Annotated in this window: 112 protein-coding genes, 1 pseudogene and 1 riboswitch; of the genes and pseudogenes, 20 read left to right on the plus strand and 93 right to left on the minus strand. The window is 62.6% G+C overall.

The genetic code is table 11. The features are described from left to right. Nucleotides 1–132 precede the first annotated feature (132 nt). Entirely contained in the window at nt 133–1,221 is a 1,089-nt protein-coding gene (locus RIN56_03625) for an ATP-dependent 6-phosphofructokinase (protein ID MDR7865880.1), read from the plus strand. Nucleotides 1,222–1,291: 70 nt separating this feature from the next. Here RIN56_03625 and RIN56_03630 read toward each other — a convergent pair whose 3' ends face one another. The 16 genes from RIN56_03630 to RIN56_03705 all read right to left on the minus strand — a co-directional run bounded on the left by RIN56_03630 (nt 1,292) and on the right by RIN56_03705 (nt 15,712). Then, nucleotides 1,292–2,878, minus strand: coding sequence for a divalent metal cation transporter (locus tag RIN56_03630; protein MDR7865881.1), 1,587 nt, complete (start codon nt 2,876–2,878; stop codon nt 1,292–1,294). A gap of 18 nt (nt 2,879–2,896) precedes the next feature. Continuing rightward, the gene (locus tag RIN56_03635; protein MDR7865882.1) at nt 2,897–3,025 is read right to left on the minus strand and encodes a hypothetical protein; all 129 of its coding nucleotides are present in this window, start codon (nt 3,023–3,025) and stop codon (nt 2,897–2,899) included. A gap of 333 nt (nt 3,026–3,358) precedes the next feature. After that, nucleotides 3,359–4,300 carry a DMT family transporter gene (locus tag RIN56_03640; protein MDR7865883.1) on the minus strand — a complete coding sequence of 314 codons (942 nt, stop codon included), beginning with the start codon at nt 4,298–4,300 and terminating at the stop codon, nt 3,359–3,361. A gap of 32 nt (nt 4,301–4,332) precedes the next feature. Continuing rightward, on the minus strand, nt 4,333–5,511 hold the full coding sequence (locus RIN56_03645) for an MFS transporter (GenBank protein MDR7865884.1): 1,179 nt from the start codon (nt 5,509–5,511) through the stop codon (nt 4,333–4,335). A gap of 117 nt (nt 5,512–5,628) precedes the next feature. Next, nucleotides 5,629–6,882, minus strand: a complete 1,254-nt coding sequence (locus RIN56_03650) for a DUF1343 domain-containing protein (GenBank protein ID MDR7865885.1) — start codon at nt 6,880–6,882, stop codon at nt 5,629–5,631. Nucleotides 6,883–6,920: 38 nt separating this feature from the next. Then, complete coding sequence (locus RIN56_03655; GenBank protein MDR7865886.1) at nt 6,921–7,190, minus strand: HPr family phosphocarrier protein; 270 nt, start codon at nt 7,188–7,190, stop codon at nt 6,921–6,923. Between the two features lie 11 nt (nt 7,191–7,201). Beyond that, a complete protein-coding gene (locus tag RIN56_03660; GenBank protein MDR7865887.1) occupies nt 7,202–7,957 on the minus strand; it encodes a carbohydrate deacetylase in 756 nt (251 codons plus the stop codon). Between the two features lie 11 nt (nt 7,958–7,968). After that, a complete protein-coding gene (locus RIN56_03665) occupies nt 7,969–9,288 on the minus strand; it encodes a 6-phospho-beta-glucosidase (GenBank protein ID MDR7865888.1) in 1,320 nt (439 codons plus the stop codon). Then, nucleotides 9,285–9,617 carry a PTS lactose/cellobiose transporter subunit IIA gene (locus RIN56_03670; GenBank protein MDR7865889.1) on the minus strand — a complete coding sequence of 111 codons (333 nt, stop codon included), beginning with the start codon at nt 9,615–9,617 and terminating at the stop codon, nt 9,285–9,287. Before RIN56_03670 ends, RIN56_03665 begins: the two co-directional genes overlap by 4 nt. After that, a complete protein-coding gene (locus RIN56_03675; GenBank protein ID MDR7865890.1) occupies nt 9,614–10,870 on the minus strand; it encodes a PTS sugar transporter subunit IIC in 1,257 nt (418 codons plus the stop codon). The genes RIN56_03670 and RIN56_03675 overlap by 4 nt, the downstream gene beginning before the upstream one ends. Before the next feature lie 13 nt (nt 10,871–10,883). Next, nucleotides 10,884–11,189 (minus strand): PTS sugar transporter subunit IIB, encoded by a 306-nt coding sequence (locus tag RIN56_03680; GenBank protein MDR7865891.1) that lies wholly within the window; start codon nt 11,187–11,189, stop codon nt 10,884–10,886. A 142-nt stretch (nt 11,190–11,331) separates the two neighbouring features. Beyond that, a complete protein-coding gene (gene murQ / locus RIN56_03685) occupies nt 11,332–12,237 on the minus strand; it encodes an N-acetylmuramic acid 6-phosphate etherase (protein ID MDR7865892.1) in 906 nt (301 codons plus the stop codon). Nucleotides 12,238–12,462: 225 nt separating this feature from the next. Further along, nucleotides 12,463–13,434, minus strand: a complete 972-nt coding sequence (locus RIN56_03690; GenBank protein ID MDR7865893.1) for a BadF/BadG/BcrA/BcrD ATPase family protein — start codon at nt 13,432–13,434, stop codon at nt 12,463–12,465. A 269-nt stretch (nt 13,435–13,703) separates the two neighbouring features. Next, entirely contained in the window at nt 13,704–14,516 is an 813-nt protein-coding gene (locus RIN56_03695; GenBank protein ID MDR7865894.1) for a D-alanyl-D-alanine carboxypeptidase family protein, read from the minus strand. Nucleotides 14,517–14,654: 138 nt separating this feature from the next. Continuing rightward, nucleotides 14,655–15,353, minus strand: coding sequence for a polysaccharide deacetylase family protein (locus RIN56_03700; GenBank protein MDR7865895.1), 699 nt, complete (start codon nt 15,351–15,353; stop codon nt 14,655–14,657). A 134-nt stretch (nt 15,354–15,487) separates the two neighbouring features. After that, entirely contained in the window at nt 15,488–15,712 is a 225-nt protein-coding gene (locus RIN56_03705; GenBank protein ID MDR7865896.1) for a hypothetical protein, read from the minus strand. A 169-nt stretch (nt 15,713–15,881) separates the two neighbouring features. On the opposite strand from RIN56_03705, the gene RIN56_03710 reads away from it, so the two are divergent. From RIN56_03710 to RIN56_03720, 3 genes are read left to right on the plus strand one after another with little or no spacing between them, the layout of a single operon-like run. Next, on the plus strand, nt 15,882–16,400 hold the full coding sequence (locus RIN56_03710) for a YeeE/YedE thiosulfate transporter family protein (GenBank protein MDR7865897.1): 519 nt from the start codon (nt 15,882–15,884) through the stop codon (nt 16,398–16,400). Further along, entirely contained in the window at nt 16,397–16,972 is a 576-nt protein-coding gene (locus RIN56_03715) for a YeeE/YedE thiosulfate transporter family protein (GenBank protein MDR7865898.1), read from the plus strand. Before RIN56_03710 ends, RIN56_03715 begins: the two co-directional genes overlap by 4 nt. 44 nt (nt 16,973–17,016) lie before the next feature. Beyond that, nucleotides 17,017–18,078 (plus strand): radical SAM protein, encoded by a 1,062-nt coding sequence (locus RIN56_03720; GenBank protein ID MDR7865899.1) that lies wholly within the window; start codon nt 17,017–17,019, stop codon nt 18,076–18,078. Between the two features lie 83 nt (nt 18,079–18,161). Here RIN56_03720 and RIN56_03725 read toward each other — a convergent pair whose 3' ends face one another. The 3 genes from RIN56_03725 to RIN56_03735 form a co-directional block, all read right to left on the minus strand. Then, nucleotides 18,162–18,500: a helix-turn-helix transcriptional regulator gene (locus RIN56_03725; GenBank protein ID MDR7865900.1), complete on the minus strand. Its 339-nt coding sequence runs from the start codon at nt 18,498–18,500 to the stop codon at nt 18,162–18,164. 99 nt (nt 18,501–18,599) lie between these two features. Continuing rightward, complete coding sequence (locus RIN56_03730; protein MDR7865901.1) at nt 18,600–19,286, minus strand: NHLP leader peptide family RiPP precursor; 687 nt, start codon at nt 19,284–19,286, stop codon at nt 18,600–18,602. 36 nt (nt 19,287–19,322) lie between these two features. Beyond that, nucleotides 19,323–20,000 (minus strand): NHLP leader peptide family RiPP precursor, encoded by a 678-nt coding sequence (locus tag RIN56_03735; GenBank protein ID MDR7865902.1) that lies wholly within the window; start codon nt 19,998–20,000, stop codon nt 19,323–19,325. Nucleotides 20,001–20,302: 302 nt separating this feature from the next. Between RIN56_03735 and RIN56_03740 the strand changes: the two genes are divergently transcribed. The 5 genes from RIN56_03740 to RIN56_03760 all read left to right on the plus strand — a co-directional run bounded on the left by RIN56_03740 (nt 20,303) and on the right by RIN56_03760 (nt 27,747). Further along, entirely contained in the window at nt 20,303–20,653 is a 351-nt protein-coding gene (locus RIN56_03740) for a hypothetical protein (GenBank protein ID MDR7865903.1), read from the plus strand. Nucleotides 20,654–20,836: 183 nt separating this feature from the next. After that, nucleotides 20,837–21,805 carry an NHLP bacteriocin system secretion protein gene (locus RIN56_03745; protein ID MDR7865904.1) on the plus strand — a complete coding sequence of 323 codons (969 nt, stop codon included), beginning with the start codon at nt 20,837–20,839 and terminating at the stop codon, nt 21,803–21,805. Further along, nucleotides 21,802–24,009 (plus strand): NHLP family bacteriocin export ABC transporter peptidase/permease/ATPase subunit, encoded by a 2,208-nt coding sequence (locus RIN56_03750; protein ID MDR7865905.1) that lies wholly within the window; start codon nt 21,802–21,804, stop codon nt 24,007–24,009. Before RIN56_03745 ends, RIN56_03750 begins: the two co-directional genes overlap by 4 nt. A gap of 3 nt (nt 24,010–24,012) precedes the next feature. Beyond that, nucleotides 24,013–26,622, plus strand: a complete 2,610-nt coding sequence (locus RIN56_03755; protein MDR7865906.1) for an NHLP bacteriocin export ABC transporter permease/ATPase subunit — start codon at nt 24,013–24,015, stop codon at nt 26,620–26,622. Nucleotides 26,623–26,634: 12 nt separating this feature from the next. Then, on the plus strand, nt 26,635–27,747 hold the full coding sequence (locus RIN56_03760; protein ID MDR7865907.1) for an efflux RND transporter periplasmic adaptor subunit: 1,113 nt from the start codon (nt 26,635–26,637) through the stop codon (nt 27,745–27,747). A 163-nt stretch (nt 27,748–27,910) separates the two neighbouring features. On the opposite strand, the gene RIN56_03765 is transcribed toward RIN56_03760, so the two are convergent. From RIN56_03765 to RIN56_03780, 4 genes are read right to left on the minus strand one after another with little or no spacing between them, the layout of a single operon-like run. Next, on the minus strand, nt 27,911–28,075 hold the full coding sequence (locus RIN56_03765) for a hypothetical protein (GenBank protein MDR7865908.1): 165 nt from the start codon (nt 28,073–28,075) through the stop codon (nt 27,911–27,913). A gap of 1 nt (nt 28,076) precedes the next feature. Beyond that, nucleotides 28,077–29,348: a Ger(x)C family spore germination protein gene (locus RIN56_03770; protein MDR7865909.1), complete on the minus strand. Its 1,272-nt coding sequence runs from the start codon at nt 29,346–29,348 to the stop codon at nt 28,077–28,079. Further along, entirely contained in the window at nt 29,341–30,438 is a 1,098-nt protein-coding gene (locus RIN56_03775; GenBank protein MDR7865910.1) for a GerAB/ArcD/ProY family transporter, read from the minus strand. The genes RIN56_03770 and RIN56_03775 overlap by 8 nt, the downstream gene beginning before the upstream one ends. Continuing rightward, complete coding sequence (locus RIN56_03780; protein ID MDR7865911.1) at nt 30,435–32,297, minus strand: spore germination protein; 1,863 nt, start codon at nt 32,295–32,297, stop codon at nt 30,435–30,437. The genes RIN56_03775 and RIN56_03780 overlap by 4 nt, the downstream gene beginning before the upstream one ends. Nucleotides 32,298–32,433: 136 nt before the next feature. Here RIN56_03780 and RIN56_03785 point away from each other — a divergent pair, with 136 nt between their 5' ends. Next, nucleotides 32,434–32,808: a hypothetical protein gene (locus RIN56_03785; protein MDR7865912.1), complete on the plus strand. Its 375-nt coding sequence runs from the start codon at nt 32,434–32,436 to the stop codon at nt 32,806–32,808. Nucleotides 32,809–32,858: 50 nt separating this feature from the next. Here RIN56_03785 and RIN56_03790 read toward each other — a convergent pair whose 3' ends face one another. The 12 genes from RIN56_03790 to RIN56_03845 all read right to left on the minus strand — a co-directional run bounded on the left by RIN56_03790 (nt 32,859) and on the right by RIN56_03845 (nt 46,186). After that, a complete protein-coding gene (locus RIN56_03790; protein MDR7865913.1) occupies nt 32,859–34,214 on the minus strand; it encodes an MmgE/PrpD family protein in 1,356 nt (451 codons plus the stop codon). Between the two features lie 11 nt (nt 34,215–34,225). Beyond that, nucleotides 34,226–34,615: a cobalamin B12-binding domain-containing protein gene (locus tag RIN56_03795; GenBank protein MDR7865914.1), complete on the minus strand. Its 390-nt coding sequence runs from the start codon at nt 34,613–34,615 to the stop codon at nt 34,226–34,228. Nucleotides 34,616–34,632: 17 nt separating this feature from the next. Continuing rightward, nucleotides 34,633–36,288: a methylmalonyl-CoA mutase family protein gene (locus tag RIN56_03800; protein ID MDR7865915.1), complete on the minus strand. Its 1,656-nt coding sequence runs from the start codon at nt 36,286–36,288 to the stop codon at nt 34,633–34,635. Then, nucleotides 36,281–37,807: a succinate CoA transferase gene (locus RIN56_03805; GenBank protein ID MDR7865916.1), complete on the minus strand. Its 1,527-nt coding sequence runs from the start codon at nt 37,805–37,807 to the stop codon at nt 36,281–36,283. The genes RIN56_03800 and RIN56_03805 overlap by 8 nt, the downstream gene beginning before the upstream one ends. A 219-nt stretch (nt 37,808–38,026) precedes the next feature. Beyond that, the gene (locus RIN56_03810) at nt 38,027–39,583 is read right to left on the minus strand and encodes a sigma 54-interacting transcriptional regulator (GenBank protein ID MDR7865917.1); all 1,557 of its coding nucleotides are present in this window, start codon (nt 39,581–39,583) and stop codon (nt 38,027–38,029) included. A 113-nt stretch (nt 39,584–39,696) separates the two neighbouring features. Continuing rightward, on the minus strand, nt 39,697–40,656 hold the full coding sequence (locus tag RIN56_03815; GenBank protein ID MDR7865918.1) for a 3-hydroxyacyl-CoA dehydrogenase family protein: 960 nt from the start codon (nt 40,654–40,656) through the stop codon (nt 39,697–39,699). 53 nt (nt 40,657–40,709) lie between these two features. Beyond that, nucleotides 40,710–41,552, minus strand: coding sequence for a 3-keto-5-aminohexanoate cleavage protein (locus tag RIN56_03820; protein MDR7865919.1), 843 nt, complete (start codon nt 41,550–41,552; stop codon nt 40,710–40,712). A gap of 93 nt (nt 41,553–41,645) precedes the next feature. Further along, nucleotides 41,646–42,398 (minus strand): SDR family NAD(P)-dependent oxidoreductase, encoded by a 753-nt coding sequence (locus RIN56_03825; GenBank protein MDR7865920.1) that lies wholly within the window; start codon nt 42,396–42,398, stop codon nt 41,646–41,648. Next, complete coding sequence (locus tag RIN56_03830) at nt 42,388–43,878, minus strand: tripartite tricarboxylate transporter permease (protein ID MDR7865921.1); 1,491 nt, start codon at nt 43,876–43,878, stop codon at nt 42,388–42,390. The genes RIN56_03825 and RIN56_03830 overlap by 11 nt, the downstream gene beginning before the upstream one ends. After that, nucleotides 43,871–44,323: a tripartite tricarboxylate transporter TctB family protein gene (locus RIN56_03835; protein MDR7865922.1), complete on the minus strand. Its 453-nt coding sequence runs from the start codon at nt 44,321–44,323 to the stop codon at nt 43,871–43,873. The genes RIN56_03830 and RIN56_03835 overlap by 8 nt, the downstream gene beginning before the upstream one ends. Nucleotides 44,324–44,411: 88 nt before the next feature. After that, complete coding sequence (locus RIN56_03840) at nt 44,412–45,380, minus strand: tripartite tricarboxylate transporter substrate binding protein (protein MDR7865923.1); 969 nt, start codon at nt 45,378–45,380, stop codon at nt 44,412–44,414. A 449-nt stretch (nt 45,381–45,829) separates the two neighbouring features. After that, entirely contained in the window at nt 45,830–46,186 is a 357-nt protein-coding gene (locus RIN56_03845) for a DUF3870 domain-containing protein (protein ID MDR7865924.1), read from the minus strand. 708 nt (nt 46,187–46,894) lie between these two features. On the opposite strand from RIN56_03845, the gene RIN56_03850 reads away from it, so the two are divergent. Genes RIN56_03850 through RIN56_03865 form a run of 4 tightly spaced genes read left to right on the plus strand, consistent with a single transcriptional unit; the run spans nt 46,895 to nt 51,626 of the window. Next, nucleotides 46,895–48,085: an acetyl-CoA C-acetyltransferase gene (locus tag RIN56_03850; protein MDR7865925.1), complete on the plus strand. Its 1,191-nt coding sequence runs from the start codon at nt 46,895–46,897 to the stop codon at nt 48,083–48,085. Nucleotides 48,086–48,123: 38 nt separating this feature from the next. Further along, nucleotides 48,124–49,032, plus strand: a complete 909-nt coding sequence (locus RIN56_03855; GenBank protein MDR7865926.1) for a phosphate acyltransferase — start codon at nt 48,124–48,126, stop codon at nt 49,030–49,032. A 52-nt stretch (nt 49,033–49,084) separates the two neighbouring features. Further along, nucleotides 49,085–50,164, plus strand: coding sequence for a butyrate kinase (gene buk / locus RIN56_03860; GenBank protein MDR7865927.1), 1,080 nt, complete (start codon nt 49,085–49,087; stop codon nt 50,162–50,164). Nucleotides 50,165–50,222: 58 nt separating this feature from the next. Further along, complete coding sequence (locus RIN56_03865; protein ID MDR7865928.1) at nt 50,223–51,626, plus strand: sodium:solute symporter family protein; 1,404 nt, start codon at nt 50,223–50,225, stop codon at nt 51,624–51,626. A 229-nt stretch (nt 51,627–51,855) separates the two neighbouring features. On the opposite strand, the gene cobC is transcribed toward RIN56_03865, so the two are convergent. From cobC to cbiD, 19 genes are all read right to left on the minus strand, one after another. Next, nucleotides 51,856–52,476 (minus strand): alpha-ribazole phosphatase, encoded by a 621-nt coding sequence (gene cobC / locus RIN56_03870; GenBank protein ID MDR7865929.1) that lies wholly within the window; start codon nt 52,474–52,476, stop codon nt 51,856–51,858. Continuing rightward, nucleotides 52,473–53,570, minus strand: a complete 1,098-nt coding sequence (gene cobD, locus RIN56_03875; GenBank protein ID MDR7865930.1) for a threonine-phosphate decarboxylase CobD — start codon at nt 53,568–53,570, stop codon at nt 52,473–52,475. Before cobD ends, cobC begins: the two co-directional genes overlap by 4 nt. Continuing rightward, nucleotides 53,567–54,451: a GHMP kinase gene (locus RIN56_03880; GenBank protein MDR7865931.1), complete on the minus strand. Its 885-nt coding sequence runs from the start codon at nt 54,449–54,451 to the stop codon at nt 53,567–53,569. The genes cobD and RIN56_03880 overlap by 4 nt, the downstream gene beginning before the upstream one ends. Before the next feature lie 47 nt (nt 54,452–54,498). Beyond that, entirely contained in the window at nt 54,499–55,269 is a 771-nt protein-coding gene (cobS, locus tag RIN56_03885; protein MDR7865932.1) for an adenosylcobinamide-GDP ribazoletransferase, read from the minus strand. A gap of 41 nt (nt 55,270–55,310) precedes the next feature. Then, entirely contained in the window at nt 55,311–56,261 is a 951-nt protein-coding gene (gene cbiB / locus RIN56_03890; GenBank protein ID MDR7865933.1) for an adenosylcobinamide-phosphate synthase CbiB, read from the minus strand. Further along, complete coding sequence (locus RIN56_03895) at nt 56,255–57,796, minus strand: cobyric acid synthase (GenBank protein ID MDR7865934.1); 1,542 nt, start codon at nt 57,794–57,796, stop codon at nt 56,255–56,257. The genes cbiB and RIN56_03895 overlap by 7 nt, the downstream gene beginning before the upstream one ends. A 30-nt stretch (nt 57,797–57,826) precedes the next feature. After that, nucleotides 57,827–58,390: a bifunctional adenosylcobinamide kinase/adenosylcobinamide-phosphate guanylyltransferase gene (gene cobU / locus RIN56_03900; GenBank protein MDR7865935.1), complete on the minus strand. Its 564-nt coding sequence runs from the start codon at nt 58,388–58,390 to the stop codon at nt 57,827–57,829. Continuing rightward, nucleotides 58,387–59,778: a cobyrinate a,c-diamide synthase gene (locus RIN56_03905; protein MDR7865936.1), complete on the minus strand. Its 1,392-nt coding sequence runs from the start codon at nt 59,776–59,778 to the stop codon at nt 58,387–58,389. The genes cobU and RIN56_03905 overlap by 4 nt, the downstream gene beginning before the upstream one ends. 160 nt (nt 59,779–59,938) lie before the next feature. After that, nucleotides 59,939–60,514, minus strand: a complete 576-nt coding sequence (locus tag RIN56_03910; protein ID MDR7865937.1) for a cob(I)yrinic acid a,c-diamide adenosyltransferase — start codon at nt 60,512–60,514, stop codon at nt 59,939–59,941. A 5-nt stretch (nt 60,515–60,519) separates the two neighbouring features. Further along, on the minus strand, nt 60,520–61,143 hold the full coding sequence (locus RIN56_03915; GenBank protein MDR7865938.1) for a precorrin-8X methylmutase: 624 nt from the start codon (nt 61,141–61,143) through the stop codon (nt 60,520–60,522). Then, entirely contained in the window at nt 61,144–61,521 is a 378-nt protein-coding gene (locus tag RIN56_03920; protein ID MDR7865939.1) for a CbiX/SirB N-terminal domain-containing protein, read from the minus strand. It abuts the gene before it with no gap. Next, a complete protein-coding gene (gene cobK, locus RIN56_03925) occupies nt 61,518–62,282 on the minus strand; it encodes a precorrin-6A reductase (GenBank protein ID MDR7865940.1) in 765 nt (254 codons plus the stop codon). The genes RIN56_03920 and cobK overlap by 4 nt, the downstream gene beginning before the upstream one ends. Next, a complete protein-coding gene (gene cobJ, locus RIN56_03930; protein ID MDR7865941.1) occupies nt 62,279–62,968 on the minus strand; it encodes a precorrin-3B C(17)-methyltransferase in 690 nt (229 codons plus the stop codon). Before cobJ ends, cobK begins: the two co-directional genes overlap by 4 nt. A 20-nt stretch (nt 62,969–62,988) precedes the next feature. Continuing rightward, the gene (locus tag RIN56_03935) at nt 62,989–64,062 is read right to left on the minus strand and encodes a cobalt-precorrin 5A hydrolase (GenBank protein MDR7865942.1); all 1,074 of its coding nucleotides are present in this window, start codon (nt 64,060–64,062) and stop codon (nt 62,989–62,991) included. Next, nucleotides 64,059–64,814, minus strand: a complete 756-nt coding sequence (gene cobM / locus RIN56_03940; protein ID MDR7865943.1) for a precorrin-4 C(11)-methyltransferase — start codon at nt 64,812–64,814, stop codon at nt 64,059–64,061. Before cobM ends, RIN56_03935 begins: the two co-directional genes overlap by 4 nt. Continuing rightward, nucleotides 64,811–65,524, minus strand: coding sequence for a precorrin-2 C(20)-methyltransferase (gene cobI / locus RIN56_03945; GenBank protein MDR7865944.1), 714 nt, complete (start codon nt 65,522–65,524; stop codon nt 64,811–64,813). Before cobI ends, cobM begins: the two co-directional genes overlap by 4 nt. Continuing rightward, a complete protein-coding gene (cbiT, locus tag RIN56_03950) occupies nt 65,514–66,110 on the minus strand; it encodes a precorrin-6Y C5,15-methyltransferase (decarboxylating) subunit CbiT (protein MDR7865945.1) in 597 nt (198 codons plus the stop codon). Before cbiT ends, cobI begins: the two co-directional genes overlap by 11 nt. Further along, the gene (cbiE, locus tag RIN56_03955; protein MDR7865946.1) at nt 66,107–66,733 is read right to left on the minus strand and encodes a precorrin-6y C5,15-methyltransferase (decarboxylating) subunit CbiE; all 627 of its coding nucleotides are present in this window, start codon (nt 66,731–66,733) and stop codon (nt 66,107–66,109) included. The genes cbiT and cbiE overlap by 4 nt, the downstream gene beginning before the upstream one ends. Continuing rightward, a complete protein-coding gene (gene cbiD / locus RIN56_03960; protein ID MDR7865947.1) occupies nt 66,718–67,821 on the minus strand; it encodes a cobalt-precorrin-5B (C(1))-methyltransferase CbiD in 1,104 nt (367 codons plus the stop codon). The genes cbiE and cbiD overlap by 16 nt, the downstream gene beginning before the upstream one ends. A 93-nt stretch (nt 67,822–67,914) precedes the next feature. Then, nucleotides 67,915–68,083: riboswitch (cobalamin riboswitch) on the minus strand. A 304-nt stretch (nt 68,084–68,387) separates the two neighbouring features. Between cbiD and RIN56_03965 the strand changes: the two genes are divergently transcribed. The 3 genes from RIN56_03965 (at nt 68,388) to RIN56_03975 (ending at nt 71,533) form a co-directional block, all read left to right on the plus strand. Continuing rightward, entirely contained in the window at nt 68,388–69,005 is a 618-nt protein-coding gene (locus RIN56_03965; protein ID MDR7865948.1) for a lactate utilization protein, read from the plus strand. Then, nucleotides 69,005–71,218, plus strand: a complete 2,214-nt coding sequence (locus tag RIN56_03970; protein MDR7865949.1) for an LUD domain-containing protein — start codon at nt 69,005–69,007, stop codon at nt 71,216–71,218. The genes RIN56_03965 and RIN56_03970 overlap by 1 nt, the downstream gene beginning before the upstream one ends. Nucleotides 71,219–71,377: 159 nt before the next feature. Continuing rightward, nucleotides 71,378–71,533 (plus strand): hypothetical protein, encoded by a 156-nt coding sequence (locus RIN56_03975; GenBank protein ID MDR7865950.1) that lies wholly within the window; start codon nt 71,378–71,380, stop codon nt 71,531–71,533. Nucleotides 71,534–71,579: 46 nt separating this feature from the next. On the opposite strand, the gene RIN56_03980 is transcribed toward RIN56_03975, so the two are convergent. The 12 genes from RIN56_03980 to RIN56_04035 form a co-directional block, all read right to left on the minus strand. Further along, complete coding sequence (locus RIN56_03980; protein MDR7865951.1) at nt 71,580–71,822, minus strand: hypothetical protein; 243 nt, start codon at nt 71,820–71,822, stop codon at nt 71,580–71,582. A gap of 85 nt (nt 71,823–71,907) precedes the next feature. Then, nucleotides 71,908–72,474 carry a rubrerythrin family protein gene (locus RIN56_03985; GenBank protein MDR7865952.1) on the minus strand — a complete coding sequence of 189 codons (567 nt, stop codon included), beginning with the start codon at nt 72,472–72,474 and terminating at the stop codon, nt 71,908–71,910. Nucleotides 72,475–72,575: 101 nt separating this feature from the next. After that, complete coding sequence (locus RIN56_03990; protein ID MDR7865953.1) at nt 72,576–73,331, minus strand: hypothetical protein; 756 nt, start codon at nt 73,329–73,331, stop codon at nt 72,576–72,578. Nucleotides 73,332–73,551: 220 nt separating this feature from the next. Further along, nucleotides 73,552–73,755, minus strand: a complete 204-nt coding sequence (locus RIN56_03995) for a hypothetical protein (protein ID MDR7865954.1) — start codon at nt 73,753–73,755, stop codon at nt 73,552–73,554. Between the two features lie 426 nt (nt 73,756–74,181). Next, a complete protein-coding gene (locus RIN56_04000) occupies nt 74,182–74,712 on the minus strand; it encodes a 2-oxoacid:acceptor oxidoreductase family protein (GenBank protein ID MDR7865955.1) in 531 nt (176 codons plus the stop codon). A gap of 4 nt (nt 74,713–74,716) precedes the next feature. Then, entirely contained in the window at nt 74,717–75,538 is an 822-nt protein-coding gene (locus RIN56_04005) for a thiamine pyrophosphate-dependent enzyme (protein MDR7865956.1), read from the minus strand. Next, on the minus strand, nt 75,538–76,674 hold the full coding sequence (locus tag RIN56_04010; GenBank protein MDR7865957.1) for a 2-oxoacid:acceptor oxidoreductase subunit alpha: 1,137 nt from the start codon (nt 76,672–76,674) through the stop codon (nt 75,538–75,540). The genes RIN56_04005 and RIN56_04010 overlap by 1 nt, the downstream gene beginning before the upstream one ends. After that, nucleotides 76,667–76,873 carry a 4Fe-4S binding protein gene (locus RIN56_04015; GenBank protein MDR7865958.1) on the minus strand — a complete coding sequence of 69 codons (207 nt, stop codon included), beginning with the start codon at nt 76,871–76,873 and terminating at the stop codon, nt 76,667–76,669. Before RIN56_04015 ends, RIN56_04010 begins: the two co-directional genes overlap by 8 nt. A gap of 471 nt (nt 76,874–77,344) precedes the next feature. Further along, nucleotides 77,345–79,291: a TRAP transporter permease gene (locus RIN56_04020; GenBank protein MDR7865959.1), complete on the minus strand. Its 1,947-nt coding sequence runs from the start codon at nt 79,289–79,291 to the stop codon at nt 77,345–77,347. 35 nt (nt 79,292–79,326) lie between these two features. After that, nucleotides 79,327–79,845 (minus strand): DUF1850 domain-containing protein, encoded by a 519-nt coding sequence (locus tag RIN56_04025; protein ID MDR7865960.1) that lies wholly within the window; start codon nt 79,843–79,845, stop codon nt 79,327–79,329. Between the two features lie 89 nt (nt 79,846–79,934). Continuing rightward, entirely contained in the window at nt 79,935–80,909 is a 975-nt protein-coding gene (locus RIN56_04030; protein ID MDR7865961.1) for a TAXI family TRAP transporter solute-binding subunit, read from the minus strand. 245 nt (nt 80,910–81,154) lie between these two features. Beyond that, complete coding sequence (locus RIN56_04035) at nt 81,155–81,307, minus strand: hypothetical protein (GenBank protein MDR7865962.1); 153 nt, start codon at nt 81,305–81,307, stop codon at nt 81,155–81,157. 138 nt (nt 81,308–81,445) lie between these two features. On the opposite strand from RIN56_04035, the gene RIN56_04040 reads away from it, so the two are divergent. Beyond that, nucleotides 81,446–81,805, plus strand: a complete 360-nt coding sequence (locus tag RIN56_04040; protein ID MDR7865963.1) for a hypothetical protein — start codon at nt 81,446–81,448, stop codon at nt 81,803–81,805. Between the two features lie 72 nt (nt 81,806–81,877). Here the strand turns inward: RIN56_04040 and RIN56_04045 are convergent, their stop codons facing one another. The 5 genes from RIN56_04045 to hpnK form a co-directional block, all read right to left on the minus strand. Beyond that, nucleotides 81,878–83,425, minus strand: coding sequence for a glycosyltransferase family 39 protein (locus tag RIN56_04045; protein ID MDR7865964.1), 1,548 nt, complete (start codon nt 83,423–83,425; stop codon nt 81,878–81,880). 16 nt (nt 83,426–83,441) lie between these two features. Next, nucleotides 83,442–84,974 carry a glycosyltransferase family 39 protein gene (locus RIN56_04050; GenBank protein ID MDR7865965.1) on the minus strand — a complete coding sequence of 511 codons (1,533 nt, stop codon included), beginning with the start codon at nt 84,972–84,974 and terminating at the stop codon, nt 83,442–83,444. A 15-nt stretch (nt 84,975–84,989) separates the two neighbouring features. Then, nucleotides 84,990–85,916: an NAD-dependent epimerase/dehydratase family protein gene (locus RIN56_04055; GenBank protein ID MDR7865966.1), complete on the minus strand. Its 927-nt coding sequence runs from the start codon at nt 85,914–85,916 to the stop codon at nt 84,990–84,992. Nucleotides 85,917–86,070: 154 nt separating this feature from the next. Then, nucleotides 86,071–87,069 (minus strand): lysylphosphatidylglycerol synthase transmembrane domain-containing protein, encoded by a 999-nt coding sequence (locus RIN56_04060; GenBank protein MDR7865967.1) that lies wholly within the window; start codon nt 87,067–87,069, stop codon nt 86,071–86,073. Continuing rightward, nucleotides 87,062–87,916, minus strand: coding sequence for a hopanoid biosynthesis-associated protein HpnK (hpnK, locus tag RIN56_04065; GenBank protein MDR7865968.1), 855 nt, complete (start codon nt 87,914–87,916; stop codon nt 87,062–87,064). The genes RIN56_04060 and hpnK overlap by 8 nt, the downstream gene beginning before the upstream one ends. A gap of 166 nt (nt 87,917–88,082) precedes the next feature. On the opposite strand from hpnK, the gene RIN56_04070 reads away from it, so the two are divergent. Next, complete coding sequence (locus RIN56_04070; protein ID MDR7865969.1) at nt 88,083–88,337, plus strand: hypothetical protein; 255 nt, start codon at nt 88,083–88,085, stop codon at nt 88,335–88,337. Between the two features lie 47 nt (nt 88,338–88,384). On the opposite strand, the gene RIN56_04075 is transcribed toward RIN56_04070, so the two are convergent. The 11 genes and pseudogenes from RIN56_04075 to RIN56_04125 all read right to left on the minus strand — a co-directional run bounded on the left by RIN56_04075 (nt 88,385) and on the right by RIN56_04125 (nt 99,940). Continuing rightward, on the minus strand, nt 88,385–89,566 hold the full coding sequence (locus RIN56_04075; protein ID MDR7865970.1) for a PLP-dependent aminotransferase family protein: 1,182 nt from the start codon (nt 89,564–89,566) through the stop codon (nt 88,385–88,387). Between the two features lie 28 nt (nt 89,567–89,594). After that, on the minus strand, nt 89,595–91,562 hold the full coding sequence (locus RIN56_04080) for an N-6 DNA methylase (GenBank protein ID MDR7865971.1): 1,968 nt from the start codon (nt 91,560–91,562) through the stop codon (nt 89,595–89,597). A 196-nt stretch (nt 91,563–91,758) separates the two neighbouring features. Continuing rightward, nucleotides 91,759–92,550 carry a GTP cyclohydrolase FolE2 gene (gene folE2, locus RIN56_04085; GenBank protein MDR7865972.1) on the minus strand — a complete coding sequence of 264 codons (792 nt, stop codon included), beginning with the start codon at nt 92,548–92,550 and terminating at the stop codon, nt 91,759–91,761. 26 nt (nt 92,551–92,576) lie between these two features. Beyond that, nucleotides 92,577–93,260 (minus strand): annotated as a pseudogene (queC, locus tag RIN56_04090) (7-cyano-7-deazaguanine synthase QueC). A gap of 130 nt (nt 93,261–93,390) precedes the next feature. After that, on the minus strand, nt 93,391–94,458 hold the full coding sequence (locus tag RIN56_04095) for an HD-GYP domain-containing protein (GenBank protein MDR7865973.1): 1,068 nt from the start codon (nt 94,456–94,458) through the stop codon (nt 93,391–93,393). A 166-nt stretch (nt 94,459–94,624) separates the two neighbouring features. Further along, entirely contained in the window at nt 94,625–95,251 is a 627-nt protein-coding gene (locus tag RIN56_04100) for a ribonuclease H family protein (protein ID MDR7865974.1), read from the minus strand. Between the two features lie 32 nt (nt 95,252–95,283). Beyond that, nucleotides 95,284–96,486 carry a nickel pincer cofactor biosynthesis protein LarC gene (gene larC / locus RIN56_04105; protein MDR7865975.1) on the minus strand — a complete coding sequence of 401 codons (1,203 nt, stop codon included), beginning with the start codon at nt 96,484–96,486 and terminating at the stop codon, nt 95,284–95,286. A gap of 4 nt (nt 96,487–96,490) precedes the next feature. Beyond that, nucleotides 96,491–97,243 carry a nickel pincer cofactor biosynthesis protein LarB gene (larB, locus tag RIN56_04110; GenBank protein MDR7865976.1) on the minus strand — a complete coding sequence of 251 codons (753 nt, stop codon included), beginning with the start codon at nt 97,241–97,243 and terminating at the stop codon, nt 96,491–96,493. A gap of 1 nt (nt 97,244) precedes the next feature. Beyond that, on the minus strand, nt 97,245–98,066 hold the full coding sequence (larE, locus tag RIN56_04115) for an ATP-dependent sacrificial sulfur transferase LarE (GenBank protein MDR7865977.1): 822 nt from the start codon (nt 98,064–98,066) through the stop codon (nt 97,245–97,247). Nucleotides 98,067–98,199: 133 nt separating this feature from the next. Next, complete coding sequence (locus RIN56_04120; protein MDR7865978.1) at nt 98,200–98,679, minus strand: hypothetical protein; 480 nt, start codon at nt 98,677–98,679, stop codon at nt 98,200–98,202. A gap of 205 nt (nt 98,680–98,884) precedes the next feature. Then, entirely contained in the window at nt 98,885–99,940 is a 1,056-nt protein-coding gene (locus RIN56_04125) for an HD-GYP domain-containing protein (protein MDR7865979.1), read from the minus strand. A 486-nt stretch (nt 99,941–100,426) separates the two neighbouring features. Between RIN56_04125 and RIN56_04130 the strand changes: the two genes are divergently transcribed. Beyond that, nucleotides 100,427–100,711 carry a CC/Se motif family (seleno)protein gene (locus RIN56_04130; protein MDR7865980.1) on the plus strand — a complete coding sequence of 95 codons (285 nt, stop codon included), beginning with the start codon at nt 100,427–100,429 and terminating at the stop codon, nt 100,709–100,711. Here the strand turns inward: RIN56_04130 and RIN56_04135 are convergent. The 11 genes from RIN56_04135 to RIN56_04185 form a co-directional block, all read right to left on the minus strand. Further along, the gene (locus tag RIN56_04135) at nt 100,708–102,096 is read right to left on the minus strand and encodes a cobyrinate a,c-diamide synthase (protein ID MDR7865981.1); all 1,389 of its coding nucleotides are present in this window, start codon (nt 102,094–102,096) and stop codon (nt 100,708–100,710) included. The two genes, RIN56_04130 and RIN56_04135, sit on opposite strands and share 4 nt — an antisense overlap. A gap of 154 nt (nt 102,097–102,250) precedes the next feature. Then, nucleotides 102,251–102,601 carry a hypothetical protein gene (locus RIN56_04140; protein ID MDR7865982.1) on the minus strand — a complete coding sequence of 117 codons (351 nt, stop codon included), beginning with the start codon at nt 102,599–102,601 and terminating at the stop codon, nt 102,251–102,253. Nucleotides 102,602–102,695: 94 nt separating this feature from the next. Then, entirely contained in the window at nt 102,696–104,039 is a 1,344-nt protein-coding gene (locus tag RIN56_04145; GenBank protein MDR7865983.1) for a putative sulfate exporter family transporter, read from the minus strand. 261 nt (nt 104,040–104,300) lie between these two features. Further along, entirely contained in the window at nt 104,301–104,618 is a 318-nt protein-coding gene (locus tag RIN56_04150; GenBank protein MDR7865984.1) for a TusE/DsrC/DsvC family sulfur relay protein, read from the minus strand. A 41-nt stretch (nt 104,619–104,659) separates the two neighbouring features. Then, nucleotides 104,660–105,994, minus strand: coding sequence for a (Fe-S)-binding protein (locus RIN56_04155; protein MDR7865985.1), 1,335 nt, complete (start codon nt 105,992–105,994; stop codon nt 104,660–104,662). Further along, a complete protein-coding gene (locus RIN56_04160) occupies nt 105,991–106,797 on the minus strand; it encodes a respiratory nitrate reductase subunit gamma (GenBank protein MDR7865986.1) in 807 nt (268 codons plus the stop codon). The genes RIN56_04155 and RIN56_04160 overlap by 4 nt, the downstream gene beginning before the upstream one ends. Before the next feature lie 156 nt (nt 106,798–106,953). Next, nucleotides 106,954–108,012, minus strand: coding sequence for a dissimilatory-type sulfite reductase subunit beta (gene dsrB, locus RIN56_04165; GenBank protein ID MDR7865987.1), 1,059 nt, complete (start codon nt 108,010–108,012; stop codon nt 106,954–106,956). Beyond that, entirely contained in the window at nt 108,005–109,192 is a 1,188-nt protein-coding gene (dsrA, locus tag RIN56_04170) for a dissimilatory-type sulfite reductase subunit alpha (protein ID MDR7865988.1), read from the minus strand. Before dsrA ends, dsrB begins: the two co-directional genes overlap by 8 nt. A gap of 28 nt (nt 109,193–109,220) precedes the next feature. Beyond that, nucleotides 109,221–109,403, minus strand: coding sequence for a 4Fe-4S binding protein (locus RIN56_04175; protein MDR7865989.1), 183 nt, complete (start codon nt 109,401–109,403; stop codon nt 109,221–109,223). A 424-nt stretch (nt 109,404–109,827) separates the two neighbouring features. Then, the gene (locus RIN56_04180; protein ID MDR7865990.1) at nt 109,828–113,001 is read right to left on the minus strand and encodes an efflux RND transporter permease subunit; all 3,174 of its coding nucleotides are present in this window, start codon (nt 112,999–113,001) and stop codon (nt 109,828–109,830) included. A 6-nt stretch (nt 113,002–113,007) separates the two neighbouring features. Further along, entirely contained in the window at nt 113,008–114,135 is a 1,128-nt protein-coding gene (locus RIN56_04185) for an efflux RND transporter periplasmic adaptor subunit (GenBank protein ID MDR7865991.1), read from the minus strand. Between the last annotated feature and the right edge of the window lie 158 nt (nt 114,136–114,293).

Consider the following 114,293-nt stretch of genomic DNA (forward strand, 5'->3'; position numbering starts at 1 on the left):
TGCGCATTAGTTTTACTTTCCACGGAATGGAAGGCATCTCCTGCCGCGGAACGACGCCGGCCCTTGTCCCGGAGGCGAATGTATTATATACTTTTGCCAGACGATGATATTTTATATCAAAGGAGCGGTATTATGGCCAACTTCAAGAACGTAGGCGTCCTGACCGGCGGCGGCGACTGTCCGGGCCTGAACGCCGTAATCCGCAGCGTCACCCGCGCCTGCTTCAGCCATGGCATCAGGGTCTGGGGGATCAAGAACGGCTTCGGCGGCCTGGTGGAAAATGATATCGGCGAATTGGCGGACCGGGATATCTCCGGCATCCTGCCCCGCGGCGGCACGATCCTCGGCACGACTAACCGCGACAATCCTTTCAATTATGCCGTGCCGCATGACGGCGGCTATGTTTATAAAGACATGTCGCAGCAGGCGCTGGCCAACCTTAAGACGAGGGGCATCGAGGCGCTGGTGGTTATCGGCGGCGACGGCAGCCTGCGGATCGCCCACGAGTTCAGCCTGTTGGGGCTGCCGGTGGTGTCGGTGCCCAAGACGATCGACAACGATATCCCGATGACGGAGAGGACGTTCGGGTTCGATACCGCGGTGGCGTGCGCGAGCGAGGCGCTCGACCGGCTGCACACGACGGCGGAATCGCACCACCGGGTGATGCTGCTGGAGGTGATGGGCCGCTACGCCGGCTGGATCGCCTTCCACTCCGGCATGGCAGGGGGCGCGGACGTCATCCTCATCCCCGAGGTGCCGTACAAGATCGAGGCCGTGGTGGCGGCGATCAAGGCCCGTCGGGCGCAGGGCAAGCTGTTCAGCCTGGTGGTGGTGGCCGAAGGCGCTTTCCCGGTAGGCGGCGAGATGACGGTGGCCCGCATCGTGGAGAACAGCGCTGAGAAGGTGCGCCTCGGCGGGGTGGGCGAGAAGCTGGCCCGTCAATTGGAAGACCTGACCGGGTTCGAATCCCGCTGCACGGTGCTGGGCTACCTGCAGCGCGGCGGCAGCCCGACGGCTTACGACCGCATCCTGTCGACCCGTTACGGAGTGGCGGCCGTGGACGCTCTGGTGGCGGGCAATACGGGCGTAATGGTGGCGCTGCAGAAGAACGGCATCGTGACGGTGCCGATCAGGGATATCGCCGGCCAGCCGAGCAATGTGCCGCTCGAAGCGCTGCATGTGGGGCGGTCGATCGGTATCTGTTTCGGCGACGAGGCGTAGAGAAGGAAAACCCCTCCGCAAGTTTGGGCTTGCGGAGGGGTTTTTGCGTAGGTGACACCGATTTGCGCGGCTACGGACGGCAGCAGGTGCTCCCGTCGGGGTTCCGGCTTATTTCGGCCGTACCGGCGGGCGGCGTGCCGAAAACCTGATCGAGGCATTCCTTGTCGGGGACGTATCGCTGGGTCATTTTGCTGACGATGACGAAGACGATGATGCTGAGGATGAAGGAGGGGAAGATTTCGTGGATGTCGCGCATGCCCGGCACGTCGAAACGGATGAAGTAGCGCCAGATAACGCACGACAGCAGCCCGGCCAGCATCGAGTAGAACGCGCCGTGGCCGGTTCCCCAGCGCCAGTACAGGCCGCCGAAGACGGCCGGGAAGTAGCTGGCGCCGAATATCGCCCCGGAGAAGGCGGTAAGCTCGACAATACCGGCCGGGGGCTTGATGGTCACGAGGAAGACCAAAATGCAGTAAATGAACATGGCGATCTTGGTCCAGACGATTGTTTTGCCGGCTTCAAGAGGCTGCCCCATGACGTTGCGGATGTCCTGCACGCAGGCGGTGCCGACGATCAGTGTGACGGACGCCAGTGAGGACATGCCGGCCGCGAACAGGCCGATTATGCATATGCCTGATGCCCAGGGACTGTTGTACTTATCGAGCATGTAGCCGATTACTTTGTCGGTGTTTTTCATGAGCATCGCCGCTTCTTTGCCATCCACCATCGCGTGGACGTAGGCGCCGATGCCGAAGACGCAGATGAGTGAGACGCCCATGAGGATAGGCGTCCACAGCATGGCCGTCTTCATGGCCGCTTTGTCCTTGATGGAGTAGAAGCGGATGAGGCAGCGGGGTTCGGCGACCTGTTTGATGCCTACGGAGGCGGCGATCCCCAGGACATAGGCGGGGGCGACCAGGGCGCCGAATTCCAGCAGGCCTGCGCCGATGGGTTTGCCGGCTGCGGTCACGTGGGTGGTGGTGCGCATCGCCTCGAAGACGGCGCCGATGTCGCCGACATAGAGGAAGGGCACGGCGGCCATTATTATCGCTACGAAGAACATGATTATGCCTTGCATGGCGTCAGTCCACAGGACGCTGTACATGCCACCCCAGATGGTGTAGAGGGCGGTCAGAAAGATTACGCCGATGGCGCCTGCCCAGTAGGGGATGCCGAGGATGGAGTCGAGCAGGTGGGCGCAGCCTTTGGCGATGGCCACCATGTACCACAGCGTCGAGAAGATGATTATTACGGCCGCCAAAACTCTGATGTGTTTAGATAGCGGACTCTTGTAGCGGAAGTCGAAATAGTCGGGAAGCGTCATCGATCCCAGCCTGGCCGTCTGGTTGCGCAGCCGCGGCCCGAGCACATGCCAGGAGATGATGCAGAATATCGTCCAGATGACCGCTTGCCAGATCCAGGTGAGGCCGAATTTGAAGGCCGCCCCGGCCTGCCCTATATAGGTGTTGGTGCTGATAAAGGTGGAATAGAAAGCTAGGCTGACGACCCAGCCGGGGATTTCCCGTTTGGCGACGTAGTATTCGGATACGCCTTTCTGGGCTTTTTGCTTGAAGTAGTATCCTATCCAAAGGGAAAAGGCCATGTATGCGACCATCAAGACGACAATTATGCCGTATTTGGCCATGTAGTCTCCCATTTAGCTCTCCTCCTTCCTCTACCCTTCCAAATCCTTGTGGGGTTGGTTTTCCTGATCGATTTCCACGTCGCGGGTCAAAACAAGGTAGGTGTTAAAACAAATCAGCAGAATTGTTATGATGTATCCCGCAGCTACCATTGTATCCATTTCAATCACTCCTTTAACTCTTCGTGATCGGAAACGTTACCTGCGTCAGCTGTGGTTTCACCCGGATTTTTTAGGTCGTGTTCATTGATCCTCACCTCGCCTCTATTCCCAATATTTCCCGAATTCTATTATTAGTATAGCCGAGTAATGATTCTATTAGCATCAAAAATGGCGCATGATGCCAAAAAATTAGCCTAATATTACACTTTCGGGGGATTTGCCCGCAGGCAGCAGGATATCCGGAGGGGTACGACAAAACCCCTCCGCGGAAACGCGGAGGGGTTTCTGAACGCCTGAAGGCGATATACAGCGCCTCGAGGGTGGCGGAGGAGATCAGGTCGACGGCCGGCGGCCGTTACTGGCAGCCGGTCGCCGGTCGAAGAGGGTGATGAGCAGCAGCCCGCCGATAATCAGCACCGCCCCCGCCAGGTGGGCGAGGGTGACGGTTTCGCCGTAGAAGACGGCGGCGATCCAGATGGCGTTGACGGGCATGAGGTTGATGTAGGCGCTGGCCCGGCTGGCGCCGATGCGCTTGATGCCGACGTTGAAGAGGAAGAAGGCGACGACGGTCGGGAAGATGATGAGGTAGGTCATTTCCCAGGCTGTCTGGGCGCTGACGGCGGGCAGGCGCGCCCAGCCGTCCTCGGTTAGGGAGGCGGCCAGCAGCATGACGGAGCCGGCCAGGGTGGAGGCGCTGGTGGCCAGGAGCGGCGGGACGTCTTTCATGACGACTTTGCCGATGGTGGTGTAGGCCGTCCAGGATATGACCCCGCCGACCATGAGCAGGTCGCCGCTGGAGAAGGACAGCGAGGTGAGGATGTCGACGGAGCCTCTGGTGATGGTGGTGAGGACGCCGAGGAAGGACAGGGCGACGCCGGCGACGAGGCGCCAGCTCCACGGCTCGCCGAGGAGGGTGACGGCGACGAGGGCGGTGGTGACGGGGTTGACGACGATGACGAGGGCGCCGTTGATGGCTGAGGTGTATTTCATGCCGACGTTGAAGAAGACGTTGTAGAGGAATACGCCGGTGATGGCGAGCAGCAGCAGGCCGCCCCAGCGCCTCCGGAGGGGGGCCCAGTCCCAGCCGCCGCGGGCGACGACCCAGGCGGTCATGAGGAGGCCGGCGAGGAAGAAGCGGACGGCGGCGGTGGTGAGGGGCGGTATTTCGGTGACAACGTGTTTGGTGGTGCCGAACGCCCCGCCCCAGAAGAGGGGGACGAGCAGGAGGATGAAGTAGATGGCGTTGGGGTGAGCGGGTTGGGCGGGCTTTATCACAAGGTCAGCTCCTTAACGGGATCAGAATGGCCTTACTGGGCGTTGTTGCCGGAGGCGGGGGCGGAGGAGGCGGGGAGAAAGCCGCGCCGGAGGGAGAGCCAGGCTCCGGCGAGGCCGGCGAGGCCGATAACGAGGAAGCCGCTGTTGAGGTCGAGCCAGCCGGCGATGAGCCCGGTGAACACCGGCCCGATGAACATGCCGACGGCGTAGGCGGCCTGGTAGAAGCCCATGGCGGTGGCCCGCTTTTCAGCGGGGAAGTTTTTGATGCTGAGGCCCATGAGGAGGGCCATTATCAGGCCGCGGCCGAAGCCGGCGGCCATCTGGGAGATATAGAGGGCGGGCAGGGTGGTGCAGAGCGGGATGGTGACGCTGGACAGGCCCATGAAGATGAAGCCGCCGGCGAGGGTGCCGGCTTCGCCGAAACGGCGGCGGAAGAGGGTGCCGCTGAGCGCGGCGGCGGCAATGGAGGGCAGGATAGCGACGGTGGTGAGGAGACCGAGCTCGAAGCCACCGGCGCCGAGGGTTTTGGCGGCCAGCGGCGAGAAGCCGAAGACGGTGGCGAAGGTGAGCACCTGGAAGAGGCTGCCGAGGAAGCACAGGCGCAGAAAGGGGCCGTCGCGGGCGATTTCGGCTAAGGAGCCGGTGTCGACCGGCTTGGCGGGCGTGACTTCGTCGACGACGAAGAAGCTGAGGATAAGGGCGACACAGCCGCCGGCAGCCGCAAGCAGGAAGGGTTCGGCCAGCCCGTACCATTCGGCCGCGAGGCCGCCGAGGAACATGGCGCTGACCTGGCCGACGGCGGCGGCGGAGTTGATGTAGCCCATGGCTTTGGGGCTGTCGTGCGCCGGGTAATAGGCGGCGAAGAGGACGGTGTAGGCCACCCAGGCGGCCGCGGCGGCGCCGGACAGGGCGCGGTAGAAAAGCAGGGCCCAGGCGTCGGGCTGCGCCCACATGCCGAAGGCGCTGGCGGCGGCCAGGGCGGCGCCGGCGATGACGAAGACCTTGCGCCGGCCGAGGGCGTCGGAACAGAGGCCTACCGGCACGCGGAGGAGGAACTGGACGGCGCCGTACGAGCCGAGGATGAGGCCGATCAGGTCGTAGGAGGCGCCCAGGGTCTGGGCGTACGGGCCGAGGGTTGGTACGTAGGTGTAGGCGGCGAACCAGAAGAAGACGGTTATGAGGAGCAGCAGCGAGCGCCGGTGGTTTTGCATGGCAGGTAAGCCTCGCAGAACAAAATACGTATTATACACATTTTAGCCGCAATAGTGACGGCGGACAAGGATAAAATAGCAAAAAACGCCGGCATGGCCGGCTTTTTTTGGCGTTATCTATTGGTAGAGGTAATAGGGTTTCGCTTTCTCTTTAAATTGCTGCGCCTCTTTATCCCATTCGGCGAGCAGCTCGGCGAGGGTGTAGCGGCCGAGGCGGAGGCCGTTGTCGCCGACGGTGAGGTCGATGTAGGGGACGCCGGAGCTGCGGAAGCCGAAGGCGAAGTTGTCGCTACCGATTTCCTGGATGGTGTAGAGAAGGGTTATGCCGGTGCGGACGGCCTGGTAGGCGTGGCGGTCGGTGATGTGGAGCTGGACGCCGCCGAGGGTTTTGCCGGTGTTGCCGCCGAAGCGCGGGCTGAAGTAGGCCGGGCGGAAGTAGACGCCGGGGAGGTTCTTGGCGTTCATTTTGGCGGCGAGGTCTTCGGCGTTCAGCCAGGTGGCGCCGACGAGTTCGAAGGGACGGGTGGTGCCTACGCCTTCGGAGACATTTGTGCCGCCGAAGATGCCGGTGCCGGAGTAGACGAGGGCGGCGTCGGGGGTGGGGATGTTGGGCGAGGTCATGACCCAGGGGAGGCCGGTGTCGTCCCAGTGCATGTCGCGAGTCCAGCCGGTGAGGGGGACGACGGCGAGGTCGCAGCCGATGGCGAATTCTTTGTTGAAGTAGCGGGCCAGCTCGCCAACGGTCATGCCGTGGCGCAGGGGGATGGGGTACATGCCGATGAAGGATTCGAAGCCGGGTTTGACGAGGCCGCCTTCGACCATGCCGCCGACGGGGTTGGGGCGGTCGAGGACGACGAAGGTTTTGCCGTTTTCCTTGGCGGCCTGCATGGCGTAGGCCATGGTGTAGATGTATGTGTAGGGGCGGGCGCCGATGTCCTGGATGTCGAAGGCGAGGACGTCGATGCCGGCGAGCATGTCGGGGGTGGGCTTTTTGGTGGCGCCGTAGAGGCTGTAGATGGGCAGGCCGGTCTTGGCGTCGGTGGCGTAGCCGATGTCGTCGCCGGCTTTGACGGCGCCGCGGATGCCGTGCTCGGGGGCGTAGAGGGCGACGAGGTTTACCTTGGCCTTGAGGACGTCGACGCTGCTTTCGAAGTTGCTGTTGATGCCGGTTGAGTTGGTGATGAGGCCGACCCGCTTGCCCTTGAACAGGTCGAGGTGTTTGTCGATGTTGTCGATGCCGAGGCGGACGCTCTCGCGCGCCGGAGCGGGGGCGGGCGGAGCGCTGGCGCAGCCGCTGCCGAAGAGGGGCATGACGAGCAGAGCGGCAAGGACGACGGTCATTTTCGCGAGAAAGCTTCGGCGTTGGCGCACTGGGGTTACCTCCTGTGAATTTTTATGGTGGGCGGTTGTCAACGGCTTTCCTGGAAATCGGCTTGGATAAGGGCAATCACCGCTTTCAAGGCTTCCGCCTCGTCTTCGCCCGACGCGCGGACGGTGATGGTGTCGCCGGCTTTGATGCCGGCGCTCATGATGGCGAGCATACTTTTGGCGCTGACGTTTTTGTCGCCTTTGACGAGGGCGATGTCGCTTTTGAACAGAGCGGCGGTTTTGACGAGCAGGGCGGCCGGCCGGGCGTGGAGGCCGATTTTATTTGTTATCTCAAGGGTTTGTTCGCGCATGGGCAGCTCCTTTATGCTTGTTTGAGGGCGGCGAAGCTTACGAGTTCGACGCCTTCGGCGGCGAGGAATTCTTTGATGGCCGGGTCGGTGAGGATGGCGAGTTCGCGCAGGCGCTCGGCGCTGTAGGAGCTTGTCTGCGCGAGGGTGTCGTCGCCTTCTGCGGGGTGGGACATTATTTCGAGTACGCCGCCCAGGTGGGCGCGGATGATGGCCCGGAGGTTGTCCGCGGTGGCGCCGGGGCCGTAGAAGGCGTCGGAGAAGGCGTCGGGGGTGGGGATGCCGAAGGCGACGATGCGGGCGCGGACGGCGGGGCCGGTCTGGCGGAGGGGCACGCCGAGCTGCCGGGCAAGGCCGATGGCGACATCGAGGATTTCGGGGTAGGAATGGGCGTGGTGGTGGCTGTCGAGGTGGGTGAGGGTGAGGCCGGCGGCGAGGAATTTTTCGACCTGGGCGGTGAGCTCGCGTTCGGCTTCGCGCGGTTCGCAGACGGCGACGACGCGGTTGACGGGGCGGTGGAAGGCGCCGTCGGGCTCGACGAGGCTGGCGACGTCGGCGCCGGCAAGGAGCGGCCGGCCGTAGGTGAGGTTGAGGTGGAGGCCGGCGGCGAGGCCGTGGGCCTTGAGGAGGGCTACTGCGTCGGCGGTGTGGGCGGTGTTTACCATGAGGGTGGTGTCGCTGACGATACCGGCGGTCATGGCTTTTATTATGCCCTGATTGCAGCCGGGGGTGAGGCCGAGGTCGTCGGCGTTGATTATCAGTTTGCGCATGGTGTCTCCGTTCATTGCTGCCCGGCGAAGCGGGGCAGGTATTGGCGGTTGGCGTCGAGGATTTCGGCAAGCAGGCCGGCTGCGTCAGCCGCCGCGGGCACAAGGGGGTTGGCGGACAAGGCGGCGAGGGCGGTGGCGCGGTCGCCGCTTACGGCGGCCTCGATGGCGAGGCGCTCGTAGGCTTTGACCTGCTGCACGAGGCGGAGGGCATCGGCAGGCAGGTCGCCGACCGGCAAGGGCGTCGCCCCGCCCTGCCCCACCCGGCAGTTGACTTCGACGACGGCGTCGGCGGGGAGGCCGGCGATGGCGCCGTTATTGCGGGTGTTGACGGCGTGGAGCTCGCGTTTGTCGTTATGGATGGCGCTGATGAGGGAGACGGCGGCTTCGGAGTAGTATGCCCCGCCGCGCTTGTCCAGCTCGGGGGGCTTTTCGGCGAGGTTTTCGTCGCGGTAGCGGGCGAAGAGCGCCTCTTCGACGGCCTGGACCTGCTCGGCGCGGGTGCCCGGCCCGCCGGGGGCGGCGGCCGCCTGTTCCTCGGCGAGGAGGCGGTCGGTCATGTAGTAGTAGCGGTGGTAGGGGCTGGGGATCATGCCGAGCTTTTTGAGGAAGGCGGCGTCCCATTTGAGGTCGGGGATGTTGTTCATGGTGAGGGCGGCGCCATCGGCGAGTTTGTCGAGGATTACGCCGGTGACGTCTTTCCCTTTGAGGCGGACAGCCCGGCCCCAGACGAGGTGGTTGAGGCCGGCGAAGTCGATGGCGACGTCGGCGGCCTTTGCGCCAAGGAGCTTGGCGGCGGTCATGACCATGTTGATGGGGACGTTGCAGAGACCGATGCATTTTACGGCGCTGTGGCCGAGGACGGCTTCGGTGACGAGGCCGGCGGGATTGGCGAAGTTGATGAGCCAGGCGTGGGGGCAAAGGGTTTCGATGTCGCGGCAGATGTCCAAGATGGCGGGGACGGTGCGTAGCGCGTTGGCGAAGCCGCCGGGGCCGACCGTTTCCTGGCCGAGGATGCCGTATCTGAGGGGGATGCGTTCGTCGCGGACGCGGGCGGCGAGGCCGCCGACGCGGATCTGGGTGACGATGTAATGGGCGCCGGCGAGGGCCTGGCGACGGTCGAGGGTGGTATGGACGGTCATGGCGGAGCCGGTCCGCGCGGCCATGCGCCTGGCGAGGGCGCCGACGACGGCAAGCTTTTCTTCGCCGGCGGGGATATCGGCCAGCCACAGTTCGGCGACCGGCAGTTCGCCGGCGCGGCGCAGGAGGCCGTCGACGAGCTCGGGGGTGTAGCTGGAGCCGCCGCCGATGACGGCGACTTTGAGGCCGTTCATCGCAGCGCCTCAAGGCGGGCGGTGAGCTGGCGGATGGTTTTTTCCTGGTCGATCATGTGGGTGATGAGGTTTTTCTCGGCGATGGCGGTCATGAGGTGGTCCTGGGCGTGGACGAAGAGCAGGGATATGTCCTGCTTCTCGCCGGCGGCTTCGCGCTGGATGGTGTCGGCCTGGGCGCGGTGGGCGACGCCGACCTCCTCCTCCGCCCGCTTGAGGTGGTCGGCGGCTTTGGCAAAGTCGCCCGCCCTGGCGGCGGCAAGGGCGTCGTAGGCTTCGGCGCGGGCGTTGCCGGCGTGAAGGATGATTTCGAAGATGACGGTTTCGGTCATTGGCTGTCCTCCTGCTCGGACTCTCTGAGGAGTTTGCGTTCGTAGGCTTTGAGGAAGGGGTAGTAGAGGACGGTGGCGACGGCGATGTTGAACATGGCGAGCACGATGGCCCGCCAGTCGCCGCCGGTGGCGAGGTAGGCGCCGATGGGGGCGGGCAGCGTCCAGGGGACGAGGATATAGGGTTTGGTGACAAGGCCGAAGCTCATGGCGAACCAGGTGACGACGCCCATAAGCACCGGGCCGGCGACGAAGGGCACGACGAGGAGCGGGTTGAGCATGACGGGGGCGCCGAAGATGACCGGTTCGTTGATGTTGCAGACGCCGGGCAGGAAGGCTGCCTTGCCGACGCCGCGCAGGTAGGCTGATTTGGAGAGCATCATGAGGCAGACGAGGCCGATGGTGGCCCCGGAGCCGCCGATGAATACGAACCACTGGAAGAAGGGCTCGGGGGCGATGTTGGGGATGGGCTGGCCGGCGGCGGCGGCGGCGATGTTCTGGTCGAGGAGGACGAGCCACATCGGCCGGGCGACGGTGCCGACGACGGAGTCGCCGTGGATGCCGGTGGCCCACAGGAGGCTGATGAGGATGATGGGGACGAGGACGCCGGCGAGGGTGTTGCCGGCGGTGACGAGGGGGGCGAAGAGCTGGGCGACGGCGTGCTGGATGTCGAAGCCGGCCAGGTGGCGGACGGCCCAGACAACGGGGATGATGATGCCGGCGGGGACAAGGGCTTCGAAGGAGCGGGCCACCGAGTCGGGGACGCCCTCGGGCATGCGGATGGTGATTTTTTTCTCTTTGGCGAAGCGGAGGATTTCGACGGCGACGATGGCCATGATGATGGCGACGAACATGCCGCCGCCGCCGAGGTTTTCCATGAGGAGAGCCAGCCCTTTGCCTTCGATGGCGACCGGCAGGCTGGTGAGGAGAAAGGCGGCCAGCGCAAGGGTGCCGCCGGCGACGCCGTCGAGTTTGTAGGATTTGGCCAGGTGGTAGCCGATGCTGTGGGCGGCGTAGAGGGCCATGAGGCCCATGGTGAGGCGGAAAGGCAGCAGAATCTGGGCGGCGTAAGGTTTGACGAGGGCGGCGAGGGCGGGCACGGGCGGGAAGGCGATGATGAGGAAGAAGCTGCCGACGATGATGAGGGGGATGGTGGAGATGATGCCGTCGCGCACGGCCCGGAGGTGCCGCTGCTCGGATAGCCTGGTCATGAAGGGGATGAGGTTGCGGTCGAGCCAGGCGAAGATTTTTTCCATGGACCCTCCTGTGTTAACTGAGGATTTTATCCACTTCAGCCAAAATTACTGCACCGCCCAGCGGACTGTACCCCTGGGGCGGGATGAGGGCGACAGGCACGCCGGCCTCGGCGGCGGCGGCCTGGAATTCGGCAAGGCGGTGGCGGACCTGGGGAGCGACGAGGGCAATGTCCCAGCCACCTTTGACGGTGTCGGCGAATTCGCCGCTGCCGACCGATTTGACGGTGAGGGCGCGGCCGGTTTTGGCGGCCTGTTGTTCGATGGCTTTGACTACTATGGCGGTGGACATGCCGCCGGAACAGACTAATAGTATTTTCATTTTTCCTCCGGGGAGGCCGCCTATAAGGTCCATCTGCTGCGTTGCTCCTCAGAGCGCTTGCTAGCGTACGTTCGAGTACGCGTCGCGGCGCGCTCTTCCGGTGCGCCTTGCATCTGGAGCCTTCTAGGCAGCCTCGCACAATTCATTTATTACTATCTATTGCCTTGGCTACGAAGCCGTCGGCTTTTTTTAGCCGTCGCTCGGCTTCTTCGGCGGTGCAGCCGGTCTTGAGCATTACGATAGCGGTTTTGGCGCTGTGGCCGCAGAGGTTGAGGGCTTCTTCGGCTTCTTTCTTGGAGACGCCGGCGGCTTCGGCGACGATGCGTTTGGCCCGCTCCCACAGTTTGACGTTGGTGGGTTTCAGGTCGACCATGCGGTTGCCGTATACTTTGCCGAGCTTGACCATGGCGGCGGTGGTGAGCATGTTAAGGACGAGTTTGGCGGCGGTGCCGGCCTTGAGACGGGTGGAACCGGCGATGACCTCGGGGCCGACGAGGGGCGTTATTGCCAGGCGGGCGGCGCCGGCGACCGCCGCTCCGGGGGTGGAGCAGACGGCGACGGTGAAAGCGCCGAGCCTGTTGGCGTATTCGAGGCCGGCGATGACGTAGGGCGTCCGGCCGCTGGCGGCGATGCCCACGAGGATGTCGGCGGCGGAGAAGTCGATCTGGCGGAGTTGGCCGACGGCTGCGCCGGCGTCGTCTTCGGCCCCTTCGGCCGATTTGGTCAAGGCGGTTTCGCCGCCGGCGATGAGACCGACGATGAGACCGGGATCGGTGCCGAAGGTGGGCGGGCATTCGGCGGCGTCGAGGACGCCGAGGCGGCCGCTGGTGCCCGCGCCGATGTAGACGAGCCGGCCGCCGCTTTTCAAGGCGGCGACGATGACGTCGACGGCGGCGGCGATGGCGGGCAGCTCTTTTTCGACCGCGAAGGCGACGGTTTTGTCTTCATCGTTGACGAGGCGCAGGATGTCGGCGGTGGCGAGGCGGTCGATGTCGGCGGTGGCGGGGTTGGGCTGTTCGGTGAGGATGTCTTCGAAGTTGAAGAGCATATATGTACCTCTCAGATTAGTACTCGGCAGACGGCCGCAGATGGACTAAAGGCGATCCAACAGGCTGCTAGAAAGATTCAGATGCAAGGCGCACCGGATAAGCAGACACACAACGCTTCAGCGTTGATGTGATCGCTTATACCCGAAAGGGTGCGAGCGCGCCGCGACGCGTACTCGGACGTACGCTAGCAAACGCTCTGAGGAGCAACGCCGCAGATGGACTTTCTAGTAGCCGTCGGATAAGGAGTTAAGATAGTCATATCCAATTTTTAGTGCTCCCATAACCGGCTCTGGCCCCGGCGGGAGAAGGTCGGCCTGGCCGGCGAGCAGGCCGGCGAGGCGGCTCGTCAGGCCGTGGTTGCCGAGCAGAAGGCCGCCGTAAGTGGCCACAGGCACCGGACCGGGGCCGGGGAAGCCGCGGGCGATGACCGAGCAGACGAGGCCGGCGAGTTCGACGGCGGCGTCGGCGAGGATGGCGGCGGCAAGTTCGTCGCCTTCCGCGGCGGCGGCGGCGACCGTGGTTGCGAGGGCGGCGATATCGGCTTTGGCGGCGGCGGGGCTGTAGATGAAGGCTATGAGGCCGGCGATGTCGGCCACGCCAAGGCGGGCGATGATATGTTCGAGGAGGGGCGAGGGGATGTCCCGCCCTTCGGCGGCTTTGAGGCCGCGGGCGATGGCCTGACGGCCGATGTCGTAGCCGCTGCCTTCGTCGCTGACAAGGTGGCCCCAGCCGCCGGCGCGGATGATCTCGCCGCCGCGGGTGCGGCCGTAGGCGATGGAACCTGTGCCGGCAATGAGAACGATGCCCTCTCCCCTGTCCCCCAGCCCGGCGGCGAGGGCGATGCGGGCGTCGCTGTTCACCAGGCAGGGGCAGCCCATATCGGCGAGGGCGCCGAGGAGGAGCCGGCGGTCGCGGTCGCGGTCGGCGCCGGCCAGACCAAGGCTGACGAGGGTGAGATCGGCCCTGGCGAGGCCGGCGGCGGCGGCCAGGTCGTCGATGATGCCGGCGACGAGGGCGGCGAAGGCGGGCAGGCCGATGATGTGGTAGTTGGCGGCGCCTGTTTCCGTCCGGGCCAGCAGGCGGCCGGAAAGGTCGGCGGCGCAGGCGACCGTTTTGGTGCCGCCGCCGTCGATGCCGATGAGCCAGCGCATCCTCTCCCCCACCCTTCCGTACGTTATTTCCACTTTATTTGACACTAGTCGAGCCGTTTCCTTTTTGTCGCCGGCAAAGTAATAATTGGCAGACGAAAAGCGGGCGATTAAGCGTCGCCCGTTCCGTTTTTTTTATAAAGCCGAGGCCGTTCAGAAGTGCCCAGATGCAAGGCGCACCGGAGGATGGCCCGCGACGGCGTACTTGGTTGCGTACGTCGAGTGGGCCATCCGAGGAGCAAGTGCGCAAGTTCTTGGCGCTTCAGCGCCTAGAACTGCGGCCTACCCCTTGCGGGTGCGCCGCAGATGGGCGCTTATCAACGGCCGCTTACCACCGCGAAGCCATAGTCGAGGAGCTTAGCGGCGTCCCCCCACCTCTCATCATCATTGAGCAGCACAACGATGAGCTGGACGCCGCCGCGTTTGGCCGAAGCGACGAGGCAGTCGCCGGCCGCCTGGGTGTAGCCGGTTTTGACGCCGCTGGCTCCGGGGTAGGACTTGAGGAATTTGTTGGTGTTGCTGACGCTGACGGGGCCGCGGTTTTTGAAGGGGACGGCGTAGTCGCGGGTGGCGACGATTTTGGCGAATTCCGGGTTCTGCAGCGCCTGGGCTGTTATGAGGGCCAGGTCTTTGGCGGAGCTGTAGTGGTTATTGGGGTCGGGCAGTCCGTGAGGGTTGGCGAAGTGGGTGTTGATAAGGCCCATCCGCTGGGTCCTGGCGTTCATCATTTCCACGAAGGCGGGCACCGAGCCGGCGATGTGTTCGGCAACGGCTTCGGAGGCGTCGTTGCCTGATACGAGCATCATGCCGTAGAGCAGGTCGCGGAAATTCAGCCGATCGCCGGCCCGAAGTTCGAGGCTGGATCCCTCGCAGCCCGCGGCGCGGCTGCTGACGGTGACGACGGAATCGGGTTTGCCCCGTTCGAGGGCGACGAGGGCGGTCATTATTTTGGTGGTGCTGGCCGGATACATGATGGCGTCGGGGTTGATGGCGTACAGTATCCGCCTGGTGCCGGCAACCATGAGCACGGCCGCTTCGGCGTCGACCCTGGGGGCCGGTGGCGCGGCCAAGGCGACGGTCTGGCAGAGAAATACGAGGATGAGGATGAGCGGTATGAGCCGGCGGCGCATAGAACTACCTCCACTTATGTAGGCCCGGGGCGCTGGGCTGCGGGTTAGTTAACAATAATATTCGGACCGGGAATGACATTTCCTGCAAGCACGCGACAAAAAATGCTCTACGCAGACGGGGGTTATCGGCGGCCTGGACTATTGCCTGATCTCGTAGTATTGGAGCAATTCGCCTACGGTGACGAATTCGTACCCTTCGCCGCGCAGCCGGTCGATGACGGCGGCGACGGCGGCGGGGGTGTTGACGGCGCATTCGCCTTCGTGGAGGAGGATGATGCTCCCGGGCGCGGCCTGGCGAATGATGACGGTGGCGATCTGCGTCGAGCTGTGCCGTTGCCAGTCGAGGGGATCTATCGACCAGAGGATGGTGGTGTAGCCCCGCGCGGCGAGGTCGGCGACGAGGAGGTCGTTGTAGCCGCCGCCCGGCGGCCTGAAGAGGACGGGATGCGCCCCGACGGCGGCAACGACCGTCTCGAACCTCGCCAGGTCGTCATATAGTTCTGCGCGGGGCTGCTTGTTGGGGAACTTGTGGCGATAGCCGTGGCTGGCGATTTCCTGGCCGGCGGCGGCTATGTCGGCGAGCAGGCCGGGGAATTTGGCGGCGTTTTCGCCGAGCAGGAAGAAGGTGGCCCGCGCGTTTTTGGCGGACAGCACCGCCAGCAGGGCCTGGGTGGTGAGCGGATGCGGCCCGTCGTCGAAGGTGAGGGCGATGATTTTATGGCTTGTGGGCACTTTTTTGACCGCCCGGCTATGGTCCTGAAGGATGTGTCCGCCGGCCAGCAGGGCGACGAGCACCCCGACGGCGAGATATATTCCCCACGTTTTCCTGCGTTTCACGGTCGGCCTCCCTCCTGCGGTCCTCTATAGGGAAGCATATGCCGGCCGGCCGGCGGGTATGATTTTGCCAGCCCAAAGGAAAGAGCCCGGCATGAGCCGGGACTCTGGGGGCGGATTGCTGGCGGCCTTGCCCGCTAAACGGGAGTGCACGGCCGCGGCACACAGAAGCGACGTGGGAAGCAGCTCCAGCTTTGATACTTATACCCTTGATAAGCGGGATAGTTTTCGGGATAGTACTCGGTCTCGAAGAAACTTGCCAGTTCTGGGTTGAGCTCGATGAATACTTCGGTGGGGATGAGAGGGCTGAATGCTTCGGTCGGTATCTGACGGAACGGTTTGCGCGGCTTGTTTTGCGACACTGGTTTCCCCTCCTTGCGGTGGGCTTCTCTATTATCTTATGCACGGCGGCGGCAGGAGACTACATAAAGCGGGGGTGATTAATATTTGCGGGACGAACGCAGGAGGTGCGACAAAACGGTGCGTCGAAGCATAGGATTATATAGTATTTTGAATAAAGGAGGTTATAAGATGAAGGAAGATAAGGGCTGGAACCCCTATGTGGCCGGGGCGCTGAGCGGCCTGGTTTCGATCCTGTCGGTGTGGGTCGCCGGGAAGTATCTCGGGGCTTCGACGACTTTCGTGCGGACGACCGGGATGATCGAACAGCTTTTCGGCGCCGAACGGGTGGCGAAGATGGAGTATTTTATCCGCGAGGCGCCGAAGTTCGACTGGCAGTGGCTGTTCGTTGCCGGGATTTTCGTCGGGGCGTTCGCGGCTGCCCGGGCGGCGGGCGAGTTCCGTCTGCAGGCGGTGCCCGATATGTGGAGCGAGCGGTTCGGGGCTTCGGCCTGGCACCGTGGAGCGGTGGCGTTCGTCGGCGGGATCGTGGCGATGTTCGGCGCCCGCCTGGCAGATGGCTGACCGAGCGGTCATGGGCTGAGCGGTTCGCTTCAGCTAGCGGTCAGCGGTTATATCGCGCTGGTGTGTTTCTTTGTCGGCGGCCTGATCATGGCCCGGATCGTGTACGGGGGAGGCGGCGGCAGATGACAGAGCTGTTGTACGGGTTCGTTACCGGAGTGCTGTTCGGTTTTTTCCTGCAGAAGGGGCGGGTGCTCCGCTATGATAAGCAACTGGGAGCGCTGCGTCTGGTGGATTTCACGATCGTCAAGTTTATGCTGTCGCACGTGGTCGTGGCGATGGTGGGCGTTTACCTGCTTTATGATCTGGGCCTGGTGAAGCTGGCGGTGAAGCCGACTATCCTGGGCGGCGTGGTGATCGGCGGCCTGATCTTCGGCCTGGGCTGGGGCCTGGTGGGTTACTGCCCGGGCACGGCGGTGGCGGCGCTGGGCGAGGGCCGACTGGACGCGGCGTGGGCCATTCTGGGTATGCTGGTGGGGGCCGGCCTTTACGCCGAGGCGTTCCCATGGCTGAAAACGACGGTGCTGACGTGGGGCAATTACGGCAAGATCACGCTGCCCCAGGCGTTGGGCGTGAACCACTGGGTGGTGATCGCGGCGGTGGTGGCGCTGACGCTGCTGCTGTTTTGGCAGTTGGAGCGGTACGAGGCGGCGAAGCCGGCACTGAAGCTGCAGAAGCGGCCGGGCCAGGGGCTAAGGTAACGCCGGGGTTAACATGACCGGCGGCTAGTAATACGGGGTGAAGCATGACTGTAATGACCGACGCCGCGCTATGGCCGGCGGAGTATCTGGGCGACGGCCGCCCGCCGCGGTCGCTGTCGATGCCCTGGCAGATGAATGTGGCGCTGACGACGCGCTGCCCGCTGAGCTGCCCGCAGTGCTATGTGAAGGCGGCAGCGGCGCGGGACATCGACTGGGATGTGTTGACGGCGTTTGTGGCCGAGGCGGCGGCGCTGAAGGTGCATGAGCTGAATCTTAGCGGCGGCGAGCCTCTCTCCTACCCCCGCCTGGCGGAGGTGGTGCGGCTGGCGACTGCGGCCGGTATCGGGACGGCGGTGGCGACGAGCGGCGTGGGCCTGACGGCCGAGCTGGCGAAGGAGCTGGCGGCGAGCGGCCTGGGCAGCCTATGGCTGTCGCTGAACGGGTCGCGAGAGGATATCCACGCTTTGTCGCGCACCTGCTTCCGGGAGACGGTGGCGGCGGCCGATCTGCTGCGGAGCCTGGGCCAGCCCTTCTATATAAATTGGGTGGCCCGCCGTGACAACGCCGACGATTTTCCCGCCCTGGCGGCCAAGGCCAGGGAGTTGGGGGCGAGAGGCATAGTCGTCCTGGTGCTGAAGCCCGATTCCCGCCACAACGCCGAGGCGGTCCTGACAGGCGAGGCTTTCTTCCGGCTGGCGGCGTTTTTGCGGGACTACGACGACCCGGCGATGCCGATCGAGGTGGAAAGCTGTTATCCGGCGCTGAGGCTGGCGGTGTACGGGGAGTGGACGACGGGCATCGAGACCGGCTGCGGCGCGGGTCGCGATGCTGTTGCCGTGGACGTGGACGGCCGGCTGAGTCCCTGCCCTCACCTTGACTTCCCCGAGACCGGGCTGACGATTGCGGAGTACTGGCAGAACTCGCCGGTGCTGGCGGCTTTAAGGGCAACGGAGGAGACGATCGGCGCCCCCTGCCGCCGGTGCGGTCACCTTCCCTACTGCCGGCCATGCCGGGCCAAGGCGGCCAAGGTGTACGGCGACCCGGCGACCGGCGACCGGCAGTGTCCGGTGGCGCTGCGGGAGCTGACAGGGCGACTGTTCGGGTAGATAATTCCAACATTAACCGAAATTATATGATGGGAATATAAACGGAAAAGACCCGGCGAATCTTCGCCGGGTCAGCTTTTGTATCAGTTGGAATCCGAGGTGCGGCCCTCAGGGGCATTGGTCGCCGCCTCCAGCTGTTCGAGGAACCGCGACAGCAGTTCACGCTGCTGGGGGGTGAGCCGCTGGGCGGCTTCGACCAGCCGCTCGATGTCGGGTGGCAGAAGGATGCCCGGCGAAAAGAATTCCGCCAAGGTGACGCCGAGCGCTTCGCAGACGCGGGAGAGGGTTTCGATGGAAGGGGTTTTGATGTCGCGCTCTATCTGGCTTATGAAGGGCTGCGAGAGATCTGTCGCCCGGGCCAGTTCCTCGAGGGTGAGCCGGTTGGCCTTGCGGAGGCGCCTGATCCGTTGTCCGATATCCATAATAACACCGCGCTTTTCTAAATTGGCATACACCATTATTATGGCAAAAGAGCGCATAAGATGCAACCGAAATGCTTGTCGCCTGAAGGCGGTTTATGTTTACCAGCGTCTGTGGAAAATGCTGCTGACGGCGTGGGCGGCTTTGGATACTCCCGATCCGACGGCTTGAGCGGCGGTGGCGATGCCGTGCCGGACATCGCCGTCGGCCAGCAGCGTTCCCACGCCCGAGATCACCAGGGGCGCACCGAATAAGACGCCGCCAGGAATAACCGACATGGCGACACCGGCGGCAATCGAGCCGCCGCCGACGCCGTACTGGACTTTCTGCAGCGTACTGGTGCCGCCGGCGACCTGGTCGAGTTCGGCGTCGGAGAGGTTGGGCGGCCGCTGGGGGATGACGATGTAGTAAGTATTTTCGGTCTGTTCGACGACTTTGAGGGCGGGCTTGTCAGGCAGCGTATAGTTGAGATGGTCCCTGAAGGCGGCCTTGGGGTCGGCGAGGAGGGCGGCCCTGAAGGGCGAATCGGCCCAGGCCTTGGCGGAGATGCGCACCTGGACGTCGGACTCGTCGTCCGCGGGGAGCATTGGGGGCGGTATGAGGACGAGGTGCTCGGTGTCGGGTGTGTCGAAGAGGACTTCGACGTTGGCGCCGGCTGGTAAGTCCAGGCCGAATTCGCCGGCGATGACGTCCTTGGGGTTGGCGGCGAACTGGCGCCGGTAGTCGGGGCTGGACCATACGCGGGCGAGGAGCTCGGCCCGTTTGCTCTCGATGGCGGTATTGTCCATGTTCTTTCCTCCCTGTTTTGCACTTTACTGCATGGCTTACCAGCCGTGGAAGACTTTTTTGGCGCCGTGGCCGATGGATTTGCCGAGTTTCTTGCCTTCGTGGCCGATCCATTTGCCGTCTGCTTTCACCGTATCGCGGTCTTGATACATTGTTATACCGATCGTAGCGACCATCTCCGGAGCAATTTCCGGTTGCGCGATGGCAAGGCCTCCACATATCAAAATTGTACCGCCCATATCAATGTTCTGTTGTTCCGTCTGGCTCATACCGCCGGCGACCTTGTCGAGGTCGGCGTCGGATAGGGTAGCAGGACGGACGGGGATTATACCGTAGACGTGGTCGGCAGTCTGCTCGACGACTTTGACGCGCACGCCGGGGCGGATTTTGGCGTCGAAGGCCGCGGTCAGGGCGGCGGCGGGGTCGGCGATGAGGTCTTCTTTGAAGGCGGGGTCGGTCCACGCTTTGGCAAGAATAGCAGCTTTGAAGCCCGCCTTCTCTTCATCCGGCAGGTCGGCGGGGTCGACGAGCACGAGGTGGATGGTGTCGGCGCTGTCTTCGAGAATGGTTACGGCGAGGTCGGCAGGTAGGTCGAGGGCGAATTCACGGGCGATAACCTCTTGGGGGTTGGCAACAAGGGTTTGGCGGTACACCGGGTCGGTCCAGGCCTTGGCGATCACTGCGGCGCGTTTGCGGATGAAATCGACTTTCTCCATGGTTCTCCCCCTTGTTATTTATCAAGTTAACCATAAGTAAAAATGTTTTCCCCTTTTGAGCAAATTATAGCTCGTGGTTAAGTAATGTGTCAAGTTAAATTTTCCCTCGGCGGGAATTTTTTTGTCGATTACGGCGATTAACCAAAACCTGTTGGGAGGAAATATGTCGCTATTTTGACAGTATTATCGCTTTCCGGCGGGAAAATAGTGCTTGCCAAAAGGAAGAATTTGTGAAATAATAACTGTGAGTTATATTTAATCATTTACATGCGCGCGTATTTATTTGGCGGGAGGCGACGAGGGTGGAGGAGCGCAAGCTGCAGTTATTCATGGATAAGGCGGTAAACGAGGAGCTGTTCCGCAGGCGCATGGAGCAGGCGTCTTCCCTGCAGGACGCTCTTGCGGTGCTGAAGGGCGAGGGCCTGGAGATGGGCGCGGAGGAGTTTCGCTCCGCCCTCAAGCTGCTGCTGTATGTGGCGAAAGCGACGACGGGCGAGCTGAGCGAGACCGACCTCGATTCGGTGTCGGGCGGCGTGGGCGTTATGGCCGCGACGCTCTTGCGGCAGGGTTCGTACGAACTGAAGCCCGGCATGCCGGCCGCGACGAGAATGGCCAGCGCACTTGAGGAAAAGTTTTTGGCGGGCCGCGGGTAAGTTAGCGCGCCAGTTTTAAGATGAAGGGTTCTTGTATAGATTTAGGCCGTTCAGAAGCGGCCAGATGCAAGGCGCACCGGAAGAGCGCGCCGCGACGCATACTCGGATGTACGCTAGCAAGCGCTCTGAGGAGCAACGCCGCAGATGGTCGCTTATCAACGGCCGTAGCCAGGAGTGGATGGCTTGGACGACGGTTTGTTCCGCAAAGTCGCTCTGGACCGACTCTCGTCGCCGGAGCAGTTGGATCAACTGATGACGGTGACAACGCCCCGCGGCTGGCTGGTTCTGCTGGCGATGCTTGTGCTGCTGGCAGCCGCCCTCGGCTGGGGTTTCCTCGGCAGTGTGGCGACGACGGTGACCGGCCAGGGGCTGCTGGTTTCTTCCGGCGGCGTTTTCAATATCGCCCATCACGCTGAGGGCCAGATTCTCGATATCGAGGTCGCCCCAGGGGATTTCCTGGCGAAGGGACAGAGCGTCGCTCTGGTGGCCCAGCCGGAGCTGGTGCTGGCTATCAGGCAGGCGAAGAGCGAGCTTCGCGTGGCGTCCAGCCAGACCGAGTATAGCGCGAAGCTGGCCCAGATCCAGACGCTGGAAACGAAGCTGAACGATTATTCGCGGGTGGTAAGCCCGGTTTCGGGGGCGGTGCTTGAGGTCAAGGTCAATCCCGGCGAGTATATCAAGCCGGGGCAGGCGATTGTGAGCATCAATCTGGCGGATGTCAATACGGGCCAGATTTCGCGCGAAGTGGCGATGTACGTGCCTGCGGAGGAGGGCAAGCGGGTGGTGCCGGGGATGGAGGTCCGCGTCAGCCCTTCGATGGTTAAGAAGGAGGAGCATGGCTATATCCTGGGCAAGGTCCGCTCGGTGTCCGAGCTGCCGGTGACGACGGACGGGATGTTGCGGGTGCTGGGCAGCCGCGAGCTTGTGCAGAAGTTTCTGGCCGGGACGACGGCCGTCCTGGAGCTGAGGGTGGAGCTGCTGACCGATGAGACGACCCCGAGCGGGTATCTGTGGTCTTCGCGGCGCGGCCCGAATCTGAAGATCGGCGACGGCACGATCTGCACGGGCTCGATCGTGGTGAAGCGGCAGCGGCCGGTAAGCCTGGTGCTGCTGGAGATGGACCAACTGCTGCGGAGCGTAACCGACCGATGAACGGGTGGCTGGATAAGGTCGAAGCTTACCTGAACGGCGGCGATTATAAAAGAACGCCTACCGTCATCCAAATGGAGGCGGTGGAGTGCGGGGCGGCGGCGTTGGCGATCGTGCTGGGGTTCCACGGCAAGCCGGTGCCGCTGGAGGAGCTGCGCGTGGTGTGCGGCGTGTCCCGCGACGGCAGCAAGGCCAGCAGCATGGTGAAGGCGGCCCGCGGCTACGGGCTGGTGGCGCGCGGGGTGCGCAAGGAACCTGATGAGCTGCGCGGGTTGCCTCTGCCGATGATCGTCCACTGGAATTTCAATCATTTCCTGGTTGTCGAGGGGTTCGGTGCGGAGCGGGTTTTTCTCAACGACCCAGCCAGCGGACGGCGGACGGTGTCGCTGGAGGAGTTCGACCAAGCTTTCACCGGCATCGCGCTGTTGTTCGAACCGGGACCGGATTTTGCCCGCAGCAGTTCCCGGCCCGGCATGCTGCAAAGTTTGCGCCAGCGTCTGGCGGGCTACCGGACGACGGTGGCTTTTTTGGTGTTGGTGGGCTTTTGCCTTGTGGTGCCGGGCCTGGTGGTACCGGCGTTCACGCGCATTTTCATCGACGATATTCTGGTGGCCGGCAACCAGGACTGGCTGAAGGCGCTGCTGTTCGGGATGCTTGTGACGGTGGGCGCCCAGATGGTGCTGACGTGGTGCCGCGAGCATTATCTGCTGCGGTTCGAGACGAAGCTGGCGGTAAGCACTTCGGGCCGGTTCTTCTGGCATGTGCTGCGGCTGCCGATGGAGTTTTTCACCAACCGCTATGGCGGGGATATAATTTCCCGGGTGCAGATTAACGATACGGTGGCCCAGATGCTCGCCGGCCAGGTGGCGTCGGTGTTCCTCGATTTTATGATGATCGGTTTTTTCCTGGCGGTGATGTTGTATTACGATGTAACCCTGGCGCTGGTGGGCGTGGTTATCGCCGCTCTGAACATGGCGTTCCTGCTGGGGGTGGCCCGTTGGCGCAAAGACCAGAATATGAAGTTTCTCCAGGATCAGGGCAAGCTGGCCGGGGTGACGATGGGCGGCTTGCAGATTATCGAGACGGTGAAGGCGGGCGGCAACGAGGCCGACCTGTTCGATAAGTGGGCCGGCTATCAGATCAAGCTGATGAACGCCGAGCAGCGCCTGTCGGTCTATAACGAGATGCTGGGCGCGGTGCCGCTGTCGCTGATGACGCTGAACACTTCGGCTATCCTGGTGCTGGGCGGCTATAAGGTGATCGCCGGCCAGATGACGATCGGCGCGCTGATGGCTTTCCAGGCGCTGATGGCGAGCTTCCTTGGGCCGGTGAACCGCCTGGTTGGCTTCGGCGGCGTGCTGCAGGAGATGGAGGGCGACCTCCGCCGCCTGGACGATGTTATGAACTATCCGACCGATCCGCAGACGGAACAGGACGAAGCGGCAACGACGGCGACGAAGCTGGAGGGTAAGCTGGAGTTCGCGGCGGTGACGTTCGGCTATAACCGGCTGGAGGCGCCGCTGCTGGAGGATTTCAGCCTGACCGCGCGGCCCGGCGAACGCATTGCGCTGGTGGGCGGCTCGGGGAGCGGCAAGTCGACGGTGGCGAGATTGGCCGCCGGCCTGTACCGGCCGTGGAACGGCGAGGTCCGCCTCGACGGCCGGCGGCGGGAGAAGCTGCCCCGCGAGCTGATCACGAATTCGCTGACGTCGGTGGATCAGGATATCTGCCTGTTCGAGGGGACGGTGCGCGAGAATCTGACGATGTGGGACGCGACGGTCCCGGACGCCGATCTGTTCGCTGCCGCCCGCGACGCGGCCATCCACGACGATATCATCGCTTTGCCGGATGCCTATGACTACCGCATGGCCGAGGGGGGCCGCGATTTCAGCGGCGGCCAGCGGCAGCGCCTGGAGATCGCCCGTGCGCTGGCGACCAATCCCTCGATTCTGATCCTGGATGAGGCGACGAGCGCGCTCGATCCGGTGACCGAGAAGACGGTGATGGAGAATATCCGCCGCCGCGGCTGCACGTGCCTTATCGTGGCCCACCGGCTGAGCGCGGTCCGCGACGCGGACGAGATTATCGTGCTGGAGTACGGGAAGATCATCCAGCGGGGCCGCCACGAGGAGCTGATTGCCGTTGACGGTATGTACCACGAGTTGGTCGGCTTGACCCCGGGCGATTCTGAGGAGAAAGGCGGATAGCGTATGCGAGTGCAGCTGACAAAGGCGAACGGCCCTATCCGTCTTGACGCCCCGGATACGCTGTGGATGGTGCTGACGGGCAGGGTGGCGGTAACGGCGCGCAGGCTGACGGCCGGGCAGCCGGACGGACGGCCGCTGGGGCTGTTCACCGCGGGCCCCGGCCAGGCGCTGTTCGGCCTGGGCGCGGCGGATGTGGCGCTGTTCGCGGCCGGCGAGGCCGCTGAGCTGGAAGAGAAGCCGCTCGACCAGGTGATGAAGAACGATTTGTCGCGGTTGGCGGCCGAGTGGACGGCGGCGCTGTCGGCAGCACTGGCGGCCGACGCCGCCCTGCCGCAAAGACCGGGCGCACACGCCGAACTACCGGCGGCGCTGAGGCTTTACCACCAGGAGGTGGCGGCCGCTCTGGCGGCGGGTATCGCTGCCGCCGAGCGGCGGGACAGGGAACGGCTGGCGGAAAGGCGGCAGCGGGATATCCGCACCGCCCAGGAGGCGTTCGCCCGCCTTTCGCGGGTCATCGACCCGACCGGCGCCCCGCCGCTGGCGGAGGAAGCCGGCGATCCGCTGCTGGCGGCCTGCCGGCTGGTGGCGGCCGCGATCGGCGTCGATGCGGATACAGTCCGCTCCGCCGGCCACCGCAGCGCGGATGACGACGGCAACCTGAAGCTGCTGGCCCAGGCGTCGCGCCTCAAGTGCCACAGGGTGCTGCTGCGGGACGACTGGTGGCGACGGGACAACGGCCCGCTGGTGGCTTTCCGCGGCGGCGGCCGGCCGGTCGCGCTGCTGCCGGCAGGCCCGGAGCGCTACGATCTCGCCGACCCGCAGACGGGCGAGACGATCCCGGTGACGGCGGCGGTGGCCGGCGAGCTGAACGACGATGCGTATATGTTTTTCCGGCCGCTGCCGGACAAGGCGGTCGGGGCCAAGGATATAATTCTGTTCGCGCTTAGAAGCTGCTGGCGGCGCGATCTCCTGATGATTTTACTGATGGGAGTCGCCGGCGGCCTGCTGGGGATGGTCTCCCCTATCGCTACCGGCATTCTGGTGAGCGATATCATTCCGTCGGCCGAGCTGGACGGCATGCTGGTGATGGCCGGCCTGCTGCTGGCGCTGACGACGTCCGGGTTCCTGTTCGAGTTCTCGCGCTCGCTGGCGGTTATCCGCAGCGAGAACCGGATGAATATGGCGCTGGAGGCGGCGGTCTGGGACCGTCTGCTGGGGCTGCCGGCGTCTTTCTTCCGGCAGTATACGGTCGGCGACCTGGCCACCCGGGCCGGTGGCATCAACGCCATCCGCCAGTTGCTGTCGGGGGTGGCGCTGTCGTCGATCATGGCGGGCATCTTTTCGTTTTTCAACCTTGCCCTGCTTTTTTACTACAGTGCCAAGCTGGCCCTGATCGCCATACTCCTGGTGGCCGTTTTCCTGGTGGTCATGGTGCCGGTCTGCTATATCGAGTTTCGTTACCGCCGTCAGCTGATGGAGATAGCCGGCAGGATCGCCGGCACGATGCTTCAGATCGTCGGCGGCGTCGCCAAGTTCCGCATGACGGGTACGGAGAACCGGGCTTTTTTCCTGTGGGCCAAGGATTTCTCCCGCCAACGCGAGGTGGCGGTGCGGGCGCGCATCGTTTCTTATTCGATGGCGGTTTTCAACGCCGGTTATCTGATTTTCACCCAGGCCGTGATCTATTATTTCGTGACCGGCCCGGCGTCCGGCGTGGCGCCGGCCCAGTTCATCGCTTTCAACGCCGCTTTTACGAGCTTTTTCGGCTCGGCGGTCGCCCTGTCCTCCTCGCTGCTGGCGGTCATGGATATCATCCCGCTGTTCGAGCGCACCAGGCCGGTGCTGAAAACGCTGCCGGAGGTGAGCGAGGCGAGACGCGATCCCGGCACGCTGGCCGGCGATATCCGCGTCGACCGTGTCAGCTTCCGCTACCGCTCCGAGGGGGCGATGGTCCTCGACGATGTAAGCCTGCGGATCGGCAAGGGCGAATTCGTGGCCATCATCGGGCCGTCGGGCAGCGGCAAGTCGACGCTGCTGCGCCTGCTGCTGGGGTTCGAGAAGCCGGCCGCCGGCGGCGTGTATTACGACGGCCAGGACCTTAAAGAGCTGAATGTGCGGGCCGTCCGCGCGCAACTGGGAGTGGTGATCCAGAACGGCCAGCTGATGGCCGGCGATATATACGGCAATATCGTCGGGTCGGCCAATCTGCCGGTGGATGCCGCCTGGGAGGCGGCGACGATGGCCGGCATCGACGAGGATATCCGCCGCATGCCGATGGGGATGTTCACGATGATCAGCGAAGGAGCGGCGACGATCAGCGGCGGACAACGGCAGCGGCTGCTGATTGCCAGAGCGCTCATCAAGCGCCCGCGCGTCGTCTTTTTCGATGAGGCGACGAGCGCTCTCGACAACCGGACGCAGGCGATCGTGAGCGCCAGCCTGGAGAGGCTCCAGGCGACGCGGGTGGTGATCGCCCACCGGCTGAGCACAGTGATGGGCGCCGACCGCATCTATGTGCTTGACAAGGGCCGTATCGCGGAGAGCGGTACGTTCCGCGAGCTGATGGACAGACAGGGGTTGTTCGCCGAACTTGCCCGCCGGCAGATGGCGTGAGGAGGTAAAACAGTGTTCCTGGACAGACGCACAAAAGTTTACGCAACGGCGGCCGCGCTGGTGGTGCTGTGCCTGGTGGGTTTCCTGGCCTGGCGAGTCGCCGACAATTACAGCGTGAGCAGGGACCGGGCGGAGCGCATGTCCGCAGCCAACGTGGCCGTCCAGGTGGCTGCGGTGGTGCATCGCGATATCGCCGCGAAGTATTCCTTCACCGGCAAGCTAGAACCGGCCTGGAACATCGATGTCAGCCCACAGATCGAGGGGCGCATCGATAAGTTGCTGGTGGCCGAGGGGGATGTGATCAGGGCCGGCGCGACGGTGGCGATCCTGGACACGAAGGAGCTGGCCGGGCAGGTCGCCTCGGCCGAGGCCAACCTGGCGGCGGCCCGCGGCAGCCAGGCTCAGGCGGAGGGCGACCTGAAGAGGTCGCAGGGACTTGACGCTTATAACGCGGTATCGAAGCAGACGCTGGAGAACGACCGCATCAAGGTGCAGATCGCCAAAGCCCAGGTCGATGCGGCGGCCGCCAATGCGGCATCGGTCAGGGCCCGCCTCAACAATGGCCGGGTGGTGGCCTCGCGGAGCGGGGTGGTGGTGAAGCAGTACCAGGGCGAGGGCGCATACGCGCGGCCCGGTCTGCCGATTATCAACCTGGCCGGCGAGGACGAAATGATCGTCCGGTTGGTGGTGACCGAGCCTATCGCCAAAGTGCTGGCGCAGGGGGCGGCGGTACAGATGCGGGTGGCCGCGCTCGACCGGGCGATAACCGGCAAGGTTACGCGGCGAGTGACGCTGTCCGACCAGGCGGAGCTTAATTACGCGGTGACAGTGACCTTCGCTAACGCCGACCAGCGCCTGAAGTCGGGCATGGCGGTGAGTGGCGAGGCCTCCGGCCCGACGGTGCGGAACGCGGCGGCCGTCCCCGCCCAGGCGGTCATCTCCCGCGAGGGGCGCAAGACGGTTTTCGTCATCGCCAAGGATGGCGTGACCGACCAGCGCAAAATCAAGGCGGGGGTGAGCGACGGCGTGTGGGTCGAGGTGCTGGAGGGCCTGCAGCCGGACGAACGGGTGGTTGTATCCGGATTAGACAAGATGCAGGACGGCATGCGCGTTAATGTGCAGTGATAATCCAGACCGTTCAGAAAGCCCCAGATGCTAGGCGCACCGGAAGAGCGCGCCGCGACGCGTACTCGGATGTACGCTAGCAAGCGCTCTGAGGAGCAACGCCGCAGATGGGGCTTTATCAACGGTCGGAGGGCAGCGGCGAGGCCGCTGCTTTTTTGTTGCCTTAATGGCCGAAAATGAGCCGGTATAGCGGCAGGCCGAGGCAGAGGGCGGCGAGGCAGAAAGCGAACAACGCCCCCGCCCTGTTGCCCTGTTTGCCTAGCCACAGGCCGAAGGTGCCGGTGTGTACGGCCGCGCAGGCGGCCACGGCGACGTAGACGATGTCCATGTCAGTGTCCTTCCTGCGCGGTGGCGGCGTTTTTAAAGGGGGTTGTACGCCACATGAGCCCGGAACGGCGGAAGCTGGTGATAACGGCCACTTCTACGGCGGCGGCGGGATAGAGACTATCGACGGCGGCCCGGACGAACATGCCGTAAGTGGCGTAGCGGGAGCGAAGGAAGCGGCCGAAGCCGAAGACGTCGCTGCCGAGCGCCTGGGTGCGCCCGACGAAGTCGACGATTTCGCGGGTGATGACGGCCGACACGCGCTCTTCGAGCAGTTTGCGGTATTCGCCTTTCTCGTAGTTTATGCCGCCTGGGTTGGCGGAAAGTTCGGCTTCGAGGAAGACTTTTATTTTTATCGCCATCCGGCCGTCGGCAAGTTCGGTTTCTATTTGCGGCTTGGCGCCGTTGCGCAGGCGGATGTTGATTATCTTGCCGGGCTGAAGCGGATCGTCGAGGACGAAGCGGCTGTTGTGGTATTTATTGTTGAGGATCGCGAGGATGCGGGTGTCGGCGGTGCCGAGGACGCCGACCATTTTGTCGGCGGCGAAGACGGCGAGGCCGGCGACCTCGGCCGGGTTGCCGGTGCCTGAGCGGGGGATGCCGCCGGCGATGTAAGGGTCGGCCGGCGTGCGGGGCGTCCGCGGCCCGGCGGGCTTGTCGCGGCCAACGAGCGGGTTGACGGCGAGATAGGTGGTGAATGCTGCCCGGCCGGGGTTTTTGAGGCCGAGGTAGAGATCGTGGAGGTCCCTGCGCAGATAGTAATGGCTGTCTTCACCCGATATCATCATCGATTCGTACCATTTCGAGGGGAGATAATCGACCATTGGGGTGTTTTTGAGCATGAAGTTCTCGGCGGTGCCGCTGACGACGAATACGAAGATGGTGCCGCGGTATTCGCGGAAGCGGGTGAAGGGGGCGATTATATCCCGGATGCCGGCGCGGGCGAGGTCTTCGCCGATGAGGATGGCTTTGAGGTGGGAGGCGTCGGAGAAGCGCGACATCGTCGCGGCGAGGAGATTGCGTGCTTCGGCCACGGATGGGGCGACGATGCTGGTCACAACCGCAGGGCCGTGAGGGGCTTCCGGGCCGCCGCCCCCGGAGGCGCCGACGGCGCGGGGGATTTCGACGGTAAAGGTGATTTTGTATTTTCCGTCCGCGGCGCTGTCGAGGCCGAGGGCGGTGACGAAGGCGACTTCCTCGGTCTCGCGGGCGCCGTGGCAGCCGGCAAGGAGGACTGCGACGCAGAGAACGGCGAGGACGCGAGCGAGTTTAACCACCTGCGGCCCTCCCTTCCCTCTTCCTGGTGTACAGGGCGGCTATAAGAACGGTGGGGATGGCGTAGATGCCGGCTGTCTGGACGGCACCCTCGACCCGGAGGCTGATTTCGATGGCTGTGGTGAGGTCGGGGATGAGGAGGGCGGTCTGAATGGCGACGACGACGAGCGGGACGGCAAGAGGGCGCAGGGATGGCAGGGCAAACAGCCGCGCCAGCAGGAAGGCGGCGAGGTAGAGGTTGACGGCGATCATCGTCATGCCGGCGAAGACCCATATGAGGATGAAGAAGCTCTCGACGCGCTGGATGAAACGGGTCAGGTAGACGAGGCGGGTCAGCTCGAAAAACGGCAGGACTTTTTCCTGGCCGACGGCGACGCTGAATATGCCGGTGTAGACGAACAGGGTGGACGAGCGGACGGCGGTGGCCAGGCCGATGCCGATGAGGGCGGCTTTCTTCATGGTGCGGATGTCCTGGAAGGAAGGCGCGAGGAGGGGGATGACGAAGGTGGCGAGGAAGAGGCCGGGCGTCTCGAGGCCGACCCATACCACAGTGAGACCACTGCCCTGCCATGGCATGACGTTGTGGATGTCGAACCGGTCGGTGAGGGCGACAAAGCCGACGAACAGGAGGAGCATGCCGGCGGGCAGGACAAGGCGGGCGGCGCGGGCGAGGGCTTCGATGCCGGTGAAGACTGCGACGGCAACGGCAAGGCCGTACCAGCCCATGGCGAGGGTGATGTCGGTGGCTGGCAGGGCGGTGAGGAGGGTGTTTTCGGCGAACTGGCGGAGCTGGAGGACTGCGGAGGTGAAGAAGCAGGCGGCGAGGTACAGTGTGACGAGCCGGGCGGCGGTAACCCCGAGGAGGGCCTCGGCGACGCCGTGGAGGTCGCCGGGAACGCGGGCCATAACGTGGAAGACAGCCAGTAAAGCCGCCAGCAGCACGGGCCCGGTGATAAGCGGCGTCAGCCATGCGCCGGTGGCGGCGCGTTCGAGGACGATCGACCAAACGGACAGGAATACGGGGGTGATGCCGACGGCGAAGGCGAGCGCCGCCCCCTCGACAGTCCCCATGTTGCCGGGCCGGTAGCTCATTGGTCCGCCTCCCCTCCCCCGCCCTCACTATCTTTTTCAGCCCATCCGCGGCTGACGGACGGCTGGCGACGCCGATCAAGGGTGTTGAGGGTGTCGGGGCGCAATTCCTGCTCGTTCACGGGGCCGCGCACGACGGCATCGCGACCGGCATCAGCGGCCGGGGCGATCGGCGCGAGGAAGGGCACTCCGAAGGATTTGACCGCACAGGTCAGGAGGGCGCCGACGAAGATGAGGCCGGCTACGCCGACAAGGCCGAGAACGGCGGCGGCGACAAGGAAGACGAAGCGGCTCTGGCGGATGAACATGCCGACGCGATAGTCGGGGATGGTGAAGGAGGCGAGGGCGGTGATGGCGACGATGACGACGGTGACAGGGCTGATGAGGTTGGCGGTGACGACGGCCTGGCCGAGGATGATGCCGCCGACGATGCCGGTGGCCTCGCCGAGGACGCCGGGAACCCGGGAAGACGCCTCGCGGACGAACTCGAGGGAGAGTTCCATGACGAGTACCTCGAAGAAGGCGGGGAAAGGGATGCGCTCGCGGGAGCCGGCGATGGTGAGTAGGAGGTCTGTGGGGAGGGCTTCGGGGTGATAGTAGACGATAGCGACGTACACGGACGGCAGGAGGACGGCGAGCAGGGCGGCGGCGAGGCGGAGAAGGCGCATGAAGGTGCCTGACGGCGGTTTGAGGGCGAAGTCCTCGGGGGAATGTAGGAGGGTGAAGAAGGTGGCCGGTACGACGAGGGCGAAAGGGTCGCCGTCAAGGAGCACGGCGACGCGGCCTTCGGCGAGGTGGGCGGTGACCCGGTCGGGTTTCTCGGAGGAAATGGTCTGGGGCAACGGGAGGAAGCCCCGGTCTTCGATGAACTGCTCGAGTGTTCCGATGGCGAGGTAATCGGTGCGGATAGCGGCAAGGCGGCGCTTGACCTCGGCGACGAGGGCGGGGTTGGCAACGGAGGCGAGGTATATGACGGCGCAGTCGGTACGTCCGCGGGCGCCGAGGGAGATGATGTCGGTAACGAGGTCGGCGGACCGGAGGGCGCGGCTGACGAGGGAGATGTTGATGCGCAGTGTGTCGGTGAAAGCGGACTGGTTGCCGCGGACGGTCTGCTCGATAGCCGGCCGGCTGATGGCGCGGTGCTCGAAGCCTTTGGTCTCGATGAGCAGGGCGGCGGCGGCGCCGTCGACGAACAGGGCGGTGTCGCCGCCGGTGACGCCGCGGACGACGGTGCGGAAGTCGCGGGCTTCGTCGGCGTCGTTGACAGGCAGGTGGCGGGCGACGAGGGCGGCGAAGACACCGTCGCCTTCGGCTATCACATCTTTGGCACCCAGGAGGGGCAGGAGGATGGCGGAGTTGATGTCTTTCTTGTCGGCCAGCTCCTTGCTGAAGACAAGCGCGGCGTCGAGCGGCGGAGATGCGGGGATGACGAACCGCCGGAGAACTATGGTCCTGTTGGTGGGTAGCCGGAAAAGGCGCCGGACGGTGCGGAGATTTTCCGCCAGGCTGGCGCTGATGTTGGCGTCCTCCTGCCTGGTGGCGCCGCCGTAGGCGAGGAGGAGCGGCGCCAGTTCGGCCTGCTGTTTCTCCAGGGCTTCCGCCCGGACCTGAAGGGCTTTTACGGCATCCGGGCCAGGCTCGGCCGCCAGGCTGGCCCTGACCTCGAGCATAAGCTTTTCGAGGCGGCGGGCATGGCGGAGCAGAGCGCCGAGTTCGTTGGCCCGACGGGTGAGGACGGACGGCTGAGCGTTTCCGTCCGCTCCCTCCCTCTCTTCGAGGACAAACGGCGGCGGGGTGGACGGCGGCCGGTATATAAGCAGTTTTTTGAGCATCGCCAGGTAGGCGGCAAGCGGGTTCGACATTTGTTACCACCAGAGGTGATGATTTCCTGTCGAAATTATGCCCCGGCGGCACGGAATATATTTACATACGGCCCGATCCGGCCGGGCGCATAAAAATGCCGCCGCTTCCCATGCTAGTGACAACGGAGGGATGCGCATGGCGGAGAACGGCGGACAAAAGGGCGCTCAGGACCGGCAGGTAAAAGGCGGGCCGGTGAGTGGGCAGCAAGCCGACGGTCCCCAGGCCGGCGACCGGCAGGGGGCAGGTGTGCCGCTGAGCGCCGGCGAGCTGCAGAAGGCGCAGCAGCTGGAAGAGCAAATTAGGGCTATCGAGCAGCGTCTGGAGGGGATGTCGAACAGCGAGCTGCGCGATATAGCCACAAAGCTGGAATCGGTGGAGCGGGCGGCGCTGCTGGAGAAGATCGACAACGAGCTGCACACGCTCAAGGAGACGATCGTGAAGCCGGGCGACGCGGCGTCAACCGCGTCTGCCGGCGCTTCGGCGGCCGCGGCGGTGGTATTGAACGAATGAATGGCAAAAGCAACGGCGAAATGCCGTTGCTTTTTTGTGGGCGTAATGTTTCAGCAGCGGAAAACGCCAGCGACGTTAGCGATGCTTTCCAAACCGGCCACGGTTTTGAGCAGCGCGTCCCCGGCTTCCGGAGCTAAGACGCCGTCGGCGAGGGAACGGAATTTGTCCTCCGTCTCGGCGTAGGATACCGGGTTTTGCGGGTCGCCCTTGGGGTAGGCGATGTATTGCTGGAAACGCTCGCCGTCGTCCAGGGTGACGATGACGAGGGTCGACCATTTCTCTGGGTTGCGCTTGTATTGTTCGTCGAGTTCAGGGTCGACCTCGACGGCGACGCAGTCCATCAGCCGCCGGAGTTCGCCGTCGCCGGCGCGGTCGGAGGCGAATTCCTCGACCCCTACCCGGCCGTAGCGGAAGGCGGCGGCGACGCAGTACTGGAGGCTGAATTTGCTGCCGTAGGCGTTCTGGGGAGCGGGGTTGTTGACGAGGTTTTCGGCGACGGAGTTGGTGCGGACGGCGATCGAGCGGACGCGGCCGGTGTCGAAGCCGGGCGCGCCCAGCAGTATCTGGGCGGCGTTGATGGCGGGATGGCAGTGTTTGCAGGCCGCGTAGGGCTTAAAGGAGTTTTCGTCGATTTTGTAGGCGCCACTACCTAAGCCGGCGGTGAGTTTTTCGAGCCGGGGGACCGGGGATACGGCGCGGCAGAAGCCCTTCTCGCCTTCGAGGATGGCGGTGGCGCCGGTGAAGCCTTCGCGGGCGAGGACGGCCGCGAGGATGCCGTTCATGGCCGCTTTGCCGGCGTGGAGGGTTTTGCTCATCGCGCCTTCGCGGAGGAATTCCCACAGGCCGGCGGCCTGGGACCCGGCCGAACCGAAGCAGTGGGCGGTCTGCCCGGCGCCCAGGCCGAGGAGGCTGGCGGCGGCGGCGGCGGCTCCGAAGGCGCCGGCGGTGCCGGTGGTATGCCAGTAGAAGTAGGATTCGGGGTTGACCGCCTCCCCTACCCTGGCGCCTACTTCGTAGCCGGCGACGACGGCGGCGATGAGGGCGGGGCCGGAGGCGCCGGTCTGCTCGGCGACCGCGAGGGCGGCGGGGACGACGACGGTGCCGAGGTGGATGATGGAGGCGTTGTGGAGGTCATCCATGTCGAGGGCGTGGGAGAAGGCGCCGTTGGCGAGGGCGGCCTGGAGCGCGGTGGTGCGGAAGGGGGCGGCGCCGAATACGGTGGCCTCCTCCCTGCCGCCCTGGGCGGCAACGACCCGCCGGAAGATAACGCCGGGCGGCTCAGCCGAGCCGCGGATGCAGCAGGCCAGCCAATCGAGGATGCACTGCCTGGCCATGAGGCGGGTAGCCGGGGCGAGGTGTTCGTACCTGAGGCCGGCCGTGAAGGCGGCCAGTGCCCTGGTGGGCATGTCTGTCACTCCTATCGAATGTTATTTTTGATGAACGCGACGACAGCGGCCGTGCTGGCGCCGGGGGTGAATATCTCGGCGACGCCGACCGCCTTGAGGGCGGGGATGTCGGCTTCGGGGATGACCCCGCCGCCGACGATGAGGATGCCGCCGAGGCCCTTTCCCCTGAGCAGCTCGACAACCCTGGGGAAAAGGTGGGTGTGGGCCCCTGACAGCAGGCTGAGGGCGACGACGTCGACGTCCTCCTGGAGGGCGGTTTCGGCGATCTGCGCGGGGGTCTGCCTTAGACCGGTGTAGATGACCTCCATGCCGGCGTCGCGCAGGGCGCGGCTGATGACTTTGGCGCCCCGGTCGTGGCCGTCGAGGCCGGGCTTGGCGACAAGCACGCGGATATTTTTCACGCCTCTCCCTCCCTTTCTCATATGTCGGCTTCGGCTTTGTACTCGCCGAAGACTTCGCGCAGGACGCCGCAGATTTCGCCGAGGGTGGCGTAGGTTTTGACGGTGTCGATGAGGCAGGGCATGAGGTTGGCGCTGCCGGCAGCTTCGCGCCGCAACGCGGCCAGGGCGGCGGCGACTTTGGCGTTGTCGCGCTTGGCTCTGAGGGCGGCGAGGCGTGCGCTCTGGCGTTCGCCGATTGCGGGGTCGACGGTAAGGAAGTCGCCGGCCTGCGGTTCGGAAACTACGAAGCGGTTTACGCCGACGACGGTGCGGGCGCCTGTTTCGATGTCGCGCTGGTAACGGTAGGCGCTGTCGGCCATCTCCCGCTGGATGTAGCCTTTTTCGATGGCCGCCGGGGCGCCGCCGATGGCGTCGATTTTGGCGATGTATTCGCACGCCTGGCGTTCGATGCTGTCGGTGAGGCTTTCGACGTAGTAGGAGCCGGCGAGGGGGTCGACGGTGTCGGTGGCGCCGCTCTCGTGGGCTAGGAGCTGTTGGGTGCGCAGAGCCATGCGGGCCGAGGCCTCGGTGGGCAGGCCGATGGCTTCGTCGCGGGCGCAGGTGGCGAGCGACTGGGCGCCGCCGAGGACGGCGGCGAGGGCCTGCCAGGTGATGCGGACGGTGTTGTTGTCGGGCTGTTGGGCGGTAAGAACGCTGCCGGCGGTGTGGACGTGGAAGCGGAGCATTTGTGATTTGGGGTCGTGGGCGCCGAAACGCTCTTTCATGGTGCGGGCCCACAGGCGGCGCGCTGCGCGGAATTTGGCGACTTCTTCGAAGAGGTCGAGGTGGGCGGTGAATATCCAGGAGATGCTGGGGGCGAAGTCGTCGATCTTGAGCCCGGCGGCGCGGGCGGCTTCGATGTAGGCAATGGCGTTGGCGAAGGCGAAGGCGATTTCCTGCACGGCGGTGGAGCCGGCTTCGCGGATGTGATAGGCGCCGACGCTGATGACGTTCCATTTGGGGATGTTCTCGGAGCAGTAGGCGAAGGTGTCGGTGATGAGCCGCATCGAGGGTTTGGGCGGGAAGATGTAGGTGCCGCGGGCGATATATTCTTTGAGGATGTCGTTCTGGATGGTGCCGCTGAGTGAGGCGGGGGCGACGCCCTGTTTTTCGCCGACGGCGATGTACATGGCGAGCAGGACGGCGGCGGGAGCGTTGATGGTCATGGAGGTGCTGACTTTGTCGACGGGGATGCCGGCGAAGAGGGCTTCCATGTCGGCGAGCGAGTCGATGGCGACGCCGACCTTGCCGACCTCGCCCTGGGCGAGCGGGTGGTCGGAGTCGTAGCCGATCTGGGTGGGCAGGTCGAAGGCGACGGAGAGGCCGGTCTGGCCCTGGCCGAGGAGGTATTTGTAGCGGCGGTTGGATTCCTCGGCGGAGGCGAAGCCGGCGTACTGGCGCATGGTCCATAGCCGGGCGCGGTACATGGTGGGCTGGATGCCGCGGGTGAAGGGATATTCACCCGGCAGGCCTATGTCGGCGACGTAGTCGATGCCGGCGGTGTCGAGCGGTGTGTAGAGGCGGTTGGCGGCGATGGCGCCCCGTTCGGGGATTTTCGCCAGACCCTGTTCGACTTTCGCCTGCCAGGCTGTCAGAGATTGTCCGAGTTTTGTCAGGTCTGTTCCGTTAGCCATTTGTTGGCCCCCTCTGCTGGTTTTTCATCGTGCCTGTGTGGTTGTAGCGGTCGTGGAATTCGAACGCCCGCCTGAGGTCGTGGGGTGTATGGCCGCCGCGCTTCTCGGCCGCCTGGACGTATTCGAGGAGCGGCTCGCGAAAATCGGGGTGGGCGCAGTTGGCGATGATGGCGCGGGCCCGCTCGCGCGGGCAGAGGCCGCGGACGTCGGCGACGCCCTGCTCGGTGACGAAGACCATGGCGTCGTGCTCGGTGTGGTCGCAGTGGCTGACCATGGGCACGATGCGCGAGATGGCGCCGTCTTTGGCGACCGATTCGGCGGTGAAGATTGTGAGGTAGCCGTTGCGCATGTAGTCGCCGCTGCCGCCGATGCCGTTCATCATGTGGGTGCCCATGACGTGGGTGGAGTTGGCGTGGCCGTAGACGTCGAATTCGAGCGGGGTGTTGAGGGCGATGACCCCCAGCCGCCGGATGACTTCAGGGTGGTTGCTGATGTCGAGCGGCCTGAGGACGACGGTGCGGCGGTAAAGGGCGGGGTCGCGCCGGAAGCGGCCGAGAACGCTGGGCGACGGGGTGAAGGCGCAGCCCGAGGCGGCTGTGATTTTACCGGCTTCGATGAGGGCGAAGACGGCGTCCTGGAGGATTTCGGAGTACATGTGGAGGTTTTCGAACCGCGATTTGCCCAGCCCGGCGAGGACGGCGTTGGCGATGCTGCCGACCCCCGACTGGAGGGGCAGCATTTCGGCCGGAAGGCGGCCGTGGCGCTGCTCGTGCTCAAGAAAGTCGATGAGGTTGGCGGCGATTTTTTCGCTGAGGGCGTCGGGCGGCTCGAGGTTGCGGACTTTGTCGGGGATGTCGGATTCGACGATGCAGGCGATGCGGTCGAGGCCGCAGGCGACATAGGGGCCGCCGATGCGGTCGAGGGCGCCGTAGATGGGTATTTCGCGGCGGCGGGGCGGGCGGGGATGGATGAAGATGTCGTGCATGCCTTCGAGTTCGAGGGGCTGGGCGGTGTTGACTTCGACGATGACGGCGGCGGCGTGCTTGACGAGCATCGGTGTGTTGCCCACGCCGGGACCGAGGACGAGGTCGCCTGCGGCGGTGACGGCAACGGCTTCGACGATGGCGACGTCGACCGGGCCGAGGAAGCCGTAGTCGATCTGCTGGGCGAGATGGCTGAGGTGGACGTCGGTGTAGCAGATTTCGCCTTTGTTGATGGCGGTGCGCATGCTTTTGTTGGAAGCGGCGTAGTAGGGAGACCGGCGGGCGACGGCGCCGACGGCCGCCAGTTCTTCTTCGATCTCCGGACCGACCGATGCCCCTGACCAGATGTTCACCCGGCATTTGCGGCCGTCCCTGACGGCAGCGGCCAGCGCCTTGGTGACCATCTTTGGGTACCCGGACGGGGTGAAACCGCTGACGCCCACCGTCATGCCGTCGCCGATGAGGGCGGCGGCCCGGTCGGCGGAAACAAGCTTGTCGAACAGCGCCGGATGGCGGAGACGTTCGGCTGTAAGCATGGTAATACCCCCTCGCGTCTGTTTGCCGCCAGGTGTTGCATAATGCGTGCCAAGGCCCGCGGGATGCGGCTTTCCGCCTGGAGAACGGGCTCGGCCGGGGCAGAAAAACGCCGCAGGTGTTCATTTTTGAACATCTACGGCCGGTCATTGCAGTTTACCGTTATTATTCTGAGGATGTTATCCACTGTTCATTTTTGCAACACCGTTCAAAAACGAACGCTACTCTGGTTTATCGAGGCCGTGGCGGGCGATTATCCGCCAGAGGGTGGTGCGGTTGATGCCCAGGTGTCTGGCGGCTTTGGCCTTGTTGTAACCGCACAGTTCGAGCGCCTGGCGGACAAGCTCGCGTTCGGAGCGGCGCATGTGCTCGTCATAGGGCGAGAGGGCCGCGCCGCCTGTATCGCGGCCAGCCGTGACGCCGGGCGGCAGGTGCTCGGGGGTGAGGGAGCGGCTGCCGGCGGCGATGATGTTGAAGGCGTATTCGAGGCTGTTCTGCAGTTCGCGGATGTTGCCCGGCCAGCTGTACGCGCACAGCGCCCGCATCGCTTCGGGGGTTATCTCCTGCACCTGTTTGCCCATCATGGCGGAGTATTTTTTCATGAAGTGGTCGGTGAGGGCGAGCACGTCCTCCATCCTCTCCCGCAGCGGCGGAATGAGGATTTCGATGACATTGAGGCGGAAGTAGAGGTCGGGGCGGAATTTGCGGTCGCGGATGAGGTCGAGGAGCGATTTATTGGTCGAGGCGATGACCCGCACGTCGACGGCCAGCGCCTTATTGTCGCCCACCCGGGTGACTTCGCGCTCCTGGAGCGCCCGCAGCAGCTTGACCTGGAGGTGGTAGGGCATTTCGCTGATTTCGTCGAGAAAGAGGGTGCCGCCGTTGGCCTGCTCGAAGGCGCCGACCTGCCCCGCTTTGCGCGCCCCGGTGAAGGCGCCGTCGGCGTAGCCGAACAGGATGCTTTCGACGAGTTCGGCGGGGATGGCGCCGCAGTTGATGGCGACGAAGGGCTGGGCGGCCCGGTCGCTGAGGTTGTGGATGGCCTGGGCGAACAGTTCCTTGCCGGTGCCGGTCTCGCCGGCGATGAGGACGGTGGAGTGGGAGCGGGCGGCATCGCGGGCGAGGTTGCGGGCTTTGGCGACCGCCGGGCTCTCGCCGACGATGTCTTCTATCTGGTAGCGGGCGTAGCGGTAGTGGCCGACGTTGTCGAGGAGGCGCTGGCGCTGCTTGCTGGCGTGCTGGTTGTTGAACGCCAGGCCGTATTCGGGGGTGAGGGGGATGCGGACGGCGGTGGCGCCGGGGGCCATGACGGAGGGGCCGACGCTCGGCCGCAGTTCGCTCATGACCTGGCGGCAGAGATGGGTGAGTACGCCGAGGGCGCCGGGGTTGGGGCTGCCGTCGGGGTGGGCGGCCCCGACTCTGACGCCGCGCCCGTCAAAGAGCACGGCGTCGCCGCCGGCGACCTGGGCGATGTAGGGCAGCGATTCCTCGATGATCTGGCGGAATTCGAGCTTGTTTTTGACCTGACGCCGGTTGTCGAGGACGAGGATGTCGTCTCCCAGCCGGAGGATTGCGGTGGTGACGCCGTGGGCGGTGGCGACATGGACGGCGGCGCCGCCGAGCTGCAAGCGCAGTTCGCCTGCGGACAGTTCGCGGTCCGCGGGACCAGCGCCGGCCTTGGCGACAAGCGCGCCATCGCCGCCATAGAGCAGCGCGGTGCCGCCGGACAGTTCGGCAAGCAGGTCCATCGTTTCTTTGCTCAATCGCGTGTCGGCCATAGTCGGTCTCCTTCATCCCGCTGTCTTTCCTGTCTTTTATTATACATCTCCCGGCGGGGGGCTAGGAAGACCCGAAACGAGCCCCGGCGGTTTTCCGCCGGGGCTCGTTTCTTTTAAATCCGCTCGTTGATGAGGTCTTTGGTGGCCTTGAAGACTTTGAAGAGCATCTTGTCGCGCTTTTTGCAGACTTCGGCGACGCTGCGGCCGCTGTAGTCGAAGAAGCCTTTGCCGGTCTTGACGCCAAGCTCGCCTTTGTCGACATGGTCGAAGAGGGCTTTGGGGCGCTTGCTGGGCTCGGGCGGCTTGTAGCTGGCGTTGATGATGTTGTTGGCGCTGATGTCGAGGCCGGTGAAGTCAAACCGCTGCACGAGGCCGAGAACCATGCCTCTGGGCATGAGGCTGGCCTTGACGGCCAGATCGAGCTGCTCGGGGGTGCAGATGCCGTTGTCGAGCAGGTAGAAGACTTCGGTGTTGAGCAGGATCTGGATTCTGTTGATGATGTAGCCGGGGACGAATTTTTCCATCCTGACCGGGGTCTTGCCGCATTTCTGCAGGAGGGCGATGGTGACTGCCATGGTTTCCTCGGTGGTTTTTTCACCGCGGGCGACTTCGACGAGGGGCAGTATCTGCGGCGGGGCGTACCAGTGGGCGGTGGTGAAGGTGGGCAGCCGCCGCTCGGGCACGTAGAGGAAGGGGTTGAGCGAGGAGGCGTTGGAGACGATGATGGCGTCCATCGGCAGCAGGGAGTCGAGTTCTTCGAACAGCGCCTTCTTGACGTCAGGCTTTTCCGCCACCGTCTCCTGGGCGAACTGGACGCCGGCGACCGCTTCGGGGAGGCTGTTGAAGAATTTGACCCTGCCGATGACTTCTTTGGCCTGCTCGGCGGTGAGCAGCTCTTCTTCCACAAAGGTGTCGACGTTGGTTTTAAGCATTATTTTCGCTTTTTCCAGGGTGTCGGCGCTTCTTGTGTAGAGGTTGACTTCGTAGCCGCCCATGGCGTAGTTCTGCGCGATGCCGGGGCCCATCGTGCCGGCGCCGAGGACAGCGATCTTTTTGATGTCTGCGAGCTTCATGTGAGTCCTCCCTATCTGGGGGATACGGGCGCAAGCCTTGCTCCCCGCTCTTTCTACTTATGTTTGACGAGGCCGAGCATTTCGCGCGCTTCCGCGGCGGTGGCGATTTCCCGTCCGGCCATCCGGCCGTATTCGCAGGCGCGGGTGACGAGCTGGGCGTTGGTGGCGTAGACGCCTTTTTCCATGAAGATGTTGTCCTCAAGGCCGACGCGCAGGCCGTCGCAGCCGGCGGCGAGGCCGGCGAGCATCATCGGGACGTGGGCTTTGCCGATGCCGGTGATCGACCAGGTGGAGCCGGCCGGCAGCTTGGGCAGCAGGTAGGCGACGCTTTCGAGGGTGCCGGGCATGCCGCCCGGGACGTCGAGGACGAGCTGGCAGTGGCAGGGGGTTTTCAGAATGCCTTTTTTGAGGTAGTATTCGATGTTGCCGATCATGCCGGCGTCGAATATTTCGAGTTCGGGCTTGATGTTAAGTTCCTGGCACACCTTGCCGAGGCGTTCGAGGAAGGCGGGGGTGTTTAGAAATACGTAACTGTTTGCCCAGTTCATCGAGCCGGGGTCGTAGGAGCACATTTCCGGCATCAATACGGGGAGGTGCCCGACGCGCAGGTCTTCCGACCAGGCGCTGCCCGAGGTGGTGAGGTTGATGACGATGTCGAGACCGGCGTCGGCGACGGTTTTGCGTATCTTGCCGACGACTTCGACGAATATTTCCGTCTGCATGCTGTTTTTGCCGTTTTCGTCGCGGACGTGGATGTGGGCGATGGCGGCGCCGGCCTTGGCGCAGGCGACGACGTCGGCGGTGATTTCATCAGGAGTGATGGGTACGTGCGGGGTTTGGGCTTTCGTTGTGCCGGCTCCACATACTGCGGCGGTTATGATCAGCTTCTTGTTCATAATTTAATCACCTTTACTTTCGTTAATTTCGTTTCCGCAGGTAATCGCGTCTGTCGGGGCGCTATCACCTCTCCTCAAGCTTGCCTGTCGCGCTTAGCCGATATAGTTCGCAAGGCTTTTCCCGCCGCAGACGTAGAGGGTTTGCCCGGTTATGTAGGCGGCCTCTTCGTCGGCGAAGTTCAGGCAGGCGTAGGCTATGTCAGCCGGGGCGCCGATGCGTTTCATCGGCTGGACGGCGAGGTGGCGGTTCTGCGCTTTTTCGGACATGGCCCTGAACATGGGGGTGTCGATGATGCCCGGAGCGATGCAGTTGACGGTGATGCCGGACTGGGCGAGCTCGAGCGCCAGGGTGCGCGTAAGGCTGACGATGCCGCCTTTGGCGGCCGAGTAGTTGGCCTGGCCGATGCCACCCAGCCATGAGCGTGAGGAGATGTTGACGATTCTGCCGTATTGTTGTTCGAGCATGATCTTGGCCGCCGCGCGCGAGCAGAGGAAGTAGGAGCGCAGGTTGACCCTGATGACGTTGTCCCAGTCTTCGTCGGTCATTTTTTTGATGAAGGCGTCCCTTACGATGCCGACATTGTTGACAAGGATGTCGAGACGGCCGAAGTTGTCGATGATGGTCCGGAAGGCGGCTTCCACCTGCCCGGAGTCGCTGACGTCGACGGCAATGCCGAACGCCCTGCCGCCTGCGGCTGTGATTTCCCGTACTGCTGCGTCGGTGCGGTCGGGGTCGATGTCGTTGACGCCGACGAGCGCGCCTTCGCGGGCGAAGCGGGCGGCGATGCCTTTGCCGATGCCGCCGCCGGAGCCGGTGATGAAGGCGATCTTGTTTTTAAGCCTCATAGTTTTGCCCGGCTTTCTTTTTCTTGCCGAACAACTGGGAAACAACCAGCAACCCGGCCAGGCAGAGGAAGAACAGGGAGATCGGCCTGGTGACGAAGATGGCGGGGGTGCCGTTGGATATTATGAGCGATTGCCGGAAGGCGGTTTCGAGGATCGGCCCGAGGACGAAGGCGAGCACCAGCGGTCCGGGCTCGAATTCGAATTTGCGCATCAGGTAGCCGACGATGCCGAACAGCAGCAGTATCCACATGTCGAAGACGTTGTTGTTGACGCTGTAGACGCCGATGAGGGTGATGACCAGCACGCAGGCCGACAGGATGCTCAGCCTGACTTTCAGCAGTTTTATGAAGAAGCCGATCATCGGCAGGTTCAATATCAGCAGCAACACGTTGCCGATGTACATGGAGACGACGACGCCCCAGAACAGCTCGGGGACTTCCTTGATGAGGAACGGACCGGGCGTGACGCCGTGGATCATGAGGGCGCCGAACATCAGGGCCATGACGGCGTTGGACGGCAGGCCGAGGGTGAGCAGGGGGATGAAGGCCGAGCCGGCGGCGGCGTTGTTGGCGCTCTCCGGCCCGGCGACGCCTTCGATGGCGCCTTTGCCAAATTCTTCGGGATGTTTGGATATCCTTTTCTCGACCGCGTAGGAGAGCAGCGAGGCGATTACCGCGCCGCCGCCGGGCAGGAGGCCGACCAGGAAGCCCAGCACCGAGCCGCGTGTTATTGGTCCCGCGGCCGTCGCCAAGTCTTTGCGGGAGGGGAAGACCTGCGATATTTTGTCGGTTATCAGCTTGGTTTCCCCGCTGGTCTCCAGGCAGTAGAGCACTTCGCCGACCCCGAAGAGGCCCATGGCAATAACGGCGAAGTCGAGCCCGCTGAGGAGGGTATCTGTGCCGAAGGTCAGGCGCGCGCCGCCGTATTCAGGGTCGACGCCGATTACGGCCAGCAACAGACCGATCAGCGCGGAGATGACCGACCGGAGCGGGGATTTGCTGGACAGGTAGGTGATAAAGGTCAGGCCCATGACCATTAGGGCGACGTATTCCGGCGGGCCGAATTTGATCGCCCAGCGCGATACGATGGGGGCGAACAGGTTGAGGCCGACAATGGCCACTGTCCCGGCGACGAAGGAGCCGATCGCGGCTATGCCCAGGGCGACGCCCGCCCGGCCCTTTTTGGCCATCTGGTAGCCGTCGAGCGCGGTTACGACCGACGCCGCTTCCCCCGGCAGGTTGACGAGGATGGAGGTGGTCGATCCGCCGTACATGGCCCCGTAGTATATGCCTGACAGCAGGATGATCGAGGAGTCGAGCGGGATGTTGTAGGTGAGGGGCAGCAGGAGCGAGATGGTGGCAACCGGTCCGAGGCCCGGAAGCACGCCGATGGCCGTGCCGAGCGTGACGCCTATCGCGCAGTAGAGGATGTTGCTGTAGGTGAGCGCGACCTGGAACCCCAACATCATTTGATCAAACATGGAAACACCCCCTCTCTATGAGGGATAACAGTCCCGGGAACGGAATTTTCAGCCACAAGGAGAACAGCAGATAGACGACGACCGTCATCCCGACGGTAACGAGGGCGCTTATTTTCCATGCCTCGGCGCCGACGACGCGCAGCTGGAAGATGAGCAGGGCCACTACCGCCGCCACTAAGCCCAGTGTCTTGAAGATGACGATGAAGACGGCGGTGGCGACGATGCTATAGATAACCAGTTTCGTTTTGCCGGTGAATTTTTCGTAGTTGTCTTTCCGTACGTCTTTCACGAACAGGACGAGCGAACATGCCACCAGCATGATGCTCAGTATGAACGGCCATAAGCCAGGTCCCGGCTTGCTAAGTTGTCCGAGCTCAAGTTCGTATGCCCCGATGGCGGCGACTAGGCCGATGACGAGGGGCACGATTCCTCCCAGTAATCCCATTGCCGAACCCCCAAACTATACTTTCGCGTGGAACAAGCGGCCATATTCCGCCTCCGCCGATAGGAGGCGGAATATGGTCCGGGTCATGTTACTTCTTTTGTCCGATCTGTTTGAAGTAGTCGCCGATTTCCTTGTAGCCGTCCACGAGTTTCTTCTTGAACTCGTCGCCGGAGGTGTTGGTGGGAGGCAGGTTGACGGTTTTCATGGTGTTGAGGAACTCGGGGTCGTTGGCGGCTTTCTTGAACGCTTCCCGGAGGATATTGAGCTTGTCTTTGGGGATGCCGGCCGGAGCGCCCAGGCCCAGCCAGGACACGATGGCTATGTCGTAGCCGAGTTCCTTGAGGGTCGGAGCGTCGGGAGCCTCGGGCATCCGCTTTTCGCCGGCGGCCGCAAGTACGCGGACTTCACCGGATTTGAGGAACGGGAGCAGGTCGCCGGTCGTGACGACGGTGAAGTCGACATGGCCGCCGATGACCGCGGTCATGACTTCGGTGCCGGACTTGAAGTTGACGTAGCGGAATTTGACGCCGTCTTTTTCGCCTATCCTGTTGGCAACGAATGGCTGGGGATAGCCGGAGGCGCTGAAGGAGAATCCGTCCGGCTTGGCCTTGGCGGCCTTGGACAGGTCGGCGATGGTTTTATAGGGGGAATCCGCTTTTACGGCGACGCAGTACTGGTATTGGCCGTAGGCGATGATCCCTTCGAAGTCGTCGGGGGTGTAGGGTACTTTGGTCTGGTTGGGGATGATCGCGACGCTGGCGAAGGTCATGACGCCGATCGTCTGGCCGTCCTTGCTGCCGTTTTTGAGTTCGGCGACGCCGGTAACGCCGTTGGCGCCCGGTTTGTTGACGGCGACGATGGAGACGCCCAGGTGTTTCTCAGCCGCTTTGGCCAGAGAACGGGCGCTCAGGTCGGTCGAGCCGCCGGCCCCGAAGTTAATGTACATCGTTATCGGTTTTGTAGGATACTTCTCCGCTTTTTCCCCGCCGCCGCAGCCTGCCAGCAGGGCAGTGGCGAACAGTACGCAGACGATCATGGCCACCCATTTGGATTTCATTACAAACCCCTCCTTTTATTTCCCGATATACCTACCGAGCGATAAGCGAGCATATTCCGAGGCATCCCTCCCGTCGGTGGGTTCGCGGTCGTGCCGGGCTCCGGCATCGGTGGTGTCCGCCCCGCCGCCGGGCGGAAAAAACAAAAAGCTTACCTCATAAAAACACAGCGAAAACAATCGCAGTGTTATTACGAGCTAAGCTTGCCTACTCCATATCGAAAGTTCGTTTCGATACCATAAGTCCAAGCGACTCATAGCAACCGCCAAAATTACCGGCGTCCGGCATTTAAATCGGCGATTTTGTCATTATTTTACTTTGGTACTTGCGAAAAAAGAAATCCTGGTTATGCGCCAGAATGTCCGAATCAACCCATGTTGTGCAATCGACACGCTTTTTGGACTTTTCGGACTATATCTGAGGTGATTATAACCGATGGTCGCGGCGGCCGTCAAGCCCCCGTCTGAATCTTAATCCGCTTTTGCCCCGACATGATCATTTTCCTCGTGAGGATGAAGTGGTTGTATACGCCCTGCAGCGCGGATATCAGCGCCCGTTTCGATGGGGTGTGCATCCGGTCGTCGATATCTTTGATGATAAGATCCTTGTCCGTATACAGGGATTTGCCGATCAGCGTCTTTTTGACGAAGCTGTTCTGGATGTCGCAGTACATGGGTACGTGGCAGTCAAGGATATCCCCGGAGTCAATATCGACTGTGACGATTATGCATACGAACTTGTGACGCTGGGATATATCCGTTTCGGACGGGACCTGCGCCTGCGCGGAAAACATGTGCTCTCTGGCCATTTTTGTCACCTCGCGGTCTGGCATATGCAATAAAAAACCCGGTTTATATGTATAACGACTTCTCTTAATTATCAACTTTTTCCTGCCTATATGGCTATAATTTATTTTTGGAGTCGCTACGGAGGCCCGTTTTAGCAAGGCTAGAAGGGCATCCGGTCTCTTTTCGCGCCCGGCCGGCGAAATGTTAAGACTGGCAAGATGACGCTTGACGAGCATGCGGGTATCGGTTATACTGTGTTTGAAAAAATAATAAATTTTGGCAATCAGTTAATGATACCGAGTTGCTTGGTTATGGTATCGGAACGAACTTCCGATATGTAGTGGGCAAGCCCAGCTCGTTAAATGCGTTAATGCTCTGCATTGCATTTTACGGGTTGGGCTTGTTCATTTACAACAGAATACGTAATAAGCGTTGATAAGATCGCCAATTCGGCGGCCGGTCGCACGGCCCGATATATGTTTGGCGGTTGCTATGAGTCGCTTGGACTTATGGTATCGAACCGAACTTCGATATGTAGTAAGCAAGCTTAGCTCGTAATAACACTGCGATTGTTTTCGTCGTGTTTTTATTGAGCTGGGCTTTTTAATTTTATGCCGGTGCCGAAATCCGACACCTGGCGGGGAGGTGTCGGATGGTCTGACGGGGAACCCCTTTACGCGAACTGACGCTAAAGCTTGAAACATAAACGACGAATGGGGGAAACGATTATGCAAGAAGTTGTCATCGTAAGCGCGGTGCGCACGCCAATCGGGAAGATCGGCGGCACGCTGCGCGATATTCAAGCAGACGATCTGGCGAGAGACGTTATCGCGGAGAGCATTCGGCGCGCTAATGTGGAGTCGGGGTGTATCGACGAGGTTATTTTCGGCCAGACGAAGCAAAGCGCCGAGGCCGCCAACCTGGCCAGGGTCGCCGCGTTGAAGGCCGGGGTACCGATCGAGGTGCCGGCTTATACGGTAATGCGCCAGTGCGCTTCCGGCCTGCAGGCCGTGAATAACGCCGTCCAGGCGATTATGTGCGGGCTGGCGGATATCGTGGTCGCGGGCGGAACGGAGAGCATGAGCAATGCGGTGTATTATCTGCGCAGCGCACGCTACGGATATAAGGCCGGCAACGGCGTGCTGTGCGATTCGAATATCGAGAGCCAGGCCCGCTCGCAGCCGATCGAGGTTTACGGGCAGCTGACAATGGGCCTGACGGCGGAAAATCTGGCGGCCAAGTATGCCATCAGCCGCGAGGAGCAGGATTTGTTCGCCCTGGGGAGCCAGCAGAAGGCGGCGGCGGCAATCAAGGCCGGCAGATTCGCTGAGGAGATTTTGCCTGTGGCCATCGCCAAGAAGAAGGGCGAGAAGCTTATCTTCGACACTGACGAGTTCCCCCGCCCCACGACGCTGGAAGGCCTGGCCACGCTGTCGCCGGCTTTTCTGAAGGGCGGCACGGTCACGGCGGGGAACGCCACCGGCCGCAACGACGGCGCCGCCAGTCTGGTGGTGATGTCGGCCAAGGAGGCGCAGCGGAGAAATCTCAAGCCGCTGGCGGTGCTGCGCAGCCAGGCGGCGGTGGGGGTGCCGCCGGAGATCATGGGCATCGGCCCGGCTTATGCCACTACGAAGGCGCTGAAGCTGGCCGGTCTTACGCTGGGTGACATCGGCCTGATCGAGATGAACGAGGCGTTCGCCGCCCAGTGTCTGGCGGTGATCAAAGAGCTCGATATGAATACGGGTATCCTGAACGTCAACGGCGGCGCGATTGCTCTCGGCCATCCCCTCGGCTGCACCGGGGCGCGGATACTGACGACGCTGGTGTACGAGATGCGGCGGCGGAAGGTGAAGTATGGCCTGGCAACGCTCTGCATCGGCGGCGGCCAGGGCGTGGCCAATGTGGTCGAGCTTGTTTAGCCGGCGGACTGAATCTATGAGAAGCGGAGAATCTGCCGATGATTTATAAGAACTTCGAGCAACTTATCGAACAGACAGGCGCCGGTAAAGGCGGGAAAAGAATTGTCGCGGTCATGGCGGCCGAAGACAGTCATACGCTCGAAGCGGTGTGCCAGGCGGCCAGGACCGGCGCGGTGGAGCCGCTGCTGATCGGGAATAGGCAGAAGATGGGCCGGCAGCTTGAGCTGCTGGGCGAACGGCCGGCGGACTATGCGCTCGTTCACGCCGAGACGCCTGAGGAGGTCGTCTTCAAGGCGGCGGCGCTGGTAAACGCCGGCGAGGCGCACTTCCTGATGAAGGGCCTGATCCAAACAGGCGAGATGATGAAATACCTGCTCAATGAAAAATGCGGTTTTCGCACCGATACGCAGTTGTCGCACCTGGGTCTCGTCCAGATCCCGAATTATCATAAGCTGGTGGGAATAACCGATTCGGCGCTGAATATCTATCCCGACCTGCAGCAGAAGAGGGGCATGGTGGTCAACGCCGTCAACGCTATGCTGCGCATGGGCTTCGATGAGCCGAAGGTGGCGGTTCTGGCGGCTGTCGAGCAAGTCAACCCGAAGATGCCGGAGACGCTGGACGCCGTCGAGCTGAAAAAGATGAACGCGGCAGGCGAGCTTTCCCGCTGCATAATCGAAGGGCCGATTTCCTACGACCTGGCGATTTGCAAGGAGTCGGCGGCGCTGAAGGGCTACGATAGCCCGGTCTGCGGCGAGGTTGACCTGATGGTGGCGCCCAATATCGCGGCCGCCAATATCCTGCTGAAGGCTCTCAGGTATTCGGCGGAGGCCAGCAGCGCCGGGTTCGTAGTCGGCGGCAAGGTGCCGCTGGTGCTGACCTCGCGGGCGGCGGAAGTGGGCAGCAAGTATCTGCCGATCGTCCTGGCTGCGGCGGCATCGGCGTAAGCCGCCGGTAAATTAAAGAATCGTTGCAGCAATTGTTTGGGGGGAGCGGCCTGTGGCAGAAACGATATTCAGAGTATTGTCGATAAATCCTGGCTCGACATCGACGAAGATCGCGGTGTATGATAACGAGAAGGAGATTCTCCGCAAGACGGTCAATCATAATGCGGAGGAGTTGTCGCACTTCAGGTCGATGGTGGACCAGCTGCCGATGCGCAGGGAGGCGATTATGGCCTGCCTGCAGGAGGAGAGTTTCCCGCTCGCCAGCCTGTCGGCCGTGGCTGGCCGGGGCGGCAAGCTGCCGCCGCTGAAGCGCGGCGCTTACAGGGTTACCAAGGATATGGTCGATTTTCTCACATACCGGCCGATTGACGACCATGCTTCCAATCTGGGCGCGATCATCGCCGACAGTATCGCGGCGCCGCTCGGCATTCCGGCGTTCATCTACGATGCGGTTGTGGTCGACGAACTGGAGGACGTGGCCAGGTATTCGGGCGTGCCGGAGTTGACGCGGCGGGCTTCCTGCCACGTGCTGAATATGCGGGCGGTGTCGATGGAGGTCGCCCGGAAGATGGGTAAACGGCTGGAGGATCTGAATATCGTGGTCACCCACATGGGGGGAGGAATCACGGCGTCGGTGATCAGCAAAGGCCGGATGGTCGATGTCCTCACCGACGAGGAAGGGGCATTTTCGCCTGAACGGGCCGGCAGGGTGCCTTGCCGCCAGTTGGTCGATTTATGCTTCTCCGGCAAGCACGACCAACGGTCGGCGATCAAACGCATGCGGGGCAACGGCGGCCTGATCGCCTACCTCGGCACGAACAGCGCCCTGGACGTCGAGGCGAGAATAAAGCAGGGCGACAAGGACGCCGCGAATGTGTACTACGCTATGGCTTATCAGACCGCCAAGGCTATCGGCGAGCTGTCCACCGTGGTGAACGGCGCCGTGGATGTCATCATCCTTACGGGGGCGATCGCTTATTCGCAGCTTTTTACCGGCTGGGTGACCGAACGGGTGAAGTTTATCGCCCCGGTAGAAATCGTCGCTGGCGAGAACGAGCTGGAAGCGCTGGCTTACGGCGCCCTGCGGGTGCTGCGGGGCGAGGAGAGCGCCCGGGAATTTACTCCTGCCTAGTTTTATCAACCGCAAACCAGTGTAGCCGCACTTTACGATATAAAAGGAGACTGTGCTGATGCTTTTAACAAGCGGTCATATTGTCGGCATCGTGGCAACGCTTATTCTGATGGTTGCGGTCGGACTGTACGCCGGCAGCAAGGTCAAGTCCTCTTCGGACTTCGCCACCGGCGGGCGGCAGGCCGGTTGGTCGGTGGTCGCCGGGGCGATAATGGGCACTTTGGTCAGCGGCGCTTCCACCATCGGCACCGCTCAGCTGGCTTTTCAATACGGTTTTTCCGCCTGGTGGTTCACGCTGGGGGCCGGGATCGCCTGCGCCGTCCTGGCGTTGGGCACGGCGCGCCGGTTCTATGAGGGTTCGTGCGAGACGATCGCCCAGTATCTGGTGAAGACGTACGGTACGCCTATCGGGCCGGTTTCCACCGTTTTCGGCGCTATGGGGATGTTTCTCAGCATGATCAGCCAGGTGCTGGCGTTTATCGCGCTGATGACGACGATGTTCCCCATCGGCCCGGTGGCGGCGGCGGCGATCGGCATCGTGTTCGTGCTGTGCTATGTTCTGTTCGGCGGCGTGTGGGGCGTCGGCCTGGTCGGCGTGGCTAAGCTGATGCTGCTGTACGTGGCGATGATTTCGTGCGGCGCCATCGCCCTGACGATGATGGGCGGGGTTTCGGGGCTGCAGGCAAGTTTGCCGGCGTTCCCGTGGTTTTCGCTGTTCGGCCGGGGGGTCGAGAAGGATCTCGCCGGCGGCTTTTCGTTGGTGGTGGGGGTGCTGTCCACCCAGACGTACGCGCAGGCGATCGCGGCCGCGAAGAGCTTTCCCGAGGCGCGCAAAGGGGCGCTGTGGTCGGCGGTTCTCATCCCGCCGATCGGCATCGGCGGCATCATGGTCGGGCTGTTCATGAGGGCCAACTTCCCCAATACTTCCTCGAGCGAGGTTCTGCCGACATTTATCCTCGGTTATCTGCCGCCGGTGCTGGCCGGCGTCATCCTGGCGACGCTGCTGATCACGGCGGTCGGCGGCTGGGCGGGCCTGCTGTTCGGTATTTCGACGATGTTCACGCGCGATATCTATCAGCGCTTTTTCCGTCAGCAGGCGCAGCAGCGCGAGGCGCTGCTGGTGCAGCGGGCCGCGATCGTCGTGGTGGTGCTTTTGTCGACGCTCGTCGCAACCGGTAACGCGGGGTCGCTGATTCTCGGCTGGAGCTTCCTGTCGATGGGCCTGCGGGGCTGCACCATCCTCTGCCCTCTCCTGGGCGCGATGTTCTTCCCCCGCTATCTGACCCCGGCAGCCGGCATAGCGGCGGCTTTCCTGGGGCCGGTGACGAATGTGGTCTGGTTCCTGGCCTTCCCCAAGGGGATCGACCCGCTCTATCCCGGCCTGGTGGTGAGCATGGCGACGCTGGTGATCGTCAGCCTGTTTACGAAGAAGAAGGGCCAGCAGGCAGACTTGCCGGCATAACGGGAAATAAAAAAGAGGGCTTTGGCCCTCTTTTTATATTTGTATGCACACTGATAAGCCGAGGTTGCTGAGAAAGCCCCAGATGCAAGGCGCACCGGAGGCTGACACCACCGTGTCCTCCGCGACAACGTTTAGAAGCATTGTTTGCACAGGACCTATTTAACAGCATCGCGCGTACACGAACGTACGCTGAGGATGGCAGCCGAGGAGCAACGCCGCAGATGGGGCCTTATCGGCAACCGGAGGGACGCAGGTGGTGGATGTCGTTAAGGAGGGTAAGTATCGAGCGCTGTTTGTGGTATTCGATGATGCTGACGCAGGTGTTGTCGAGGCGGATGTCCCAGAGGTGGTTGAGGTGGATGTTAAGGGCGGCGCAGATGATGGTGCGGATGGTGCCGCCGTGGGAGACGACGGCGACGGTCTGGCCGCTGTGGCGCTCGACGAGGCGGGCGATGGCGCCGGCGGCCCGGTCCTTGAGTTCGCGGAATGTTTCGCCGCCGGGGATGCGGACTTCTTCGGTGCGGGTGAAGAGCTGGGTGTATTCTTCCGGCCACCTGTCGCTGATGCCTTCGTAGGTGAGGCCTTCCCATTCGCCGAAAAGGATTTCGCGCAGTTCGGGCAGGCAGGTGACGGGCAGGTCGTGGCGGGCGGCAATGGTCTCGGCGGTGACGCAGGCGCGGCGGAGGTCGCTGGCATAGACGGCGTCGATTTTCTCGGCGGCGAGGCGGGCGGCGACCAGTTCGGCCTGGCGGAGGCCTTCGTCGGACAGGAGGGTGTCGGTGTGGCCCTGGTATTTGAGTTCTTTGTTCCACACGGTTTCGCCGTGGCGGACGAGGATTATTTTCGTCATGGGTTACCATCCTTGAGGTTTTTGCCCAGCGCGGCCAGGAGCGCGGCGTTCTGGTCGGGCAGCTTAACGGCGAGGCGGATGTAGGCGGGTGACAGCTCCGGATAGTTGCTGCAGTCGCGGATGAGGATGCCGTCCCGGAGCATGGCCTGGCGCAGGACAGGGGCTGTCGTTCCCGCGAGGCGGGCGAGGACAAAGTTGGCGCAGGCCGGGAAGGGATGGACGCCGGGAAGGGCGGCGAGGCCAGAGACGAGTTCCTCCCTGGCGGCGGCGACGGCGGCGACACTGGCGGCCCGGTAGGCGTCGTCGCCGAGGGCGGCCACGCCGGCGGCCTGGGCGAGGGTGTTGACGTTCCAGGGGTCTTTGGCGCGGTCGAGGATATCGCCGACAGCCGGGTCGGCGAGCAGGAAGCCGAGCCTGAGACCGGGGATGGCGTAAAATTTCGTGAGCGACTGAAGGATGATGAGGTTGGAATAGGCGGCGAGCAGCGGCCGGCAGGTGTGGTCGGCGGCGTCGGGCAGGAAATCGAGGAAGGATTCGTCGACAACGACCCAGGCGCCCGCCCTGGCAGCGGCGGCGATGACGGTTTCGGCCTCGCCGCGCCGTATGAGGCAGCCGGTGGGGTTGTTGGGATTGCAAAGGAAGGCGATGTCGACGCCGGCGAGGCGGGCCGCGAAGGCGTCGGGGTCGAGGCGGAAGCCGTCTTCGGCGGTCAGCGGGAAGTAGCTGACGGCGGCGCCGGCGGCCCGGGCGGCCCGTTCGTATTCGCTGAAGGTGGGGGCGGCGAGGAGCACACGGCGGGGGCGGCGCACCTGGCAGAGGACATAAAGCAGCTCAGCGGCGCCGTTGCCGCAGGTGATGAGGGCGGGCTGGACGCCGTAGCGCCGGCTGATGGCGCTTTTGAGGGCGGCGGCGGCCGCGTCGGGGTAGTGGATGATATCGTCGAGGGCGGTCCGGACGGCGTCCCGCACGGCGACGGAGAGGCCGAGGGGATTGATGTTGGCGCTGTAGTCGAGCAGTTGGCCGGGGGCGGCGCCGGTAAGACGGGCGACGGCGTGGATGTTGCCGCCGTGTTCGAACGGGCCGGGGGGGTTCATCGGCTTCCCTCCTCTGTGACGGTGAGCCCGCCGGGGATAAGGCTGGTCAGGCGCAGGAACCGGAGCGCGGGGCAGACCCGGACGACGTCGGCCCGGCAGGCTTCCGCCACGGCAGGCGCGGGCCGGCCGGGAAAGAGGATGCCGAGGACGGTGCCGCTGTGGGCGGTGTTGACGCCGACCGCCCCGTGGCGGTGGGCGATGGCGATGACGTCGGGGAGCGCGGGTTTGGCGAGGATGGCCTGGTTGGCCAGGGCGCTGATGGTGGCGGCCTGGCCGATGAGGGCGCAGTCGCCGGCGGCAAGGCCGCGGCTGACAAGGTCGACTGCCCGGCGGACATCGTGTTCCTTGGCGGCGTTGAGGGCGCCCAGGTCGGTGCGCCGGTTGAATTCGAGTGTATCGATGATGCCGCCGGCGTCGAAGACGAGGACGCTCATGGGCGGCGGACTGCCGAGGGGCCGGCGGGTAAGGCCGCGGACATGGTCGAACATGACGATGCCGGGGAAGAAGATGCCGTCGGTCGGTTCGATGGCGAGGGCGATGTCGGCGATTTCGTCGGCGGTGAGACGCCGGCCGGCGGCAAGGGCGGCTGCCTGGCAGGCGGCGGCGATGTCGGCGCTCGACGAGGCCATGCCTTTGCCCTGGGGCAGGTCGGAGGTGACGGCGACGGTGAAGGGTTGTCGGGCGACGCCGAGATATTCCCACGTCCTGAGGACGGCGGCGACGGTTTTGTCGCCGGCGGCCGACGGCCCGGAAGCGCCGGGGGTGACGGCGACCTCGGCGTAGAGGTCGACCGGGCAGGTTATGAGGAAGTTGCCGCCGTCCAGTGTGCCCTGGACGAGTTCGCCGCACGAGCCGGGAGCGCGGACGGTTGCTGTCATCATAGATTATTCCCCTGTTGCATACGCCGCGACTCGGCAGCGCGCGAATTTTATTGCCAGAAAATCTTGTTCCAGTCCCAGGCTATTACAAAAATAAATAATACGACAACTTCGGTAAGTTCGGTGACGGCCCCGTAAGTGTCGCCGGTGAGGCCGCCGAGCGCCCGGGTGGCGTAGCGGCTGAAGGCGACGGCGAACAGGGCGGCTGCGGCCAGGGCGATGAACGCGGCGGGCCCAAGGGGGACGACGAGCAGGGCGGCGGTGACGGCGGCGATATAGAGGGCCGGGCGGCCGGCGTAGGCGGCGAAGGCTTTGCCGATCCCTTCGGGGCGGGCGTAAGGGTATGAGGTGATGGCGATGACCATGGCCAAACGCCCGAGCACCGGCATGGCGAACAGGGCGGCCAGCGGGGTGGCCGACACGGGGCCGGCGGGCAGAAGGTCGAGGAGCAGCGACCATTTGGCGAGGATGAGGGCGACGAAAACGATGACGCCGTGGGCTCCCACCCTGCTGTCTTTCATGATTTCCAGCATCCGTTCGCGGGATCTGCCGGACAGCAGGCCGTCGGCGCTGTCCATGAGGCCGTCGCAGTGCAGGCCGCCGGTGAGGTAGAGCTCAAGGACGATGAGGGCGGCGGCTAGGGCGTGGACGGGCAGGACAGGGTCGGCGAACCGGCAGAAGGCGGCGAGAAGGGCGCCGATGACCGCGCCGACGAGCGGAAAGCAGCGGACGGAAGCGCCGAAGGTTTCCGGCGCTACGGTGTCCTGGCGGACGAGCCGGATGCGGGTGAGGAACTGCAGGGCGGTGAGAAATTTGTCCATAGTTTGCCCGGCAAGGCGCCGGTCTCCTCTTGCGGTGATTTCTATACGATGAGAACGGTGGCAACGGCGGCGAACAGGGCGGTGGCGGTGTACATCATCCTGACGGTACGGGCGATATCGCCGGGCGCGAGCGGGCGGCGCGGCTCGCCCATAGTGGCCCGCAGCGACGGCACGCCGCCGTAGTGGTTGAGCCCGCCGAGCCGGACGCCGAGGGCCCCGGCGACGCCTGCTTCGGGGATGCCGCTGTTGGGGCTGGGGTGCTTGGCGGCGTCCCGCCAGATGGCGCCGGCGGCGCCGCGGGCGTCGCCGCCTGTCAGGAAGGCGGCGGCGATTATCAGCACGCCGGTTATGCGGGCGGGGATGTAGTTGAACATGTCGTCGGTCCTGGCTGCAACCATACCGAAGTCGCGGTATTTGTCGTTCTTGTAGCCTACCATCGAGTCGAGGGTGTTGACAGCGCGGTAGAGGACGGCGAGCGGCGCGCCGCCGAGGGCGGCGTAGAAGAGCGGGGCGATGATGCCGTCGGTGATGTTTTCGGCGACCGTTTCGACGGTGGCGCGGGTTATTCCGGCGGTGTCGAGGGCGGCGGTGTCGCGGCCGACGATCCAGCCGACCTTGCGGCGGGCTTCGTCGAGGTCGCCGGCTTCCAGGAGTCTCTGGATCTCCCGGCCGGCTTCGGCCAGGCTGCGGGGCGTGATGGCGAAGGCCAGCAGGAGGGCGCCGCCGCCGAGGGCGGCCAGGGGGTGAAGGGCGGCGAGAGCGGCCAGCGCCAGCCAGGATGCGGCGAAGCTTACGGCGAGGACGGTAAGGACGAGGATAAGGCCGGCGAGGCGTTTGGCGCTAGGCGCTGCCGCGGGGTTGAGGAGCCGTTTTTCGAGGGCGGCGATGAGGTTGCCGATGAGGACGACGGGGTGCCAGCCCGTCCGCGGGTCGCCGATGAGGGTATCGAGGACGAGGGCGAGACCGGGCAGGTATTTGGCGGTGCTCAGCATGGGGCACCGAGGATGCGGTAGATCAGGTCCATGTCGAGGTGGGCGCGGACGTGGGCGGCGAGGCGGTCGTAGCTGCGTTCCTTGTGGCTGCGGGTGTCGGTGCCGGCCGCCAGGGGGGCGAGGCCCTTGCGGGCTCGGAGGGCGCCGATCACCGCCCGCCGGAAGGCGTCGTTGTCGAAGATGCCGTGGATGTAGGTGCCCATGACGAGGCCGTCGTCGCGGACCGCGCCGTCGCATTCGCGGACATGGCCGCCGGAACGGGCGGTGATGGTGAAGGCGGGAGTGACGGGGGTGAGGAACTCGGTGCGGCCCATGTGGATTTCGTAGCCGGCAAGGTCGCCGGCGGTGAAGCCGAGGCTGAGGAAGGGGCTGGCGTCGCAGGCGGCTGCGACCTGATGGGTTATCTTGTCGGCGGCGAAGGTGGTGACGGCGTCCAATAGGCCGAGACCGTCGACCCGGTCGTTGGCCGATTCGGTGTGGTCGGGGTCGCGCACTTCGCGGCCGAGCATCTGGTAGCCGCCGCAGATGCCGACGACGGGGACGCCGGCGGCGGCGAGGCGGGCGATGGCGCGGTCAAAGCCCTGGGCGCGCAGCCACAGGAGGTCTTCGGTGGTGTTCTTGCTGCCGGGGAGGATAACGAGGTCGGGGGCGCCGAGCTGCTGCCCGGCGGCGACGTAGCGCACGGCGACGCCCGGCTCGCCGGCGAGGGCGGTGAAGTCGGTGAAGTTGGAGATTTTCGGCAGGCGGAGAACGGCGATGTCGATGTCGGCCTGCCCTCCCCCCTCCCCTGCCCTGCTCTGGCGCTTGTCGTCGAGGGAGACGGAGTCCTCGTCGTCGATGCCGAGGTCGTCGAGGTGGGGGATGACGCCGACGACAGGTTTGCCGGTCCTGGCGGCGAGAAAATCGACCGCCGGCCGGAGGAGGGCGATGTCGCCGCGGAATTTGTTGATAATGATGCCTTTGACAAGGTCGCGTTCGTCGGGCTCCAATAGTTCGAGGGTGCCGACGATGGAGGCCAGCGCCCCGCCGCGGTCGATGTCGGCGATGAGCAGCACGGGGGCGGGGGCCAGCTTGGCGATCCGCATGTTGACGATGTCGTTGGCTTTGAGGTTGACTTCGGCCGGGCTGCCGGCGCCTTCGATGACGACGACGTCGTAGGCGGTCTGGAGGGAGCGCAGCGACTTTTCGACGACGGCGAGGAGCTCGCGGCTGTAGCCGGCGTGATACTGGCTGGCCGACATGTTGCCGACCGGGCGGCCGAGGACAACGACCTGGGAGGAGGCGTTGCCGGTCGGTTTGAGGAGGACGGGGTTCATTTCGACGGCCGGCTCGAGCCCGGCGGCCTCGGCCTGGGCCACCTGGGCGCGGCCCATCTCGCCGCCGCTTTTGGTGACATAGGAATTGAGGGCCATGTTCTGGGCCTTGAAGGGCGCGACGCGGTGGCCGTCCTGGCGGAATATCCGGCAGAGGGCGGTGGCGAGGATGGATTTGCCGACATGGGAACTTGTTCCTTGCAGCATGATTGCCTTAGACATATATTTGCCTCATTCTGTGCAACCGCCTTTTCAGACGGTCGGGATTTTCGCTGCCAGTTGTTTTATATTTACGGGGATGCCGCTAACGACCAGATATACTTCGTCGGCGACAGCGGCGATCTGCTGGTTCGCCAGGCCGGCCAGGTCGCGGTATTCGCGGGCCAGGGCGTTGTCGGGGACGATGCCGGCGCCCACCTCGTTGGTGACGAAGACGACGGTGGCGGCGGCGGCGCGGGCGGCGGCGGCCAGTTTGGCGATCTCGCCCGCGATATGGCTGTGCCGCTCTTCCGGGCTGGCGGGGGCGGCGGGATCGAGCAGGAGGTTGGCGACATAGACGGTGAGGCAGTCGAACAGGACGGCGGCGGTCCCTGCCTTTGCGAGTGCCTCGTGGGCAGCGCGGGGGGCTTCATAGGTATGCCAGGTAGCGGGCCGGCGGGCGCGGTGGAGGGCGACGCGGGCTTCCATCTCGGGGTCGAGCGTTTCGGCGGTGGCGATGTAGGCTACAGGAACGCCGAGGGCGGCGACGTATTTTTCGGCGAAGGACGATTTGCCGCTGCGGGCCCCGCCGGTGACGAGAACAATCTTGCCGCTCATCGTTTTCCCCCTCCCGCGGCCCGGAAGGCGCGGCACTGGGCGGCGAATATGGCCGCCGCGCCGCGGTTGCCGGCAAAGTGCATGTGCAAATATGAAGCCAGGAGGCTGCCGGCGGCGAAACCGCCGAGGTAGACGTTGCCTGTGCGCATTTTTTTGAACTGGAATGCCCAGTCGAAGTCGTCGGCCGGGCAGGTGAGCTCCATGCGGGAGAAGTGGAATTCGTGGCCGCGGAGGACATCGCCTGCGCGGCAGAGGACGTTGTCGCCCATGGCGGTGGCTTCGACGTAGCCGACGGTCTGCAGGCGGCTTTCCATGCGGCAGACGGCGGGCACGAGGCCGACCAGCGGGAAGGAGCGGCCGTCGAAGGCGACGATTTCCTTGGTCAGGTACATGAGACCGCCGCATTCGGCGTAGGTGGGCATGCCCCGGCGGACGGCGCGACGGATGTCTTCGAGCATGGGTTGGTTGGCGGCCAGGTCGCTGAGAAACATTTCGGGGAAGCCGCCGCCGATGACGAGGCCGTCGACGGCAGGCAACGCCTGGTCGTGGAGGGGGCTGAAGGGAACGAGCTCCGCCCCGTGCTCTTCGAGGACGGCGAGGCTCTCCGGGTAGTAGAAGGAGAAGGCTTCGTCGCGGGCGACGCCGATGCGCGCCGTTTTGGCGGCGGCGGCGGCGGGCGCGGGCACGCGAAGGAGCGGCGCGCCGGCGGCGACGCCGAGCAGTCCGTCCACGTCGAGGTCGCGGTCGACGGCCGCCCGCATGAGTTCGACGCGCAGGACGGCCTCCGATTGCTCGGTCACCGGGATGAGGCCGAGGTGGCGTTCGCCGACACCGAGGCTGTCGCTGCGCTGCAGGCAACCGAATACGGGCAGGCCGAGCCGGCCAAGGGCGTCGGCGACGATGGCCCGGTGAGTTTCGGAGCCGAGGCGGTTGACGATGAAGCCGGCGACGGTGAGCTGCCGGTCGTAGGTGGCGAAGCCGAGGGCGGTGGCGGCGACGCTTTCGCCGGCCGAGCGGGCGTCGAGCACGACGACGACCGGGGCGCCGAGCGCCCTGGCGATGGCGGCGGTACTGCTGATGCCGCCCCGTCCGCCGTCGAAGAGGCCCATGACGCCTTCGATGACGGCAATGTCCGCCCCGACTGCGGTTTTGGCGAACAGGGGGACGAGTTCGTCTTCCGGCACCAGCCAGGTGTCGAGGTTGTGGGCGGGTACGCCGCTGGCCAATTTGTGGTAGCCGGGGTCGATGTAGTCGGGACCGATCTTGTACGACTGCACGCGCAGGCCCCGTTGCCTGAGGACGGCGAGCAGGCCGGCGACGATGGTGGTTTTGCCGACGCCGCTGCTGGTGCCGGCGATGACTATGCGGGGGATATTTAGCTGCTTCATCGGCATATCGCCTTTCTCAAACGGATTGTGCGGGTCGTTCAGAAATCCCCAGATGCTAGGCAGCCCGAGGACGCGCCGCGACGCGTACTCGAACGTACGCTAGCAAGCGCCCGGAGGGCTAACAACGCAGATGGGGGTTTATCAACGACCCCCAGGTATTTTAGTATTCGATGCCGCGCCGGGCGTCAATTCCGATTTTCATAGGGTGCTTTACGGCGCGGCAATAAGTGACTTGATCGGCTAGCTCGACGAGAGCCTCGGGCATGTGGCGGCCGGTGAGGACAATGGTTGCGCCCGGCGGCCGCGCGCCCAGGAGGGCGGTGACCTGGCCGAGGCTCAGCAGCCCGCGGCGCACGGCATGGCTGATTTCATCGAGGACGAGGACGGCGGGGCGTTCGTCCCGCAGCACCCGAACGGCGTAGTCGAGGGCCTGGGCGGCGTAGGGGTTGGCCGGGTCCCTGTTGGCCCGGAAGCACTCGCCGCATTTGCTGCAGACGGCTTCGCCGCTTCTGATGCGGGCGGCGCTGGCGCAGCCGTGCCCGAACTGGCGGATGGTGAGGGCCGGCAGGTAGGCCTGGGCGAATAGTTCGCCGCTGTAGCCGCCGCCCTTCTGGAACTGGACGACGACCGCCCGCCGGCCGCAGGCCGCGGCGGCGACCGCCAGCCCTAGGGCCGCGGTGGTTTTGCCTTTGCCGTCGCCGGTGTAGATGAGAAGCGGGGCTGCTGCGGTGCTCATGGCGCTCAGCCCTGCAGGTAGAGGATGGCGTTGACGGCGGCGGCGGCGATGGGGCTGCCGCCCTTGGTGCCGGCCACCGTTATGTAGGGTACGGGGGCGGTGGCGGCCAGCAGTTCTTTCGATTCGGCTGCGCCGACGAAGCCGACGGGCACGCCGATGATCGCCGCCGGCCGGATGTCCGTTTCGGCGATGATTTTGAGCAGTTCGAACAGCGCGGTGGGGGCGTTGCCGATGGCGACGACCGCTCCGTGCAGCCGGGGACCGAAGGCCCGCATCGCGGCCATGGCGCGGGTGGTGCCGGCGCTTTTGGCCGCAGCGGCAATCGCCGGGTCGGCGATCAGGCAGTGGGCGCTGCCGCCGAGCTCGCCCAGACGGCGCCGGTTGATGCCGGTGCGCACCATCTCGACGTCGCAGAAGATGTCGCAGCCGGACTTGAGGGCCCGGCCGGCGGCTTCGGCGGCCAGGGGATGGATGCGGATGTGGTTGGCGTAGTCGACGTCGCCGGCGGCGTGGATGATGCGGGAGTATATTTTCGCGGCGGCGGGCGTAAGGCCGAGGGCGGCTATATGGGGGGCGATGATCGCCATGCTCCGTTCTTCGATCAGGCTGGGGTCGGTGATGAATTCCACTTATTCAGCCTCCCGGATGCGATCCAGCAGGATGTCGGCGATGCGGGGGTCGGGGCCGAGGTGCGCGGCCATGGTGACGGCGACGCCGGGGAAGCGGTTCTTTAGGGCGCTGATTTCTTCGGGGATGTCGTGCTGGATGTGCATGCCGTTGGCGAAGAACATCGGCACAACGACGATACTGTCCGCGCCGCGGGCGACGAGGCTGGCGACGGCGTCCTCGATGGTGGCGAGCTCGGATTTGCGGTTCATGATGGCCGTTTCCACCAGGTCGCTGCCGAGGCGCTGTTTGATGATGTCGCTGATCTGGAATACGACCTGGTTGGCTTCGCCGACGCTGGCGCGGCTGCCGTGGCCGAGTACTACGATTCCCTGTTTCATTGTAAGACCTCCCTGACAAAGTCGCTTACGGCGTCGAAATCGGCGGCGATGCGGCCGTACTCGACGTCCGGCCGGTCAATGACGATAAGGGGCAGGCTTAGCTCGATGGCGGCGCTGATTTTGCTGTCGGTGCCGCCTACGAAGCCGCTGTTTTTGGTGATGACGACCTCGGCGCCGTATTCGCGGAATAGGGCGAGGTTGAGCTGGTGGGAAAATGGGCCCTGCAGGGCGATGATGTCGGCGGGGGGAAAGCCCAGGCGCCGGCATAAGGACAGGATTTCTGGCTCGGGGAGGACGCGGGCGATCAGGCGGCTGCCGGCGAGCAGGGGTTCGTTTTTGAAGACTGCCAGGGTGCGGCTGCCGGTGGCCAGAAAGAGCACCTTCCCAAGGCTGGCGGCCAGCCGGGCTGCCTCGGCGGCATCCGCGGCCCGGTGGAGTTTATCGTAATCCGGCAGAGGGGCCTGCGGGCGCTCGTAACGCAGGTAGGGCAGGTCGAGGGCTGCGCAGGCGGCCTGGGCGTTGTTGGACGCGTTGACGGCGTAGGGATGGCTGGCGTCGATGACCGCCCGGGCGCCTTCCGTTTTGAACAGGGCGACCATGCCTGCGGCGTCCCGGCCGCCGGCGTGGACGGTCAACCCGTCTTTGGCGGCCAGTTTGCGGCCGTATTCGGAGACGACGGCGACGCTGACCGGCCAGCCCTGCCGGGCGAGAGTGGCCGCGAGTTCCCTCCCGTCCCTGGTGCCGGCGAGGATGACGATCATAGCGAGTACCCCCGCGGGGTTATCATCCGCCCGGCGGCGGTGTAGGTGCGACTGTTGCCGATGATGACGAGGGAGAACATGTCGATGTGCTCGCTGGTGAAGTTTTCGAGGTCGGACAGGACGACGCTTTCGTTCTCGCGGCTGGCGTGGTGAACGATGCCAACCGGCGTGGCCGCCGGACGGTGCCGGAGGACGATTTCCCGCACCTGCTCGATCTGGCTTACCCGGCGGGTGCTCTTGGGGTTATAGAGGGCGATTACGAAGTCGCCGGCGGCGGCCATCTCGACCCGTTTGACGATGGTGTCCCAGGGGGTGAGGAGGTCGCTGAGGCTGATAACGGCGAAGTCGTGCATGAGAGGGGCGCCGAGAAGGGCCGCCGCGGCACCGATGGCGCTGATGCCGGGGATGATGTCGACCGCGGGCCGGAGCGCCGGCGGGTACTTGAAGACGAGTTCGAGCACCAGACCGGCCATGCCGTATATGCCGGGGTCGCCGCTGGAGACGACGGCCACCCGCCGTCCGTCCATGGCTTCCTGAACGGCCGCCTGGCAGCGGTCGATCTCCTGGGTCATGCCGGTGCCGATGATTCTTTTGCCTGGCAGAAAATCGGCGATAAGGCGGAGATAAGTGTCGTAACCGACAATGACTTCGGCGGCGGCGAGAGTGTCGGCCGCCCGTTTGCTCATGTCGGCGAGGCTGCCGGGGCCTAGTCCAACGACGGCGATTTGACCTCGGCGATGGCCACCGCTATTTTGTCGTAAATCGTTTTGCCCAGCAGGAGCTTGTCCGTTCCCGCCGCTAAGAGGGCCGCCGCTTCGCATACGTTCCCCACTCCAATCTGTTCTTCTACGAATTCCGATGTTTCTAGCCCGTATTTTTCGATGCTCTGCAGAAGTTGTTCGTTGCTGTATGTCTTGAAGGGCACGGCCATCTGCTCTACCATGGCCAGCAGGCCGATTTCGTCGTCCTTGGCGTCGGTGGTGGCGACGACATCCACGCTTTTGACGCTGCGGCCGATCTTGCGGCAGGCGTCGGTGATGGCGGTGAACAGCGCCGCGCTGGGAACGCCCCGCCGGCAGCCCACGCCGACGGCCATGGTGGCCGGGCGCAGGAATATATGGGGTTTGACCATGTAAAGTTCCTTGTCGGAGATGACGACAGCGGCGTCGTACCTGTCGGTGTGGACGAGGTCGTCGGCAGTGACGAGCATGATGCATTGCTCGGCTGCCTGGTTGACGTAGTGCTCGTAGTTGGGCAGCGAACAGTCGATAAAGTAGACGACCTTCTGGCCGGCGACAATGGCGGCGTTGATGTGCTTGAGTTGGTCGAAGGGTTCGATCTCCAGCCCGATGCGGGCGGCCAGCACGTCGGGGGCGGGCTTCTGCTGTATGTCGGTGGCGGTGGTTATAACCGGGGTCGCGCCCGCCGCTTTGGCGATGATATGGGTCAGTTCGTTGGCGCCGCCGAGGTGCCCGGCGAGCAGGCTGATGGCGTGACGGCCGGCTTCGTCCATGACGACGACGGCCGGGTCGTAGCGCTTGTCGCGGATGTGGGGGGCGATGAGGCGGACGACGATGCCGGTGGCCATGATGAAAACCAGGCCGTTGTATTTGGCATAGATCTCGGCGACGAGCTCGCTGAGGCTGGCGTAGGTCAGGGCGTCCGTCCCCCCTTCCCTGCCTTCCTTGGCGTAGAGGTCGATTTTACAGGTGAGGTTGGCCGCCATCTTGACCGCCAGGCGGGCCCCATTGTCGGTTACGGAAATTACTGCGGTTTTCATTTTGCCTCCCTGAACATGTGCCCGAAACCGGGAGAGTATAGCTTGGATAACGCGTAGTCATCGCCGAGACAATTGCCGACCACGATCATGGCGGTGCGGTCGACGCCAGCCTCTTCTACTGTGCGGGCGATGGTGGCGAGGGTGCCGCGGTAGATTTTCTCGTCAGGCCAGGAGGCCTTCTGGACGACGGCGATGGGGGTGTCGGCGGGGTAGCCGCCGGCGGTGAGCTCGCCGACGACGCTGTCGAGCATATGGACGCTGAGGAAGATGCACATCGTCGCGCGGTGGCTGGCGAGCGCGGCCAGTTTCTCGCGCTCGGGCACCGGGGTGCGGCCTTCGAGGCGGGTGACGATAATTGTCTGGCTTACCTCCGGCAGGGTGTATTCGCAGTGCAGGGCGGCGGCGGCGGCGAGGAAGGAGCTGACGCCGGGGATGACTTCGTACTTTATGCCGCGCTCGTCGAGGGCGTCCATCTGTTCTTTTATCGCCCCGTAGATGCTGGGGTCGCCGGTGTGCAGCCTGACCACTTCCCGGCCTTCGCCGGTTGCCTGGGCGATGGCGGCGATGACCTCGTCAAGGGTCATGGTGGCGCTGTTCATGATGACGGCGTCCGGTTTGGCGAGGCCGAGGAGGGCCGGGTTGACGAGCGAGCCGGCGTAGATGATGGTGTCGGCGGCGGCGAGAAGACGCTGGCCTTTGACGGTGATGAGTTCGGGGTCGCCGGGGCCGGCGCCTACGAAGTGCAGTGTCATCCGAGTCCCCCCTTTTTTATCAGGATGAGCGACAGGTAGTCGCGTTTTTTGCCAATGAGGCTGTCGAGGTCGCGGGTGACGAACTGGTCGGGATAGCCCAGTCTGCTGACAAAGACGGCTTTGTCCTTGAGGCCGAGGTCGCCGAGGACGGCGACGATTTCTTCGTATTTGCCGGCCACCTTCATGAGCACGGCGTTGTCGAAGGCGGCCAGGAGGGGCCGGAGGGCCTCAGGGTCGTCGACGGCCGGGAGGACGGCGAGTTTTTCCGTCCCTTCGGCGAGGGGGATATTTAGGTGGGCGGCGGCGGCGGCGAACGAGGTGACGCCGGGGACGCTTTCGACTTCGACGTCGGGCATGATGGCGCGGACGTGTTTGAGGAGGTAGGTGTAGGTGCTGAACAGCATGGCGTCGCCGATGGTGATGAAGGCGACGTTTTTGCCGGCGGCGAGGCAGGCGGCGATTTTCTCGGCGCCGCGGCGCCATTCGGCTTCCAGGAGCGCCTTGTCGCGGGTCATGGGGGTGGGTACTTCGATTATTTCCGCGGCGGGGCGGATGTAAGCGCCGGCTACCTTGCGGGCGACGCTTTCGTTGTCGGCGGCCGAACGGGGGAGGCAGACGACCTCTGCTGTTTTGAGAAGTTCGGCGGCGCGAATGGTCAGCAGGTCGGGGTCGCCCGGCCCGACGCCGATGCCGTAAAATTTACCGGTCATTTGGTCCTCCCTTGGTGCAGGCTATGATGTATACGGGGTTGTTGGCCTGGAAGAGGTGCTTGCCGCCCGCCTTGTGAAGCCGGGTGACCTGGACGCCGGCGGCCTCGGTACTGTAGCCGGGCCGCGCTTCGAGATCGGCGAGCGCCTGTTGGAGCGTTTCGACGGTGACGGCGGTGAGGATTAGGCGGCCGCCGGGTTTGAGCAGCCGGTCGGCGGCGGCGAGGATGGCGGCGAGGTGGCCGCCGCTGCCGCCCACGAAGATGGCGTCGGCGGCGGGAAGGCCGGCGAGGGCCTCGGGGGCCGCCCCTGTGACGATTTCGATGTTGGCGGCGGCGAATTTGGCGGCGTTGGCGCGGATGAGCGCCACTCCCTCAGCCTCTTTTTCGACGGCGAAAACGCGGCCGCCGGGGGCGAGCAGGGCGGCCTCGACGCTGAGCGAGCCTGTGCCGGCACCGATGTCGATGACGGTGGCGGCGGGGCCGAGCCTGGCCTTGACGAGGGCAAGGATGCGGATTTCCTGCTTGGTCATGGGGATATCGCCGCGGATGAATTCTTGGTCGGGTATGCCGGGAACGGCGGGTGTCATGCCATCACCACCATTACACAGTGTTCGAAGCCGTGGCCGTCGGCCGCGGCGGCGAGGTCGGTCGCCAGGACCTGTTCGCCGGGATACGAGAGGTCGGCGCACAGCCAGACGGACGCGGCCGGAGGCCAGCCGCGGGCGAGGAGTTCGCCGGCGATGGCGCGAGGGGCGTTGGCGGCGTCGGTGAGGAGGGCGAGTTTTTTGCCTGGCGCGTAGTCGAGCGTGCCGTCCGCCGCCGCGCGGCCGTGGAGGCTGGCCAGGACGGCGTCCTGCCAGGGGCAGGCCAGGCGCGCGAAGGCGAGCTGGACGGAGCTGACGCCGGGGATGACTTCAAGCCGTTCGGGGCCGAATTCGCGGCGGAGGGCGACGAGCAGGCTGTGAAAGCCAGGGTCGCCGGAGACGAGGACGGCGATGTCGCTGTCCGCCAGGCGGCGGCCGATGTAGGCGAGGACGGCGGCGATGTCGCTGCCGATGGTGTACGTTTCGCTGCCGGCGGGGGCAAAGGCGGCCAGGGCCCGGCTGCCGCCGACGAGCACCTTTGCGCCGGCGATGGCGCGGGCCGCTATGGGGGGCAGGTAGTCGGGCGAGCCGGGGCCGATGCCGATGACAGTTATTTTATGGTCCATCCGAGGGTGCCTCCGATTTGCGCGGCCTGATCATCGAGGCCGAGGATGTCGCCTTTGAGGGTGACGATGGCGGTGCCGACGGTCAGCCGGCCATGGACGAAGCGGGTGGCGCGGGTGCTGGCTTGTGCGGCCAGACGTCGCCAGACGCCGGTGACGGGGTAGCGGCCGATGACGTCGACCGCGGCTTCGGTGGTTACGCAGGCGAGGATTTCTTCGACCGCCTCGCGGGGGGCGCCTTCGGCGGCGGCGTAGGCGGCGAGCGTCTCGAGCCGGGCGTCGGCCATGCGGCTGTGGGTGTGAAAGATGCCGGCGGCGACTTTGACGATTTTGCCGAGGTGGCCGAACAGCAGGATGTTTTTCATGCCTTGATCGGCGGCGCTTGTCAGCATGTGGCCGATGAAGTTCGAGGTCTGGACGACGCGATCGGCGGGCAGGCGGCAGCTGTTTATGGCAATGTCCTGGCCGATCTTGCCGGGGACGAAAACGGCGGTATCGTAGCCGAGGGCTTTGACGACGCTTATCTGGGGGGTGAGAGAGGTTTTCCACGCTTCCTCGGACATCGGTTCGACGATGCCGGTGGTGCCGATGACGGACAGGCCGCCTGCGATGCCAAGGACGGGGTTGAGGGTGCGGGCGGCAAGTTCGCGGCCGCCGGGGATGGCGATGGTGGCGACGGCGCCCCGGCCGGCGGGCAGTACGTCGCGGAGGGCGGTTTCGATCATCCGGCGCGGGCCGGGGTTGACCGCCGGCTGGCCTACCGGCACGGCCAGGCCGGGTTTGGTGATTGTGCCGACGCCTTCGCCGGCGCGGATGGCGATGGCCTCGCCGGCGGTGATGGCGACATCCACGGTGACGGTAACGCCGTCGGTGACATCGGGGTCGTCGCCGGCATCCTTGACGACGGCGGCCCGGCCGCCGCCTGCGATGGCGCTGCTGCCGGCGACATCGACGCGGATGGTTTTGCCCTGCGGCGTAGTGACCTCGACCGCGGCAGCCGGACGGCCGAGAGCGGCAAGGACGGCCGCCTTGGCGGCGGCGGCGGCGCAGGTGCCGGTGGTTATGCCCCGGCGGAGGGGCTGGGTGGACATGAAAATACCCCCTGCAAACAGGGGGTATAAATAATAACAATAATTATAATTGTTATACCTATTTACCCACCTGCCTATCTTCCGTAGGTCGTAACGGCGCGTGTTAGAACAGGCAGGTCTCCTGGCTTTGGTTCATCGCTTCACCACGCCTTCCCGGTCGCCCAGTGGCATATTGTGGCTGGCTCACCAATACAGTGGCGGGACCGCGCCGGATTTGACCGGCTTCCCTTTTAAGCAAAGCACCTGTTCCCTATCGTATGAAATTACTGACAGTGTGGTTGATATTATGTGCTTATATTCGGCCAGTATTACGATATTCCTTCTATTAAAAGCAAAAAAGAGAAATATTTGCCTGCCGGCGACCAAATCGGCTGCTTGCAAACCAATTTGTACCGTCTGACCGCCGGAAAACGATGTAAGGTTTTTTCTTACACGGCTGTAGGAAAAATCTTGCGCCGCCTGTAAGAAAATTTAGTATTTTTCCTACTTTACTGGAGGATTTCCGCTGGTGCTACCCGAATATATGGAGATACTGGTCAGTCCACCATACCATGCAGGGGAGTGATATGATGAAAAAGGTGTGCGAGAACTGGGAGCAGGCTCTCCCGGTCGGCAATTACGGTCCGCACCTCTTCGGGGAGTTCGAGACCCGCGCCAAGAACGTCTCCGCCGAAGTCTTCCGCGTAGCGACCGTCGCCGAAGCACAGGCCGTGCTTGTCGAACTTGCCAAGAACCTCGGGGCCAAGAAAGCGGTGGCCGTCGACTGCCCGCTCGCCGCGAGCGCCGGTGCGTATGAAGCTCTGAAGGCCGCCGGCCTTGAAGTCTACACCGAGGCGGGCGATATCGCCGCCCACGCCGATACCGCCGATCTCGGCGTGTCGGGGGTGGAGTTCGGCGTCGCCGAGACAGGCAGCGTTCTCCAGGATGCCCTCGCGATCGAAAGCCGCCTGGTGTCCACCCTTCCCCCCGTTCACGTCGTGTTCATGAACAGCGGCAAAATCGTCCCGGCGATGGCGGACGCGATCGGCGTCGTCGCCAAGGTATTCGACCGCGGCTATCTTTCTTTCATTACCGGTCCCAGCCGCACGGCCGACATCGAACGGGTCCTTACCATCGGCGTCCACGGCCCCAGCAGGTTCATAATAATCGCTGTCGATGAGACCGCCGGCGGAGGTGTCGCGTAATGGCAGGCAAAGAACGCAACATCAAGAAGGAGATAAGCCAGAAGCTGAAGGACGATGTGCTGCGCGGCGCTTTAGGCCGCTTCGGCGAAGCCTACCCCGTGTCGCGGGCCAAAGCGTACGAGAATGTCGGCGATGTCGAGGCGCTGCGCGATGAGCTTAAAGCGATGAAGGTCGCCGCTGTGGCCGATATCGAGGCGATCGCCGACAAGTTCGAAGCCGAAGCCAGCAAGCGGGGCGCCAAGGTGTTCCGCGCCGCGGACGGCCCGGCGCTGAAGAAGTACCTGCTCGACCTGTGCCAGGAAAAAGGCGTGAAAAGGGTCGTCAAGTCGAAGTCGATGGCGTCGGAGGAGATCCACCTCAACCACGACCTAGAGGCTGCCGGCGTTCACGTGAAGGAGACCGACCTCGGCGAGTGGATTATCGCTCTGGCCGGCCATACGCCGTCGCACATGGTTATGCCCGCCATCCACCTCAACCGCCAGCAGGTGGCCGAGTATTTCTCCAAGGAACTGAACGAGGATATTCCCCCCGATATCCCCTTTATGGTGCAGACGGCCCGCAAGACGCTGCGCGAGGAATTCCTGCAGGCTGATATGGGCATCTCGGGCGCGAACTTCGGCATCGCCGAAAACGGCGCTATCGGCCTGGTGACCAACGAAGGCAACGCGAGGCTGGTCACAACCCTGCCCCGCGTCCATGTGGTGATAATCGGTTACGAGAAGCTCATTCCGACGATCAAGGATACCATCCCCATTCTCCGCTCCCTGCCCCGCAGCGCCACCGCTCAGCTCGCGACCAGCTATGTGAGCATGATCTGCGGACCGGCGCCGGCGATGGTCAAGCAGGACGGCAAGTGGGTGGAGCAGGATAAGGAACTGCACATAATATTGTTCGACAACGGCCGGCTGAAGGCCGCCAAGGACGATAAGTTCAAGGAGATCTACCAGTGTGTCCGCTGCGCCTCGTGCCTGAACGTCTGCCCGGTCTACCAACTGGTGGGCGGCCACGTTTACGGCCACATCTACGCCGGCGGCATCGGCGCCATCCTGACGGCGTTTTTCAACAGCATGGGCGATTTCGAGAAGATCAACGAGCTGTGCATCGGCTGCCGCAAGTGCACGACGGTCTGTCCGGGCAGGATCAACATCCCCGGCCTGATCGAGGAGCTGCGGGCCAGAGGGGTCAAGGACCACGGTCTGCCGTTCTCGCTGAAGCTGCTGTTCGAAAATGTCATTTCCAACCGCCGCCTGTTCCACAGCCTGCTGCGGACGGCCGCGATCGGCCAGAAGCCGGTGCAGTCCGGCCGCTTCATCCGTCACCTGCCGCTCTTCATGGCCGGCATGACGGAGGGCCGCAGCCTGCCGGCGATCGCCGACACGCCGCTCAGGGACCGGATCCGCAAGATTACGAAGCAGCTGGACGCCCCGGCCAAGAAGGTGGCGTTCTTCAGCGGCTGCAATATGGACTTCGTTTTCCCCGAGACGGGCGAATCGGTCTATAAGGTGCTGCAGGATCTGAATATCGCCGTGGTGTTCCCCGAGGATCAGAGCTGCTGCGGCAAGCCGGTGGTCGGTTTCGGCGACGTGGAGACGACCAAGAAGATCGCCAAGCGAAACATCGAGGCGTTCGAGAAGGCGGGCGTCGATTATGTGATTGCCGCCTGCCCGAGCTGCACCGAGACGCTGCACGTTACCTACCCGGAAATCCTTGCCGACGATCCCGCGTGGGCGGAGCGGGCCAAGGCGTTCGCCGCCAAGGTGAAGGAGTTCTCGCAGTTCGTGTGCGCCGAGTACGAGAAGGCCGGCCGCCTGGAGAAGAAGCCGGGGGCTACGAAGGTCACCTTCCACGATTCCTGCCACATGAAGCGGGTGCTCAATATCCACGAGGAACCGCGCAAGCTGCTGGAGAGCACCGGTTCGTGCGAGGTGGTGGAGATGAAGGACTGCGACAAGTGCTGCGGCATGGCGGGCGCTTTCGGCATCAAGTATTCGGAGCTGTCGGCCCCCATCCTCAAGCAGAAGATCGACAATATCAAGGACAGCGGCGCCCAGGTGGTGGCGGTCGGCTGCCCGGCCTGCATGATGCAGATCGGCGGCGGCCTCGACAAGCAGGCGCCGAATATCAAGGTAAGGCATGTGGCCGACATCCTCGCCGACGAGATCAAGGACGAGGAAGCGCCGGCAAAAAAGAAGGATGAGTTCCACTTCCACTAGTGGCAATGAAGAGAGCCTCCCGAACTTGGGAGGCTCTCTTTTCATTACAAAAAAGCGTCTTTTTAAAAGCGACGCTTTGCCAAACTGCCTACGCTCCCGGTCCCAATCGGGGTCCCGCGGCATAGCCTATATTATCCCATCGCCAGGGAGGTGGCAGGAATGAACGGATCGCTGCCAGGCCTGGGCGTATCGCCCTTCGGCCTGCTGATACTGTGGTTGGTACTTTTTATCGTCCTGGCGGACATCAGCTGTCCCCTCTTCCACACCTGCTATGCGTGTACGACCTGCCACGGGCACAAGGGGTGCAACCGCTGAAACACCCAGAAAGCCGCGAATGAATTCGCGGCTTTCTGGGTGTAGGTCAAAACGTTCTCATGCCAGGCTGCTTCTTGTCGCTCAGCGTCCGGTCATAATCCTCGAGCTGGGCGTCGAGGGCGGCCGAGGCGGTGACGATCTCGCCGTCGGCGTATTGTTTTTCCATCATGAGGGTCTGCAGCGTCTGCCGCAGGGCGGCGACCTGTTGCCGCACTTGCTGGAGACCGGGCATCTGCGCTGCGGCGGTAGTCTGTCCCGCTGTCGCTTGGGTGGTATCGGCGTTGTCCACTGTCTTCCCTCCTGCTTTTACTGGTACCGTTAGCATGCCAGGAAGACGGGCCGATAATGCGTCCGGCGGGATTTAGGAGCAGTCGTTATTTTTCGGCCGGGAACAGCCTGAACAGATTTTTCTTCACACCGCAGACCGGGCAGAAATCGGGCGGCTCACCCTCGCCGGTGTGGCCGCAGACCGGGCAGATGTAGACGTCTCCCAGGGCCATGTCCTTGTTCTCCTTAGCCGCGTCCTGGGCGGTCTTGAACATCTTGGCGTGAATCTTTTCCGCCTCTAGGGCGAAGCGGAAAGCACGCTCCGCGCCTTTTTCCTGCTGGAACTGGGCAGTATGCAGGTAGACGGGGTACATCTGCTCGATTTCGTGCAGTTCGCCGTCGATGGCCCCCTGGAGGTTTTCCGCCACCGTGCCGAGGCCGAATACGGCGCCGGCCGTCACCGCCGCTCCGCCGGCCTGGTCGCACAGCTCGCGGAAGTGGTTGGTGGCGTGGGCCTGCTCGGCGAAGGCTACGGCGGCGAACAGGCGGGCGATGTTGGGCATCCCCTGTTTGGCGGCATGCTCGCCCCATATCAGGTACCGCATGCTGGCCATAGATTCTCCGCCGTAGGCGGAGCGGAGGGAGTCGGCGGTCATATCATTTTTTACAGGCATAATATCACTCCTTTGGCAAATTAACGCAGTATGGTGATATTATTTCTATTTTCGCCGCTTTTCATATAACCCTGCCGAATTTTCCTCCCGTAGCAACCGATTCAATTACCCTCCCGGGGGCGCATGGGCATTTTCTCGAACGCGGCGTCGAAGATGCGGCCCATGACTGATTCGGGGCCGGTGGCGTCGTAGTTGCCGCTCCAGGCGAAGGAGACACGGCTGCGAGAGTCGGTAAACTGCCAGACGTACCGCCAGGTCCGCGCGTCGAGCAAGGCGAAGCGGGCCTCGGCGCTGTCGAAGATCTTGTGACGGGCCGGGTGATAGACGTCGACGGTGCGGGGCACTTCCATCCAGCCGGAGACTTTTTTGCCGTCGGAGGACCGTTCGTGATACCTTACTTTATCGATGACCGTTTCGGTGGTATAGTAGGCCTCCTGCCATTCGTAGAACCAGCCGAAGTCGCGGATATCGCAGTACAGCACGAGGTCGGCGTACTTGGGCATCTCCCGCCGCACCAGGGCGGAGAGTGCCTTGGGGTCGTCCGGCAGCTCGGCGGCGAGAGCAGGGTCAGCCTTGACGCGGGCGGTGACGTAGGTGAGGGTGACGAATTGCAGGTGCGGCAAGTTGCGTTTGCGGTCGCCCAGCATGGCGGTGATTTTTTCGGCCGACGCGGGGTAAACGACGAATTTGTTTCTGCCGCCGACGTCGAAGCCGCCGTAGGCGAAGGTGGGTTCCATGATCAGCACGGTTTTGACTGTGGAGAAATCGTAGTTCGGGCTTACGGATTCGCTCTGCCCGGCCGCTGCCGGGGCCGCCAGCGAGAATAGCACGACAAGCACGGCGATCGTCTTCCGCATGGTGTCTCCCCTCCTATTCGAATTGCCCGCCCGCGCGGGGACATCCGGACGTTACCGGGGCATATATGACTGACCGGTCGGTCATGGCCAGGCGGAACGACGTCTTGTCTGCTGCTTTTCTTTAGGATAGCAGCAAAATATGACATATGTGTGACAATTATCCATAAGGGAAAAAAGAAGGCGAGCCGGTTGTTTACGCAGCTCGCCATGACTTTAGCTGTTACAGAATTTCGTTGGAGGTGATCTGAACGATATATTCTCCCTTGGTGTTGCGCTTGATTACGGCTTTCCGGCCGGCGCCGTCGTCGACGGTGACCGCCTGGAGGTTGTGGCCGAGCAGGAAATTGAGGACGTCCTGCTTTACGAACGCCTCCCAGCTCAGCTTCTTGGCGCTGGCTTCGTTCTCCATGATGTCTGCTGCCATTATGCTTCATCCCCTTTCTTTATAAGTGCCTTTTGGGCCTACTACATATTCGCCCTTTGCCAGGAAAACCCTTGCGAGGGAAAAAAATAAAATAGGCCATCGTTCGAGTTGTTGATTTGTGAGGGGGCGCAGACGAACGGCGACTTTGCAGAAGATGCTACGCGCCGTTGTCGAAGCGGCCTTAGCGCAGCAGCACGCCCGGCCATGGACGGCCGGGCGAGGAGCCATCTGTCATGGATGACAGTTGGCGACGGTGCTAGCTGCGCAAGGCCCAAGACTTACGGCGCGTGCATCTGTAGCTACGGAGCCGGAGTCTGCGCCCTCTCACAAATTCACCGGCCACGATGGGGCGGCCTCCAAAGGCAGCAGGCAAAGAAAAGTGCTTCCCGTGGTGGGAAGCACTTTTCGGCCATATCAATTCTCTTTTTATTTCTTTTCGCCGAGGCTGAAGCCGATCTCCAGGGCCTTTGTATTGACCTCTTCGGTGCCTTTGGGCACGCGGGCGAGGACGGCTTCGACGACGGCTTTGCGGCTGACGATGCCGGTGCTGCCGACGAGGACGCCGAGGGCGACGATGTTGGCGAACATGTCTTTTTGGAGTTGTTCGCGGGCGGCCCTGGTGATGTCGACGGCGAGGATGTCGGCGTCGATTGCCGGGATGTCGTCGACGTTGGTGGCGTCGACGATCATTTTGCCGCCTTTTTTAAGGACGCCGGCGTATTTGGTGCAGGCTTCCTGGCTCATGGCGAGGAGGATGTCGGCGGTGACGATTTTGGGGTAGTCGATGGCCTCGTCGGAGATTATGACTTCGGCTTTGCTGGCCCCGCCGCGGGCTTCCGGCCCGTAGGACTGGGTCTGGATGGCCTGCTTGCCTTCGAGGATGGCCGCTTCGGCGAGGATGATGCCGGCGAGGATGATGCCTTGCCCGCCTGTTCCGGTGAGGCTGATGTAGGTTATCATCTTATTTGCCCCCCTTTTTGGCGACCCGGGCGATGAGTTTGTCGTATTCGGCGGTGTATTCGGGGGCTACCGACCGGTAAAGTTCGCCGATGACAAATTTGCCTTCGAGGTCTTCGGGCTTCATTTTGGACACTGCCTGGACCATGACGGCGCTGTCGCGCTGCCAGGCGAGCATGTCGGCGGCGGTGCCCATTTTGTTTTTGCGGCCGTAGGATATGGGGCACTGGGTGATGGCGTCGATGACGGAGAAGCCTTTGTTTTCGATGCCTTTGACGACCAGGTCGGTGAGGAGCTGGGCGTGGAAGGCGGTGCCGCGGGCAACGTAGGTGGCGCCGGCGGCGATGGCGAGGGCGGCGATATCGAAGGACCGCTCGATGTGACCGAAGGGAGCGGTGGTGGCTTTGGCGTTCATGGGGGTGAGGGGCGAATACTGGCCGCCGGTCATGCCGTAGATGTTGTTGTTGAAGATAACGGTGGTGAGGTCGACGTTGCGGCGGGCGGCATGGATGAAGTGGTTGCCGCCGATGGCGGTGGAGTCGCCGTCGCCGGTGAGGACGATGACGTTGAGCTCGGGCTTGGCGAGCTTGATGCCGGTGGCGAAGGTGAGGGCGCGGCCGTGGGCGGTGTGGACGGTGTTGAAGTTCATGTAGCCGGAGGCGCGCGACGAGCAGCCGATGCCTGAGACGATAACGGTTTTCTTCTGGTCGAGGCCGAGTTTATCGATGGCCCTTAATATGGCGGCGAGGAGTATGCCGTTGCCGCAGCCGGGGCACCAGATGTGAGGCAGCGCCGACTTGCGGAGATATTTTTCGATGCCGGCCATTATTTGCCACCTCCTGCCGTGATGATGGGATTCAAGATTTCTTCCGGCCGGAAGAGTTCGCCGTCGTAGCGGGTGAGGGAGACGACTTTCTCTCTGGGCACGTAGCGCTCGATTTCGCCGACGAGCTGGCCGTAGTTGAGTTCGGGAACGATTACCGTTTTCGCCTTGGCGGCCGCTTTGGCGACGACCTCGCCGGGGAAGGGCCAGATGGTGACGAGGGTGAGGAGGCCGGCCTTGACGCCTTTGGCGCGGGCTTCCTTGACGGCGGCTATGGCCGCGCGGGTGGTGCCGCCGTAGGCGATGACGAGGACTTCGGCGTCGTCGGTATAGTCTTGGTGGTAGATGGTTATTTCGTCCCTGGCCCGCTCGATTTTGGTGTGCAGGCGGTCGATGAGTTCGGTGGTGAGGGCGTTGTTCTGGGAGGGCATGCCCTTGTAGTCGTGGACGAGGCCGGTGACGTGGTAGTAGTAGCCTTCGCCGAAGTCGGCCATCGGCGCTACGCCGTCAGCTTCGGGTTTGAAAGCCTGATAGTCTTCGGGCGGACCGGCGGGACGCTTGCGGTCGATGACTTCGACGTCGCCGGATTCGGGCAGTACGACTGTCTCGCGCATGTGGCCGACGACTTCGTCGAGGAGCAGGATTACAGGGGTGCGGAATTTTTCGGCAAAGTTGAAGGCTTTGACGGTAATGTCGAATGTTTCGCGTACCGAGGTGGGGCTGAGGGCGATGACGCCCCGGTCGCCGTGGCTGCCCCAGCGGGCCTGCATGACGTCGCCCTGGGCCGGCGAGGTGGGTTTGCCGGTGCTGGGACCGAGCCGTTGGACGTTGACGATGACACAGGGGATTTCCGCCATGGAGGCGTAGCCGATGAGCTCTTGTTTGAGGGAGAAGCCGGGGCCGCTGGTGGCGGTGATGGCCTTGGCGCCGGTGAGGGCCGCGCCGCAGACGGCGCCCATGCTGGCGATCTCGTCTTCCATCTGGATGAATTTGCCGCCGAATTTGGGCAGCATTTCGGCGAGGATTTCGGCAACTTCGGTGCTGGGAGTGATGGGGTAACCGGCGAAGAAGGTGACGCCGGCCGCCAGCGCTCCTACGGCGCAGGCCTGGTTGCCCTGCATGAGTTGTGCTTTAGCCATTGCTTTCCACCTTCCCGGGTTTGATTACTTTGATGGCAAGGTCCGGACAGCGCAGTTCGCACTGGCCGCAGGCGATGCACTTGTCGGGGTCGGTGACGTAAATCTTGCCTTTGTCGTCGAGGGCGAGGATCTTTTTGGGGCAGAAGGCCACGCATATTCCGCAACCTTTGCAGTATTTCTGGGTGATATCCAGTGCCACGTCAACACCTCCTGAAATTATGGGCCGGAAGCCGGTCCTGATGCCATATATGTACCATTAGCCTTTGTCGCCGGCCGTGAGGAATATTCCCGGCGCTGCACCGGCCAACAGGGAAATGCGGCCGATGTTCAGGCGAGTAATGTATACAAAAAACATCGGTTCTATGTATACATGGCCCCAAGCACACCCATAGCCGGGCATCTCTACCCGGCTATGACCAGCAACATTGCTACGGCTTACAAGCTATTATATGTTTGTATCTATGTCCTTCGCTGCCGGTTCGGGTTTTCCTGCCAAGACTACAAGAAAATTCCCCAGGCGTCGAAATACTACAACTTGAGAATCGGGACGGCGGCGGCGACGCATGTTTTGTGAGTATTGTATACAAAATACTTCGCCGCGCGCCGCATGCACCGGAGCAAGGCCATAGCCGGGCGTGTGCCCGGCTATGCGCAAGCTTCCTTGTGGTGGCTATTCGGCGGTTTTTTCTTTTTTGGCGCCGAGGCCGAGTTTTTTGCGTTTTAAGTACTGGAAGACCATCAGCGCGCCGAGAACGCTAGCGCCGATCGCGTCGGTATAAAGACCGGGATCGATCAGCATCAGGCCGCCGAGGAAGAAGAGTATCCTTATCGGCATGCTGGCCGGGGCGAGGAAGTAACCGATCATCGCCGCGCTCAGGCCGACCATGCCGAACAGGGCGGTGCAGGTGCTCCACAGGACGGTTATGGGAGTGGCGTTGATCATCAGCAGGGTCGGGGACAGCACGAAGATGTACGGCACGACGAAGGCGGCGATGGCTAGTTTTGAGGCGTTGATGCCGGTGCGCATCGGGTTGCTGCCGGCGATGCCAGCCCCGGCGAAGGCCGCGAGTGCTACCGGCGGGGTGACGTCGGCGATGATGCCGAAGTAGAAGGCGAACATGTGGGCCGCCAGTACCGGCACACCCATCTGCAGGAGCGCCGGGGCGGCGATGGTGGAGGTGATGACATAGTTGGCGGTCGTAGGAACGCCCATGCCGAGGATGAGCGAGGTGATCATGGTGAAGAACATGGCGGGCAGAAGCTTGCCGCCGGCCAGTTCGAGCAGCGCCGAGGCGAGCTTGAGGCCAACGCCGGTTTTGGTGACGACGCCGATGATGATGCCGGCGGTGGCGCAGGCGATGAGGACGCCGAGAACCGCTTTTGCGCCTTTCTCCAGGCCGAGTATGACGTCCTTGACGCTGATGCGGGTGGATTTGCGCAGGCTGGAGGCGCCGATAGCCAGCAGGATGGCCCAGAGGGCGGCCCGCATCGGCGTGTAGCCGGCGATGAGGAGGTATACGATGACGATGAGCGGAATGGCAAGGTGACCGCGAGCGAAGAGGAGTTCACTGAATTTCGGCAGTTCGCTGCGGGGGATGCCCTGCAGACCGTGTTTTTTCGCCTCGAGGTGAACGCCGATCCAGACGCCGCTGTAGTAGAGCAGCGCCGGGATGACGGCGGCGGCGACGACCTCGATGTAGGGGATGCCGATGAATTCGGCCATGAGGAAGGCGGCTGCGCCCATGACCGGCGGCATGAGCTGACCGCCGGTGGAGGCGGTGGCTTCGACCGCGCCGGCGAATTCGGGCTTGTAGCCGAGTTTCTTCATCATCGGGATGGTGAAGCTGCCGGTACCGACGACGTTGGCGACCGAGCTGCCGGAGACGGTGCCCATGAGGCCGCTCGAGAGTACGGCGACCTTGGCCGGGCCGCCGCTGGCCCAACCGGCTACGGCGTTGGCGATGTCGATGAAGAATTTGCCAAGGCCGGTTGCTTCAAGGTAGGAGCCGAACAGGATGAAAAGGAAGATGAAGGTGGATGAAACGCCCAGCGGGATACCGAAGATGCCTTCGGTGGTGTAGAAGAGGTGGTCGATGAGCTCGCCGACGCCCACGCCCCGGTGGGCCAGGATGGCCGGCATGTAGGGACCGGCGAAGGCGTAAACGAGGAAACCGGTCGCTACAATGACCATCGGCCAACCGACAGCCCGTCTGGCGGCCTCCATGACGACGAACAAGCCGAGGACGCCGACGACGATGTCAAGGGTGGTGGGCATGGCGGCCCGGCCGACGAGCTCCTCATAGAAGATGACGATGTAAAGCGGCGCGGCGCCCCCCACAATCGCCAGCACGAAGTCGAGCGGGTGGACCTTGTCTCTTGACCAGCTGCGGAAGGTCGGGTAGAGGAGAAAGATGAGAACAAGGCCGAAACTAAGGTGAATCGCGCGCTGCAGTGCTGCGTCCAGCACTCCGAAGACCGCTGTGTAGAGCTGGAACAGCGAGAAACAGATGGCGATGGCCATGACGATTTTCGCCATCAGGCCTTTCAGGTTTCGCGTGTCGGATTCCCGGTCGTATTTTGCCAGTACTTCTTCAGCGGTAAGGGTTTTTCTCTCCAAGTTAAGCCGCCTCCTTTCAATGAATGAATGAATGATCAGTCGTTACGAAACCAACGGTAATAGTACGGCTTGACCCTAATGGTGACGAAAGCGCCTCCCTCGTGGAGGGCGTGCAGAGGGACAACCCGGTTATCCGCCTCCAGTACGAGTCCCGCTTCCCGTCCTGCATGAACAGCCACTTTGTCGAAGCGGCGGCCGATGCCGGAGAGGACGAAGTTATTGCCTTGCCTTTCAAACCGGCCTTCACCGGGCAGGAAAGGAAGCCCTACCCCGTAAGTTTGATAGACGGTTGAGTCAAGGACCAGTTCGTCGACGGCCTGGATGACGAAGTTTTCTACCACAGGCGTCTTTTGCACTGAGTGGGTGTATTTTAAGCTAAAAGTATCTCCCTTGCTGACGGGGATAGTCATCGTCTTTCCCTGGTCTGTTTCGATGAACAGGCAGAGCCGCGTCGTCAGAAACAGGCCGACTATCAAGCCCACAACCAAACAGGAGATGCCCAGCAAGGTTTTCGCCCTGACACCGGCTATCCGGCCATTCGCGCGTTTAAACATTTGACAGCTCCAGTCTTGCCAGAAAAAGCCGGGAATCGGCAGACCCGATCCCCGGCACGCAAACTATTGGTGTCGACCCGTCGAGAGGTTTATTTCTCTTTGAAGAACTTTTCAGCGCCGGCATGCAGTTTGATGGACATGCCGTTCTGGGAGGTCGCCTTGGTGATGCTCTTGCCTACGGCGTGGGCAGCCTTGATGCGGTCGAGGTTGCCATAGATAGCTTTGGTGACGGCGTAAACGTCGTCGGCGCTCATTTTGTCGGCGACGACGAGCATGGCCTGAACGGCAACGGCGTCAGCAGCGGCGGCCTGGCCCTGGTAGGTGTTGGCGGGGATTTGAACCTTGGTGTAGAAGGGATATTTCTTGATCAGGGAGTCGGCTTTGGCAGCCTCGATGGGAACGAGAACGATCTTGTTCTGGACGGCGATATCCTGGATGGCGGCGGTGGGGTGGCCGGCGGTTACGAAGGCCACGTCGACGTTGCCGTCTTTCAGGCCGCTGGCGGCTTCACCGAAGGACAGGTACTGAACTTTGATGTCGTTGTAGGTAATGCCGTACTGCTCGAGGATCTGGCGGGCGTTGGCCTCGGTGCCCGATCCGCGGGCGCCGACGGCGACGCGCTTGCCTTTAAGGTCGGCGATCGATTTGATGCCGGCTTTTTCAAGGGCGACGATCTGGATGGTTTCCGGATAAAGGGTGGCGATACCCTTGAAGTTGTCGACTTTCTTGTCCTTGAACATTTCGGTGCCGTTTACGGCATAGAAGGCGATGTCGTTCTGGATAAGCGCCAGGTCAACCTTGCCGTCTTTCAGCATGTTGACGTTGGCTACGGAAGCCCCGGTACTCTGGGCGCTGGCGTTGGCGCCAGGAACGTTTTTGTTGATGATTTCCGCCATGGCGCCGCCCAGCGGGAAGTAGGTGCCCGCCGTGCCGCCGGTGGCGATGTTGATGAATTTCTGAGCGGCCGGTTTAGCCTGTTCCTTCTTGGCGTCGCCGCCGCCGCATCCGGCGATCAGACCGGCAACCATAAGCACAACAACAAGGATCGCGAGAGTCTTTTTCATTTTTTCCCCTCCTCAGTAGATTTGTGGATAACACATTAGCTTTTCGCTGTGAAACGGAGTTTTCCTGCTGGTCCGGGTAAGCCCGTCAGCGGAAAAAGCTCCCTTTTGCCCAACAATACAAAATGATTCAAAAAAAATCATAATCCTTCCGGCGCAAACAAAAATAATTACAACAACTGCTTTACACCGTTTTTCAGGCGCAAAGCAGTTAACTTTGACATGCCTGTGCGTCGTTCAGGCGAATATCAGTGCTCCGGGGGAAGTGCGCCGCGTTTGTGGACGTAGTACATCAACGCCAGCCAGACGATAAACCCCGGCCCGGCGACGATCGGGTTGAGTAACAGACAAAAAATGAAGCCTATGATTATCGGCCAGAGACTGATACGGACAAGTTCCATGCTTTCACCTCCGCCCGGTCCGCAATTTGTTAGTATTATGGCCTCAAGCCGGCCATAATAAACCACTGCGTTGGGCGCGGGGCGGGAAAAATGGTATAATGGTCGTGTGATTTAGAGACGACGGAAAGGACGTGCGCTATGGAGAATCTCAATACAGGCTGGAGCATCAAACTTGCCCGCACATTATGGTTCAATACTTACCGTGCTCTCGTGGAGGACGCCGCCGGCGAATATGTGGCAACTCTCAGGCTTATCCCCTCCATCCCCCTCGACCGCGACAGCGTCCCCGCCGACGCTCCGGAGGTCGATCCGTATGTGCTGGTGGTGGTGGAGGACGCGGTGTTTTCCGAAGAGGAACTGATCAGTTTCGAGGGATCGGTCGCCGGCCTGCTGCTGGAAAGGATGGCCCAGCCCGATTTCAACCCCGCCTTCTGCCAGTTCGCCTATCCGTCGGCGCCGCGGGGCGCAGGTCCGCAAGTCATGGAGCTGGGCAGCTAAGATATTGCCTGCAAACATAAAAAGAGTGCCGTAAATGGCACTCTTTTTATGTTATCTATTCTCGTTGGTTTATCAACGTCCGCCCTCTTTTTTGTACACGGCTATACGGTCGAATTGAGCGATCTTTGTATACCCCGGCAGCGGCGCCCCTCCCCTCCCGACAAGGAGGTAAACCGCCGGCCGGCCGGCGGTGCGGGCGGCGAAGGCGGCGGTCATTTCGGTGGGCATGGTGTGTTTGCCGGCCCAAACGCTTTCGCGGGGAGCGGCGGTTTCGACAAGGCGCGGGATGGCGTAGCCGCTGTAGAATACGGCGGAGGTGTGATAGTCGCCGCTGGCGCCGACGACGGCCCCTTGCGCGGGCAGGGCGACGGCGGCTTCTTTGGCGGAGCGGGACGCGGCCATTGGGACGAGCACCTGATAGATGACCAGCAGGCTGACGGCGACGACGGCGGCTCCCACGGCCAGCGGCTGGAGGAAGGCTTCGCCCCTGTAGCCCAGCCATAATACTGCGGCAACGCCGGCAACGGCGGCCAGTTGGAGCGGCCACCAATCAGCTTCCGGCAGCCATGCCCCGCCGACGGCGAAAACAGCCAGCAGCAGCGCCGCCGGCAGGGAAAGCCACAGCAGGGCTCGCGGACGCACTGTCCGCATGTCCGCCAGTTCCCTCGCCACGAGGATGGCGGCGGGGAAAAGGGCGGGAAATACATAGGTAAGGTATTTAGTAGCCATCAGGCTGTAGAAGACGATGAAAACGCCTATCCATACGGCCAGAAAGGCGAAGTGCGGCCGCTTCCGGCCTGCCCCGAGGGCGCGGAGGAAAACCCCTGTCCAGGGGAGCAGGCTGACCGGAAAAAGGACGAGGTAGTAGTAGAAGACGTTGTCCTGGGGATGCTCGGAGACGGTGGCGCGGAGGTAGTTGTGGAGACCGAGGAAGGTGTCGACGAAGTCGCGGCCGTGGGCTAAATACATCGCGAGGTACCAGGGGGCGGCCACGGCGAGGAAGATGGCGGCGCCCGAGAATATCCGCAGCCGCAGGAAAAGCTCCCAGCGGCGCGACAGAACGAGGTGCATGAAGACGACGAGCGCAGGCATGACGAGGCCGACAGGGCCCTTGGTAAGGACGGACAGCCCGGCAGCGGCGTAGGCGGGGATGAACCAGCCTCTCCCCTCCCCTTTCAGCCCCAGGTAAAAAGAGGCCAGGCTGACGCTGCCGAAAAAGAACAGGACGGCATCGGTGATGACCATCCTGGCGATTACCCAGAATTCCAGCGAGGTGCCCAGGACGACGGCGGCGAGGAGGCCGATCCGGCTGCTGCCGTATAGGCGGGCGGCAAACCAGCTGACAAAGCCGACACTGGCGGCGCTGAAGAGGGCGGCCGGAAAGCGGGCCGCGAACTCGCCCACGCCGAAGACGGCGTAGCTGGCGGCGACGAGCCAGTAGATCATGGCGGGCTTGTCGAACCAGTACTGGCCGTAGATGCGGGGTGAAAGCCAGTCGCCGCTGAGGAGCATTTCTTTGGCGGTGAGGGCGTAGTTGGATTCCACCGGGTCGGTTATGGGGATGAGGCCGTTAAGCGGCAGGAAAACCGCCAGGGCGGCCAGGAAGACGATCAGGGGCATGGCCAGATCCTTTCTATCACTGCTTGACGATCAGCAGCTTTTCGTGAGCGGTCGCCACGACTTGCAGCTTCTGCTTTTCGGCGTCGCCGAGCCATTCCCAGTCGGCCGGACGGACGACGAAGTATGCCTTGCCGGGAACTTTCCAGTCGTCGGGCTTCAGCTCCGTGCCGTAGACGCCGGCGTAGAAGGAGAAGCCGGGACGGAGGAATTTGACGACATATACGGGCGATTTTCCGTCGTAGTTGGCGGTGAAGGCCTGGGCGATGTCGCGGGCGTGAAAGGCGGGCGCGGCCGGGGGGAAGAGCAGCGACATGAGGACGACTACGAAGACGGCCATGCCGGCTACTTGCAGCCAGAAGGCCCGCTCATTTTCCCGCCTGGCGACGAAATACCATGTGCCGAGGATCATGGCGGCGAAAACGGCGGCGGTGAGGTAGGCGCCCGTCAGGAGGTCGGGCATAGCTTTATTGGCGCCGTATACCGCGCCGGCGGCAAACAGTCCGCCGAAGACGGTGAGCAGGAGCGGCCAGGCGAAGGGGCGGGCGTTCCGCCGCCTGTCGATAAGGCGGTCGATGTACCAGCCGACAATCATGGCGAGCGGCGGATACATGGGCAGGATATACGATACGAGCTTGGTGCGCGAGGCGGTGAAGAACAGGAAGATGAAGGCCGCCCAGATTATGAGAAACAGCAGGGGCCGGCCGTGCTGCGGGCGGCTGTCGGTAAGGGCCGCCCATACTGCCTGGATCATGACCGCCGTCCAGGGCAGGAAACCGAGGATGAGAACGGGGATGAAGTAGTACCACAGCACCCCTTCGGGATGCTCGGGGCTTGTGAAGCGGACAATGTTATGGAAGCCGAGGAAGGTATCGACGAACGCGTTGCCGTGGATGGCGTACATCGCTATGTACCAGGGCAGGCCGAACAGGGCGAAGAGGACAACCCCGGCCGGTATTTTCATCTCTCTTAGCAGGGAGAAGCTGCGGGTCAACAGCATGTAGATGAAGATGATGGCGCCGGGGAAGAGGAAGCCAACCGGCCCCTTGGTGACGGTGGCCAGTCCGGCGCAGATGTAAAACAGGTAGTAGCGCTTTTCGAGGAAGGCGAGCAACGCTACCGTCAGGAAGAAGTTAAGGGTGATGTCGGTTACGGCCGCCTTGCCGAGGTAAAAGTATTCGATGCTGGTGACAAGGATGAGGGCGCTTGCCAGGCCGGCGCGGGCGCCGAATATGCGCGATGAGGCGAAATAGACGTAGAGGGCGCCAAGAATGGCGAGCACGGCCGAGGGGAAGCGGGCGGCGAATTCGTTGACGCCGAACAGCTTGAAGGAGGCGGCCACGAGCCAGTAGTACATCGGCGGCTTGTCGTACCAATATTCGCCGTAGATGCGCGGCGATACGAAGTCGCTGTGGTTGAGCATCTCCTTGGCGGTTTCGGCGTACACGGGCTCGTCCGGGTCGAGCAGCGGTATGCCGCCAAGATTAAAGAACATGACGAAGGCCGCGATTAGGATGATGAGGATCGTGCCGAAACTTGTTCTGTCCGTCATAGTTACCTCCGTGAATTAGGATGACGGGTCGCCCGCCAGCGAGCGGTAGGTGTCGGCCAGGCCGTCCAGGAGTGACGTCTGTGGCCGCCAGGACAAGGCGTTTACGGCGGCGCGGTTGTCGAGACAGGAGCGGTAGATGTCCCCTTCCCGCGGCGGATGGCGGCGGATGGCCGTTTCCCGCCCGGACACTTTCGCCAGCAAGGCGGCCAACTCGCTGACGCTGGTTTCCGTCCCGGTGCTAATATTATACACGGCGTTGGCGGCCGGCGATACGAGGGCCCGCCAGTTTGCCTCGGCGACGTCGCCGGCGTAGACGAAATCCCGCGTCTGGCCGCCGTCGCCGAAGATGTCGAGCGGTTGGCCGGCGGCGAGCCGCCGGGTAAAGATGCTGACAACCCCGCCTTCGCCGGCGTCGCCCTGCCGCTCGCCGTATACGTTGGCGTAACGGAGGATTACATAATCGAGGGCGAATATCTCGCGGTACAACCGAAGATAGTTTTCTGCCGTGACTTTGCTGAGCCCGTAAAAAGAGAAGGGCGCCACGGGCGTGTTCTCGGGGATGGGGACGACGTCGGCCGCGCCGTATGCGGCGGCGGTGGAGGCGAATACCACCCTTTTGACGCCGGTGGTGCGGGCGGCTTCAAGGACGTTGACGGTGCCCTGGACGTTGACGGCGCAGTCGAACGCCGGGGCGGCCAACGATTTGGGCACAGCCGTCTGGGCTGCGAGGTGGATGACGAAGTCGAACCGTTCGGCGGCAAACAGCGGACCGAGATCGTCCTTGGCGATGTCCAGCCTGACAAGCCGCGCGGCGGGATTGACGTTGGCCGCCAGACCTGTGCTGAGGTCGTCGACGACGACGACGGCGCAGTTTTTTCCCAGCAGGTTGTCGACGATGTGGGAGCCGATGAAGCCGGCCCCGCCGGTAACGAGTACTTTCACGGGAGCCCTCCTAATTTGTGCTTCGATTGCTTGAGTATCTTCACGAGGCCGTTCAGAAGGCTTCAGATGCAAGGCGCACCGGAGGCTGACACCGGAAGCGTACACGAACGTACGCTGAGGATGTCAGCCGAGGAGCAACGCCGCAGATGGAGTCTTATGGGCGGCCTCCCTTTTTCGGCTGGTCGAAGAGGAAATCCTGGCCAAACACCTTTACCGTATAATAAAACCCGATGGAGAAAGGCAGATACTCGGCGGCGATCCGCCAGGCTACGGCGAGGATGCCGACCGTGCCCGGCGGCAGGAGTTCGCCGAAGAGGACGACGAACCCGCCTTCGGCTATGCCGGAGCCACCTGGGGTGGGCGCGAAGTAGAGCAGGATGTTGAGGAAAATCATGCGTCCCATGACGATGGGCCAGTCGACCGCAGCTCCGAGGCCGAGGAAAAGGACGGGAACGACAGCGTAAAGAGCGATGAGGCTGGCGGCCGATTCGGCGAATACCCTGAGCATGCTTAAAGGCGCGCTGAGCAGCAGGAAAACGGCGCCGCGGGTATCGCGGTAAAGGCCGAATATCTGGTGGCGGCGACTCCGTCCGGTACGGCGCGTGAGACGCTTGAGCACCTTGAGGGAGACCGGCGACCGCAGGAACCATACGCCGGCGGCGCTGGCCAGCACCATGGCGCCGCTGACGGCGACGAGGATCTGCGGCGGTATCCAGGGCAGCAGGCCGGGGTCGTAGGCAAATACGAGCGGCAGGCAGACGAAGAGGAACATGATGGACATGATGGTGCGGATGAGGACGACGACGGTGGCGATGCCGGTGGGAACGCCGGCGCGCCGCAGGAACATGACCTGGGCCACCGCCCCGCCCGTCGCTCCCGGGGTGAGGAGGGCGGCAAAGTAGTTGCTGAATATAACCTGCACCGCCTGGATGAGGGTTATCCGCTGGCCGGCGATATGCACGAGATGGAGCAGCCTTGTCCCGTCGAAGTACATACCGATGCCGATGAGGATGACTACCGCTGCGAGCGACCACGGGCGGAAGGCGCCCAGGTTGCTGAGGGTATCGATGTCGACGGTGAAGTAGATGACGGCCGCGGATATGCCGCCGACGAGCAAGATGAGCAGGGCGAGACGCCGGTAAAATTTATTCATGGGCGAGCTCGCGGAAGGAGATCGGTTTTATACCGTTGGTCTCCAGGCGGCGCCTGGTTTCGGGGCTGGTGAGGGCGGCCAGTTCGTCCTGCCACCGGTAGCCCCAGCCGTACAGCGCCCCCAACGCGGCGGCGTCGTCGCCGGGATGGACCATTATTTCGCTGATGCCGTCCGGCAGGCGGTCGAGGATGGTTAGCAGGTATTCCTGGCGCATGTTGCCGCCGGCGAGCATGCCGAAGAAGTGGTCGGGAACGGCTAAGCCACGGCGCTTTGCTTTGCTGCGGGCCAGGGACGCCAGCGAGGAAAGACCGAAGCGGCCGATGAAGCGGCCGGCGGTGTAGGGAAAGCCGCCGGAAAAAAAGCGCGGTTCGGCCGGGATGCGCAGGGCTTTGACGCCGAACTGGTCTGCCAGGTCGAGGACGATGTCGATGATGCCCGGCAGGACGTGCAGGTGCTGATGGCTATCGAGGTGGGTGATTTTCACGCCGGCGGCGGCGGCTTTGGCCACCTGGGCGGTCAGCTCGACGCGTATTTCGTCCCTGCTGACGCGGCCGCGCAGGTACCGGGCCAGGAAGGCCGGGTACTGGGCGGGAAGGCGCCCGTCGCCGTCCACCAGGGTCGGAATGGCGTCAGGATCGGCCACCGGCCTCTCACCCACCAGCGTGAGGTGGACGCCCGTGCCGAGGGTCGGGTGGCGTTCGGCTAAAAGAGCGGCGTCGGCAAAGGCGGCCGCGCCGGGCATTATTGAGGTGCTGGTTATGCAGCCGCCTGTGTGGCCGGCGATGATGGCCCTGTTTACCGACGGGTGGAGGCCGAAGTCGTCGGCGTTTACGATGAGCAGTTTCATTGGCGGACCCTTTCCCTGTCGCGGTTACGTTCCTATTGTTTACCGGCGGGGCGATATTCTTCCCGGTTTGCCGGCGGGCGGCGCTTGCCCTAATTTTCCAGGTATTCCGGCTGTCGGGCAGTCAATACTAAATTTGTACCCCAGCATATTACAAGGAGGTTTCTCTGTGGACAAGAAGAATCAACAGTCCAAGTCGCAATTCGGCACAATGACCGCCAAGCAGGACGCCAACCAGGATTATACGTCCTCGTCCAAGGGCGGGGCTGCCAGCGGAGCAATGGGCGGCAGCGCCAGCGGAGCCGGCACCATGACCGCTCAGTTCGACGCGAACAACGACTACGGCGGCGGTGGCGGCAAGAGCGGCAACCAAAACCAGTCGGGTCAGCAGAAGGTGAAAACTTCGGATAAGAATATCAAGTGATTATCGAGTTAAAGGGAGCCTGAGAAAGGCTCCCTTTCCTTGTCTCATCAAACGGTGCGGGCCAACAGGGCGCCCAGTCTGGCTATGCCTGAGGCGATCTCTTCTTCGCCGGTGTTGGCAAAGCTCAGGCGGAAGGTGTTGTGGCCGCCGCCGTCGGTATGGAAGGGCGTGCCCGGCACAAAGGCGACCTTTTCCTCGTCGATGGCCTTGGCCAGCAGATCACGCGCGTCGATGCCCGTCGGCAGGGTGACCCATATGAACATGCCGCCCTCCGGCTGCGTCCAGGAGACTTTGCCGGGGAAGTAGGCGGCCAGAGCGGCCAGCATGGCGTCGCGCTGGCGGCGGTACTGTCCGATGATGGTGGCGATGTGGGCGTCGAGATCGTTGTCGGTGAGAAAACGGTGGAGCGCCCGCTGGGTCAGGGAGTTAGTGAGGATGTCGTTGAGCTGTTTGGCGGCCGTTACCTTTGCCGCTATCTCGGGGTGGGCGACAAACCAGCCTACGCGCAGGCCGGGGGCGATGACTTTGGAGAAGGTGCCGGTATACATGGCCCAATCGCTGTCGGCGAGGCTTTTGATCGATGGGATGTCGGACCCGCCGAAACGGAGCTCGCCGTAAGGGTTGTCTTCCAGGAGGAGGATTTCGTGGCTGGCGGCAAGCTCGCCGAGGCGGCGGCGCCTTTCCAGGCTCAGGGTTATGCCGGTCGGATTCTGAAAGGTGGGGTTGACGTAGATGAATTTCGGCCGCACCTTTTTGAGCTGGCGGGCCAGAGCGTCGACGTCCATGCCGTCGTTGTCCATGGGCACGGGGAGAAAGGTGGCCTGATAGCTGCGGAAAGGCTGCAGAGCGGCCAGGTAGGCTGGGTTTTCGACGGCGATGAGGTCGCTGGGGTTGAGCAGCAGGCGGCCGATGAAATCGATGGCCTGTTGTGAGCCGCTGGTGATGACGATGTTTTCGGGTTTGCAGGCGATGCCGGTGCGCTCGAGACGCCGCGCCAGCAGTTCGCGCAGCGGCGGGTAACCTTCGGCCAGACTGTATTGAAGGGCTGCCCCCCCATGCTCGGCGAGCACGGCGGTATACGCAGCCGCCAGGCGGTCGACGGGGAAGGTCTTGGCGGACGGCAGTCCGCCGGCGAAGGAGATTATATCGGTGCGTTGGGTTATTTTGAGCATCATTTTCACGGCAGGATCTTCCATTGTGGCTACGCGGTCGGCCCAGTCAATTTTCATGCGGATTCCTCCCCTGGACGTGTTATTTCTATAGTTTTCCCAAGAGCGGGCGCCGCCGCGACCGGCGGGCCGTCAGCCTTGTCTCGTATTCTTCGACAAGGCTGATCTCGGCGGGAGATAATTCGTAGATTTTGTAGACCATCTGGTTGAAGAGGTCGTCCATGGCGGCGGCGCGGGTTTCGGCGCCGCTGTCGCCTTCCCGGCGCCGACGGATGAGGGTGGTCATTATCCTGACAAGCTCGGGGGCGCGGGCGCTGGCCTCCTGATGGACTTTGACCGGCAGGAGTTCGAGGGTGTCGATGTCGGTCTGGGCCATCGACCGCCCGTACTCCATCGTTACGGCGTGATAGTAAAACGACATCAGCCGGGAGTTTAGGAGCAGCAGCAGGTAGTCGAGCGTGACGGCGCCGTTGGTGGCGACGAAGCTGTGGAGGTTGTTGAGGTGGTAGTAGCCGTTGTCGTCGAGGCAAGCGGTGATGGTGTACCCGGTCTGACGGATGAGGATTTTGCGGCCGCCGACGATGGCGGGGTCCCAGCCGCCTTTGTAAAGCCGCGCCGGGTCGATGTTGAGCCAGTGGCCCTCGTAGGTTAAGCCGTAACGCTCGATCTGGCTGCCGGATACCAGCCCGCGCCGCCAGGTTGGCCCGCCGCACTCCTGGCCGATAATGTCGCTCTGCTTGGAGACGGAGCGGACGCCGGTATGTCCTGATGAAAAATTTGCCAGCGGTTCGTTGCTATTATCTATTTTATCAATCAGGTTTTTGACCGTCAAATCGGAAAACAGGCGGAAGCGCTGATGGGGAAGCGCGGCGAAATAGCTCTGGGCGTAGGAACACCCGGCCGTGCCGTCCCTGAGGTCGTCTTTGCTGTCGACATGGTGGACGGTGACCGTTTGCCGGTCGCGGCCGGCCGGGTCGCTTTCCCGTCTGAGGATGCTGATCGCCGACATGCCGACGGCGGCATTTTTAAACACCGGCAGGGCGATGTGGACCATTGTTTCGATGGCGGTATGATCCATAATGTAGCGGCGGATCTTCGAGTAGTAGCGGCCGAGGAGAAAGCTGTCGGGGAGGATGAATCCCAGCCTCCCCCCTTCCACGAGCATTTCGATGCCCCGTTCGAGGAAGAGGACGTAGTAGCTGAGTTTGTATTCGGCGGAAGCGCTGAACGCGCTGCGCAGGTAGGCTTCGTAGTCGCGGTCGAGGCGCCGCGCGCCCCGCAGGCCGAAGGACAGATAGGGCGGGTTGCCGACGACGTAGTCGTAGCGGGACGACCAGAAGGCCCGGTCGCCAACTGCACCCTGCTCCGGGCGGCGAAGGCTGTCGCAGACGAGGATGTTGGGAGTCAGGCCGCCGCTGGCCGCCGGCCTTTTGAGCAGCAGCCCGGCGGCCGCTGTCTCGGCGGCGAGGGCGTCGATGTCGGCGCCCCACAGGTTGTGGGTGATAATGTGGCGGTGGATGCCGTCGTCCGACCAGTCCTTGTCGGGGAAGCGCTCCGCCAGTACGCCGCGAGCGGCGGAATATTTGGCCTGGAGAAGATCGTAGGCGCGCAGCAGGAAGTTGCCGCAGCCGCAGGCGGGGTCGAGGATCTTGATGTGCGGGTTGGCGACGACGTCGGCCTTGACCGCCGTGCCGGCGAGGATGAAGTCGACCACCTGCGGGGCTGTATAGAAAAGGCCCTGAGCCCTGCGGCCGAGGGCGAGCTTTTCGTAAAGTTCGCCGAGCAGCCAGGCGTCACGGGGCAAGGTGCACAGCCAGCGGGAGACGATGGCGTGGATGCGGTCGGGTATCTCGGTTTCGCCGACGGACAGCAGGCCGCGGGCGGCGTCGGGCAGGGTGCGGGCGCCCGTCGCCTGGGCGGCGACGGCCTCCGGGGTGGTTTCGCCGCGCAGAACGGCGACAAGCATGGTCAAGAGGCCCCGCTCGGCCTCGAGGCCCTGGGCAGCCAGCCAGCTTTTCAGTTCTTGACACTCCGCCAGAAAGTGCTTCCAGTTCATGCCGCACTCCCCGTGACCGTATTTCGCACTCCTGGTAATGTATATTCAAAAGCTCGCTTCAATAAGCGCGCCGCGGCCGATTTAAAAGTGCCAGATGCAAGGCGGACCGGAGGATGACTAGCGACGGCGTACTTGGTTGCGTACGCCGAGCAGTCAGCCGAGGACCAACGCCGCAGATGGCCTTTTAAAGCGGACGCTAACTTTTCGCCACAAACTCTATGTGGGAGGCGTAGGCGCTATGGTTGTGTATCGACTCATAATTCTCGCACTCTACCTCGAACCAGGCCACTCCGTCAAGCGCCCTGAGCGCCAGGACCAGATCCCGGAGAACATCTTCGACGAACTTGGGGTTTTCGTACGCAAGCTCGGTGAGGTACTTTTCGTCGTCGCGCTTGAGGAGGGAATATACGGGGGCGCTGGCCTGAGCTTCCATGAGGGCGGCCAGGTCTTCGATCCAGACGAAGCGGCCGGGCTGGAACCTGACCTTGACCCGCATGAGGCCACGCTGGTTGTGGGCTCCGTAGGAAGAAATCTCCTTACTGCAGGGGCAGAGGGAGGTGAAGGGGACGGTGAGTCCGAGGACAAAATCGAGGTGATCGCCCTGCTGGAGGCTGCCGGCAAAGAGGCAGTCGTAGTCGAGCAGGCTTTTCATGCCGCTGACTGGCGCGGTTTTTTCGATGAAGTACTTGAAGGCGATGTCGATGCTGGCCCGCCTGGCTTCGAGCCGGCTGGCGAGATCGTTGAGGATGGCTTCCATCTCCCGGTAGGATACCGGTTTCTGGCTCCAGTCGCTGAGCACTTCGATGAACCTGCTCATGTGGGTGCCTTTGTACTCCTTGGGCAGATCGACGGTCAGCTTGATGTTCGCGAGCACCGACTGGAAGGAGCCGCTTTTGAGTTTGATGAGGAACGGCAGATGGACTTCGCTCACGCCAACCTTCTGGATGGCGATGCCCCGTTCGTCGGCCAGGTTCTGTACGTCTTTCATTGTTTCACTCCGTTTTCATTACGGCCTTATTTCGCGTAGGGTATCGGGTCTTGCACGCCGGCTTCGGCGAAGCCTTTCAGGCGCAGCACACAGCTGTCGCACTTGCCGCAGGCCTCTTCCCCGCCCGCGTAGCAGCTGGTGGTGAGGTGCAGGGGCGCACCGAGTTTGACGCCGAGGAGGACGATGTCCTTTTTGGCCAGATCGATAAGCGGCGTTTCCACCGCGATGCGGCGTCCGTCTTGGACGGCCGCTTTTGTGCTGTAATCGGCGAGCTGCTGGAAAAGCCGCACGAATTCCGGCCGGCAGTCCGGGTAACCGGAGTAGTCTAAAGCGTTGACGCCGATGTAGATGCGGTCGGCGCCGCCGACCTCGGCGTAGCCAAGTGCGTAGCTGAGGAATATCAGGTTGCGGGCGGGCACGTAGGTGGAGGGGATGTCTTTGCGGGCTGCGTCGCCTTCGGGAACGGCGATGGCCGTGTCGGTGAGGGCGCTGCCGCCGATGGCGGCCATGTTGGTCGATATGACCAGGTGGCGCTTTACGCCATAGTGATCCGCGACCCGGCGGGCGCTTGCCAGTTCACGGCTGTGGCGCTGTTGATAGTCGAAGCTGATGGGCAACAGTTCGCAGCCGGCGGCTGCGGCCACCGCCATGCAGACGGTGGAATCGAGGCCGCCGGAAAGCAGGACGACCGCTTTCATGTCGGAAACACTCCTCTTGGCAGTTGTAGGGTTATTATATGGCTGCCCCCGTCCATGCTATGCGAGCAGGCGGCGGAGACGAAGGGAGGCTGTTCTTAAAAACAGCCTCCGATGCCGAGGGATTATGTTTTTCGCCGGGATGTCAGGTTCTTAACACTTTGATGATGCTCAGGTCTTTTTTGCTCTCAAGGTCGATAAATTCGCCGCTGTCGTCGCGGACCACCGGTCGGGCGGAGATGAACTTGCCCAGGTAAACGACCTCCGCTTCCCGTCCGTCGCTTAAGAGAACGATGTTGCCGATAAAGTAGTCGCGGACGTTGTTAAGAAAAACGGTGCAGATATTGGGGTCGAGTTTGTCGTACATGTCGAGCATCAGGGCTTCCACCGCCGCGAACGGGGTCGCTTTCTTGCTGTAGACTTTGTCGGAGGTTATGGCGTCGTAGATGTCGACGACAGCTATTACCTTGGCGAAGGGGTGTATTTTGGCGCCGGATACCTGGATGGGGTAGCCGCTGCCGTCCTCGCGCTCGTGATGCTGGAGGATAGCGTACATGACTGAGGCCGGGAGGCCGAGTTCCTTGACGAGATTGTACCCTCTGGTTGTATGGAGGCGCATTATCTCCATTTCGGCCGGACTGAGTTTCCCCGGCTTGCGGAGTATTTCGAGCGGGATCTGCGTCTTGCCGATATCGTGCAGCAGGCCGGCCAGTACGAGGTCTTTTAGCTCTTCGCCGCGATATCCCAGCCAGCGGCCGACGACTCCGCAGAGCACGGCCACGTCGATGGAGTGATGAAAGGTATAATCGTCCTGGCGCTGCACCGCCTGGAGATGGTTGAGTATGCCGGAGGTGTTGATGAAGGGTTCGATGGCGCTGTCGGTCAGTTCCCGTATTTCTTTGAGCGGTACTTGTTTGAAGAAGCGGATGGTTTCGAATGATCTTTTCAGGGCGCCGACAGTGTCGTTATACACGCTGGAAACAGCCACCTGAGCTTCGGACAGAGGTTGCGGTTCTTTCTCCGCACCGTCGACCACATGGCGGATGTCGACGACCGACACTCCCCAGCCTTTCAGCCGCTGGATAAGGTTAGGGGTAAGGACGGTACCCTCGCCGAGCGCGAATTTATCGTTGTCGGTGATGAGGCTCCCCGCCAACTCCATGCCGGGCTTGACTTCGTCAATCCGGTACCGTTTGGTGATTACCCGGATCATTCATACTCCCCTTTTCGCGGATATAGCGAAAATACCGGAATGTCAGAAAATGATTACACGCATTTGTCATGTATTTTGACATTTTCCGCGAATTTCCTGCATTGGGAGGCAAATACATGCGCTGTTTTGAATATTTTGCGCATTTTTCCGGGTTTGGCTGCGACGATTACTGCGGACCCCCTTTGCCGAGGGCCTCGCGGGCGAGTTTGTCGGCCATTTCGTTGCCTGCGACGCCTGCATGCCCCGGCACCTTGTTGAAAGCTACCCACGGCAGGTGCGGGCGGATATAGCTGGCGTAAGCCTGGGTGAATTTGTTGTTCGCTTTCCAGTCGCCGAGCGCCCAGGCGGCGATGCCGACATAGTCGTGGTGGATGGTGAGCGGCTTGGCGCCGTTGTCGTGGGCCCATTTTACCGCCCGCATGGTGGCGGACAGTTCGCCGGCGACATTGTGGATGGCCGCCGCGGCGTCGTTTTCGCCGGCGCCTTTGTCGGTGAAGACGATTTCCCCGCCGCGGTAGACGACGAAGGCCCAGCCGTAGCGGTTGTCTTCTTTACGGTAGGTGCCGTCGACGTAGATGTCGTAGCCGTCTCCGGACGGCGCTGGCTCGTTCTGCGCCGGTTCGCCGGCGGGCGGCCGGCCGGCGAGATAGTCGCGGGCTTGCTGTTCGGTGGGAAAGGATTTGTACTCCGCCCCCGGGAATCGCTCGACCTGCTGCTTGCATTTCTCCCAGGTCAGGTACACGCCCGGTTGCCGGCCCGCTCTGACGGCGTAATATTTTACTTTCGGCGCCACTGACTCACCTCCGTGTATTCAGTCCCGCGCGGTCACTGTTGTGCGTCGCCGTCCGTCCGTCCATAAAGGGGCCAGGCGAGCGACAAGGCTTTCTGCCAGACGATCTTGAGCGGCAGGCCGTGTTCGACGGCTATTTTGCGGCAGTCTTCGAATTCGGGGGCGGCGTTGGCGATCTGGCCTTTTACCGCGCCTATCTTGACCCGCACCTGTCCCCAGGGAGTTTCCACGGCAACCATCTGCCGTTCGGCTTCCAGACGGCTGACCGGATAGTAGCGCATGCCGATGGTGGTGGTTTCGGCGAGGATGAGGGCGGCGGCGGCCGGGAAGACGGTACTGTCGGCGAGGACGGACAGTGTTGTGGCCGACCGGCCTTTCTTCATTATTATGGGTGTCAGCCAGACGTCGCGGGCTCCGGCGGCGAAGAGCCGGTCCATGACATGGGGGTATAACTGGGGATTTAGGTCGTCGATGTTGGCCTCGATAACGAAGTATTCGGCCTGCTCCTGCGCGACAGCCAACTTGCCGAGCAATGCCCTGACGACATTAGGCGCTTCGAGATCCCACGAGCCGGCGCCGTAGCCGATGGCATCGCTGACGAACCCGTCCGGCACCCCGCCGCTGCCTGCCGAGAATTCGGCCACGAGCGCGGCGCCGGTGGGAGTGACGAGTTCTTTGGCGATGTCGCCATGTTCCCACGCGATGCCGTGGAGAAGTTCGGCGGTGGCCGGAGCGGGGACGGGCATACGGCCGTGGCTGCATTTGACGAAGCCGCTGCCTGTCCTGAGTTTGGAGGTGTAGACGCGTTCGATACCCAGCCAGTTAAGGCCGAGAACGCTGCCGACGATGTCGACGATGGTGTCGACGGCGCCAACTTCGTGGAAGTGGACTTTATCGACGGTGGTGCCGTGAACCTTGGCTTCCGCTTCGGCCAGGCGCAGGAAAACTTTTTTCGCGCCTTCCTTGACGGCGCCGGGAAGGTCGGAGTCGTCGATGATGGCGTTGATGTCAGGCAGGTGGCGGTGCCGGCGCTGCTCGAAGAAGCCGGTCTTGACGTCGAGATAGGTGGCGGCGATGCCTTGTTTTTCGACCTTCTTTATGACGAGTTCGTAGCCTGAGACGGGCAGCTTGGCTAATTCCCGGCGCAGGTAATCTTCCGGCAGGCCGAGGTCGAGGAGGGCGCCGAGAAACATGTTGCCGCTGATGCCGCTGAAACAGTCAAGGTATAGGGTACGCACGGTGTCACCTCATTTTGTTGATGATACTGGCGAGTCGTCCGGCGCCGAAGCCGTTGTCGATATTGACGACGGCCACGCCGGCGGCGCAGCTGTTGAGCATGGCGAGGAGGGCGGCGATGCCGCCGAAGTTGGCGCCGTAGCCGACACTGGTAGGCACGGCGATGACCGGCTTGGCGACCATGCCGCCGACTACGCTGGCCAGCGCTCCCTCCATGCCGGCGACGACGATTATGACGTTGGCCTTCTCGATGGTCTGGCGCTGGGCAAGCAGCCTGTGGATGCCGGCTACACCGACGTCGAATACGCGGGTAACTTTGTTGCCCATTATCTCGGCGGTGAGGGCCGCTTCCTCGGCGACGGGGATGTCGCTGGTGCCGGCGGTCATGACGAGTATAACCCGGTCCTCGTCGACGACGACTTCCTCCTGGCGGACAACGATCATGCGGGCGAGCTCGTGGTAGCAGGCGGCAGGCACAAGGGCGCGGGTCGCCTCGTACATTTCGGGGGTGGCCCGGCTGGCGATGACGTTGCCGTTGACCTGCGCCAGGCGCTCGACGATGGCGGCGACCTGACCGGGTGTCTTGCCCTGGGCGAAGACAACTTCCGGGAAGCCCTGACGAAGCATGCGGTGGTGGTCAATTTTCACGAAGTCGAGATCTTCGTAAGGGAGGTCTTTAAACTTTTCGAGGGCTGCCTCCATCGAAAGCCGGCCGTCCCGAAAATCGGCGAGTATGGCTGCGACCGTTTTGTTGTCCATGTTACACCTCATCAAGGTTAAGCGTTTCGTTCATGCTTCCGGTGCGATAGCCGGCAAGGTCGAGGGCCACGAAGGTAAAGCCAAGGGCCTTGATGGCCGCGGTGACGGCGGCGGCATTGTCGGGGGCGGCCAGGACGGCGAAGGCCGCGGAGGCGACTTCTATGCGAGCCAGATCGCCGTGGTGGCGGACCCGCACCTGACCGTCGACCAGGCGCCGCACGGCGAGTTCGGCCGCTTCCACCTGGCGGAGCCGCTCCTCTGTTACCGGCAGGCCGTAGGCAAGGCGGGAGACGAGGCAGGCGGCGCTGGGCTTGTCCCAGGTAGGCAGCCCCCAGAGGCGGGACACGGCCCGGATTTCGTCTTTCGTGAGCCCTGCGTCGAGCAGCGGGCTGACGACCGCGGGCAGTTCGGCGACGGCTTTCATGCCCGGACGATAGTCGCCGCTGTCGTCGGCGTTCGTTCCCTCGGCCACCCAGGCGATACCGTTGTCCTTCGCCCACGCCGCCAAGGCGGCGAAGCGGCTTTTTTTGCAGTAATAACAGCGCTCGCGGTCGTTGGCGGTAAAGGCCTGGTCGGACAATTCGGCGCTGTCCAGCCAGCTGTGCCTGATGCCGAGAGCGTTCGCGAAGGCGGCAGCGTCGTTTAGCTCTGCGGCCGAAGAGGTGGCCGACCGGGCTGTTACGAGGATCACCTTCCCGCCCAGCGCTCTTTTAGCCGCCGCCGCCAGGAATGTGCTGTCGACGCCGCCGGAAAAGGCAACCGCCACGCTTCCCAGACGGCCGAGCATTTCTTCCAGCAGGCTTACTTTTTCCTCGGTTGTCACTAAAATACCTCCTGCCAGTGCCAATAAAAAAGACATAGCTATTCCAGTGCGGAATTCTATGTCTTCATGACACGCTTTCGAGCTATATTCTACCATATCCCGCCTAATGTCTCAAGCCCATTTGTGGCCGTTGTCAGTTCTGCAGATGCTTCTGGCGGGATCCGATCAACAGGGCTTCGAGATTTTCCATTATTTTGAGCTGGTTTTCCTCCAGCAGGCTGATGCTCTGATTGAGAAGCAGCACCTGCGGGTTGATTCTTAGCTTGGGGTTGCGGGCAATCAAATCAAGGTGTCCGGCGGCCATCTCGAGTTGTTCGGCGGCTGCCAGAACCTGGCTGTCTAGGAGTTTTTCGAGCAGCACGTAATGATATACCTTAACGGCGTCGATGGCCTGGCCGAAGCCTTCGCTGCTTGCCTGGCGCTGGGCGAAAGTATTGAAGTGGACACTGAATTCCTGAAACTCGCTGCTGGTGGCCACTGCCAGGTCATTGTTCAAAAGATAGATCAGTTTGTATATTTTATTAATATAGGAGTTCTGCAACTGGATCAGCGACAGCACATCGCTGAATTCGGCCCCCTGGCAGGGCGCGAGGTGGAAATCCTGCAATTCCACTCTAGTACCACCTCCACTGAAGCGTAGTCGGTCACTATATCCTATTCATTGTTACGCGTTATGTTTACGATTTCGGACAGCTTGCCGGCGGCCGGCGCAAAAAATTTGCCGTTCTTGTCCTGCCTTAGCTGGGCTATGTATATTAATGCATTTTCAACGGACGGCAAATGCAAAAACCGCCGGGGCTTTTGTCCTCCGGCGGCTGCTATACCACAGCAACAATCTGCAGGGTTCGTTCGTGAAGGAGATTGACGATGCCTTCCCGCGTCCAGACAACCGGCCGGGCCGGCTCCTGGCTGTTTATCCTGAGTACCGCCCCGGCAGAGCCGTTGTTGAATTTCACCGCGCTGCCGATATAATAGGGGACGACAATCTTATTGACGGCGTCAACGACCCGGCTGTCGAACTGGGTGCCCGCACCGGCGTTGATGATGCTGATGGCTTCGTGGGCGGGGATGCGGGGCCGGTAGACCCGGTCGGTGACAAGTGCGTCGTAGACGTCGGCGACGGCGACGATGCTGGCGAGGGGATGGATTTTGTCCCCGCCGATACCCCATGGATAGCCTCGCCCGTCCGGGCGCTCATGATGCTGGAGGGCCATCAGAGCGATGCGGCAGTCGACCTTGGTCTCGGCCCGCAGGACGTTATAGCCGAACGCGGTGTGTTTCTTGACCTGTTCGAACTCGTCCGGGGTCAGGGGGCCGTTCTTTTCGAGGATTCCGTTGGGGATGCAGTTCTTGCCGTAGTCGTGGAGCAGCCCGCCGATACCGAGGATGTATATCTCGTCGCGGGAGAGCCCCATAGCCATGCCGAAGGCGACGGCAAATACGCCGACATCGACGCAGTGCCCGTAAAGGTAGTCGCTTTTCTGTCTGATATCGGACAGATATAGCAAGAGGTTGCAATGTCCCGACAGTTCCTCGATGACTTTGTGGATGCACTCCCGCAGGTGCGGAAGGTGGGCGGCGATGCCTCCCCGGTTGCGAAAGGCGCTCTGCATGGCCTGGATCATGCTGAGCCTTGTGGCTGCGCTGATGAGGTTCGGGACGGCGGAAAGCTCCTTGTTGGGCGATTCGGTAGCTTTAACACGAATAGTATTGACGCCGTGCTTGCCGAGCAGGGCGACGATATCCTTGCGGAGCGGCGTGCCGGCCGTGACGAGAACCTGGTCGTGGCCGTTGATGACGTCGGCGGCCAGAATCATGCTGCCGGTGGCTTGGACGAGCGGTATCTGCTTAATAGCCGTCACCTCCGTTCGCACAAATTAAAAGAACCCCGCCAAACCTTCACAGTCCGGGGGGGTTCACTACTAGCTCAGTGTAAAATAAGTGACCACATAGTTTTTTACACATCATCGCATTCCACTGTCTGCATAATATAAAATTGTCAATTCTTTGATTGCTAACTAAATTTCGACATGACATAAGTGATTCCTGCTTGATTATTGGAAAAATCGATAAAAATTTACCATAATTTTATATGGTGAAAAAAACGAGCCAGCTCCGTCGCCGGCTTTTCCAAGATGTTGTATTTCTGTGCATCCTCCTTCCCTTCCGGCAACCAAACCAGGCATTTCACAGAAAAAGGAAGCTGCTTGATGCCGTTTCTCGTTATGTAGCCGGTCACCGCCGCCAGTCGCGCCCAATAGTGTACATAATATATGGGGAAGGGAAAAGGAACGCCGGCCGCGAATTATACTCCGGTAATCCGCTTTCCAGGTAAGCCGAATGTAAATGGAGGACCGCCCATGCTGACAATCAACTCCGACGCCGCCGCTTATATCCGCGAACAGAACAAGCCCATCTATCTCGACATTCCGCCGGCTGTCGGGACCTGCTGCATCCATATGCGGGATTGCCCCGCCGTGCGTTTCGGCGAACCGCCGTATGACCGCGAGTACTATGAGCAGCGCTCTATCGACGGGGTAACCGTTTTTGTGCCGTACGAGCTGCCTGATCAGCCTTTGCGGATAGTGCTGCACAGCTACTTCGGGTTCAAGAATCTGACGATATCGGGCTGGCATTTGGCCTAAGCGCCGGCCTTCCTCCAGTTCGCGGCCAGGGCCACGAATCTGGGCGCCCACTCCGGGTTGGCGACGGCGTGAATATGGTTGTAGGTGGCGAAGGTGTTCTTATAGAGGATGCCGTCGCGGCAGCCGTCAATGCCATGCCCGCGGACGACCTCATATGTGTAGTTGAGACCCGGGTCGGCGGCGGTGAGGCGCGAGTGATGGAATTCGTGGCCTTTTACCTCGGCCCCGGCGGCGAAGAACGGGTTGCCTTCCAGACTGCGCATCATTGTGTAGCCGTGCCCCTGGGGCCCTTTCTCGACGACGACGGAGAACGGCAGCACGCCGCACATCGGATAGGCGCGCCCCTCCCAGACGATTTCGCGGCCCAGGTACATGAGACCGCCGCATTCGGCGTAGATGGGCAGCCCCGCCTCGGCCGCGCGGGCGATAGCCCGGCGGAGACCGGCATTGGCGGCGATGGCTTCGCCGAAGACCTCGGGGAAACCGCCGCCGATGTAAAGGCCGTCGATCGCCGGCAGCGCAGTGTCGGCCATACTGTTGATGTATACGAGCTCAGCCCCGGCGGCAGCCAGGGCTTCTATATTTTCCGGGTAGTAGAAGGTGAAGGACTGGTCGTGGATAACGCCGATCCTGGCCGCGACCTGCGGCCGGGCATCCATGCCGGCAGCGGCGACCGCAAGAGGCGGCGCCTGGGAAGCGACGGCGACGATGCCTGCCAGGTCGAGGTGGCGGGCGGCGACCGCGACGTTGCCGGCGACCGCTTCGCTCACCGCGGCGTGCTCGGCGACCGGGACAAGGCCAAGGTGGCGCTCGGGGAAGACGCTGTAAGCGTTCTTGGGTACCGCTCCCAGCACGGGGATGCCGCAGTATTCTTTGATGGCGGCCCTGAGCATGCTTTCGTGGCGCGGTCTGGCAACTTTGTTGAATATGACGCCGGCGATGGTCACGTCAGTCTCGAAGTTCATAAAGCCAAGCACCAGGGGCGCGATGCTGCGGGTGGTGCGGGTAACGTCGACGACGAGGATGACGGGCGACTTGGTGATACGGGCAATCTGGGCGGTGCTGCCGGTGCCCTTGAGGTCGACACCGTCAAACAGGCCCATGGCGCCCTCGATGAGGGCTATATCGGCCCCTTCCGCTCCTCGACGGAGAGTGGTCCTAATCTGGTCGTCGTCCATCCAGTAACAGTCGAGGTTGCGGCAGGGCCGGCCGGCGGCGTAGCCGAGCCAGCTGGGATCGATGTAATCGGGACCTTTTTTGAACGGCTGGACGGCGTAGCCCTGTTCGCGAAGGGCACCCACCAGGCCGATGCTGATGGTCGTCTTGCCGGAGTGGCCGTGCGGGGCGCCGATGACCACGCGGGGGACGTTCCAGGTTTGGGGCATGGGTTTTTACCCTCCTACTTCCAAAAGCTAAGGCGGAATTAAAAGGCTCATATGCAAGGCGCACCGGAGGCTGGCACCGGAAGCGTACACGAACGTACGCTGAGGATGACAGCCGAGGAGCAACGCCGCAGATGAGTCTTCTAAACCGCCGGTACTAGAGCGTGTCCCATTTGCGGGCGTATTCCAGCAGCACCTGAAACTCGGTGTCTTCGAAGCCTTGCGTCAATAGGTATCTCTTCGCATCCTGGGCCTCCATCTCGGTGGAGTCGGCGAAGACGCGGTCTTTCTCTAATTTGAAGGTGAAGCCGCGGGCCGCAAGGGCGTCCATCATCGCCGCCACCCTTGCGGTGCGCCGCGCAAGACGTTCGCCGAAGTTGCGGACACCAGCCGCCGTGGGAGGATTCTGTTCCGATGGCGCCACAAGGTCGTAGGGCACCGGCTCTTCGATGAGTTTGAGGATGATGCGGGTTAGGTGGTTAACCACCGGCCTGTAGGTTTCGCTCATGTTATCGCCTCCGTTTAAAAGTATACCATAAAGGCGGTTCGGCTACTACGTAAAAGGCCCGGCAAGCATTTGCCGGGCCTTTTTGCAGTTGATGTTACTTGACGCTCAGCCAGTAGTCGAGGAACACCACGTTCGACAGCCAGTAGCCCAGCGGCACGTTGATGAGTACGCCGATGGTGAAGGCTGCGAAGGGCTTCCAGCCGGTGGAGGTCAGCTCGCGGAAGCGAGTGGTGAAGCCGATCGACAGGAAGGTCCAGGTGAAGGTCCAGCCGCGGAGCGTCTTGATCGGGCCAAGAGCGTCCTTGGAGTACGCGGAGCCAACTTTGGGGGCGACGGAAGCGATGAGGATGGTGGTGAAGATGGAGGCGATGAAGAAGCCGATGACGAATTTGGGGAAGCGGCGCCAGATCTCGCCGATGTCGACGCGCTCGGAGCCGTTGCCGTTGCCTTCCTTCTTCTCCCAAACGGTGACGGACAGCCAGGCGACCAGGAGGGCCCAGATGCCGACGAACATATCGCGGCCGACGACCTTCATGAGGGTGAAGGTCTTGATGGCGCGCTCGTCGCCCATGGCGGCGGCGGCGGCGAAGCCGGCGGCGTCAGCAAACTCGGAGGTGCCTATCCAGGCGCCGGCCGGCCCGGGGGCCATGCCGAGGGCTTTACACCAGATGGGCAGCAGGATGACCATGACGACTGCCCAGACGATAACGAGGGAAATTGCGACCGATACGTGCTCTTTCTCGGCACGGCAGGCGCCGCCGATGGCGATCGAGCCGGACACGCCGCAGATCGAGCCGCCGGCGCCGAGGCAGGCGCCGAAGCGCGGGTCGAGGCCGAACAGCTTGGTGGCGGCGAAGAAGATGCTGAAGAAGGTGACGGCCGCCACGATGGTGGCCTGCGCCATCGCCATGGGGCCAGCCTGCATGATGATGGTGAACGGCAGGGTTGCGCCCATGAGGACGATACCGGTTTTGACGTAGAACTCGGTCTTGAGGGCCGACTGGAACCACTTGGGCAGCGTCATGGTGTTACTGACGATCATGCCAAACAGCAGGGCCAGCAGCGGGGTCTCAAGCTGCCAGTATTTCAGGGTTTTGTTGGCGCCGAGGGCGGTGATAGCCACGGAGATAAGGAACAGAACAATAAAACCGGGGATGTAGTGGTTGAGGTTGATCTTCATCGTCTTGGCGGCGATGGAGAAAGCTACGAGAAAGAAGACGAACAGGTAGAGAAATCCAGGTACTTTCGCGGGCAGCGAAGCGAACATCTTGCCTGCGTCCGTCCAGGTGGATACACCAACGGCCATCGTCTTGAAGAAACCGGCAGCGCCGATGAAGAAAGCGACGGAGATAAGGAATGTAAGACCCAAACCGATGATGATTGCCCAGGTATCTTCCCGCTCGTACCAGGGAAGGGCTGATTGAGGAGCACCTGCCATGAAAATATTCCTCCTTTAGAATAAATCCTACGGAATCATAGGGTGGTACTGAAAATTTCGTCTATTTCCGACCAATCACCCCCATTTAACCGCTTATGCCGCAACAATCTTACCTTATATCTCTTCGCCGGCAACCTTGTGAATCCCCTAACGAGCGCGGATAAAAATTTTTGATGGTGGTATAAATAAGTGTTATAAATTGCCGGGAAAAGGCCACGCCACCTGTGGTGAGCCACAGGCGGCGTGGAAACTGTTGATTTTTTAAACGCAGCCGGTCGGTTTGGGCAGGCCGGCCAGTTTGCAGGCGCCCTTGGCCGGGCCCGACGGGAACATGTCGTAAATCTGCTTGAGGCTGAAGCCGGTGTCCTTGCAGAGCTTGCGGATCATCGGCGCGATACCGAACTGTTTGTAGTAGTCGCGCAGGTAGTTGATAACCTTCCAGTGGTCTTCGGTCAGTTCGGTTACGTCTTCGAGTTTGGCGAAAACCTCGACGATGTCCTGATTCCAAACGTCGGGATCTACCAGGAAACCGTCTTCATCAACTTCGACTTGTTTGCCTTTTACGTCAATGTTAGACATGATTCTACCTCCTTATGATTATATGAGTCGTTTGGTTCGATTTATGCCAGGACGATAGCCTTGCCGACAACGTCCATGACGCCGCCCATCTTGAGATCTTCCATACCGTAGTGTTTCATCACGTGAGGCAGTTGGGCCTTGCAGATGGAGCACGGGGTGGCGAAATAATCGAGGGGCAGAAGTTCCTTGACCTGTTCGGCCTTTTTCTTGCCCAGTTGCATGCGGATGTCCATCATCTCGTCCATGAGGATGCCGGAGCCGCCGCCGCAGCAGAAGTTGCGCTCGCGGTTGGGCGTCATTTCGACGAATTCGGTCACACAGGCTTTGAGGATTTCCCGCGGCTGCTCGATGATGTCGCCGGCCCGGGCATAGTTGCAGGGGTCGTGGAGGGTTACGCGCCAGGGCAGCTTTTCGAATTTGAGTTTGCCCAGGTGCTGGTAAGCGTAGTCGAGGATATGGACGATGCCAAAGGGAGCGGGACCATTTGAGCCTTCGGTGTACATCTTGGCGGCGCGCCAGCCGTGGCCGCATTCGCCCTGGACGACGAGCTTGGCGCCAACCATTTTGGCGGCGTCGCGCATCCGTTGGTTCTGTTCCTTCATGGCTTCGTTGCTGAAGAGGAGGCCGAAGTTGGCCGCTTCGAGGACGGTGGAGGGAACGGTCCAGTTGGCGCCGATGGCGTGGAAGAACTTGGCCACGCCGATCATGGTGTCGACATTGGAGAAGAAGTCCGCGGAGGAAGGGATGTAAAGGATGTCGGAGTCGGGTTTATCGACAGTTATCTTGATCTCGAGGCCCGTCTCTTCCTTCATCTCGTCTTCCATGAACTCGCAGCAATCGATGATGGCCGGCTTGGGGATGCCCATGTTGTTGCCGGTCTTGATCATGTTGGCCGCGACGCCGGTCATGAAGCGGGGCACGACGCCGATTGCCGTCATGATGCTGCGAGCGGCGATGGTGATCTCGGCGGTGTCGATGCCGAAGGGGCAGTAGACGGCACAGCGCCGGCATTCGTTGCACTGGTAGAAGTAGGTTACCCACTTGGCGAGTGTCTCGGCGTCGTAGTCTTCGGCGCCGATGTAGCGGCCGATGGTCTTGCCCGTCCAGGTGAAGTAGCGTTTGTAGATTTTGCGGAAGAGGTCGGCCCGGGCGGCGGGGATGTTGTTGAAGTCGCCGGTGCCCAGATAGCTGTGGCAGGCATTGGCGCACGCGCCGCATTTTGTGCAGGTTTCGAGCATGACCATGAGCGATCTGGCCCATTGGCGGTATTCATCGATACCTTTCAGCAGCGCCTGCTGTTGTTCTCCTTCCGGTACGGCTCTCAGGCCGGCCGACTGAAGATCTTTTTCCTTGGCCATATGCAAAGGAATTTTCATGCCTGCACCCCCTTGGCTTGGCCGGAGTCGGCAACCGGGGCCTTGGCGCCCGCAAAGGGGGAGCGAAGCGGCGTGCCGGCCGGCGTGGGATATACCGGCGCGGCTTCCACGAGCATGGCCCGGTTGACAAGGAAGCCGGCAAAATGAAGCATCTTGGAGAAGGGGAAGTAGATCATGAAGAGCATTACGGCGGTGAAGTGGGCGATAAAGATGGGGTCGTCAGGGATGGGCGTGGGGCTGAAAGTCAGCAGGTTGCCCATAAACGCCTTGACGGCCGGCAGGTCTACATGTACGCCAGGCAGACGCATATGGTTGCCGGTGAGGGCGACGACAAGCACGAACAAGAGGTCAATATAGTCGGCCGGGTCGGAAAGTTTTTTGACTTCGGGATTGGCGAGACGCCGATAAAAGAGAACGATGAGGGCCACCAGAAGGGCTATCCCGGAAACGGTGCCGAGGAAGGCGGACAGGGCCTGGCTGGCTGAGGACGAAAGCCCGATGAGGGTGAACTGGTTCATTAGGAAGTAGATCCCGACAATATGACCGCCAATGACCATTGCCAGCGAAACGTGAAGGATCCAGGCCCACAGCCAGAGGTTTTTGTCGTTTTTGTAGAGACTCTTGAAGAGAAGCAATTCAGTTCCCACGGCCGCGACGCGGCCAGCACCGCCGGTGGGCGCCGGGAAGAGGGTAAGTTGGAAGGGAACGGGCACTTTCAGCCAGCCCGCCACCCGGTAGGTTACGCCGATCAGGAAGATAGCGCCCGCGATGTAGGGGAGCACCTGTCCGACGAAGTAGAGCATACTTTAACCTCCAGCGGGGCTTGAGGCTGGCTAGAAAGTCCATCTGCGGCGTTGCTCCTCAGAGCGCTTGCTAGCGTACGTTCGTGTACGCGTCGCGGCGCGCTCTTCCGGTGCGCCTTGCATCTGGAGTTTTCTAGACAGCCTCGCCGCGCGTTTTTAGAGTCGGAACTGGCTGGTGGAACGGAAGGTGGTCGGTGCAAAGGTGAAGTCGTCGATGTGTTTTTCGGTGAAGGGGATGTCGGTGAGTTTGAAGAAGCGCTCCCAGCCGATGCGGTCGATCCATTCGCCCATCCGTTCGCCGGCGCGGGCATTCTTGGCGTACACTTCAACCAGATGCTTGACGGCGTCGGTAACTTCCGGCCAACGGGGCGGGTTATTGGGCAGGAACGGGATGGCGAGGCGGGAGAATTTCGGGGCGGTGCGGGCGTTGGACACCTTGCCGCCTACCCAGATGGAGACGCCGTCGTTGGCAGGGTCCTGAATTTCCATGGACGGGCACATGGTGTAGCAGTTGCCGCAGAACATGCATTTTTCTTTAATGACTTCGACGCTCTTGAGTTTGGGGTTGGGGCGGATAGCGCCGGTCGGGCAGGCGCCGATGACCGAGGGGATCTCGCAGGCCTTGGCGACGCCTTCGTGGTTGATGCGGGGAATGGTGCGGTGGATGCCGACGATGGCGATGTCCGAGCAGTGGCAGGCGCCGCACATGTTTACGCAGCAGGCTACGGCCAGGCGAACGCGGGCGGGGAGCTTCATGGTGGTGAAGTAGCCGTGGAGTTCGTCCATCATGGCCTTGACCAGACCGGAGGCGTCGGTTGCCGGGGTGTGGCAGTGAATCCAGCCCTGGGTGTGAACGACGTTGGAGATGGCGTTGCCGGTGCCGCCCACGAGATAACCGCGGCCTTTCAGGTCGGCGAGCAGGGGCTGGAGCTGCTTCTCGTCGGAGACGAGGAATTCTACGTTGTGGCGGGTGGTGAAGCGGAGATAGCCGCCGCAGTACTTTTCGGCGATGTCGCACAGTTCTTTGATCCACTCGGTGCTGATGAGGCGGGCCGACGCGATGCGGACCGAGTAGAGAATGTCGCCGGTTTCGCTGACGTGCTTGAGGACGCCGGGCTGGGGAATTTCGTGGTAAGACCATTTCCCGTAGTTGTTGGCGATGACCGGCGGGATCATCGTCCTATAATCGGGAGGGCCGAAATCGGTTTTAGCCATGCTTCACTACCTCCTCATCCTGCCAGAAGATGTATGGGTTGGCGCGCGGTGCGGAAACCATCTGCGGCTGGGGCGTCAGGCCGATGCCCTTGAGGAAGTTGCCCATGCCGATGCGGTAGATGAGTTCGCCGATACGCTCGCGGGCCTTGGCGTGCTCGTCGAAGTATTCGGTGATCCTGCTGATGAGGTCGAAAATCTCGGTGTAGGGGGCGTCGACTTTCATAAACGGTACGAGCACCCAGCCGATGAAGGCGGACTTGACGACAGGAGCCTTGCCGCCGATGAGGATGGCGGCGCCGCGGTCCTTGCCCGGCTTGATGGCTTTGGGCATCATGTCGATACAGTTCATGCAGCGGACGCAGTTTTCGGCGTCGAATTTAAGCTCGGTGCCGTTGAATTCGAGGGCTTTGGTCGGGCACTTGCCGACGACGAGCTGCTGGATGTCGAAACCGCCTTTGGCGTACTCGCTGACGGCTTTCTGGTCGATCTTGAGGGTGTCGCGCCAGGTGCCGATAACAGCGAAGTCGGAACGGGCGGTGGCGGCTGCGCAGTCGTTGGCGCAGGCCGAACATTTGATCTTGAACTTATACGGCCAGGCCGGACGATGGATGGCATCCTGGAAGTGACGGGTGACTTCCTGAATGAAGTCCATGCTGTCCATGCAGGCGAATTCGCAACGGGCCATGCCGACGCAGCCGCTCGGAGTGCGGAGACCGCCGCCGGAGCCGCCGAGGTCCCAGCCCTTTTCGCTCAGTTCGTCGAAGCAGGGTTGCAGATTCTCGGTGGTGGTGCCCAGGAGGACAAGGTCGCCGGTAGAGCCGTGCATGTTGGTCAGGCCGCTGCCGAATTTATCCCAGGTCTCGCAGAGGCCGCGCAGGGCTTTGGTGGTGTAGAAGAAGCCGGGTACCATGTTGACGCGGACGGTGTGGAATTCCTTGACGTTGGGGAATTGCTCGGGCTTGGCGGAATAACGGCCGATGACGCCGCCGCCGTAACCTTTAACACCGACGATGCCGCCGTGTTTCCAGTAGCCGGTTTTGTCCTTATAGGACAGTTCCAGCTGATCGAGCAGGTCTTGGGAATTGGCTTTCGTGGCGGCGGCTTTCTTCATTTCGGTTACGAAACTGGGCCACGCGCCTTTTTCGAGATCATCCAACAATGGGGTCTTGGATTGAGCCATACTCTTCACCTCCGCATTTTTAGGGCCTTTAATACTCCTGGACGACGATGGCCTCGGTCGGGCAAATCATCATGCAGCTTTGGCAACCCATACATTCTTCGCCGGTCACTTCGGCTTTGCCGTCGACCAGCGACAGGATCTTGGCCGGGCAAGTGGCGACACATTCGCTACAGCCAACACACTTGTCCTGATCAATCGTAACTATGAACAACAGTATCACCTCCCTCACAGAACATGTCCGCATCGAGGCTGCCGACCCACACAAAAAAATGAGGCATCAGGATCAACTAATGCTCACTTTTTGCTCCTGATACTACGGGAAAAAAAGTACGTGATGTTTTTTACATTTTAAGCGTAGCAGAATTTTGCGATAACGACAAGCCGCTCAGCACATCACTTTTGCTTTGCCGGGTATAATAGTTTGTTTATGATCATTATCGCCTACTGTTTAGAATACTGTTCTGGGGCCGGCCGGCATTCTCCTCCGGCGGCGCCGCTCTCCTGCCCCGGTAATTATAGGCAGCCGATACAATACACTATTATGTGGATTAAATGGAATCCAGTACCATTATTCCAACTTGTGCTACGCTGCCGCAAAAGAAACGGCCCGAACATGATGTTCGGGCCGTTTTCGCTCATCGGGACGGTGTGCGGGTGCGGACTTTGCCGGCCACCCAGCGGAAGGGGTACTCGCAGGCATCAATGAAGGCGGCGAGTTTTTGCTCGAAGGTGTTGTTCCGCCACCAGCTTTGGAAGGTGTCGACAAGGAGATAAACGAGCGGGACGATAATCAGGGTGAGGAAGGTCGAGGTGATGAGGCCGCCGACAAGCACTACGCCCATCGAAGAACGGAGTTCGGCGCCGGCGCCCCAGCCGAGGGCGACCGGCAGCATGCCGAGGATCATGGCGAATGTGGTCATGAGGATGGGGCGAAGCCTGACCGTACCCGCCTCGATAAGCGCCTCCTTGATGGTCATGTCTTTTGCCCTTAGCTGGTTTGTGTAGTCGACAAGGAGGATGGCGTTTTTTGTGACCAGGCCCATCAGCATTATGAGGCCGATCATCGACATGATGTTGATGGTCTTGGCGCCCAGCAGCAGTCCAAGCACCGCCCCGACGAGCGAGAAAGGCAAGGACAGCATGATGGTCAGCGGGTGGACAAAGCTTTCAAATTGCGCGGCCAGCACCATGTAGATGAGCACGATGCCGAGCGCAAGGGCTTTGCCTATTTCAGCGTAAGAATCCTTCATCGTCTGGGCCTGACCCACCAGGCGATAGGTATAGCCGAAGGGCAGGTTCATGTTGGGAATGATGTTGTTCATGGCTTTGGCTATTACTTCGCCGGTGGATATGCCAACAGCGTTGCCGTAAACGATAAGCTGCCGCTGCCTGCCTTCGCGGTCGATCTGCGTGGGACCGGCGCTGAACTTGACCTCGGCGATATCGCCAAGACGGACAAAGGTGCCGTTTTTGCTGCTGACGCGGAGGTTGGCCACGTCGTCGATGCTCCGACGGTGCTGCTCCGGCATCTGGACCCGGATGTTGTAAGCTTTGTCGGCGACACTAAACTGGTTTTTCTGCACGACTCCCTGGAAAGCGATCTGGATGACATTGCCGATGGCGGTGGCATCCACGCCGAGTTGACCCATACGGGCCGGGTCGAGGCGGATCTGTACCTGCGGCTCGGACTGGGCGCTGGAGACGTCGACGTCGGTGGTGCCGGGGATTTTGCGGAGTTCGTCGGCCAGTTGGCCGCCGAGCGACCGCAGCACTTCAAGGTCGGGCCCGCGGAAGGCGATCTGGATGGGGCGCGGGTCGCCGCGACCAACGCCGGATGCGTTGTTTACCGCCACTTTGAGTCCCTGTACTTTGCGGAACTTGACCCTAAGTTCGTCCATTATCTGCATCATCGACTTATCGCGCTGATCGGAAGGCACAAGCCGCACGCCGATAAAGCCTTTGTACACCGGGTTTCGCGCCGAGCCGATGTTGATAAAGGCTGTTTCCAGGCCGGGAATGGCGAGCACTTCCTTTTCGATGGGCGCGACAAGCTCCTTCATCTTTTCGATGGAGGTTCCGGCCGGCGCCTCCATGGCGATGTTGAATTCCCCCGAATCGTACGTCGGGGAAAACTCAAAGCCTAGCAACGGAACAAGTAAAACGTTGATGAACAGCGACAGGATAGCCACGGCGACCAGCTTTTTCGGCCGCTGCAGAGCCCAACGCAGGGTTTGCTGGTAAAGATCGCGGAACCGAAGGAACCAGCCCTCCCAGACATCCAGCACCTTTTGCACCCATTTGACGGGCCCGTGCAGGGCCGCCCGGTCCATAGGCGTTATTTTCAGCCAGTAGGCAGAGAGCATCGGGGTAAGGGTAAAGGCCACGAACAGCGAAAAGGCGACGGCAAACGCGACCGTGAGACCGAATTGTTTGAAGAACTGGCCGATGATCTCGCCCATATTGCCGACCGGCACGAAAACTGCCAGGATACAGAAGGTGGTGGCCAGCACGGCGAGGGATATCTCGATTGTGCCGTCGCGGGCCGCCTCGAGGGGCGACTGACCATGCTCAAGGTGCCGGTAGATGTTCTCGATGACGACGATGGCGTCGTCGATGAGGATGCCGACAGCGAGGCTGAGCCCCATGAGGGACATGTTGTTAAGGGTGAAGCCCATTGATTTCATAAGGAAGAAGGTGGCGATTATCGAGGTAGGGATGGCGATGGCGCCGATGATGGTCGCCCGGGCGTTCTGCAGGAACAGGAAGGTGATGAGGACAGCCAGCAGGCCGCCGAACACCAGCGACATGGTGACGTCATGGACGTTTTCGCGGATATAGCGGGTACTGTCGCGGGCGACGAGGACCTTGATATCGGACGGCAGAACGTTCTTCTGCAGGAAATCCATCCGGGCGCGAACCCGGTCGGCGACGGCGACGGTATTGGTGCCCGACTGCTTCTGGACGGCGATCATAACGCTGGGCGTGCCGCCCGTGCGGGCGTAGTTGCGTTCTTCCTCCCAGCCGTCCTCGACGGTGGCGATGTCGCCGATCCTGACCGTCTGCAGGCCCTGGTTGGCGACGACGATATTCTTGACGTCGTCGACCGATTTATACTGCCCAAGGGTCCGGATGGTTATCTCCGTGCCCTTCTCCCGCAGGCGGCCGCCGGGGGTATCGATGTTCTGGGCGTCGAGCACGTCGAAAATCTGCCGGAAGCCGATATTGTAAGCTTCCAGCTTGCGGGGGTCGACATATACGTGGATTTCCCGCGCCTGGGCCCCGAAGACGCTGACGTCGGCGACGTCGTCCAGACGCTGCAGCTCATCCTTGATGATATCCCAGGCGATCTTGCGGATCTCGCCACGGGGGCGGGTATCGGAAGCGAGTGCATAATACATGATGGCCTGAGCGGTGATGTCGTAACGCTGCACCGCCGGTTCGTCGATCTGGTCCGGCAGTCTTCGTCTGATGCCGGCCACTTTTTCGCGCACGTCGTTGGCCATCATTTTGGCGTCGGTGCCGAAGGTGAATTCAAGCGTGGTCTGCGAAAAACCTTCTAATGTCACCGATGACAAGGTCTTTATATTCGACACCGAACTGACGGCGTCTTCGATCGGCTTGGTTACGAGGGTCTCCATTTCCTCCGGCGATGTGCCGGTCCAGGTTACCGTTACGGTGACGATCGGGAAGTCGACATCGGGGTAGAGGTCGATGCCCAGCCTGGGATAGGCGTTTAGCCCGAAGACGACGAGTAGCATGACAACCATCGTCGTAAAAACAGGCCGCTTGATAAAGGTAAAGATACCCATCAGCGTTTATTCTCCTTTCCCACCGGCCCGCTCGATAGTCGCCCCGTCCCTGAGTTTGTTCTGTCCTCCCGTTACTATCTGCTCGCCTTCTTTCAGGCCGTCGAGCACCTCGGCCCAGCCGCCGCCGACATAGCCCAGCTTGAGGATCCTGAGCTGAACCTTGTTATCGTCCAAAACAGCATAGACGGCTTTCTGATCTTCCCTCAGCACCAGTGCGCTCTCCGGCACGGCGACTACATTTCTTCGCACATCGCCGGCGACTTCGACCCTGGCGAACATACCGGCTAACAGCACTCCCTCGGCGTTTGGCACGGTAACCTCGGCGGTAAATGTGCGGATAGGCAGCGACGCCGCCGGGGTAAGTCGGGTCACCTTGCCGCCGATCTCTCGGTTGCCGAGAGCCGTCACCCTGACGGTGGCGGACGAACCGATTTTCAGCTGGCTGATTTCCGCTTCGCCGACGGAAGCCTTGACAAGCATCGAGCTTGTGTCAGCCAGGCTGACGACCGGCGACCCCGTTTTGGCGTAATAGCCCGCCTGCAGGTAGCGTTTTGTGATGACGCCGTCCCGCGGGGCGACGATATTGGCGTTGCCAAGCCTGGCCCTGAGCTGAGTCAATGCGCCTTCGGCGGCCCTGAGCTGGCCGATGGCCAGATCGCGTTTGATCCTGGCCGTATCGAGGGCCTGGGCGGAGATGGCTCCCTGCTGGGCCAGAGGGATTGCCCGTTTCAGGTCGAGTTCGGCCTGTTCAAGGTTGGCCCGTTTTTCGTATACGGTGCCTTCGGCCGTGCTGACCAGCGGCGCCAGTTCGTCGGTATCCAGCGTAGCAACTACCGTCCCCGCCTTCACCTTGTCGCCTTCGTCGGCATACAGCACGGCAAGCCGGCCATCGACCTTCGGCGACAGGTCGGCCGTCCAGGACGGCTCCAAGTTCGCGGAAAAACTCAACACCGGCTGGATGTCGTGACGGCCGACCGCACTTACGACCACAGCCACGGCGCGCCCCTGGGTCACACGCCCCGCCCGCTCCTTGTTCGCAGCAAGGTTGGTATAAATGCGGAAGGCAATAATTGCTGTGAACACAATTGCGACAACCGCAACGATCCTGATGAGTCTCTTTTTGTCAGTGGCCACTGTTTTCTCTCCCCCAGCCGTGAAAATTCACTTGATAATATTCGCCCCCGCCCGGTACTCTCCTGCCGACAAGTGACCGGTCAGTCCAGAATATTTGTAAAGATTAGAGCGGCTTTGTCCAAAGCCGCTCTAAAAGTAATGGGCGACAGTAAAAGGCC

The organism is Sporomusaceae bacterium (assembly GCA_031460455.1).
In the GTDB taxonomy this organism is placed as follows: domain Bacteria; phylum Bacillota; class Negativicutes; order Sporomusales; family UBA7701; genus Anaeroselena.

Coding starts and splice junctions, on each gene's coding strand:
- RIN56_03625 (MDR7865880.1), top strand. CDS start 133: ATGGCCAACTTCAAGAACGTAGGCGTCCTGACCGGCGGCGGCGACTGT.
- RIN56_03630 (MDR7865881.1), bottom strand. CDS start 2,878: ATGGGAGACTACATGGCCAAATACGGCATAATTGTCGTCTTGATGGTC.
- RIN56_03635 (MDR7865882.1), bottom strand. CDS start 3,025: ATGGATACAATGGTAGCTGCGGGATACATCATAACAATTCTGCTGATT.
- RIN56_03645 (MDR7865884.1), bottom strand. CDS start 5,511: ATGCAAAACCACCGGCGCTCGCTGCTGCTCCTCATAACCGTCTTCTTC.
- RIN56_03655 (MDR7865886.1), bottom strand. CDS start 7,190: ATGCGCGAACAAACCCTTGAGATAACAAATAAAATCGGCCTCCACGCC.
- RIN56_03660 (MDR7865887.1), bottom strand. CDS start 7,957: ATGCGCAAACTGATAATCAACGCCGACGACCTCGGCCTCACCCCCGGC.
- RIN56_03665 (MDR7865888.1), bottom strand. CDS start 9,288: ATGAACGGCCTCAAAGTCGCCGTCATCGGCGGCGGCTCCAGCTACACC.
- RIN56_03670 (MDR7865889.1), bottom strand. CDS start 9,617: ATGACCGAAACCGTCATCTTCGAAATCATCCTTCACGCCGGCAACGCC.
- RIN56_03675 (MDR7865890.1), bottom strand. CDS start 10,870: ATGGAAAAAATCTTCGCCTGGCTCGACCGCAACCTCATCCCCTTCATG.
- RIN56_03680 (MDR7865891.1), bottom strand. CDS start 11,189: ATGAAAATACTATTAGTCTGTTCCGGCGGCATGTCCACCGCCATAGTA.
- murQ (MDR7865892.1), bottom strand. CDS start 12,237: ATGCTCTTCAACTTCGAAGACATCCTCACCGAACAGCCCAACCCCGCC.
- RIN56_03695 (MDR7865894.1), bottom strand. CDS start 14,516: ATGCGCCGCCGGCTCATACCGCTCATCCTCATCCTCGTATTTCTCTGC.
- RIN56_03715 (MDR7865898.1), top strand. CDS start 16,397: ATGACAGAGCTGTTGTACGGGTTCGTTACCGGAGTGCTGTTCGGTTTT.
- RIN56_03720 (MDR7865899.1), top strand. CDS start 17,017: ATGACTGTAATGACCGACGCCGCGCTATGGCCGGCGGAGTATCTGGGC.
- RIN56_03725 (MDR7865900.1), bottom strand. CDS start 18,500: ATGGATATCGGACAACGGATCAGGCGCCTCCGCAAGGCCAACCGGCTC.
- RIN56_03730 (MDR7865901.1), bottom strand. CDS start 19,286: ATGGACAATACCGCCATCGAGAGCAAACGGGCCGAGCTCCTCGCCCGC.
- RIN56_03735 (MDR7865902.1), bottom strand. CDS start 20,000: ATGGAGAAAGTCGATTTCATCCGCAAACGCGCCGCAGTGATCGCCAAG.
- RIN56_03750 (MDR7865905.1), top strand. CDS start 21,802: ATGAACGGGTGGCTGGATAAGGTCGAAGCTTACCTGAACGGCGGCGAT.
- RIN56_03755 (MDR7865906.1), top strand. CDS start 24,013: ATGCGAGTGCAGCTGACAAAGGCGAACGGCCCTATCCGTCTTGACGCC.
- RIN56_03765 (MDR7865908.1), bottom strand. CDS start 28,075: ATGGACATCGTCTACGTCGCCGTGGCCGCCTGCGCGGCCGTACACACC.
- RIN56_03775 (MDR7865910.1), bottom strand. CDS start 30,438: ATGAGCTACCGGCCCGGCAACATGGGGACTGTCGAGGGGGCGGCGCTC.
- RIN56_03780 (MDR7865911.1), bottom strand. CDS start 32,297: ATGTCGAACCCGCTTGCCGCCTACCTGGCGATGCTCAAAAAACTGCTT.
- RIN56_03785 (MDR7865912.1), top strand. CDS start 32,434: ATGGCGGAGAACGGCGGACAAAAGGGCGCTCAGGACCGGCAGGTAAAA.
- RIN56_03790 (MDR7865913.1), bottom strand. CDS start 34,214: ATGCCCACCAGGGCACTGGCCGCCTTCACGGCCGGCCTCAGGTACGAA.
- RIN56_03800 (MDR7865915.1), bottom strand. CDS start 36,288: ATGGCTAACGGAACAGACCTGACAAAACTCGGACAATCTCTGACAGCC.
- RIN56_03805 (MDR7865916.1), bottom strand. CDS start 37,807: ATGCTTACAGCCGAACGTCTCCGCCATCCGGCGCTGTTCGACAAGCTT.
- RIN56_03810 (MDR7865917.1), bottom strand. CDS start 39,583: ATGGCCGACACGCGATTGAGCAAAGAAACGATGGACCTGCTTGCCGAA.
- RIN56_03815 (MDR7865918.1), bottom strand. CDS start 40,656: ATGAAGCTCGCAGACATCAAAAAGATCGCTGTCCTCGGCGCCGGCACG.
- RIN56_03820 (MDR7865919.1), bottom strand. CDS start 41,552: ATGAACAAGAAGCTGATCATAACCGCCGCAGTATGTGGAGCCGGCACA.
- RIN56_03825 (MDR7865920.1), bottom strand. CDS start 42,398: ATGAGGCTTAAAAACAAGATCGCCTTCATCACCGGCTCCGGCGGCGGC.
- RIN56_03830 (MDR7865921.1), bottom strand. CDS start 43,878: ATGTTTGATCAAATGATGTTGGGGTTCCAGGTCGCGCTCACCTACAGC.
- RIN56_03835 (MDR7865922.1), bottom strand. CDS start 44,323: ATGGGATTACTGGGAGGAATCGTGCCCCTCGTCATCGGCCTAGTCGCC.
- RIN56_03840 (MDR7865923.1), bottom strand. CDS start 45,380: ATGAAATCCAAATGGGTGGCCATGATCGTCTGCGTACTGTTCGCCACT.
- RIN56_03845 (MDR7865924.1), bottom strand. CDS start 46,186: ATGGCCAGAGAGCACATGTTTTCCGCGCAGGCGCAGGTCCCGTCCGAA.
- RIN56_03850 (MDR7865925.1), top strand. CDS start 46,895: ATGCAAGAAGTTGTCATCGTAAGCGCGGTGCGCACGCCAATCGGGAAG.
- RIN56_03855 (MDR7865926.1), top strand. CDS start 48,124: ATGATTTATAAGAACTTCGAGCAACTTATCGAACAGACAGGCGCCGGT.
- RIN56_03865 (MDR7865928.1), top strand. CDS start 50,223: ATGCTTTTAACAAGCGGTCATATTGTCGGCATCGTGGCAACGCTTATT.
- cobC (MDR7865929.1), bottom strand. CDS start 52,476: ATGACGAAAATAATCCTCGTCCGCCACGGCGAAACCGTGTGGAACAAA.
- cobD (MDR7865930.1), bottom strand. CDS start 53,570: ATGAACCCCCCCGGCCCGTTCGAACACGGCGGCAACATCCACGCCGTC.
- RIN56_03880 (MDR7865931.1), bottom strand. CDS start 54,451: ATGATGACAGCAACCGTCCGCGCTCCCGGCTCGTGCGGCGAACTCGTC.
- cobS (MDR7865932.1), bottom strand. CDS start 55,269: ATGGACAAATTTCTCACCGCCCTGCAGTTCCTCACCCGCATCCGGCTC.
- cbiB (MDR7865933.1), bottom strand. CDS start 56,261: ATGCTGAGCACCGCCAAATACCTGCCCGGTCTCGCCCTCGTCCTCGAT.
- RIN56_03895 (MDR7865934.1), bottom strand. CDS start 57,796: ATGTCTAAGGCAATCATGCTGCAAGGAACAAGTTCCCATGTCGGCAAA.
- cobU (MDR7865935.1), bottom strand. CDS start 58,390: ATGAGCGGCAAGATTGTTCTCGTCACCGGCGGGGCCCGCAGCGGCAAA.
- RIN56_03905 (MDR7865936.1), bottom strand. CDS start 59,778: ATGAAGCAGCTAAATATCCCCCGCATAGTCATCGCCGGCACCAGCAGC.
- RIN56_03910 (MDR7865937.1), bottom strand. CDS start 60,514: ATGAGCACCGCAGCAGCCCCGCTTCTCATCTACACCGGCGACGGCAAA.
- RIN56_03920 (MDR7865939.1), bottom strand. CDS start 61,521: ATGAAACAGGGAATCGTAGTACTCGGCCACGGCAGCCGCGCCAGCGTC.
- cobK (MDR7865940.1), bottom strand. CDS start 62,282: ATGATCGTCATCCTCGCCGGCACCAGGGACGGGAGGGAACTCGCGGCC.
- cobJ (MDR7865941.1), bottom strand. CDS start 62,968: ATGAGCAAACGGGCGGCCGACACTCTCGCCGCCGCCGAAGTCATTGTC.
- RIN56_03935 (MDR7865942.1), bottom strand. CDS start 64,062: ATGAAAACCGCAGTAATTTCCGTAACCGACAATGGGGCCCGCCTGGCG.
- cobM (MDR7865943.1), bottom strand. CDS start 64,814: ATGACACTGCACTTCGTAGGCGCCGGCCCCGGCGACCCCGAACTCATC.
- cobI (MDR7865944.1), bottom strand. CDS start 65,524: ATGACCGGTAAATTTTACGGCATCGGCGTCGGGCCGGGCGACCCCGAC.
- cbiT (MDR7865945.1), bottom strand. CDS start 66,110: ATGACACCCGCCGTTCCCGGCATACCCGACCAAGAATTCATCCGCGGC.
- cbiE (MDR7865946.1), bottom strand. CDS start 66,733: ATGGACCATAAAATAACTGTCATCGGCATCGGCCCCGGCTCGCCCGAC.
- cbiD (MDR7865947.1), bottom strand. CDS start 67,821: ATGTCCACCCAGCCCCTCCGCCGGGGCATAACCACCGGCACCTGCGCC.
- RIN56_03965 (MDR7865948.1), top strand. CDS start 68,388: ATGATGAAAAAGGTGTGCGAGAACTGGGAGCAGGCTCTCCCGGTCGGC.
- RIN56_03970 (MDR7865949.1), top strand. CDS start 69,005: ATGGCAGGCAAAGAACGCAACATCAAGAAGGAGATAAGCCAGAAGCTG.
- RIN56_03975 (MDR7865950.1), top strand. CDS start 71,378: ATGAACGGATCGCTGCCAGGCCTGGGCGTATCGCCCTTCGGCCTGCTG.
- RIN56_03985 (MDR7865952.1), bottom strand. CDS start 72,474: ATGCCTGTAAAAAATGATATGACCGCCGACTCCCTCCGCTCCGCCTAC.
- RIN56_03990 (MDR7865953.1), bottom strand. CDS start 73,331: ATGCGGAAGACGATCGCCGTGCTTGTCGTGCTATTCTCGCTGGCGGCC.
- RIN56_03995 (MDR7865954.1), bottom strand. CDS start 73,755: ATGGCAGCAGACATCATGGAGAACGAAGCCAGCGCCAAGAAGCTGAGC.
- RIN56_04005 (MDR7865956.1), bottom strand. CDS start 75,538: ATGGCCGGCATCGAAAAATATCTCCGCAAGTCGGCGCTGCCTCACATC.
- RIN56_04010 (MDR7865957.1), bottom strand. CDS start 76,674: ATGGCTAAAGCACAACTCATGCAGGGCAACCAGGCCTGCGCCGTAGGA.
- RIN56_04025 (MDR7865960.1), bottom strand. CDS start 79,845: ATGTTTAAACGCGCGAATGGCCGGATAGCCGGTGTCAGGGCGAAAACC.
- RIN56_04030 (MDR7865961.1), bottom strand. CDS start 80,909: ATGAAAAAGACTCTCGCGATCCTTGTTGTTGTGCTTATGGTTGCCGGT.
- RIN56_04035 (MDR7865962.1), bottom strand. CDS start 81,307: ATGGAACTTGTCCGTATCAGTCTCTGGCCGATAATCATAGGCTTCATT.
- RIN56_04040 (MDR7865963.1), top strand. CDS start 81,446: ATGGAGAATCTCAATACAGGCTGGAGCATCAAACTTGCCCGCACATTA.
- RIN56_04045 (MDR7865964.1), bottom strand. CDS start 83,425: ATGCCCCTGATCGTCTTCCTGGCCGCCCTGGCGGTTTTCCTGCCGCTT.
- RIN56_04050 (MDR7865965.1), bottom strand. CDS start 84,974: ATGACGGACAGAACAAGTTTCGGCACGATCCTCATCATCCTAATCGCG.
- RIN56_04060 (MDR7865967.1), bottom strand. CDS start 87,069: ATGAATAAATTTTACCGGCGTCTCGCCCTGCTCATCTTGCTCGTCGGC.
- hpnK (MDR7865968.1), bottom strand. CDS start 87,916: ATGAAACTGCTCATCGTAAACGCCGACGACTTCGGCCTCCACCCGTCG.
- RIN56_04075 (MDR7865970.1), bottom strand. CDS start 89,566: ATGAAAATTGACTGGGCCGACCGCGTAGCCACAATGGAAGATCCTGCC.
- RIN56_04080 (MDR7865971.1), bottom strand. CDS start 91,562: ATGAACTGGAAGCACTTTCTGGCGGAGTGTCAAGAACTGAAAAGCTGG.
- folE2 (MDR7865972.1), bottom strand. CDS start 92,550: ATGAAAGACGTACAGAACCTGGCCGACGAACGGGGCATCGCCATCCAG.
- RIN56_04095 (MDR7865973.1), bottom strand. CDS start 94,458: ATGATCCGGGTAATCACCAAACGGTACCGGATTGACGAAGTCAAGCCC.
- larB (MDR7865976.1), bottom strand. CDS start 97,243: ATGGACAACAAAACGGTCGCAGCCATACTCGCCGATTTTCGGGACGGC.
- RIN56_04130 (MDR7865980.1), top strand. CDS start 100,427: ATGCTGACAATCAACTCCGACGCCGCCGCTTATATCCGCGAACAGAAC.
- RIN56_04135 (MDR7865981.1), bottom strand. CDS start 102,096: ATGCCCCAAACCTGGAACGTCCCCCGCGTGGTCATCGGCGCCCCGCAC.
- RIN56_04140 (MDR7865982.1), bottom strand. CDS start 102,601: ATGAGCGAAACCTACAGGCCGGTGGTTAACCACCTAACCCGCATCATC.
- RIN56_04145 (MDR7865983.1), bottom strand. CDS start 104,039: ATGGCAGGTGCTCCTCAATCAGCCCTTCCCTGGTACGAGCGGGAAGAT.
- RIN56_04150 (MDR7865984.1), bottom strand. CDS start 104,618: ATGTCTAACATTGACGTAAAAGGCAAACAAGTCGAAGTTGATGAAGAC.
- RIN56_04155 (MDR7865985.1), bottom strand. CDS start 105,994: ATGAAAATTCCTTTGCATATGGCCAAGGAAAAAGATCTTCAGTCGGCC.
- RIN56_04160 (MDR7865986.1), bottom strand. CDS start 106,797: ATGCTCTACTTCGTCGGACAGGTGCTCCCCTACATCGCGGGCGCTATC.
- dsrB (MDR7865987.1), bottom strand. CDS start 108,012: ATGGCTAAAACCGATTTCGGCCCTCCCGATTATAGGACGATGATCCCG.
- dsrA (MDR7865988.1), bottom strand. CDS start 109,192: ATGGCTCAATCCAAGACCCCATTGTTGGATGATCTCGAAAAAGGCGCG.
- RIN56_04180 (MDR7865990.1), bottom strand. CDS start 113,001: ATGGGTATCTTTACCTTTATCAAGCGGCCTGTTTTTACGACGATGGTT.